The organism is Gardnerella sp. c17Ua_118 (assembly GCF_055804255.1).
The window spans coordinates 1,326,444-1,441,786 of the sequence record NZ_JANUYT010000001.1 but is presented as its reverse complement, the minus strand read 5'-3'; the positions used below and the strand labels follow the sequence as shown (position 1 = coordinate 1,441,786).

General features: G+C 45.0%; 103 protein-coding genes and 8 tRNA genes. 15 read left to right on the top strand and 96 right to left on the bottom strand.

The features are described 5' to 3' along the window. Positions 1 to 205: 205 nt before the first annotated feature. Positions 206 to 1,252 carry a transcription termination factor NusA gene (gene nusA, locus NYP69_RS05855; protein WP_004131711.1) on the bottom strand — a complete coding sequence of 349 codons (1,047 nt, stop codon included), beginning with the start codon at positions 1,250 to 1,252 and terminating at the stop codon, positions 206 to 208. 256 nt (positions 1,253 to 1,508) lie between these two features. Here nusA and NYP69_RS05850 point away from each other — a divergent pair, with 256 nt between their 5' ends. After that, positions 1,509 to 2,450 (top strand): hypothetical protein, encoded by a 942-nt coding sequence (locus NYP69_RS05850; protein WP_102704886.1) that lies wholly within the window; start codon positions 1,509 to 1,511, stop codon positions 2,448 to 2,450. A gap of 314 nt (positions 2,451 to 2,764) precedes the next feature. Here the strand turns inward: NYP69_RS05850 and NYP69_RS05845 are convergent. From NYP69_RS05845 to NYP69_RS05640, 42 genes are all read right to left on the bottom strand, one after another. Continuing rightward, a tRNA-Ser gene (locus tag NYP69_RS05845) sits at positions 2,765 to 2,850 on the bottom strand. A gap of 103 nt (positions 2,851 to 2,953) precedes the next feature. Further along, positions 2,954 to 3,865 (bottom strand): tRNA pseudouridine(38-40) synthase TruA, encoded by a 912-nt coding sequence (gene truA, locus NYP69_RS05840; protein WP_020759423.1) that lies wholly within the window; start codon positions 3,863 to 3,865, stop codon positions 2,954 to 2,956. A gap of 51 nt (positions 3,866 to 3,916) precedes the next feature. Further along, the gene (locus NYP69_RS05835) at positions 3,917 to 5,218 is read right to left on the bottom strand and encodes an Mbeg1-like protein (protein WP_116692308.1); all 1,302 of its coding nucleotides are present in this window, start codon (positions 5,216 to 5,218) and stop codon (positions 3,917 to 3,919) included. A 151-nt stretch (positions 5,219 to 5,369) separates the two neighbouring features. Beyond that, the gene (gene rplQ / locus NYP69_RS05830) at positions 5,370 to 5,804 is read right to left on the bottom strand and encodes a 50S ribosomal protein L17 (protein ID WP_004131707.1); all 435 of its coding nucleotides are present in this window, start codon (positions 5,802 to 5,804) and stop codon (positions 5,370 to 5,372) included. Between the two features lie 78 nt (positions 5,805 to 5,882). Continuing rightward, positions 5,883 to 6,878 carry a DNA-directed RNA polymerase subunit alpha gene (locus tag NYP69_RS05825; RefSeq protein ID WP_004131706.1) on the bottom strand — a complete coding sequence of 332 codons (996 nt, stop codon included), beginning with the start codon at positions 6,876 to 6,878 and terminating at the stop codon, positions 5,883 to 5,885. A gap of 79 nt (positions 6,879 to 6,957) precedes the next feature. Further along, positions 6,958 to 7,356, bottom strand: coding sequence for a 30S ribosomal protein S11 (rpsK, locus tag NYP69_RS05820; RefSeq protein ID WP_004105468.1), 399 nt, complete (start codon positions 7,354 to 7,356; stop codon positions 6,958 to 6,960). Positions 7,357 to 7,435: 79 nt separating this feature from the next. Next, positions 7,436 to 7,813, bottom strand: coding sequence for a 30S ribosomal protein S13 (gene rpsM / locus NYP69_RS05815; protein WP_004105472.1), 378 nt, complete (start codon positions 7,811 to 7,813; stop codon positions 7,436 to 7,438). 144 nt (positions 7,814 to 7,957) lie between these two features. Continuing rightward, entirely contained in the window at positions 7,958 to 8,071 is a 114-nt protein-coding gene (gene rpmJ / locus NYP69_RS05810) for a 50S ribosomal protein L36 (protein ID WP_003842636.1), read from the bottom strand. A 21-nt stretch (positions 8,072 to 8,092) separates the two neighbouring features. Beyond that, on the bottom strand, positions 8,093 to 8,311 hold the full coding sequence (gene infA, locus NYP69_RS05805) for a translation initiation factor IF-1 (protein WP_004105485.1): 219 nt from the start codon (positions 8,309 to 8,311) through the stop codon (positions 8,093 to 8,095). Positions 8,312 to 8,458: 147 nt separating this feature from the next. Continuing rightward, a complete protein-coding gene (locus tag NYP69_RS05800; protein ID WP_004131705.1) occupies positions 8,459 to 9,019 on the bottom strand; it encodes an adenylate kinase in 561 nt (186 codons plus the stop codon). Between the two features lie 66 nt (positions 9,020 to 9,085). Further along, positions 9,086 to 10,426: a preprotein translocase subunit SecY gene (gene secY / locus NYP69_RS05795; protein ID WP_004131704.1), complete on the bottom strand. Its 1,341-nt coding sequence runs from the start codon at positions 10,424 to 10,426 to the stop codon at positions 9,086 to 9,088. 211 nt (positions 10,427 to 10,637) lie between these two features. Continuing rightward, on the bottom strand, positions 10,638 to 11,093 hold the full coding sequence (gene rplO / locus NYP69_RS05790) for a 50S ribosomal protein L15 (protein ID WP_004131703.1): 456 nt from the start codon (positions 11,091 to 11,093) through the stop codon (positions 10,638 to 10,640). A 2-nt stretch (positions 11,094 to 11,095) separates the two neighbouring features. Next, positions 11,096 to 11,278, bottom strand: coding sequence for a 50S ribosomal protein L30 (gene rpmD / locus NYP69_RS05785; protein WP_004131702.1), 183 nt, complete (start codon positions 11,276 to 11,278; stop codon positions 11,096 to 11,098). Beyond that, entirely contained in the window at positions 11,278 to 12,006 is a 729-nt protein-coding gene (rpsE, locus tag NYP69_RS05780) for a 30S ribosomal protein S5 (protein WP_004131701.1), read from the bottom strand. Before rpsE ends, rpmD begins: the two co-directional genes overlap by 1 nt. Further along, complete coding sequence (gene rplR / locus NYP69_RS05775; RefSeq protein ID WP_004114376.1) at positions 12,003 to 12,374, bottom strand: 50S ribosomal protein L18; 372 nt, start codon at positions 12,372 to 12,374, stop codon at positions 12,003 to 12,005. Before rplR ends, rpsE begins: the two co-directional genes overlap by 4 nt. A gap of 1 nt (position 12,375) precedes the next feature. Continuing rightward, on the bottom strand, positions 12,376 to 12,915 hold the full coding sequence (rplF, locus tag NYP69_RS05770; protein ID WP_004133436.1) for a 50S ribosomal protein L6: 540 nt from the start codon (positions 12,913 to 12,915) through the stop codon (positions 12,376 to 12,378). Between the two features lie 16 nt (positions 12,916 to 12,931). After that, the gene (gene rpsH / locus NYP69_RS05765) at positions 12,932 to 13,330 is read right to left on the bottom strand and encodes a 30S ribosomal protein S8 (RefSeq protein ID WP_473413023.1); all 399 of its coding nucleotides are present in this window, start codon (positions 13,328 to 13,330) and stop codon (positions 12,932 to 12,934) included. Between the two features lie 80 nt (positions 13,331 to 13,410). After that, the gene (locus tag NYP69_RS05760; RefSeq protein ID WP_004114370.1) at positions 13,411 to 13,596 is read right to left on the bottom strand and encodes a type Z 30S ribosomal protein S14; all 186 of its coding nucleotides are present in this window, start codon (positions 13,594 to 13,596) and stop codon (positions 13,411 to 13,413) included. Position 13,597: 1 nt separating this feature from the next. Then, a complete protein-coding gene (gene rplE / locus NYP69_RS05755) occupies positions 13,598 to 14,170 on the bottom strand; it encodes a 50S ribosomal protein L5 (RefSeq protein ID WP_004114368.1) in 573 nt (190 codons plus the stop codon). Then, a complete protein-coding gene (gene rplX, locus NYP69_RS05750) occupies positions 14,167 to 14,502 on the bottom strand; it encodes a 50S ribosomal protein L24 (RefSeq protein WP_004114367.1) in 336 nt (111 codons plus the stop codon). The genes rplE and rplX overlap by 4 nt, the downstream gene beginning before the upstream one ends. 1 nt (position 14,503) lies before the next feature. After that, the gene (gene rplN, locus NYP69_RS05745; RefSeq protein WP_004114366.1) at positions 14,504 to 14,872 is read right to left on the bottom strand and encodes a 50S ribosomal protein L14; all 369 of its coding nucleotides are present in this window, start codon (positions 14,870 to 14,872) and stop codon (positions 14,504 to 14,506) included. Between the two features lie 90 nt (positions 14,873 to 14,962). Continuing rightward, positions 14,963 to 15,229 (bottom strand): 30S ribosomal protein S17, encoded by a 267-nt coding sequence (rpsQ, locus tag NYP69_RS05740; RefSeq protein WP_004114365.1) that lies wholly within the window; start codon positions 15,227 to 15,229, stop codon positions 14,963 to 14,965. A gap of 2 nt (positions 15,230 to 15,231) precedes the next feature. Continuing rightward, positions 15,232 to 15,483, bottom strand: coding sequence for a 50S ribosomal protein L29 (gene rpmC, locus NYP69_RS05735; protein ID WP_473410735.1), 252 nt, complete (start codon positions 15,481 to 15,483; stop codon positions 15,232 to 15,234). After that, complete coding sequence (gene rplP, locus NYP69_RS05730) at positions 15,483 to 15,902, bottom strand: 50S ribosomal protein L16 (RefSeq protein WP_004114362.1); 420 nt, start codon at positions 15,900 to 15,902, stop codon at positions 15,483 to 15,485. Before rplP ends, rpmC begins: the two co-directional genes overlap by 1 nt. Positions 15,903 to 15,906: 4 nt before the next feature. Then, positions 15,907 to 16,722 (bottom strand): 30S ribosomal protein S3, encoded by an 816-nt coding sequence (rpsC, locus tag NYP69_RS05725; RefSeq protein WP_004131698.1) that lies wholly within the window; start codon positions 16,720 to 16,722, stop codon positions 15,907 to 15,909. A gap of 2 nt (positions 16,723 to 16,724) precedes the next feature. After that, a complete protein-coding gene (gene rplV / locus NYP69_RS05720) occupies positions 16,725 to 17,084 on the bottom strand; it encodes a 50S ribosomal protein L22 (protein ID WP_004131697.1) in 360 nt (119 codons plus the stop codon). A 16-nt stretch (positions 17,085 to 17,100) separates the two neighbouring features. Then, positions 17,101 to 17,379, bottom strand: coding sequence for a 30S ribosomal protein S19 (rpsS, locus tag NYP69_RS05715; RefSeq protein ID WP_004114357.1), 279 nt, complete (start codon positions 17,377 to 17,379; stop codon positions 17,101 to 17,103). 15 nt (positions 17,380 to 17,394) lie between these two features. Further along, positions 17,395 to 18,225: a 50S ribosomal protein L2 gene (gene rplB / locus NYP69_RS05710; RefSeq protein ID WP_004114355.1), complete on the bottom strand. Its 831-nt coding sequence runs from the start codon at positions 18,223 to 18,225 to the stop codon at positions 17,395 to 17,397. Between the two features lie 34 nt (positions 18,226 to 18,259). Beyond that, entirely contained in the window at positions 18,260 to 18,556 is a 297-nt protein-coding gene (gene rplW, locus NYP69_RS05705) for a 50S ribosomal protein L23 (RefSeq protein ID WP_004114354.1), read from the bottom strand. 5 nt (positions 18,557 to 18,561) lie between these two features. After that, positions 18,562 to 19,227 (bottom strand): 50S ribosomal protein L4, encoded by a 666-nt coding sequence (gene rplD, locus NYP69_RS05700; RefSeq protein ID WP_004133440.1) that lies wholly within the window; start codon positions 19,225 to 19,227, stop codon positions 18,562 to 18,564. A gap of 5 nt (positions 19,228 to 19,232) precedes the next feature. Further along, positions 19,233 to 19,883: a 50S ribosomal protein L3 gene (gene rplC, locus NYP69_RS05695; protein ID WP_004116043.1), complete on the bottom strand. Its 651-nt coding sequence runs from the start codon at positions 19,881 to 19,883 to the stop codon at positions 19,233 to 19,235. A gap of 15 nt (positions 19,884 to 19,898) precedes the next feature. Continuing rightward, a complete protein-coding gene (gene rpsJ / locus NYP69_RS05690) occupies positions 19,899 to 20,207 on the bottom strand; it encodes a 30S ribosomal protein S10 (protein WP_003808013.1) in 309 nt (102 codons plus the stop codon). Between the two features lie 380 nt (positions 20,208 to 20,587). Further along, entirely contained in the window at positions 20,588 to 23,293 is a 2,706-nt protein-coding gene (adhE, locus tag NYP69_RS05685; protein ID WP_020973232.1) for a bifunctional acetaldehyde-CoA/alcohol dehydrogenase, read from the bottom strand. Between the two features lie 376 nt (positions 23,294 to 23,669). Continuing rightward, positions 23,670 to 24,158: a 30S ribosomal protein S9 gene (rpsI, locus tag NYP69_RS05680; protein WP_004131694.1), complete on the bottom strand. Its 489-nt coding sequence runs from the start codon at positions 24,156 to 24,158 to the stop codon at positions 23,670 to 23,672. A gap of 20 nt (positions 24,159 to 24,178) precedes the next feature. Continuing rightward, the gene (rplM, locus tag NYP69_RS05675; RefSeq protein ID WP_004131693.1) at positions 24,179 to 24,628 is read right to left on the bottom strand and encodes a 50S ribosomal protein L13; all 450 of its coding nucleotides are present in this window, start codon (positions 24,626 to 24,628) and stop codon (positions 24,179 to 24,181) included. 302 nt (positions 24,629 to 24,930) lie between these two features. Further along, the gene (malQ, locus tag NYP69_RS05670; RefSeq protein ID WP_473410787.1) at positions 24,931 to 27,099 is read right to left on the bottom strand and encodes a 4-alpha-glucanotransferase; all 2,169 of its coding nucleotides are present in this window, start codon (positions 27,097 to 27,099) and stop codon (positions 24,931 to 24,933) included. Between the two features lie 91 nt (positions 27,100 to 27,190). Continuing rightward, positions 27,191 to 27,892: an AbrB family transcriptional regulator gene (locus tag NYP69_RS05665; protein ID WP_101889563.1), complete on the bottom strand. Its 702-nt coding sequence runs from the start codon at positions 27,890 to 27,892 to the stop codon at positions 27,191 to 27,193. A gap of 112 nt (positions 27,893 to 28,004) precedes the next feature. Further along, complete coding sequence (locus tag NYP69_RS05660; protein WP_018627602.1) at positions 28,005 to 28,646, bottom strand: IMPACT family protein; 642 nt, start codon at positions 28,644 to 28,646, stop codon at positions 28,005 to 28,007. A 102-nt stretch (positions 28,647 to 28,748) separates the two neighbouring features. Beyond that, entirely contained in the window at positions 28,749 to 29,042 is a 294-nt protein-coding gene (locus tag NYP69_RS05655) for a metal-sensitive transcriptional regulator (RefSeq protein WP_004131689.1), read from the bottom strand. Positions 29,043 to 29,271: 229 nt separating this feature from the next. Continuing rightward, on the bottom strand, positions 29,272 to 32,808 hold the full coding sequence (locus NYP69_RS05650) for a peptidase (RefSeq protein WP_473413022.1): 3,537 nt from the start codon (positions 32,806 to 32,808) through the stop codon (positions 29,272 to 29,274). A 333-nt stretch (positions 32,809 to 33,141) separates the two neighbouring features. Further along, a tRNA-Ser gene (locus NYP69_RS05645) sits at positions 33,142 to 33,228 on the bottom strand. A 118-nt stretch (positions 33,229 to 33,346) separates the two neighbouring features. After that, positions 33,347 to 34,285 carry an EamA family transporter gene (locus NYP69_RS05640; protein ID WP_060785857.1) on the bottom strand — a complete coding sequence of 313 codons (939 nt, stop codon included), beginning with the start codon at positions 34,283 to 34,285 and terminating at the stop codon, positions 33,347 to 33,349. Between the two features lie 127 nt (positions 34,286 to 34,412). On the opposite strand from NYP69_RS05640, the gene dinB reads away from it, so the two are divergent. Then, positions 34,413 to 35,744: a DNA polymerase IV gene (dinB, locus tag NYP69_RS05635; RefSeq protein WP_473413021.1), complete on the top strand. Its 1,332-nt coding sequence runs from the start codon at positions 34,413 to 34,415 to the stop codon at positions 35,742 to 35,744. Here dinB and fdxA read toward each other — a convergent pair. From fdxA to NYP69_RS05585, 10 genes are all read right to left on the bottom strand, one after another. Continuing rightward, entirely contained in the window at positions 35,741 to 36,061 is a 321-nt protein-coding gene (gene fdxA, locus NYP69_RS05630; RefSeq protein WP_004131685.1) for a ferredoxin, read from the bottom strand. The genes dinB and fdxA overlap by 4 nt on opposite strands. Positions 36,062 to 36,200: 139 nt before the next feature. Next, on the bottom strand, positions 36,201 to 37,832 hold the full coding sequence (locus tag NYP69_RS05625; protein WP_473413020.1) for an APC family permease: 1,632 nt from the start codon (positions 37,830 to 37,832) through the stop codon (positions 36,201 to 36,203). Positions 37,833 to 38,044: 212 nt separating this feature from the next. Then, a complete protein-coding gene (locus tag NYP69_RS05620; RefSeq protein ID WP_032839354.1) occupies positions 38,045 to 39,328 on the bottom strand; it encodes an FAD-binding protein in 1,284 nt (427 codons plus the stop codon). An 87-nt stretch (positions 39,329 to 39,415) separates the two neighbouring features. After that, the gene (rpmG, locus tag NYP69_RS05615; protein WP_473413019.1) at positions 39,416 to 39,586 is read right to left on the bottom strand and encodes a 50S ribosomal protein L33; all 171 of its coding nucleotides are present in this window, start codon (positions 39,584 to 39,586) and stop codon (positions 39,416 to 39,418) included. Between the two features lie 50 nt (positions 39,587 to 39,636). Beyond that, positions 39,637 to 39,710: transfer RNA gene (locus NYP69_RS05610), tRNA-Met, on the bottom strand. A 4-nt stretch (positions 39,711 to 39,714) separates the two neighbouring features. Next, a tRNA-Thr gene (locus tag NYP69_RS05605) sits at positions 39,715 to 39,786 on the bottom strand. Between the two features lies 1 nt (position 39,787). Continuing rightward, positions 39,788 to 39,869, bottom strand: a tRNA-Tyr gene (locus NYP69_RS05600). Between the two features lie 195 nt (positions 39,870 to 40,064). Beyond that, a complete protein-coding gene (hisC, locus tag NYP69_RS05595) occupies positions 40,065 to 41,159 on the bottom strand; it encodes a histidinol-phosphate transaminase (protein ID WP_248901379.1) in 1,095 nt (364 codons plus the stop codon). A 211-nt stretch (positions 41,160 to 41,370) separates the two neighbouring features. Then, a complete protein-coding gene (gene groES, locus NYP69_RS05590; RefSeq protein WP_004131681.1) occupies positions 41,371 to 41,664 on the bottom strand; it encodes a co-chaperone GroES in 294 nt (97 codons plus the stop codon). Positions 41,665 to 41,820: 156 nt separating this feature from the next. After that, complete coding sequence (locus NYP69_RS05585) at positions 41,821 to 42,900, bottom strand: hypothetical protein (protein ID WP_473413018.1); 1,080 nt, start codon at positions 42,898 to 42,900, stop codon at positions 41,821 to 41,823. Between the two features lie 182 nt (positions 42,901 to 43,082). Between NYP69_RS05585 and NYP69_RS05580 the strand changes: the two genes are divergently transcribed. Both NYP69_RS05580 and NYP69_RS05575 read left to right on the top strand, forming a co-directional pair. Further along, positions 43,083 to 43,259, top strand: coding sequence for an FmdB family zinc ribbon protein (locus tag NYP69_RS05580; RefSeq protein ID WP_004131679.1), 177 nt, complete (start codon positions 43,083 to 43,085; stop codon positions 43,257 to 43,259). A 358-nt stretch (positions 43,260 to 43,617) separates the two neighbouring features. Continuing rightward, positions 43,618 to 44,346, top strand: a complete 729-nt coding sequence (locus NYP69_RS05575) for a hypothetical protein (protein WP_004131678.1) — start codon at positions 43,618 to 43,620, stop codon at positions 44,344 to 44,346. A 39-nt stretch (positions 44,347 to 44,385) separates the two neighbouring features. On the opposite strand, the gene NYP69_RS05570 is transcribed toward NYP69_RS05575, so the two are convergent. The 6 genes from NYP69_RS05570 to NYP69_RS05545 all read right to left on the bottom strand — a co-directional run bounded on the left by NYP69_RS05570 (position 44,386) and on the right by NYP69_RS05545 (position 55,894). Then, on the bottom strand, positions 44,386 to 44,589 hold the full coding sequence (locus NYP69_RS05570) for a hypothetical protein (RefSeq protein ID WP_004131677.1): 204 nt from the start codon (positions 44,587 to 44,589) through the stop codon (positions 44,386 to 44,388). After that, positions 44,586 to 48,437: a helicase gene (locus NYP69_RS05565; protein WP_473410731.1), complete on the bottom strand. Its 3,852-nt coding sequence runs from the start codon at positions 48,435 to 48,437 to the stop codon at positions 44,586 to 44,588. The genes NYP69_RS05570 and NYP69_RS05565 overlap by 4 nt, the downstream gene beginning before the upstream one ends. A gap of 18 nt (positions 48,438 to 48,455) precedes the next feature. Continuing rightward, entirely contained in the window at positions 48,456 to 49,952 is a 1,497-nt protein-coding gene (locus tag NYP69_RS05560; RefSeq protein WP_473413017.1) for an FHA domain-containing protein, read from the bottom strand. Between the two features lie 198 nt (positions 49,953 to 50,150). Further along, a complete protein-coding gene (locus tag NYP69_RS05555; RefSeq protein ID WP_473410729.1) occupies positions 50,151 to 51,038 on the bottom strand; it encodes a class C sortase in 888 nt (295 codons plus the stop codon). A 369-nt stretch (positions 51,039 to 51,407) separates the two neighbouring features. Further along, positions 51,408 to 53,171, bottom strand: a complete 1,764-nt coding sequence (locus NYP69_RS05550) for a SpaH/EbpB family LPXTG-anchored major pilin (protein ID WP_473410728.1) — start codon at positions 53,169 to 53,171, stop codon at positions 51,408 to 51,410. Between the two features lie 272 nt (positions 53,172 to 53,443). Continuing rightward, on the bottom strand, positions 53,444 to 55,894 hold the full coding sequence (locus NYP69_RS05545) for a hypothetical protein (protein ID WP_473413016.1): 2,451 nt from the start codon (positions 55,892 to 55,894) through the stop codon (positions 53,444 to 53,446). Between the two features lie 410 nt (positions 55,895 to 56,304). On the opposite strand from NYP69_RS05545, the gene NYP69_RS05540 reads away from it, so the two are divergent. Together NYP69_RS05540 and NYP69_RS05535 are read left to right on the top strand one after the other, a co-directional pair. Continuing rightward, the gene (locus NYP69_RS05540; protein WP_473413015.1) at positions 56,305 to 58,374 is read left to right on the top strand and encodes a DUF6020 family protein; all 2,070 of its coding nucleotides are present in this window, start codon (positions 56,305 to 56,307) and stop codon (positions 58,372 to 58,374) included. An 8-nt stretch (positions 58,375 to 58,382) separates the two neighbouring features. Then, a complete protein-coding gene (locus NYP69_RS05535) occupies positions 58,383 to 59,489 on the top strand; it encodes a helix-turn-helix domain-containing protein (protein ID WP_473413014.1) in 1,107 nt (368 codons plus the stop codon). Positions 59,490 to 59,761: 272 nt separating this feature from the next. Here the strand turns inward: NYP69_RS05535 and rplA are convergent, their stop codons facing one another. The 20 genes from rplA to NYP69_RS05435 form a co-directional block, all read right to left on the bottom strand. Beyond that, entirely contained in the window at positions 59,762 to 60,457 is a 696-nt protein-coding gene (gene rplA, locus NYP69_RS05530; RefSeq protein ID WP_004118314.1) for a 50S ribosomal protein L1, read from the bottom strand. Between the two features lie 15 nt (positions 60,458 to 60,472). Continuing rightward, entirely contained in the window at positions 60,473 to 60,904 is a 432-nt protein-coding gene (gene rplK / locus NYP69_RS05525) for a 50S ribosomal protein L11 (protein WP_004112010.1), read from the bottom strand. A gap of 460 nt (positions 60,905 to 61,364) precedes the next feature. Continuing rightward, positions 61,365 to 61,748 carry a 50S ribosomal protein L7/L12 gene (gene rplL / locus NYP69_RS05520; RefSeq protein ID WP_004112006.1) on the bottom strand — a complete coding sequence of 128 codons (384 nt, stop codon included), beginning with the start codon at positions 61,746 to 61,748 and terminating at the stop codon, positions 61,365 to 61,367. 96 nt (positions 61,749 to 61,844) lie between these two features. Further along, positions 61,845 to 62,366, bottom strand: coding sequence for a 50S ribosomal protein L10 (gene rplJ / locus NYP69_RS05515; protein WP_473410725.1), 522 nt, complete (start codon positions 62,364 to 62,366; stop codon positions 61,845 to 61,847). 438 nt (positions 62,367 to 62,804) lie between these two features. Beyond that, positions 62,805 to 64,199: an NCS2 family permease gene (locus NYP69_RS05510; protein ID WP_473410724.1), complete on the bottom strand. Its 1,395-nt coding sequence runs from the start codon at positions 64,197 to 64,199 to the stop codon at positions 62,805 to 62,807. Between the two features lie 294 nt (positions 64,200 to 64,493). Beyond that, positions 64,494 to 65,273, bottom strand: a complete 780-nt coding sequence (gene pstB, locus NYP69_RS05505) for a phosphate ABC transporter ATP-binding protein PstB (RefSeq protein ID WP_004131665.1) — start codon at positions 65,271 to 65,273, stop codon at positions 64,494 to 64,496. 79 nt (positions 65,274 to 65,352) lie between these two features. Beyond that, positions 65,353 to 66,378 carry a phosphate ABC transporter permease PstA gene (pstA, locus tag NYP69_RS05500; RefSeq protein ID WP_473410723.1) on the bottom strand — a complete coding sequence of 342 codons (1,026 nt, stop codon included), beginning with the start codon at positions 66,376 to 66,378 and terminating at the stop codon, positions 65,353 to 65,355. Then, positions 66,375 to 67,337 carry a phosphate ABC transporter permease subunit PstC gene (gene pstC / locus NYP69_RS05495; protein WP_473410722.1) on the bottom strand — a complete coding sequence of 321 codons (963 nt, stop codon included), beginning with the start codon at positions 67,335 to 67,337 and terminating at the stop codon, positions 66,375 to 66,377. Before pstC ends, pstA begins: the two co-directional genes overlap by 4 nt. Positions 67,338 to 67,419: 82 nt before the next feature. Continuing rightward, positions 67,420 to 68,631, bottom strand: coding sequence for a phosphate ABC transporter substrate-binding protein PstS (gene pstS, locus NYP69_RS05490; RefSeq protein WP_346284237.1), 1,212 nt, complete (start codon positions 68,629 to 68,631; stop codon positions 67,420 to 67,422). Between the two features lie 273 nt (positions 68,632 to 68,904). After that, complete coding sequence (gene mtnN, locus NYP69_RS05485) at positions 68,905 to 69,606, bottom strand: 5'-methylthioadenosine/S-adenosylhomocysteine nucleosidase (RefSeq protein WP_346284195.1); 702 nt, start codon at positions 69,604 to 69,606, stop codon at positions 68,905 to 68,907. A 40-nt stretch (positions 69,607 to 69,646) separates the two neighbouring features. Beyond that, on the bottom strand, positions 69,647 to 70,138 hold the full coding sequence (locus NYP69_RS05480; RefSeq protein WP_060785842.1) for a hypothetical protein: 492 nt from the start codon (positions 70,136 to 70,138) through the stop codon (positions 69,647 to 69,649). Between the two features lie 166 nt (positions 70,139 to 70,304). Next, entirely contained in the window at positions 70,305 to 71,489 is a 1,185-nt protein-coding gene (locus NYP69_RS05475; RefSeq protein ID WP_473410721.1) for a 3-deoxy-7-phosphoheptulonate synthase, read from the bottom strand. A gap of 427 nt (positions 71,490 to 71,916) precedes the next feature. Then, positions 71,917 to 73,251, bottom strand: coding sequence for a C1 family peptidase (locus NYP69_RS05470; protein ID WP_004133519.1), 1,335 nt, complete (start codon positions 73,249 to 73,251; stop codon positions 71,917 to 71,919). Positions 73,252 to 73,408: 157 nt separating this feature from the next. Further along, positions 73,409 to 74,800, bottom strand: coding sequence for a hypothetical protein (locus NYP69_RS05465; protein WP_004133520.1), 1,392 nt, complete (start codon positions 74,798 to 74,800; stop codon positions 73,409 to 73,411). 106 nt (positions 74,801 to 74,906) lie between these two features. Further along, on the bottom strand, positions 74,907 to 75,590 hold the full coding sequence (locus NYP69_RS05460; protein ID WP_473413013.1) for a pyroglutamyl-peptidase I: 684 nt from the start codon (positions 75,588 to 75,590) through the stop codon (positions 74,907 to 74,909). 35 nt (positions 75,591 to 75,625) lie between these two features. Then, a complete protein-coding gene (locus tag NYP69_RS05455) occupies positions 75,626 to 76,591 on the bottom strand; it encodes a purine nucleoside phosphorylase YfiH/LACC1 family protein (RefSeq protein WP_004133522.1) in 966 nt (321 codons plus the stop codon). 153 nt (positions 76,592 to 76,744) lie between these two features. Next, positions 76,745 to 77,608 carry an aldo/keto reductase gene (locus NYP69_RS05450; protein WP_165845225.1) on the bottom strand — a complete coding sequence of 288 codons (864 nt, stop codon included), beginning with the start codon at positions 77,606 to 77,608 and terminating at the stop codon, positions 76,745 to 76,747. Positions 77,609 to 77,733: 125 nt separating this feature from the next. Further along, entirely contained in the window at positions 77,734 to 80,493 is a 2,760-nt protein-coding gene (locus NYP69_RS05445) for a polyribonucleotide nucleotidyltransferase (protein ID WP_473413012.1), read from the bottom strand. Positions 80,494 to 80,973: 480 nt separating this feature from the next. Further along, a complete protein-coding gene (gene rpsO, locus NYP69_RS05440) occupies positions 80,974 to 81,243 on the bottom strand; it encodes a 30S ribosomal protein S15 (protein ID WP_004131651.1) in 270 nt (89 codons plus the stop codon). 120 nt (positions 81,244 to 81,363) lie between these two features. Beyond that, a complete protein-coding gene (locus NYP69_RS05435; protein ID WP_473410719.1) occupies positions 81,364 to 82,020 on the bottom strand; it encodes a teichoic acid transporter in 657 nt (218 codons plus the stop codon). Between the two features lie 195 nt (positions 82,021 to 82,215). Here NYP69_RS05435 and NYP69_RS05430 point away from each other — a divergent pair, with 195 nt between their 5' ends. Next, positions 82,216 to 82,911, top strand: a complete 696-nt coding sequence (locus NYP69_RS05430; RefSeq protein ID WP_004131648.1) for a DedA family protein — start codon at positions 82,216 to 82,218, stop codon at positions 82,909 to 82,911. 125 nt (positions 82,912 to 83,036) lie between these two features. Then, positions 83,037 to 83,109 (top strand) — tRNA-Ala (locus tag NYP69_RS05425). A 50-nt stretch (positions 83,110 to 83,159) separates the two neighbouring features. Here NYP69_RS05425 and NYP69_RS05420 read toward each other — a convergent pair. The 9 genes from NYP69_RS05420 to NYP69_RS05380 all read right to left on the bottom strand — a co-directional run bounded on the left by NYP69_RS05420 (position 83,160) and on the right by NYP69_RS05380 (position 93,340). Beyond that, positions 83,160 to 85,253, bottom strand: coding sequence for a serine/threonine protein kinase (locus tag NYP69_RS05420; protein ID WP_473410717.1), 2,094 nt, complete (start codon positions 85,251 to 85,253; stop codon positions 83,160 to 83,162). 189 nt (positions 85,254 to 85,442) lie between these two features. Further along, entirely contained in the window at positions 85,443 to 86,801 is a 1,359-nt protein-coding gene (gene murA, locus NYP69_RS05415) for a UDP-N-acetylglucosamine 1-carboxyvinyltransferase (RefSeq protein ID WP_004133526.1), read from the bottom strand. 98 nt (positions 86,802 to 86,899) lie between these two features. Then, positions 86,900 to 88,345 (bottom strand): metallophosphoesterase family protein, encoded by a 1,446-nt coding sequence (locus tag NYP69_RS05410; protein WP_004133527.1) that lies wholly within the window; start codon positions 88,343 to 88,345, stop codon positions 86,900 to 86,902. Between the two features lie 844 nt (positions 88,346 to 89,189). Beyond that, positions 89,190 to 89,261 (bottom strand) — tRNA-Gln (locus NYP69_RS05405). A gap of 40 nt (positions 89,262 to 89,301) precedes the next feature. Continuing rightward, positions 89,302 to 89,374, bottom strand: a tRNA-Glu gene (locus NYP69_RS05400). A gap of 181 nt (positions 89,375 to 89,555) precedes the next feature. Next, positions 89,556 to 91,118, bottom strand: a complete 1,563-nt coding sequence (gltX, locus tag NYP69_RS05395) for a glutamate--tRNA ligase (RefSeq protein ID WP_473410716.1) — start codon at positions 91,116 to 91,118, stop codon at positions 89,556 to 89,558. 27 nt (positions 91,119 to 91,145) lie between these two features. Then, positions 91,146 to 92,084, bottom strand: a complete 939-nt coding sequence (locus tag NYP69_RS05390) for a hypothetical protein (RefSeq protein WP_473413011.1) — start codon at positions 92,082 to 92,084, stop codon at positions 91,146 to 91,148. A 90-nt stretch (positions 92,085 to 92,174) separates the two neighbouring features. Then, positions 92,175 to 92,807, bottom strand: coding sequence for a histidine phosphatase family protein (locus tag NYP69_RS05385; protein WP_464411020.1), 633 nt, complete (start codon positions 92,805 to 92,807; stop codon positions 92,175 to 92,177). Positions 92,808 to 92,830: 23 nt separating this feature from the next. After that, positions 92,831 to 93,340, bottom strand: coding sequence for a GtrA family protein (locus NYP69_RS05380; RefSeq protein ID WP_162861489.1), 510 nt, complete (start codon positions 93,338 to 93,340; stop codon positions 92,831 to 92,833). Positions 93,341 to 93,477: 137 nt separating this feature from the next. Between NYP69_RS05380 and NYP69_RS05375 the strand changes: the two genes are divergently transcribed. Continuing rightward, positions 93,478 to 93,825, top strand: coding sequence for a phenylpyruvate tautomerase MIF-related protein (locus tag NYP69_RS05375; protein ID WP_018620267.1), 348 nt, complete (start codon positions 93,478 to 93,480; stop codon positions 93,823 to 93,825). 259 nt (positions 93,826 to 94,084) lie between these two features. Here the strand turns inward: NYP69_RS05375 and brnQ are convergent, their stop codons facing one another. From brnQ to NYP69_RS05345, 6 genes are all read right to left on the bottom strand, one after another. Then, on the bottom strand, positions 94,085 to 95,641 hold the full coding sequence (gene brnQ, locus NYP69_RS05370; protein WP_347343766.1) for a branched-chain amino acid transport system II carrier protein: 1,557 nt from the start codon (positions 95,639 to 95,641) through the stop codon (positions 94,085 to 94,087). Positions 95,642 to 95,871: 230 nt separating this feature from the next. Beyond that, positions 95,872 to 97,668 (bottom strand): arginine--tRNA ligase, encoded by a 1,797-nt coding sequence (gene argS / locus NYP69_RS05365; RefSeq protein ID WP_427898086.1) that lies wholly within the window; start codon positions 97,666 to 97,668, stop codon positions 95,872 to 95,874. 118 nt (positions 97,669 to 97,786) lie between these two features. Continuing rightward, the gene (gene valS / locus NYP69_RS05360) at positions 97,787 to 100,555 is read right to left on the bottom strand and encodes a valine--tRNA ligase (protein ID WP_473413010.1); all 2,769 of its coding nucleotides are present in this window, start codon (positions 100,553 to 100,555) and stop codon (positions 97,787 to 97,789) included. Between the two features lie 69 nt (positions 100,556 to 100,624). Then, positions 100,625 to 102,208: an ABC transporter substrate-binding protein gene (locus NYP69_RS05355; RefSeq protein ID WP_473410713.1), complete on the bottom strand. Its 1,584-nt coding sequence runs from the start codon at positions 102,206 to 102,208 to the stop codon at positions 100,625 to 100,627. Positions 102,209 to 102,332: 124 nt separating this feature from the next. Next, complete coding sequence (gene nth / locus NYP69_RS05350) at positions 102,333 to 102,959, bottom strand: endonuclease III (RefSeq protein WP_128813805.1); 627 nt, start codon at positions 102,957 to 102,959, stop codon at positions 102,333 to 102,335. 94 nt (positions 102,960 to 103,053) lie between these two features. Continuing rightward, positions 103,054 to 103,869: a winged helix-turn-helix domain-containing protein gene (locus tag NYP69_RS05345; RefSeq protein WP_473413009.1), complete on the bottom strand. Its 816-nt coding sequence runs from the start codon at positions 103,867 to 103,869 to the stop codon at positions 103,054 to 103,056. A gap of 203 nt (positions 103,870 to 104,072) precedes the next feature. On the opposite strand from NYP69_RS05345, the gene NYP69_RS05340 reads away from it, so the two are divergent. Continuing rightward, complete coding sequence (locus NYP69_RS05340) at positions 104,073 to 104,798, top strand: hypothetical protein (RefSeq protein ID WP_020759198.1); 726 nt, start codon at positions 104,073 to 104,075, stop codon at positions 104,796 to 104,798. 192 nt (positions 104,799 to 104,990) lie between these two features. Here NYP69_RS05340 and NYP69_RS05335 read toward each other — a convergent pair whose 3' ends face one another. Next, on the bottom strand, positions 104,991 to 105,485 hold the full coding sequence (locus NYP69_RS05335) for an inorganic diphosphatase (protein ID WP_004105658.1): 495 nt from the start codon (positions 105,483 to 105,485) through the stop codon (positions 104,991 to 104,993). Between the two features lie 641 nt (positions 105,486 to 106,126). Between NYP69_RS05335 and NYP69_RS05330 the strand changes: the two genes are divergently transcribed. The 5 genes from NYP69_RS05330 (at position 106,127) to NYP69_RS05310 (ending at position 113,493) form a co-directional block, all read left to right on the top strand. Further along, the gene (locus NYP69_RS05330; RefSeq protein WP_473413008.1) at positions 106,127 to 108,409 is read left to right on the top strand and encodes an acyltransferase family protein; all 2,283 of its coding nucleotides are present in this window, start codon (positions 106,127 to 106,129) and stop codon (positions 108,407 to 108,409) included. Positions 108,410 to 108,465: 56 nt separating this feature from the next. Then, positions 108,466 to 110,046 carry a glucose-6-phosphate dehydrogenase gene (gene zwf / locus NYP69_RS05325; RefSeq protein WP_367301896.1) on the top strand — a complete coding sequence of 527 codons (1,581 nt, stop codon included), beginning with the start codon at positions 108,466 to 108,468 and terminating at the stop codon, positions 110,044 to 110,046. Beyond that, on the top strand, positions 110,043 to 111,029 hold the full coding sequence (locus tag NYP69_RS05320) for a glucose-6-phosphate dehydrogenase assembly protein OpcA (protein WP_473410710.1): 987 nt from the start codon (positions 110,043 to 110,045) through the stop codon (positions 111,027 to 111,029). Before zwf ends, NYP69_RS05320 begins: the two co-directional genes overlap by 4 nt. A 42-nt stretch (positions 111,030 to 111,071) precedes the next feature. Further along, entirely contained in the window at positions 111,072 to 111,893 is an 822-nt protein-coding gene (gene pgl, locus NYP69_RS05315) for a 6-phosphogluconolactonase (protein ID WP_415702749.1), read from the top strand. 262 nt (positions 111,894 to 112,155) lie between these two features. Next, positions 112,156 to 113,493: an ATP-binding protein gene (locus tag NYP69_RS05310; protein WP_004131609.1), complete on the top strand. Its 1,338-nt coding sequence runs from the start codon at positions 112,156 to 112,158 to the stop codon at positions 113,491 to 113,493. 71 nt (positions 113,494 to 113,564) lie between these two features. Here NYP69_RS05310 and gndA read toward each other — a convergent pair whose 3' ends face one another. Continuing rightward, entirely contained in the window at positions 113,565 to 115,025 is a 1,461-nt protein-coding gene (gene gndA, locus NYP69_RS05305) for an NADP-dependent phosphogluconate dehydrogenase (RefSeq protein ID WP_346284185.1), read from the bottom strand. Between the last annotated feature and the right edge of the window lie 318 nt (positions 115,026 to 115,343).

Genomic DNA, 115,343 nt, shown 5'->3' with positions numbered 1-115,343 from the left:
ATTGTTATAAGATTCTTACTCTTATGCTTTTTATTTAGATATCTCATAATGCGATATCTCATCGTGTAACCATGATTTCAACCATGATTTTGTACCTCGTTCCCTAGGCAAAAAGCTGCTAATAAGCCCAGATTGCAGCTTTCAGCTTACTCGAAACGTTGGATTCTCGGGAGTGTCGCAAGTTTGCTAAATACTAGCAAAAATCTTATTCCGCCGAATTAGAATCAGCGTTCATAGCTTCTTGCTTTTTAGCATGCTCTTCCGCAGACTCAATTCCAATCTTCCAACCAGTCAACTTTGCTGCAAGTCGCGCGTTCTGTCCCTCCTTGCCAATTGCAAGCGAAAGCTGAGAATCGTGAATAAAAGCAACAGCAGTCTGACTTTTCTCACTAACAACATGAACTTCAGTTACTACTGCTGGAGACAATGCAGCGGAAACAAACTGTGCTGGATCTTGCGACCAATCAACAATATCGATTTTTTCTTGACCAAGATTTTCCAATACAGCACGAACGCGCGAACCACCAGGACCAATCAAAGCACCCTTTGGATTAACGCCATCTGTGTTAGCGCGAACAGCAATCTTAGTACGAGCGCCAGCTTCTCGAGCAATTGCCATAATCGAAACAGCTCCCGAAACAAGTTCTGGAACTTCTCGCTCAAAAAGTCTGCGAACAAGATCTGGGTGAGACCTAGAAACAACTATTTCTGGTCCGCGCAAGCCGCGAGCAACGTTTACAACATAAACGCGAATACGCTCGCCGTGACGATACCTTTCGCCAGGAACTTGCTCTCTTCTAGGCAAAATGGCTTCAACATCTCCAACAGCAACGTGAATATTAGAAGGATCTTTAGAATCCTGCTGCACAATGCCGTTAATAAGCTTTCCTTTTTGACCCGAAAAAGCTCCAAATACGCGGTCATCTTCCACTTTGCGGAAAAGTTGAGTAATAACTTGGCGAGCTGTTGCTGCAGCAAGACGTCCAAAATCTCTAGGCGTATCGTCATACTCCTCGCCCAAAGTAAATGCTGGGTGAGGATTATCTTCTGTAGGAACACCTGGAATCTCATCTCGTGCCCATACAGTAAAGCAACCAGCACGCTCATCTAGCTCAACTCGAGCATGCCTTGCTGGGTGGGAAGTCTTCATGTATGCAAGACGCAAAGCCTCGGCGAGTGCCTCGTCCAGCTCGTCGGCATTAATCCCCTGCTGAGCCGCAAGCTGATGCATTCCCGCCAAATCCAATTCCATCGTGCACGTCCTCCTGTGATTCATTTATAAATTTTCACTTATAAAATTAACTTATTCTTCTTTTATACGTTTTACGCATAACAAAACGCTAAAATCTAATTTTAACAAGTATGTAAAGCGCAAAATTTTATGACTATGATTAAAAATGTTAAGCATAAAATGTTAGACACAAAGCAAGCCAACATTGGTCACAGTCACGGACTATTTTAGTAGATTATGCAGACACGTTTTGTTTTGTTCTAAAGCCTTGCAATGCGTGCAAAATATTATCAAACGCGTAGCAAAAGGTGTTCCAATGCACAAAAAAAAGTTTGTTCTAGTATTTGCATCACTTATTGCTGTATTAATGGCTTCTAGCGCTTGCTCGGGATCAGGGCAATTTAATAACGTTAACAACACTGCGGTTCGTTCATCTAAAAGCAATAATGAGTGCTACCAAGTTCTACAAAGCGCAAAGCACAATCAAAAAATCGTAGATCAACAAGAAGCAAACGTAACTAGAAACAACTTGCAAAATGCTGCGAATTCTTGGAAAAACGTTGCAATACAATGCAACGCACGATTTGCTCAAGGCGTTGTTTTTAGCGCGCAAAACACCTGGAGATTGGCCAACTTAAGTCAAGGCAACGAAAGTGGAGCAGCAAACGCCCCTAAAATCGCAAATCAAATGGAATCAAGCGTTTACAAAAAATTGTATGACTTTGCAAATAGTACTAGTAACTTGTATTGGAATCACGACCCACTTGCAAAAGCGGCATTAGAACAAGACAAACTAGCTTTTATGTTACAAACTTTAGCTGCAAAAGATGTTGATAATGTTTCCTTAAGACAAAGCGATATTACAGCTACGATTGCTAACATGCTTATGCACTTTGCTTCAAGCGGAAGCGACTTGCGACAAAAAGTATACGAAATACCGCAAAAGAATCTGGACTCTGGCGTTGCAAAAGACGAAGCTAGCGCAAAAGACTTGCCAATAGTTGCAATAGCGTATATGGATTGCGCGCGCGGAGAACTAGACGCGCTAAATCAAGCTATTTTCCCTACAAACAAAGACGGTAGCGTAAATCATAGCGCACTTTCTAGCAACACAAATCAAGAGTTTATTGAGATTCTTGCAAACATTGCTATTTCGCATATTATGAGCGCGTACGCGTATGGATACCCTAGCGATTCTTCCGCGATTTTTGAGCAATAGCACACTGCATGATTGCATATGTACGCCAAATAAAGTAGAGATTCGAGATTTTTCGCACTGAATGAGATGAACCTCAGCGCCGAAGGTGGTGATTCATCGAATGAAGAAGAAAAATCGAGAATCTCGGTGATGAAAGATACGAAAAAGTTCTAGATATCCAGAAGGTTTGATGTATTTCTCTACGAGCAATAAAAGAGGAGCGTAGCGACGGGACTTGCGAGGAGAGAAATACTCAAACCTCGCGCAACGACAAATAAGGAAAGCGCTTGTGTAAGCAAAAAGGGCTTCTGGCTAATCGCCAGAAACCCTGCTTGCGGATGAAGCGAGATTTGAACTCGCGGAGGGTGTAGCCCTCACACGCTTTCGAGGCGTGCTCCTTAGACCGCTCGGACATTCATCCTTTGCGCCAATCGCAAATACGCAAAACGCAAATGCAAAAAGAAACGCAACTTTTCAATTGTAAAACAACCCTAGAATATATAAGACGCATGGCGCGTTGACACTCACCCAAGCTCCTCGATCGTGCGCTTAGCACGAATCGCGTTTGCTCGCACACCAAGCTCCTCGTCTTTAGGGTATTCAACATATTCCAAAGTCAAACCGTTAGCTGCAATCGGCCCAGTAGAGCCTTCTCGAATCGGATTTTCAATCTTATTTTTGAACCAATCAACAGAACGCTTTGCACACCCAACTTGCACGCACGCCCCAACAAGCGAACGAACCATGTTATGCGCAAACGCGTCTGCAACAATAGTAAACTCAAGCAAACCGTTCTCAATGCAAGGAATTTTTCCAGTTGATTTAGATAAACAGCTCCCCACGCAAACGCGATTCCAAACAGCCTTTTTAACGCAGCGAATCGTAGTTCCACCAGGATTTGGCCGCGCAAAAGAGCCAAAATCGTGCAAACCAACAATCAAAGACGCCGCCTGATTCATGGCATCAACGTTTAAGTCGTAGTCAAGCTGCAACACAAAGCCACGCATGCGCGGATCCAAATTCGCGCGATTCGCAGCATCACTAATCCTATACACGTATGTGCGATCCAACGCAGAAAAACGCGCATCAAAACCGCTTGGCGCAATGCTTACGCTGTGAATCGAAATGTCTTTAGGCAAAACGCCACAAAGCCTATATTCCAAGGCTTTTACTGGAGTCAGATTTGTGTGACCGACGCAATTTTGCAAAACGGATTCCGAAACGTCTAAATGGCAAACTTGGTAAGATGCGTGAACGCCCGTATCTGTGCGGCCAGCAACGCTAAGGCGCAAAGGTTCGCTAGCATCGCTTTTATTCACGCGCAAAACCTTGTGCAATGCGTCTTCTAAAACACCTTGAACGGTGCGCAAAGTAGGTTGCTTTGCCCAACCATAAAAATCGCCGCCATCATACGCTAAATCCAAACGAAGACGCATTCAAAACCTTTCCAAACAGACTTACAAACAGACTTTCCAAACAGACTTCCACTAGTTTTTCTTATCTGAACCGCCAGCGAGCGCAAAAGCACTCATAACGCTACGAATCAACTCATATGTTTTTGAATCCATATGCATTGCAATCTTCAATAATGCAGGAACAACCTCCGACCAATGCGAAGACATCTCGTCGAAATTCGAGTACCCTAAACTGCTAAACATGCTGTAAACACTATCAATTCTGCGTTTTCGCTCTTCAAATGGCAAACTCATCATCCACTCGTTTGCAGCTTTAGAAACTGCTAGAGCGCGCGGAGTTACACAATCGCAGTAGTCAAAATCACCATCTTTAACTTGCCAATATATGCCAAGATGTTGCATTAATCCAATTGAATCGGCAGCTGTAACCTTATACGGCACTCCCGTATCCATAATCAATCCAATAAAGGCAGATTGCGGAACAACTTTTTCGATTCTGGAAACAACGCGAGAAAAAACCTTTGGATCAACAACATCCGAGCCAAAACTAGGGCCGTCCATTGAATAGATTTTACTAATATGATTTCCAAGGCTTCGATCTTGCGCGTCTAATCGCATTGCCGCGTATGCAGCCATATTCCCGCCTTTTGAATGGCCCACAACAAATATTTTAGGATTATCACTTAGATCGCAATCATTTAAATCGCAATCATTGCTATTTTCTAGATTGCTCTTATCTAAATCACTATTCTTAAAATCACTCTTCTTATTAAACAAATTCGCAAAATAATCACCAACACTGCTAAAAATCCCACGAATACCGCCACTTTTGCAAGAATCTTTACATGCGCGCCTAGATATAGAGAGCAAATACTCCGCCGCCGACTCCTGCGCTGGCACTGGGCAGCGAAATGCCATGTTAAAGTCTTCCTTCCAGCCAACAAGCGTGTTATCTGTTCCTCTAAAAGCAACAACAAAGCAGCTAGACCCAATGCAATCTGTTAAATCAAAAGTAACAGCCGCAAATTGCTGTTCGCAAGAGTCATCAATATTCGACTCATCAAAACGTTCAAGAACCTCACCAACACGCATGCCCCTATAACGCGGGCTAGACTCAACAGCCAAAAGTAGATTCTTGCGAAACTCATCTACCTTAGTAGAACCAGAGCTAAACATTGAAGAAAAATCCTCACCGCGAAGCAATTCGCTTAAAGGAACGGTTGCTAGTGAGTTAGAATCGTCATTATATTTTGGAATCGATTCAGGCATGCAAATATACGCCAACTCGCATAAAATAAGCGAATCTACGGCGTTGAATTTTCGCTCTTTAAAATTAGTAAAATCATTATTCAGTAAATCGAGAATATTTGACATAGTTCAATAATAATTGATACCAGATATAGAAAATATATGTCAGATATAGAAAAACGGGCTGGAGATATCTCCAACCCGTTTAATAAACCTTTATACTTGCGATTAATCGCAAAAAGATTTACTTACCGATGCATCAAGATGCTAATCTCAACTACTCGGCTGCTTCTTCTTTAGCAGCAACCTTAGTAGCGGACTCAGCTTCCTTAACAACAGCCTTCTTTGGGCTTACTGGCTCAACAACAAGCTCGATAATAGCCTGTGGAGCAGTATCACCACGACGAGGGGCCATCTTAACGATGCGAGTATAGCCACCTTCACGCTGCTTCATCTGCTCAGCAATCTGAGTGAAAAGCATGTGAACAACGGACTTATTGCGAATTACGCGCAACACGCGGCGGCGCGAATGCAAATCGCCACGCTTAGCGAATGTTACCAAACGCTCAGCAAGTGGACGAAGACGCTTTGCCTTTGGCAAAGTAGTCACAATACGACCGTGCTGGAAGAGGCTTGTAGCCATATTGGCCAGCATCAGGCGCTCATGCGCTGGGCTAGAAGCCAGACGAGGCCCTTGTTTCGGTGTAGGCATTATTACTCCTTATTGCCGCGGAATTCAGGTGGGCAAAAACCCGAACATCCAAAAACCGCGACGATTTGCGGTGGTTGTTTACTCGTCTTCTGGCGAGAAGAATGTGCCACCTTCGAGATTATTGGCGTCAAAGCCAAGCGGTGAAGGCTTAAGAGACAATCCCATGGATTGCAACTTTTCTTTAACCTCATCGATGGATTTCATGCCGAAATTACGAATATCGAGCAAATCCTGCTCAGTGTGAACTACCAGCTCACCAACTGTGTGGATTCCTTCACGCTTCAAGCAGTTGTAGCTGCGCTGCGTTAGGTTCAAATCCTCAATTGGAGTGGCCATTTGGGAATCAGCTTCCGCCATGACTGGAGCTGGACCAACTTCAACACCTTCAGCATCGACGTTAAGCTCACGGCAAAGACCGAAAAGCTCAACCAAAGTCGAACCTGCGGACGCAACTGCGTCTCGTGGTGTAATAGCTGGCTTAGTTTCCACATCCAGGATAAGCTTATCGAAGTCCGTGCGCTGTTCCACGCGGGTAGCTTCGACCTTATAGCTCACCTTCAAAACTGGCGAGTAGATCGAATCCACTGGAATGCGACCGATTTCGCTGTTTTCCTGCTTATTCATTTGAGCAGGCACGTAGCCACGACCACGCTCCACAGTGAACTCAATTTCGAGCTCGCCATCTTCAGCAAGTGTAGCGATATGCATCTGTGGGTTGGCAATAGTGACGCCAGCAGGAGGAGTAATATCTCCAGCTGTTGCCTCACCCTTGCCGCTCTTGCGTAGATACATCACTACTGGCTCGTCATACTCACTTGTAAGTACGATGCCCTTGATGTTCAGCAGGATTTCAGTGACATCCTCTTCAACACCTGGCAGAGTCGTGAACTCATGTAAAGCACCAGAGATGCGTACCGAAGTAACGGCCGCACCTGGAATGGAGCTCAACAAGGTACGACGCAGCGAATTGCCGAGCGTGTATCCGAAACCTGGTTCCAACGGCTCAATAGTAAAGCGAGAACGCTGGGGATTCAGTGATTCCTCGGTAAGTGTTGGACGCTGTGCGATAAGCACTTTTGTATCCTTTCAGCTTCTGGTCGGTGGTGCACTCGCCGCCCATAAGCGGGTTGGATGGATGGATTCGTAAGAGTGCTCAGACGCGGCGACGCTTTGGTGGGCGAACGCCGTTATGCGCTTGTGGGGTGACGTCGGTAATAGAACCGACCTCAAGACCCGCGGACTGAAGGGAACGGATAGCGGTTTCGCGACCGGAACCTGGACCCTTAACAAACACGTCGACCTTTTTAAGGCCATGTTCCATTGCCTTACGAGCAGCAGACTCAGCGGCCATACCTGCAGCGTAAGGAGTCGACTTACGGGAACCCTTAAAGCCGACATCGCCACCAGAAGCCCAAGAGAGGACTGCACCCGATGGATCGGTGATGGAAATAATCGTGTTATTGAATGTTGATTTAATATGCGCCTGCCCAACCGGTACCGACTTGCGGTCCCGGCGACGCGGCTTGCGCGAGGCTTGCTTTGCAGCTGCCATTGACCCTCGTTTCCTATGACGAATTAGTTGGTATGTCTAGGCGATGAGAATTAACTCGTGGCCTAGAGCCGACCACCGACTATCGGGTGGCCTTCTTCTTCCCGGCGACAGTACGCTTTGGACCCTTACGAGTACGAGCATTAGTCTTAGTACGCTGACCACGCACAGGAAGACCCTTGCGATGACGCTGGCCTTGATAGCAGTTGATCTGAATCTTACGACGGATGTCGGCGTCGATTTCACGACGCAAATCGCCTTCAATCTTATAGTTGGCCTCAAGATAATCACGCAAAGTGATTAACTGTTCATCCGTAAGATCCTTGACGCGGGTATCCGGATTAACACCGGTCGCGGCAAGCGTTTCCTTAGCGCGAGTACGACCTACACCAAAAATATAGGTGAGGGCAATCTCAATGCGCTTCTCATTGGGAATATCTACTCCGGCAAGACGTGCCATTGTAATTCCTTTACTATTACGCAGGTCGTGCACCAAGTCTCCCGCAATAATATCGATTATTTGCGGCCTGGGCCTGCGCACCCAGGGTTCAGCTTAAGCTGCGACTTAGCGCCTTATTCCTTTATATTCGCGGTGGAGATCCACTCAGCCCTGACGCTGCTTATGACGTGGGTTGATGCAAATCACCATGACGCGACCGTGACGGCGGATCACGCGGCAGTTTTCGCAGATCCTCTTCACGCTAGGGCTGACCTTCATGGTTTTCCTTTGCTTGTACCTTTACTTATAACGGTACGTAATACGTCCGCGGTTCAAATCGTAAGGACTCATCTCCAGCACAACACGATCTTGCGGAAGAATGCGAATGTAATTCTTACGCATTTTTCCCGAAATCGTAGCCAGTACAATGTGCTCGTTCTCAAGCTGAACGCGAAACATCGCGTTAGGTAGTGCTTCTACTACCGTGCCTTCGACTTCAATCACACCGTCTTTTGCCATGAGCCTCGTTCCGTTCCTTGGATATACTACTTTGCGCATCCGAAGACACGCCAATCTTCTATGATACAGTAAATGCGCCCAATACAACACTCGGCGTGTCGCAAGGGCGCATTACAAATATGAGAAAATCTAAATCTTAAATAAATCTCATACCAAGGATTCAACTATGCGATTGTTGATTTCGGCAATATCTCCAACGCCATCAACTTCAACAAGCTGACCGCGGCTTTCATAAATATCCAGCAAAGGAGCTGTTTCCTTCTCGTAAGTTTCCAAACGCTTAGCAATAACTTCTGGAGTATCGTCGGAACGACCCTGCTCTACAGCACGCTTTTGCATGCGCTCAAGCAAAACCTCACGCTCCGCCTCTAAAGCAACAACATGATCTAGTGGAGTACCAAGCTCTTCCAACATGCGATCAAGAGCCTGAACTTGAGAAGCGTTGCGAGGATAGCCATCTAGAATCCAGCCATTCTTTGCATCATCTTGAGCAAGACGATCTTTAACAATGCTATTTGTCAATTCATCTGGAACAAGCTCTCCCTTATCGAGATAACCTTGAACCTTCTTGCCAAGTTCCGTTTTATTCTTTAAGTTATAACGGAAAATGTCGCCAGTAGAAATAGCAGGAATATTGTAATGCTCTGCAAGCAAAGCGGCTTGAGTGCCTTTACCTACTCCTTGCGGACCCATAATTAACAATCGCATATTAATCTCCTAGTTTTATGCCAATGCAAATCCAATACAAATATTAAACAAAACCTATCTGAAATACTACTTAGCAACCTGCTTATTATTGCTGTGATCAAACAGGAATCCAGCATACTGGAATTGCTCAGTTTGAGCCTTAGCTTGACGCAAAGTATCCAAGCCAACACCAGCAATAATCAGAATTGTTGTACCACCAAATGGAAGCTTCATATTAAGATGCAAAGACATAATCAAAACCGTTGGAATCAAAGCCACAAACAGCAAGTAAATAGCACCAACTGTGTTAAGCCTATTCATAACGTAGCTAAGATAACGGCTTGTAGCGCTACCAGCGCGAATACCAGGAATAAATCCGCCGTATTCCTTCATGTTGTCTGCAGTCTCATCTGGATTAAAAGTAATCTCGGTGTAGAAGAAGCAGAAGAACACGATCATAACGGTGTACAACGCTATGTACCAAACAGAAGTAGAGTTTGCTAAATTGGCATTAATCCAACGCACCCAATCCTTACGACTATCTCCAAATTGAGCAAGAAGTGTTGGAATAGCAAGAATCGAAGACGCAAAGATTGGTGGAATAACGCCACTCATATTCACCTTAAGAGGCAAGTATGTGGAAGAGCCGCCGTACATTTTGCGGCCAATCATTCGACGCGTGTACTGAACAGGGATTCTACGCTGAGCAAGCTCCACAAAGTCAACGAAAATAAGAATCACAAGGAAAACGCCAGCAACAATGGAGAACTTAGTCCAATCTCCATTAAGGCCATTCGTACCCCAACCGATTTCCCACAACTTTGGAAGGAATCCAGAGCAAATAGACATAAAGATTAATACAGACATACCCTGGCCAATACCCTTATCTGTAATAAGCTCTGCCATCCACATTATGAGGCCAGTGCCACCAGTCATGATTAAGACCATTACAATAAGGCTCCACATAGAACCGTCTGGAATAACCTGGCCGCATTGATAGTTAAATAGCGCGCCAGAACGAGCCGTAACCAAAATGGTAGTTGATTGCAAAACAGCCAAACCGATGGTTAAGTAACGGGTGTACTGAGTAAGTTTCGTTTCTCCAGACTGACCTTCTTTGTGAAGAGCCTCAAAGCGTGGAATCACAACTCTAAGCAACTGAATAACAATGGACGCCGTAATGTATGGCATAACGCCTAATGCAAAAATCGAAAGCTGCAAAAGAGAACCGCCAGAGAACAGATTCACCAACCCAATAAAGTTCTCGCTAGAAGAAGCCAGCTTAGCGGTGCAAGCTCGAATAACTTTGTAGTCAACTCCAGGAATCGGAATAAATGAGCCGATTCGGTAGATAATAATCATTGCGAAGACGAAGAGGATCTTATTCCTCAACTCCTTCGTCTTGAAGGCCTGGATTAACGTTTTCACCTGGGTCTTCCTCCCTTTTTTGCGCTACGATCTAGGCGCACCAGTAAAAAAACAAACTCTGAGGCAATAGTTTATATCACGGTACATACTGAAACAATAATTGAGTGAGTTTTGCAATAAAATAATCCCCCCAGTGCAAACTAGGGGGATTATTAAACAGTTAAATCACTGCGTTAATTAGCATTACTAGCTTAAGTATTACTACTTATTACTACTCTTCGCTAACAGAGCCACCAGCAGCTTCGATCTTGGCTTTAGCGGATGCAGAAGCCTTAACTCCCTTAAGAGTCAAAGCAACCTTAAGATCGCCATCGCCCAAAACCTTAACTGGGTAACCATCACGCACAGCGCCCTTAACTACCAAATCAGCAACAGTGACTTCGCCACCCTTTGGGAAGAGTTCTGCAAGGGCTGCAACATTAACAACCTGGAACTCCTTCTTGAATGGGCTCTTAAAGCCACGAAGCTTAGGCAAGCGCATGTAAAGTGGAAGCTGGCCGCCTTCAAAGCCTGGACGAACTTGGTAACGCTTCTTTGTACCTTTGTCTCCACGACCCGAAGTCTTACCCTTAGAGCCTTCACCACGACCCACGCGGATGCGATCCTTCTTAGCTCCTGGAGCTGGACGCAACGTGTGCATGTGCAACATTGGTTCTTCATTAGCCATAATCAGTCAACCTCCTCAACGCTCAGCAAGTGGCGAACGGCCATAACCAAGCCACGATTGACTGAATTGTCCTCGCGAACAACGCTTTGACCAATCTTGTGAAGGCCAAGAGTCTTAACGTTAGCGCGCTGACGCTCGGTGGAATGAACCAAACCGTGCACCAGAGTGATCTTTAAGTTAGCCATCACTCACCATCCTTTGCCTGGGCAGCCTTAGCAGCCTGAGCTTCTTCACGAGCCTTGCGTGCTTCGGCAATGCCAGCAGCGCGCTCACGAAGCAATGCGTCTGGTGCAACTTCCTCGAGGGAAAGTCCACGACGAGCGCAAATTTCTTCTGGCTCTTCAAGCTTCTTCAAAGCATCCACAGTAGCGCGAACCACGTTAACAGCGGTTGCGGAGCCCATGGACTTGGTGAGGATATCGGTAATGCCAGCGCACTCCATAACAGCACGCACAGCGCCACCAGCGATTACACCAGTACCTGGAGCAGCTGGACGAAGCAAAACTGTACCAGCAGCATCGTGACCCAACACAGGGTGAGTCACGGTACCACGAATGCGTGGAACAGTAAACATATGCTTCTTAGCGTCAAGCTGACCCTTAGCGATAGCTGCTGGAACTTCGCGAGACTTACCGTAACCAACACCAACAGTGCCCTTACCGTCGCCAACAACAACAAGTGCTGCAAAGCTAAAGGTACGGCCACCCTTGTGGGTCTTGGAAACACGGTTAATAGTAACTACGCGATCCAAAAGCTCTTCGCCGCGGTTTTCTTCACGACGGCTACGACGTTCGCTACGCTTACCTTCGCCCTTAGAACGACGGGAACGACGATCGTCGGTACGCTCCTCAGCGGATGCCTGAGTGTTCTGAGTTTCTTCAGCCACTTGGGTTTCCTTTTCGTTATCGCTCACAGTGCTAGACCTCCCTGACGGGCGCCTTCAGCTACGGCTGCGACGCGACCATGATACTTATTACCGCCACGATCGAAGATAACAGCGGTGATTCCCGCTTCCTTCGCCTTGGCTGCGATTAACTCGCCAACCTTGGTAGCAGCTTCAGTCTTCGTACCAGTAAAACCAGCGAAGTCAGAAGTCAAGGTGGAAGCGCTTACAAGGGTAAGACCCTTAGTGTCATCCACAATCTGAGCAACCATGTGACGGTTAGAACGAGAAACTACCAAACGTGGGCGCTCTGGAGTGCCAGAGATGCGCTTACGAAGGCGGGCGTGACGACGCAAACGTGCGACTTTGGTACCCTTACCGAAAATCTTAACGCTCATATCACTTACCAGCCTTTCCAGCCTTGCGCAAAATACGCTCATCGCTGTACTTAATGCCCTTGCCCTTATAAGGTTCTGGAGCACGAAGCTTGCGAATGTTAGCGGCAGCCTGACCAACGGCCTGCTTGTCAGTACCCTTGACGATTACCTGATTTGCGTTTGGCAATTCAAACTCAATGCCCTCAGGTGGCTGAACGGTAATAGTGTGCGAATAGCCGAGCGAGAACTCAATGCCCTTGCCCTTCATTACAGCACGATAACCAGTTCCAACAATGTCTAGAGTCTTGGCGTAGCCTTCGTGCACACCCTTAACCATAGACGCCACGATTGCGCGAGCCAAGCCGTGCTTTGCACGAGTTGGACGCAAATCGTCAACTGGGGTCAAAACGATCTTGCCATCAGCAACTTCAGCGGTAATACCTTCTGGAATTACATAGGAATCAGAGCCCTTAGCACCCTTAGCGCTAAAGGACTGACCTTCAATCTTAACTTCCACGCCTGCAGGAATGTCGACGGGGAGCTTACCAATATGCGATGCCATTTTCAGCTCTCCTTTCTCACCATACGTAGGCGACGATTTCGCCGCCAATGCCTCGATCGAGGCATTCCTTCTGAGTCAACAATCCCGAGCTGGTCGAGATAATAGCGATACCGAGACCGCCAAGAGGCATAGGCAAAGAATCAGACTTTGCGTAACGACGCAAGCCTGGCTTAGAGATGCGCTTAATGCCCTGGATGGAACGATGACCATTGGAGCCGTACTTTAACGTAACTTCCAAAGTCTGTCCAACCTTAGCTTCTTTAGCAGCAAAGTCTTTAATGTAGCCTTCGCGCTTAAGAATCTCGGCGATATTCGCCTTGAATTTGGAGTACGGCATTTCCACGATATCGTGCTTTGCCGCGCTCGCATTACGCAGACGTGTCAACATGTCTGCGATAGGATCTGTCATTGTCATGTTGGGCTAACGCCCTTTCTCGCCGTGGTTTCCACCGCCTGTTTGTTATTTATAAAGCAGTGGACCTTCAGCGTCGATATTTACCAACTGGACTTCGTAACACCCGGCAACTCACCGCGATGTGCCTTTTCACGAAGGCATACACGGCACAGACCGAACTTGCGATACACGGAGTGAGGACGACCACAAACCTGGCAACGCGTATAAGCGCGCACCTTGAACTTCGGCTTAGCGGCCGCCTTGTTTTTCAGAGCGGTTTTTGCCATATCAGTTCTCCTTGAATGGGAAACCGAGGTGCTTAAGTAGCGACTTCGCTTCCACATCGTCCTTGGTGGTGGTCACCACGGTGATGTCCATACCACGCTGATGATCAATCGAATCAGGATCAATCTCGTGGAACATTGATTGCTCCGTAAGACCGAAGTTGTAATTACCCTGACCGTCGAACTGGTTGCCATTAATACCACGGAAATCGCGGATACGTGGCAAAGCCAGAGTGAGCAAACGATCCAAGAATTCCCACATACGATCGCCACGAAGAGTTACGTAAGCGCCAATAGCCTGGCCTTCGCGCAAATGGAACTGCGCAACAGACTTCTTAGCCTTAGTAACCTTTGGCTTCTGACCAGTGATCAAAGTGAGATCCTTAATCGCACCTTCGATGAGCTTGGAATCGCGAGCTGCAGCACCAACGCCCATAGAGACGACGACCTTCTGCAAACGAGCCACCTGCATAGGATTAGTGTGGCCAAATTCCTTTTCCAAAGCTGGAACGATTTGATCATTGTATTGCTGCTTTAAGCGCGGAGTTGCCGGCGCCTCAACTGTAGTATCGGTCATGCCAGCTCCTTTCCGGACTTCTTAGCTACACGCACGCGCACGGTCTTTACTTTGCCGTCGCGAGCTTCTTGCTTAACAATCACGCCCACGCGGGTTGGCTGCTTTGTCTCTGGGTCAATCACCATAACGTTAGAACGGTGAATTGGAGCCTCAACAGAGACGATGCCTGCCTGCTGACCCTGCTGGGTAGCACGCACATGCTTCTTAACAACCTGAACACCCTCGACGATCAAACGGTCTTCGGCGAGTACACGAAGTACTTTGCCTTCCTTACCGCGATCCTTGCCGCGGATAACCTTTACCTGGTCGCCGGACTTAATCTTGGCTACCATCTCAGATCACCTCCGGGGCGAGGGACACAATCTTCATGAAGCGCTTATCGCGCAATTCACGACCGACTGGTCCAAAGATACGAGTGCCCTTTGGTTCACGGCCGGAGCCGAGAATAACAGCGGCGTTCTCGTCGAACTTAATATAGGAACCATCAACACGACGATGTTCCTTGACAGTACGGACGACGACAGCCTTAACTACGTCGCCTTTCTTGACCGACCCGCCAGGAATAGCATCCTTAACGGAGGCGACGATAATGTCGCCGATGCCGGCATAGCGTCGCTTCGATCCACCGAGCACGCGGATGGCAAGTAATTCCTTAGCACCCGTGTTGTCGGCGACATGAAGCCGCGTTTCCTGCTGAATCATTGATTCTCCTTAGTCGAGCTGGTTCTCCCCGCTCACCCGTACCGCTCAAATAAGCAGCACAGGTGAAGCGCGGAGCCTTGCTGAACTTGTTTACTTGGCGCGCTCGATAATCGAGTCGAGACGCCAACGCTTGGTCTTGCTCAAAGGCCGAGTTTCCATAATACTCACGAGGTCGCCAATATGCGCCTCATTGTGTTCATCATGGGCCTTGACCTTGCGGGTGGAGCGGACGACTTTACCGTAAAGTGGGTGTGTCGAACGCTGCTCCAGCTCCACGGCAATCGTCTTGTCCATGGCCTCGGACACGACGTAGCCGCGACGAACCTTGCGGAAGTTGCGCTCTTGGTTCTCAGCCATGCTTACTTCTCCTTGACCTCAGTGGCGCCAGGCTCTTGGCTGATGCCGAGTTCACGCTCACGCAGGATAGTATACATCCTGGCTATGTCGTGCTTGACCGCCTTGAGGCGAGCGCTGTTTTCAAGTTGACTAGTTGCTGCCTGGAAGCGCAAGTTAAAAAGCTCTTCCTTAGACTTCTTTAAGAAGCCTTCGATTTCAGCATTAGTCTTCTCGTTTAAATTCTTGATGGTGTAGTCTGCAGTTCCGACTGGCATCAGATGTCACCGCCTTCACGCGCAATAACACGGCATTTCATTGGGAGCTTGTCGATAGCGCGGCGCAAAGCCTCGCGAGCGACGTCCTCAGAAACACCACCGATCTCGAACATTACACGACCTGGGTGAATGTTGGCAATCCAGAATTCTGGAGCACCTTTACCGGAACCCATTCGTGCACCAAGCGGGTGCTTGGTTAATGGACGATCAGGGAAAACCGTAATCCACACGCGACCACCACGCTTAATATAGCGGGTCATTGCGATACGGGCTGCCTCGATCTGACGGTTAGTGATGTACGCCGGAGCCAGCGCCTGAATACCGAAATCGCCGAAAGCGATAGCGGTTCCACCCTTAGACATGCCGCTACGGGTAGGACGGTGCTGCTTGCGATATTTAGTCCTTTTTGGGATAAGCATCTGCTCACTCCTTCGTTTCCGTTGCGGCAGGAGCTTCAGCAGCTACAGCCTCGGCTGGCTTTTCAGCCTGTGCCTCGGTAGCCTTCTGCTGATTGGCAGAGCGTGCTCCACGACGTGGACGACGATCGCCACGGCGACCTTCACGCTTACCCTGCTGAGCCTGCTGCTCTTCAAACTCACGCTCAGTCATATCGCCCTTGTAAATCCAAACCTTTACGCCAATACGGCCGTAAGTGGTCTTGGCCTCAAAGAAGCCGTAATCAATAAGGGCGCGCAAGGTCTGCAGTGGAACGCGACCTTCGCGGTAGAACTCAGAACGGCTCATTTCGGCGCCACCAAGGCGACCAGAGAGCTTAATACGGATACCCTTGGCACCTGCACGCATTGCGTCTTGCTGTGCCTTACGCATAGCACGACGGAATGTAACGCGGTTAGTCAACTGTTCCGCAATTCCCTGAGCAACTAATTGAGCGTCAAGTGCAGCGTTCTTTACTTCAAAGATGTTGAGCTGTACTTGCTTACCAGTGAGCTTCTCAAGCTTTGCACGAACACGCTCGGCTTCTGCGCCACGACGACCGATAATAATACCTGGACGAGCGGTGTGAATATCCACACGAACGCGGTCACGGGTACGCTCGATAACAATGCGGGATACGCCTGCACGTTCGAGGTCATGGCTCATTTCCTTGCGAATCTTGTCATCCTCAAGGACGAAGTCACGGTAACGCTCGCCGGCTTTAGTAGAATCGGAGAACCACCTAGAGCGATGATTCTCGGTAATGCCCAGGCGATAGCCGAAAGGATTGATCTTCTGACCCATCTTTAGCGATCCCCTTCCTTAAGCGAGACGATAACAGTGATATGGCTTGTGCGCTTGTTAATGCGCGCAGCGCGACCCTGTGCACGAGCGCGGAAACGCTTAAGCGTTACACCCTCATCCACATAAGTTTCCTTGATGACCAAGTTTTGCTCGCGGAATGGTTCTCCAGCTTTCTCAGCCTTAACGCGAGCATTAGCGATCGCGCTTTCAAGAACCTTGCGCACCGGCAACGATGCGTCTTGAGGAGCAAACTTCAAAATGGTAATAGCTTCGCTTGCACGCTTGCCTCGGATGAGGTCGACCATGCGGCGAGCCTTGCGCGGCGTCACACGTACGTGACGAGCGATTGCTTTAGCTTCCATGTGTCCTAACTCTCCTTTAGCGGCGTGCTTTCTTGTCGTCCTTCACATGACCCTTGAAGGTCTTGGTTGGGGCGAATTCACCGAGCTTATGACCAACCATTGCTTCGGTAACGAATACCGGCACATGCTTGCGGCCATCGTGTACGGCAAAGGTGTGTCCAATGAAATCAGGAGTGATCATCGAACGACGCGACCACGTCTTGATGACGTTATGCGTGCCCTTGTCGTTTTGTTCATCGACTTTCTTCTGTAAGTGGGCGTCGACGAAAGGGCCCTTCTTGATGCTACGAGTCATCTGTTCGACACTCCCTTACTTGCGGTTCTTACCATTCGGACGACGACGAACAATCATCTTGTTCGAAGCCTTCTTCGGACGGCGGGTACGAACCTCGCCCTTGCCCCATGGAGAAACAGGTGGTTTACCACCACGGGTACGACCACCATGAGGGTGATCAACAGGGTTCATAGATTCGCCTCGGGTGATTGGCCTGCGACCAAGCCAACGAGCACGACCTGCCTTACCAAGCTCGATATTAGCGTGGTCGGAGTTGCCAACCTCGCCGATTGTAGCGCGGCAACGAGCGTCCACGTTACGAATTTCGCCAGATGGCATACGCAACTGAGCGTAAGCACCATCCTTAGCTACGAGCTGAACGGCAGCACCTGCGGAGCGTGCAATCTTTGCGCCACCAAGTGGACGAAGCTCGATTGCGTGAACCACGGTACCAGTTGGGATGTTCTTAAGAGGCAAGTTGTTGCCTGGCTTAATATCAGCCTGGGCGCCAGTCTCAATAACATCTCCCTGGGAAATGCCTTCAGGAGCGATAATGTAGCGCTTCTCACCATCTGCATAATGCAACAATGCGATGCGAGCGGAACGATTAGGGTCATACTCAATATGAGCGACCTTTGCTGGCACGCCATCCTTGTCCCAACGCTTAAAATCGATGAGACGATACTGACGCTTGTGTCCGCCGCCGCGATGGCGGGAAGTCATGCGACCGTAAGAGTTACGACCGCCAGTTTTGCTGAGTTTGCGTACCAACGACTTTTCAGGAGTAGAACGCGTAATCTCGGAGAAGTCCGAAACCGAAGCGTTACGACGTCCTGCAGTCGTAGGCTTATAAACGCGGATAGCCATAATATAGTATTCCTTTACTTTTCTCGGCTAGCCTTCAGTTACCAAAGATATCGATTGTCTGGCCTTGTGCCACGGTGACAATAGCGCGCTTTTGATTCACACGACGACCGAAGCCGGTGCGAGAGCGCTTGAGCTTGCCAGCGCGATTCAAGGTGTTAACATTCGTTACCTTGACTTTGAAGATTTCTTCGATAGCCTGCTTGATCTGAACCTTGTTAGCGTTTGGAGCTACGACGAAGGTGTACTGGCCACGATCGGAAGCTGCATAGCTTTTTTCAGAAACAACTGGCTTTAAGATGATGTCATGTGCTGGGTTATGGACTGCGACCATTTGAATCAGGCCTCCTTAACTTCAGGCTCGGTCTTAGCTGCAACGAAGGCTTCGAAACCTTCCTTGGAGAAGACGACGTACTGAGCGGTGATGACATCGTAGGTGTTGAGCTGATCAGCGAAGATCACATGCACCGTAGGAATGTTACGAACAGACATCCACTCGTTGATGTTCTCGCGAGAGAGAACAACAGTGGTGAACTGATCCTTAGTTACTGGTGTAAGTGCTGCAACAGCTGCCTTTGTGGATGGAACATCCTTAATGCCAAAGTCCACAATTGCAATGCGACCAGCATTTGCACGATCCGAAAGAGCATAACGAAGAGCAGCTGCCTTCATCTTCTTTGGAGTACGCTGATCGTACTTGCGAGGAACTGGACCGTGTACAACGCCACCATGTACCCACTGTGGAGCACGAATGGAGCCTTGACGAGCACGACCAGTGCCCTTTTGCTTCCATGGCTTCTTACCGCCACCAGATACGTTAGCGCGATTCTTAACCGCGTGAGTACCCTGGCGAGCAGCAGCAAGCTGAGCAATAACGACCTGATGAACCAATGGGCCGTGAGCCAAAACGTCTTCGTTGGAGATGCCGAAAATCTCGGCAGGAGCTTCAACAGTACCGTTTGCATTACCCTTGGTGTCAGTTACGTTCAGAGTTACGTTTGCCATTTAAATCAGGCTCCCTTCACTGCCGAACGGACTAGAACGATAGCACCCTTAGGTCCTGGAATAGCACCCTTGATAGCTAAAATACCGTTCTCAACATCCGAAGAAACGATTGTGAGGTTGAGCGCAGTAGAAGTCACATGACCCATGCGACCAGCCATACGCTTGCCCTTCAAAATGCGGCTTGGAGTTGCACATGCGCCCACAGAACCTGGACGACGTTCATTCTTGTGCGAGCCGTGAGTACGACGGTAAGACTTGAAGCCCCAACGCTTGATTGTGCCAGCAAAGCCTTTACCCTTTGTAGTACCCGTTACGTCAACTTCTGCACCTTCAGCAAATACTTCAGCGGTCAATTCCTGACCTGGCTTGTAATCTGCTGCATTTTCAGTGCGCACCTCAGCGAGGTGACGACGAGGAGTCACGCCAGCCTTTGCAAAGTGACCAGCCAATGGCTTGGTAACCTTGGTAGGATCAATCTGGCCATAACCGAGCTGTACGGCGCAATAACCGTCAGTTTCTTCGGTCTTAACAGCGGTAACTACGTTGGTAGCAACCTCAACCAGAGTTACGGGGACAAAAAGGCCGTTTTCATCCCAAACCTGGCTCATGCCCAGCTTACGGCCGAGCAAAGCAGTGCGATTCTTATTTTGCGACATTATTTACCCCCCTTCCTACAGCTTAATCTCGATATTTACATCCGCAGGCAGGTCAATGTGCATCAAAGAATCCACAGCCTTTGGCGTTGGATCAACGATGTCAATGAGGCGCTTATGAGTGCGCATCTCGAAATGCTCGCGAGAATCCTTATATTTATGAGGAGAACGGATAACAACAAACACGTTCTTCTCGGTCGGCAGAGGAACCGGACCCACTACTGTGGCGCCCGCGTTCGTCACCGTCTCGACGATTTTCTTCGCCGATTGGTCGATGACCTCATGGTCATAGGACTTAAGCCTGATGCGGATTTTCTGTCCCGCCATTGCCGTCCGCCCTTTCTAGCGATTCGTTTACTGTTTACCAACCTGTATCAAAGGGCACCGGGAGAATAGACACTAAAGGCCATTCCACATCAGTGCGCAGCCTACAAAAATCAACAAAAAACTGCGATTTCTGTTTCTGCGCTCGCTTTTTTGAATTACAATATGCGAGCCTTAAAAACAGGCAACTAAGTAATTAAACCATCAACCTTGGATTAACAAAAATCGGGCGTGTCGGCTATTTTCCAACGAAAAATGGCAGAAACTACAGCTAGTGCAGCCTCTGCCATTTGTAACTAAATATGCAATAATCATTCAATAATTACCTAGATAATCACTTAGATAACCACTCAAATAATCATGCAATAAATTTTACTTAAATTCTACTTCGATTCGCGCTGTAGGCGCATACGATGTCCTTCTTCTTGAGAGACACCATAATACGCTGCAATCGCAATATCCTTCATATCTTCGATTTGAGGAATACGCGGATTTGCAGGAGCGCACTGATCTTCGTAAGCACGCATACCAATCTGATCCAACAAAGACCAGTAGTATTCTTCGTCCACACCGCACGCCTTAAACGAAGCATCCATGCTAAGAAGATTATCCCTATAATTTTCAACAGCGCGCGCCAAATTCTCTACGCCCTCTTGAGGAGTTTTACCAGGATTTACACCAAGATTCTTAGCAAGCTGCTGGTAGCGCTCTGGAGCGATATAGCGATTGTACTTTGGCCAGCTTGTAGGCTCTTGTGGAATTTGACCATTGTAGCGAATTACATATGGAAGCAAAATCGCATTTGTGTGGCCGTGCGCAACGTGGCACAAAGCCCCGATTGTATGTGCCATTGCGTGGCACATTCCAAGGAACGCCGAGCCAAACGCCATTCCAGCCATCGTAGCTGCATTATGCATCTTCTCTTGAGCTTGAATCTTGCGCTCAGGGTCATTAGCGTTCACAGAATCGTTAAGATTCTCCCAAATCAACTTTGCTGCATGCAATGCCATTGCGTCCGTAAAGTCGTTAGCATAAACAGAAGCAAAAGCTTCCATAGAGTGCGTCAAAGCGTCAAAACCAGAATCGCAAGCAAGCTTTCTAGGCTGCGTACGCGCCAAAACTGGATCCACGATTGCAACCGAAGGCGTAATCGCGTAATCCGTAATCGGGTACTTATAGCCAGTCTTATGGTCTGTAATAACAGCAAACGGAGTAACTTCCGATCCTGTTCCAGAAGACGTTGGTACGCAAATCAAGCAAGCTTTTTTGCCAAGAGGCGGAATCTTAAACGCGCGCTTTCTAATATCGAAGAACTTTTCGCGCAAATCAGCGAAGGAAATTTCTGGATGCTCGTAAAGAAGCCACATAATTTTTGCAGCATCCATAGGAGATCCGCCGCCAACAGCAATAATCGTGTCTGGCTGGAACTCTTCGCGCATCATTTCCGCGCCGCGCTCAACAGTTTCAACGCTTGGCTCTGGCTCAACGTAGTCAATAATCCTAAACGTTACGCGATTGTCTCTAGCACGAAGCTGATCAATCACCTTGTCTATAATGCCAAGCTGTTCCATCACTTTATCGCACACAATAACTGCGCGCTCAATGCCATACATGTCTCGCAAATAGCGAACAGCATTCGGCTCAAAATACGTTTTGGCCGGAATCTTGAACCATTGCATATTGTTATTCCTTCGCGCTATGCGCTTTATATTAATAAGATTTACCGCTTGAACGTTTCCAGAAACAGAGTTTCCACCATAAGAACCGCATCCCAAAGTTAAAGAAGGCGCGATTGCGTTGTAGATGTCTCCAACGCCACCCAAAGATCCTGGGGAGTTCCAAATGATTCGGCAAGCATGCATGCGGCTGCCATATTCACGAGCAAGCTGCTGATTATTGGTGTGAATCACAGCAGTATGACCAGCTCCGTGCACAAGCATCTTCTCGCACATTTCAAAGCCTTGTTCCTTGTTATCTGCGCGCAGTAAAGCGTGAACAGGAGCCAACTTTTCCATTGTTAGAGGCTCCATCTCGCCAACTTCTTTGCACTCAGCAATAAGAATCACAGCATCTTCTGGAATCTCAAATCCAGCCTGTTGAGCAATAAATTGAGGAGACTTTCCAGGAACAACAGAATTAAGCTTTGGAGTTTGGCCACTATAAGACGTGCAACCAAACATGTATTGCTCAAGCTTTGCTTTTTCTTCTTCGTTTACAAAGTAAGCTTTACGGCGCTTTAATTCGAGCTTCAAAGGATCATACACGTCTTTATGTGCAATAATCGCCTGCTCTGTTGCACAAATCATGCCGTAGTCAAAATGCTTTGAAAGCACTAAATCGTTTGCAGCGCGCTCAACATCTACGTCTGCATCAACATATGCTGGAGCGTTTCCTGCACCAACGCCCAATGCTGGCTTACCCGAAGAATAAGCAGCTTTAACCATTCCAGGACCACCCGTTGCAAGAATTGTTGCAACATCTGGGTGCTTCATTAAAGCTCCCGTAGCTTCGATTGATGGATGCTCAATCCACTGAATGCAATTTTCTGGCGCTCCTGCTTCTATTGCAGCATCGCGCACAATTCTTGCCGCCTCCGCAGAGCACTTTTGGGCAAATGGGTGGAAGCCAAAAATAATTGGGCAACGAGTTTTCAGTGCGATTAGCGACTTAAAAATGGCTGTAGACGTTGGATTTGTGACTGGTGTAACACCTGCTACAATGCCAACTGGCTCAGCGATTTCGTCGATTCCAAGAACGTCGTCTTCTCTAATAATGCCTACTGTGCGCTGGCCTGCAAGATAATGCGTAATATGTTCGCACGCAAAGATGTTTTTTGTAGCTTTATCTTCGACTAATCCTCTGCCTGTTTCTTCAACAGCCATTTTTGCTAAGACTAAATGCTTGTTTAGAGCTGCAATCGATGCTTTTGCTACGATTCGGTCTACTTGAGTTTGATTTAACTTTTCAAATTCATCTAAAGCGACTTTTGCTTTTTTAGCTAACTCGTCAACTTCTTGCTTTGCAACTAATGCCGCTTGCTCTTTTTCATCGAGCACATTTTCTTGCGCTGTTTCTTGCGCTTGCGCCATTTGGTCCTCCTTGATCTTTAGATTCCTTACGTACTTCTACGCTTTTGGCACATCAACATTTACATGCATAATCTTCTATGAAAGACGCATCATAATGCTGGTATGTGATACATTTCACAATTTACTTGGATTACTGTACTATTTTGAGTTTGCAGCGAGTTGCGCTATTTATGAGCGAGGTTTATCCCCTAATGTTCGTTATTTGTTCTTATTTGTAATGATTTATGTGCGATTTGCTGAAAAATTTTCTAGAATGTTAGATTTAGATGTTACTTACAAACGATTAATAACATTTAACTTAATTCTCGATTACACATGAACAAAAAATGGCTCCCAGCATAAGCCGGGAGCCATTGAAGTTGTAATTCTTCGCAGCTTAACGCTTCGAGAACTGAGGTGCACGACGTGCCTTGTGCAAACCAGCCTTCTTGCGTTCCACAACGCGAGCGTCGCGGGTCAAGAAGCCAGCCTTCTTCAAGGAAGCACGGTTTGCATCGCGGTCAATAGCGTTCAAAGCGCGGGCAACGCCCAAGCGAATTGCGCCAGCCTGACCAGTGGTGCCGCCGCCGTCTACCAAAACGACAACGTCGAACTTACCTTCAAGCTTTAGAAGCACGATTGGGGAATTAACTTCACGCTGCAATAAGCGAGATGGGAAGTATTCCTCAAGAGTGCGGCCATTAATAGTCCACTTACCAGAACCTGGAACCAAGCGAACGCGAGCAACGGCTTCCTTACGACGACCAGTGCCATAGCCTGGAGCGATAGCGGAAGTACCAGTGCCTGCACCAGCGTTGGTTTCGGTGGTGTAGCTAGTCAGTTCTTCTTCGTTCTCAAGAACCGCGGAGTTGTTGTTATCTACCATAATCATATTCTCCTTACGATTCACTTAGCCTGCTGGCTAACCTGAGAGATCTCGAAGACCTGTGGCTTTTGCGAAATATGAGGATGCTCAGCGCCAGTGAACACACGAAGGCGATCAAGCTGAACCTTAGCAAGACGATTCTTTGGAAGCATTCCCCTAACAGCGGAAACAATGATGCGCTTTGGATTCTTCTCCAAAAGCTCAGCATAGCTATCGCGGCGAAGTCCGCCTGGACGGCCAGAGTGGGAATACAATTCCTTGCTCAACTTATTGCCAGTCAAAGCAATCTTATCTGCGTTAATAATAATAACGTGATTGCCAGAATCGGCGTGAGGAGCATACGTTGGCTTATTCTTGCCACGAAGCAAAATAGCTACCTGGGAAGCCAAGCGACCAAGCACCACATCAGTGGCGTCGATAATGTACCAGTCATGAGTTAAATCTGCTGGTTTCGGTGTGAAAGTCTTCACAATCGTACCTTTTCTCTATTGTGTTTCGAGCTTTATATCTTCTTGGTTTATAGAAGATACTCTACTCATAATCCGTGGGCTCCCTGAAAGTCCTCGATGGCGAGTGGGAAAAGCGCTTTGAAGGACCCCTTAGGGAAACACAACAATCTGCAAGTATATCGCCACATGACGACTATTTGCAAACTTCTATTTTACATACAACGCGGACTACAACGCATACTACAACGTTATGCAAATGCGGACTACAACGCTCGCAAGTCAAAAACAAACGCTGCAGCCCGCAATTAATCACGCATATACCTCTATTTATTCATGATTTGCGCTAAAGACTTAACTCTAGGCAAGTCAAACAAATCATCCAAAAGAACGGGATTGCAATCGGCATCTGCCAAAGGAATACGCCAATTTGGATATTCGTCGTTAGTTCCAGGCTGATTTTGTGCTCTACGCTCGCCAGTGGCGTCAACAATCGACGCAGCAAGCAACTTAGAAGGCGCAGCTTTAAGCGCTTTATACAACGCTTCTACAATCTCTTGCTCATGCTGCGACTCGTCTTCTAGCGCACTTTCGCTTAAGAATCCGCCAGAAACAAGCATCTTAAGCATTGCATTATGCTCTTTAACAGCATCAGCGCGGAACTCTTCTACGGAGCCCGAAAGAAGATTCAAACGCTCGCGAATATTAACGTGCTCGTAGTTTAAGTATCCTGCAGCAGGTGGCAAATCGTGAGTATTTACAGAAGCAAGCGTCATTTCGCGCCACTTCTTAGGCTCGCGGAATGCGCCATCCCTCTGTTCAAACCACTCAACCGTGCATCCAAGAACCTTATTCTTAGCCAAAACTTCTAGAGCTTCAGCTGGCACAACGCCAAGGTCTTCTCCAACTACAACGCCATTTGCGCGCGTGGCTTCAATCGCAAGAATGCCAAGCATAACGTTTGCATCGTAGTAAACGTAAGCTCCGTCTACTGGAGTAGATCCTTCTGGAATCCACCAAAGGCGGAAAAGCCCAAGAATATGGTCAATTCGCACAGCTCCAGCGGAAGCAAACATGCCATGAACCATATCTCTGTATGTCTTAAAACCTGTGCGCTCAAGCTCAAATGGATTAAGCGGAGGCTGAGACCAGTTTTGACCTTGCTGATTGAAATAATCAGGAGGCGCACCAACGCAAGCGCCATTGGCGAATCGCTCTGGATTCCACCAAACTTCGGAGCCTGCAGGATGCACGCCAACAGCCATATCCGACATAATTCCAATGCGCATTCCTGCTTTTTTAGCTGCCATTTGCGCGTCGTGCAACTGGCCGAACGCAACCCACTCAAGCCAACGATAAAACTCTAGCGTGTCTGGGAATTGCTTTGCTAAAGCGCTAATCTCATCGGAATCTTTAGTAAGATGCTTCTCCCAGCAGTCATCGCCATTAGGCGCACCCCACTTGTCGTAGCAAAGGCACCAAGTTGCGTAGGATTCAAGCGTGTCTCCCATATCTTTCTTAAATGCTTCAAACTTTTGCGCGCGCTTATCTGACATGCCCGACTTAAAAATAATCCACAAAGCGTGCATTTTTACGCGCCACATTGCGTCTCGATCAATAATTTGCACATCATTATTAAGCGGCTCTACTTGATTATGCAAATCGTCAACGCTTTTGCGATCTTGCTCGCTAAGAAGATTATATTCTGGAATGCTTTCTGGGCGAATATAAGTGACGTTTACCATAGACCTAGCAACAGGCAAATATGGCGAAGGCGTTAACGGAGCAACTGGCTCTCCAGCATGAAGCGGATTTATAAGAACAAAGTCCGCTCCCGACTTTTCTTTAGCTTTAACAAGCAAATCCGCCAGATCTGCATAATCGCCAACTCCCCAAGACTTAGAGGAGCGGATTGAATAAAGCTGAGCCATCCAACCCCAAATTTGCTTGCCATCTTTTTCTAGTTTCTCAATAGTATCAATGCTTTCTGGCGCGCTAATAAGAGTGGCCTCTTCTACGCGGTCGGCAACACTAACGCGCAAAGTATGATAGCCCATTGGAACGTCTGCAGGAATCTTAAGCAAAGACGTTGCTACAAACTTTCCGTCTACGGGAATTGCAACATCGTTTTTAGAAGGAGAAATTTGCAAATCACCCTTGTATTCACTGCCATCTTCCAAAATAAGTGTTGCTGTAGGATACTCCAAAATCCCAGTGTTTACGCTTACTTCGCTTTCTTTACCAACAGTGTGCAAAACTGTTGGAGCAACTAAGCGAGTGTGACGCTCATTAAGGATTTTTTGAGTTGCTTCTTCGATTTGTTTATCGTTTTGAGCTTCTACGCATAGTGATTGCAATACTTTTACAAGCACGCTATCGGCGATTTGATGCTCTACGCCATCCGATCCAACGAATTTGGAACGAACGCCCATTAGTTCAGCCAATCGCCTTAACGGACTTGTTGGTTGCACTGTTTCTTCATTTTTAGTGTTCATAGTTTCCATCGTAGTCTATTTGTGGGGTTTTAATGCAAACGTATGCAATTATTATTCATTTTACTTTTATACTCAAGACTTATTTTTATATTTAATACTTATTCAAGACTTCTGACGCAGCAAGCGAGACATCCGAGTCCTTATCTTTAGACAAAGCAATCAAAGTTGGCTGCGACACACCAGGATTAAGAGCCACTGCTCTTCTTACCATTGCAGAGAGCACAGGAGAATCGTCACTTTCTTCGCTTGCACCAAGAGAAGCCAAGTAATCCAACGTTTTTGCGCTAACACCATTTGTCTGCGCACCTTCTAATCGCATTTTCCAAGATGTTCGCGGATTACACAAAGCAGCATCTCTAACTTGCGCGCAAGAATCTTTAGTAAGCCTTCCAACTAGCCAATTCTTAGCATTTTCGTTCTTTGCAACAGCTAAACGAACATTACTTGATTCGTCTTGAGAAAGCTTAACCAAGATATTCGGAAATGGCATTACTGTTGCTAATCGAACGCGATCTTCTTCTGGAGTATTTGAATTGCCTGCTACAGCTTCCAAAAGTGCAGTCGCTCTAGAAAATCCTGCCTGATCCGACCTATCTGGCAACTCTTTTATAGCAAATTCATGCAATTCTTTAGAATCACTGGAATGCCTTAAATGCTCGTAAACAGCGGTTAATGGCTCGTATGAAGCATTGGAATTATTAGATTCATTAGACTCATTAGATAAATCATGGCTTGCACTATTGCCTAAATCTTCGTTTTTCTCAACGCCATTAAGCTTTTGCGCATCATTCATAAGAGACTCACCAACCTTTGCTTAGTCACTTATCTAATCTATCAGCTTTGCAACACAAATCTTAAAACCAAGAATCAAACAAGTGCCAAACAAGAATCACTAAAAATAAAAATCAGCAAATTCTAGTGCAAACACCGCAAAAATCTGGAATTATTACTCCAGAAAACGTATTTTTTACTGCTTCAAGGAATCTATCTGACTCTTCACGTGGCACACATACTTTTAATTCAATAGAAACGCCGTATTCTTCACTTATAACTTCCGCATTGTTTTTTAATAATAAATGCTTAAACATTCTTAAATGCGCGTACTCAACTTTGCAAGAAAAACAATTACACTCTACAATATCCGCTATTTTACTAGACTTAACAGCACCTGCAGCCGCAGCAGAATACGCTCGTATTAATCCACCAGAGCCAAGCAAAATCCCACCAAAATAACGCGTAACTGTTACAACTGCGTCTACAACATTAGAAGACCTAATAACATCTAAAATTGGTTTGCCTGCAGTTCCAGATGGCTCGCCGTCATCGCTCATACGCTCGCACAATCTGCCATTTTTATCTGCGTAAATCGCAGCGTACGCAACGTGCCTTGCTTTGGGGTGAATCATCCTAATTGACTCTACAAACTCAAGCGCTTCTTCAGCACTAGAAATGTGGCACGCGTCCGAAATAAACTCTGACTTCTTTTCCACAAAAGCAAAGTGCGCAGGATTCTCACATAAATCAGTTACGGTTCGCATATTCTTCATATTCGATATTTAATATTATTCGATATTCGACATTCAAATCGTTTTCAATTCAAACAGTCTTAAAGCTACAAAAAGATTATATGCAACCGCTAGAATCACAAATCACGACTTATCGTAACGCATTAAGTGATCTACAACGTCTACAAGCTCTGCAACTTTCTTATCTGTAACCTTTTTATTTCCAGCGTCTTGCGCTTCTTCTAATGCCTTTGATATTTCTTGATGAGCAACTATAAGCGCAACTGCCCTAAGAGCTGCCGTAGATGCAGAAAGTTGCATAAGAATGTTGTTGTAGTCTTCCCCTTTTTCAACCATATTTTCAACAGCGTGAACTTGCCCACATACTCTATGCAAGCGAACCAACATCTTTTCTTTATCTATGTTGTAGTCACTCATAAAAAAACCTCATTTGAAAACAGTGCTTTTATATACTATTTACATAATAATTGTGCGTTGTATAGTACGCAAAACTATAAGCGCCAAAAAGCTATGTTTATAGAATAAATTATGCATATTATACAACGCAACTATTCTTATCTGTTTTAAATATATCCCAATTAATATATCTCAACATACATGTTTTACAAATTTATGCACATATGAATCAAATATTTTATGAGAGATTTTATGCAATGTAACTTACGCGTTTTGCCAAAATCACAGATCCTGCAATAAGCAATATAGCCAGAGAGAACATTAATGTTGTTTCAACTTTTACGCCAGTTGTTACTAGATGCCCAACATTAGCACCTAGACGAGCATGGCGTCGTTTTGAATTCTTTGTTCCACTTGCATATTGATTATTTGACTGCGAATTCTGCTCTACATTAGAGTCGCTTACTTGTTGATTACCTCCATACTGAGAATCTCCCTGTTTAGAATCTCCCTGCTGAGTAGCACTTTGGTAAGTATCAACCTTCTTAGAATCACCTCTCTGAATAGTACCTGATTTAGTAGCTGTATATTTACCTTCCTTGCTATCTTCCTTACTTGCAATATGCTCAGATTTATGCTGAGAATCCGTCTTAACATTACTTTGATCATCTTTTTTATTGTTTTTTTCATTAATTTTATCGTTATTAGCATTACTCTTAGGATTACTCTTAGGATTACTATCGCCAGTCGCATCTGCATTTTGATGAACTGTATTATTGGTTCCAGCATCTACTTGCGCACCGAGCGTATTATTATTCGCTCCAGCGTTTACACCAGATTGCGCATTGTTGCCAACTTGCGCTCTGCCAGACTGTGTGCCAGCAACTTCATTCTGCGCACTAGAACCTTGTGTACCACCAGGCTGCTCGCTAGAACCTCCAGGATTATCCTGCTTACCAGGATCTTGCTTACCAGGATCTTGCTTACCAGGATCGTTTTTCCCAGAACTCTGTGTGGTACCAGACTGATTATTATTGCCAGCTTGCACACCAGAACCTTGCGGATTCTGAGGATTCTGCGGATTCTGCGGATTCTGCGGATTCTGCTTTGAAATAATATTATCTACAACGCCACCACTAGAAGACGTCTTTGGATCAACTTCACTACCCGTAACATTTCCACTACCAGCAGGCTCACCCGATGACTCTCCACTTTGGCTACCATTCTTAACATCGCTTGCACCACCATTTTGGCTGCTACTTGCGCTGCCATTATTCTGCGTTCCGCCAGGCTGCAAACCGCTAGGCTTTTCGTTAGAATCACCTGGCTTTTGCACACCAGGCTGATCTTTTACAGGATTATCTTGTTTTCCAGGCTCTTGTTTACTCAGATTTTGCTTACCTGGATTATCTTGCTTACCAGAACCTTGCGGATTCTGCGGATTCTGCGGATTCTGCTTTGAAATAATATTATCTACAACGCCACCACTAGAAGACGTCTTTGGATCAACTTCACTACCCGTAACATTTCCACTACCAGCAGGCTCGCTCTTATCTGGATCTTGTTTACTAGGCTTTTCGCTAGAACCTCCAGGATTATCCTGCTTACCAGGATCTTGCTTACCAGGATCTTCACTAGAACCACCAGGCTTTTGCACACCAGGCTCACTCTTCACAGGATTCGCATTACCAGACTGCTCTTTTCCAGGCTCACCCTTACCAGGCTCACCCTTCGCACCAGCATTCTCCGCCTTATTAACAGTCACAGTAACAGGCTTATTTCTATCAAAGAAGCTTCTACTATCTTCGTTATTAAACGACGTCTTAAACTCTTGCGCTCTAGAAGAACCTGGGAATTCATAAACAAAAACATACATTCCACTTTTAGCCGTATTGCCGTCTAAAAGATCGATCATATCTCCAACTTTTTCAAACTTTTCTTTTTTATTCTCAGCACTTCTGTTCTCTTTGTTATCTTCACTGCCCTTGTTATCTTCACTATCGCTATCTTTGCCAGATTCTTTGCCAGCTTCTTTGCCATTAGACTCGTTATGAGTAAGAATTATCTTGCCGTTCCCAAGCGTGTAAGTTCCATTACGCAATGGAACATCCCATGAATCTATTTTCTTATGATTTTCGTCTTCTTTAGGTTCTTCTACAGAGCTGGAAACAAGCTTTACCATATTTTCGTTGCTCATTGAACCATCTTTGTTTCCAACCCACCAAAGACGAATGTTCATCTTTGCATCTTTACTAAACCCATAATCGGTATTTCCATCAAATTTTCCGTAGTCTTTTGGAACACCACTAACAACTATCGCATCCGAAACGTCATTTGTATCTTTGTTTTTTAGATTCTTAACATGTTCAATCGATATTTTTGCCTTATGCGAAACTGTTGAATTTACGTTTCCAAATTCTTCAACAAACTTTCCTGGAATAAACTCTCGAACGTCGTCTTTTTGATTTCCGGGATCAATAAACCAAACCCACGTTCCAAATAATCCTGCATCGTCTTTGTTCACTTTATAAACTTTTGCGCTAGCAAGTTCATCTTTAGATAAGTCACCTTTTGCTTCGTGCGCAACCGCCTTAACCTCTTGATTTTCTCCCGAAAAATAAACATCAGCTGCAGCAACTTGACGAATATTCTTATCTTCTCGTAGTTCCTTTATATACTCTTCTACTTTGTCTTTTTTATTTTCGCGTTTTTTCATAATATCGTTATAAGAACCAACAAAGTAGTATCCGCGAGCACGAACGTCTTTACCACTTACCCACTCACCTTCAGTAGGATTCTTTAGCGACGAAGTAACAGTATCTTCTACAGAATCGCCTACTTTCAACTCTTTTACAGTCGACTTAGAAGAAAGCGAGGGCTGGAACTTTCTGTGCGCTCTCTCTGTTAATACATTTGTAAATTCTTTGACTTTTTCATCTTTTGCTACTCGTATTAAAGCTGCTCCATTCCCTATATCTTTTCTTTGCAAATATGGAATGTAGTATTCACCCTTAATTTCTGCTTCACCTTCTCCTGTTGCAACCCAATCAATTCCATACAACGTACTATAAGATCCAATGTGATCTTTAACCTCTTTAACCTGTTTCTTATCTTTTATAAAACGCAACTTATCGCCTACTGCAGTAACTTTAAATTTTGTATTTTCGCTGTCATATGTAACATTTCTTTCATCAACACCCTGTGTATCAATAACTACCCTTCCACTCCTTGCATAGTAGGTAGCATAAGGGTCAAGTATTTTGAATCCCATACCCTTAGGCGTTTTTTGGGTTACTTCGTTCCATAGTTTTTCTGCATCTTCCTTTAAGTTAGACGCACCATCAAATCCCCTACGCTTCGCTTCTTCCCACCCGCGTTTATCTTCATCATAATGTTCATGAATTAAATATGCTGCAGCCTCCATTCGGGATGTAAAATCATTTTCAATAGCAGACTTAGCTATTCTTGCTGTGATTTCATTAATATTGTTAACATCAAGCGGAATATCTCTCCAATCGGAATCAGCTTTTACAGTTGATCCCGTATTAATGCAAAATACGTAATTACCATCATCATCTTTTTTTACAATTTTTCTGCTCGGACTCACTTTTGAACAGGCATCACTATACGTATAGTATTGAGCAAAAATATCCGCAGAAGCAGCATTTATTGCGCCATTACCAACAACAATTGCAATAGTCGCCAGCAACGCTGTCAGTAAAGAGAACATTCGCGTGCGCTTATTGCGTAAAAAGATTGGAATCCCTTTACATCCATGTTTTCCCATATCAACTCCTTAAAACGTTGTTTTCTCTAACGTGACAAACGTTTTTGCTAGCCACGATGAACGAAAAATTCGCTCATGCTCTAACTATGATTTAGGAATTTCAATCTGTAAATAAAAAACTTTCAATGTGGTTAAAGGCTATTTTAGAGGGTAGTTATCCACATTGTTATACACAATTGTGCACAATTACACACAATTACGGCGGCTGCTGGCGATTTGCAACGATTAAGTGGGAATACAGGGAATACAGTGAATCGGATTATGGGTTATAGGCCAAAAATCAAAACAAAAAGCTCTAAACCGCTGATTTTTCAACGATTTAGAGCTAAACCGCGGAGTCAGAGAGATTCGAACTCTCGAGCCGCTTACGCGACTAACACCTTAGCAGGGTGCCCCTATCGGCCACTCAGGCATGACTCCACTTTGTAACTATTCAAGATAGCAACAGGTTCAAACTATATCACCTCTTGAGGACGTGCACAATGCTTAAGCGACACACCAAACGCACAAAAGAAGCTTATATAACGCGCAACAGTATTTATGCGGGATTGTGATCTCCCGAAAATGTAATCACAACAGCCAACATAACTAAAGCCATTCCGCAAACATCAATCAACGTTGGCATTTCACCAAATCCCATGCCAACAAGCGCCGCAATCGCAGGGTAAAGCGCTTGCATAACTGAATATCTTGCCGAAGATACACGCTTTAGCAAAACCTGGTCTAAAAGAGTTGGAATAAAAGACGCGCAAATCGCAATAACAACCATTAATCCAAGAAGTTTCAAAGATCCATAAGGCTGAGCAGCCCAAGTTGCACTCGATTTAGGATGCACAACATGCAAAATTGCAGGGATTCCAAGAACACTCGACTGCAAAAGCCAACCAATTAAAATAGCTATACTAACTCTGTCAATTGCATTAGAACCTCTTGCAAGCATACGCCCAGATACAATGTACATTCCCCACATTGATCCGCCAATAAGAATTGCCACTAATCCAACAAGAAAATGCGGACTTTCGTTAGAATGCATAGACGCGCTTGCAAGAAGCACAATTCCGCAAGCCGCAATAACAATACCAACGCGCTCACGCCATGTTTTACCAGTTATAACAGCAACCATTAAAGGCCCTACAAACTCAATAGTTACAGCCACCCCCACAGCCATGCAACTAATAGCTAAATAAAACATTGTGTTCATAAGAACAACAGAAATGCCTACAGCAACAACAATTGCCCATTCTTTTAACGTTTTAGGAAGAGAGTTGCGAGCGCGCTTTTTACGCGAAAAAGGTCTTCTCCAAGCAAGCAAAAACAAAGACATAAACCCAACGCGATACCACACAGAATATAGCGGATCGAGCTGGCTAAACGCGACTTTTGCTATAGACGTTGCTAGATAGACCGTTGCAGCTTCTGCAACAACGATTAGCAAAACAGGCATGCGATTTAGCGCGTTTACTATGATTTGTTTCATAAAGCATACCCTACACGGCAGTAGTTATATTTGCCAGTAGTTATTTTGCGTATTTTACACTTATTTTTCGTAAACTTATTGCGACACGCTATTGCACAAAATCGAACGTTTGTTCTACTATAAATTCATGAGCACAGCACCGCGAGTTAATGCAGCTAAACGCGATTGGGGGCGCAATGCGTCTGGCTGCACAATACTTCATATCGATATGGATGCATTTTATGCATCACTCGAGGCGGCGCGTAATCCTAGGTTACTTGGCAAACCTGTGATTATTGGTACAGGCTCGCGCTCCGTAGTTTCGGCAGCCAGCTACGAAGCACGTAAGTATGGCGTGAATTCCGCTATGCCTACAGCGCAAGCACGAAGATTGTGCCCTAATGGCATTTTCTTGTCGGTAGATATGCCATATTACGTTTCCATTTCATCTAGGATTTTTAAGGAGGTCTTTTCAAAGATCACAGATAAAGTTGAACAGGTTTCTGTAGACGAGTGTTATATGGACGTTAGCTCAGCGTTATTACGCTGGAAAACGCCCATCGCCATAGGCGAGTGGATAAGAAGCGAAGTCGCGCGCAAGTTTCACATCACTTGCTCTGTGGGGATTGCATCAAATAAGCTGATCGCAAAAATGGCGTCAACGAACGCAAAGCCAAATGGAATGTTGATTATCCCCCAAAATCGCAATGCCGACTTTGTTTCAATAATGCCATTACGAGCAATACCAGGAATTGGACCTGCGCTTGCTAAAAAACTAGCTACGTGGGGAATAAACAGCATTGAGATGCTTAGAGGTGTAGATGAGAAGACTTTGAAACGAGTTGCTGGGTCTAAAGTTCTTGCGCGAATGCTTTATAACACTTCGCGCGGAATTGACACACGGCAAGTAACGCCCCACGTTCCAGAAAAATCCATTGGTACAGAAAGCACTCTTGATAAAGACACCACGGATATTGCAGCAGTGAAAAACCTGATCAGGCACTGCTGCAACGAAGTGGCACAAGAATTACGCAATCGCAACACAATGGCAAAAACGGTAACGCTAAAATTGCGATTCAGCGATTTGCACTATGCAACAAGATGCAAAACATTAAGGAATGTAACCGATTGCGCTACAGAGATTTATAAGCACGCTTGCGATTTACTAGAATCAGTAAATCCAACGGTTCATGACCACAAATTAGGCGGAAGTCATGTTTGTTTACTAAGCTCCGTTAGGCTTGCTGGCATTAGCGTAAGCAATCTTGTAGATAAAAGCAAAGCGCTTGTTCAGCCTACGATTAGCGACATCTTAGAAGAGAACGAAAGAGAAAACACCATAAGTGGTATGCGTAAAAATTCAACAGAAATTGCGCAAAACGCAATAAAAAATACGCATGCAAGAATAAGTCACGCAGAACACGTATTAGATGCAGTAAGAAAAAAGTATGGTAAAGATGCTGCTCAAATGGGCATTTAAGCATCTTTTTTAGGAAGAGCAGCTACGCGATCTTCATCCCAGCCAGATGGGCCAGCTTCTTGCGCTCCGCCTAAATCGCCAAGTTTGTTAAAGTATTCCACAGCAGCGTCTTTATACCATTCCCACTCTTCTGGAACATCGTCTTCGTAAAAGATGGCTTCTACTGGGCATGCAGGCTCGCATGCGCCACAATCAACGCATTCGTTAGGGTTTATGTAAAGCGTGCGATCGCCTTCGTAAATGCAATCAACAGGGCACTCGTCAACACACGCTTTATCTTTAACGTCAACGCATGGCTCTGCAATAACGTAAGGCATAACAAACGCACCCTTTCACACTCAAAAATAAACTAACTCTTCTATTATAGTTCACATTACGAGTGCAAAACGCATTGAGTCGGCATACGCAATCGCATACCGACTCAATACAATCAAATCAACATCTCAAAGGCAAAGCCTATTGAGCAGATTCTTGAGCAGACCCAACGGCCGCCTCTTGAGCAGCTTCAGCTCGCGCTTGGTCTTCCGACTCGCCTTCCGCAACTTTTTCGGCTGCAGCAGCATCTTGTGCAAACAAGGTTTCTACTGGAACGCCAAGCTTCTTAGCTTTACGAATTTGCCTTCCAAGCAAAGAATTGCGGTAGGAATAGCCAAAGTACACAGTAAAGCCGATTGCAAGCCAGATTGCAAAACGAATCCATGTAAGCACAGAAAGATTTAGCATAAGCCAGAATGTAGAAAGCGCGGCAAAAATAGGCAGAACTGGATTCCAAGGAACCATAAAGGATCGATGCAAATCAGGCCTACGCATACGCATAATCGGAACGCCTGCAGAAACAAGCAAGAACGCAGAAAGCGTACCAATATTCACCATGTCGGAAAGAATTCCAATATCTAACGTAGAAGCGATTATTGCCACAACAATGCCAGAAACAATCTGAATACGTGCAGGAATTCCGCGCTTGCTAACCTTAGAGAAGCTACGTGGAAGCAAACCATCGCGGCTAACAGCAAACACAATACGTGTAAGGCCCAAAAGAAGAACCATAACAACAGTTGTTAAGCCGATTACAATTCCAAGGGAAATAATCTTAGCAGCCCAAGTTGCGCCTACAAGCTCAAAGCTCGTAGAAAGCGAAGGAGCGTCTTGCTTAGCCAAATCCTTGTAAGAGATCATACCAGTTGTAACAACAGCAACAAGAATGTAAAGAACAGTCACAATCAAAAGACCAAGACCAATGCCCCTAGGAATGTTCTTGTGTGGGTCTTTAGTTTCTTCTGCCGTAGTTGCAACAACGTCGAATCCAATGAATGCAAAGAATACAAGTGCTGCGCCAGAAAGAATACCCGTAACGCCGTAAACAGCTGGCTGCATGCCAGTAATCCACTGCCAGAGCGGCTGGCTCATAGTGCCAGAAACGTGAATACCCTTAACGCTAGCAACGTCTGTTGCAGGTGGAACAAATGGAGTGAAGTTAGACGCCTTAATGTAGAAGAATCCAACAACAACAACAAACAGAACAATACCAATCTTCAAGATTGTTAAAGCACCGTCAAAACGAGCAGAAAGCTTTGTTCCAACAACAAGCATAATCGTAAAGAACGCAACAATAACTACTGGAGCAAGATCAAAAGTAAAACCGCCAATATTTACCGAAGTAGATACGTTAAGACCAAACAAGTGCATTAAATCGTTAAGATAAACGCCCCAATATTTGGCTATAACAGATCCTGCCATAAGCATTTCCAGAATCATATCCCAGCCAATAATCCAAGCAACAAGCTCGCCGACTGTTGTATACGTAAAGGTGTATGCAGATCCTGCAACAGGAATCATCGAAGCAAACTCCGCGTAGCACATTGCAGCCGTTCCGCAAACGATTCCAGCAATAATAAAGCTAATAATCACCGCAGGTCCCGCATGGAATGCAGCTGCTTGAGCGCCAACAGAGAAGATTCCAGCGCCAACAGCAACTGCTACGCCCATAACAGCAAGATCCCAAGCATTTAATGTACGCTTAAGATGGCGATCACCATCCATTGTTTCTGCAATAGTCTGTTCAACAGACTTTTTTCTCCATATTTGCATAATCCAACCTTCTCTAAAACTACGTCTAAAACATTCCATATAAGGGTATATATGTTATAAATCGCAAAAAATACGGTTCAACTCGCATTAATCGTCATCAAACAATAATTTTTACGATATTAAAAGAGCATAGTACTTTGTCTAGCGGAAAATCACAACACAAATCGCAATTTATTATGTTAAATTATGCTAAATTTGTGTTAACAATTGTCTTAACAATCCGCACTAACGCCGATTAAAACAGGTTCTGGAACAAGTTTTACACCAAACGAATCGTAAACACCATCTATGATTTTGCGCGCCAAATCAACAATATCCTTGCATTTTGCACAACTGCGATTAGTCAACGCCAAAGTGTGTAAAGAAGATAATCCAGCTTTACTCTTTTCGCCATCACTTTGCGTAAGTCTAAATCCCTTGTGGAATCCAGCATGGTCAATAAGCCAAGCTGCAGAAGTCTTAACTCCTTTAGAGCCATCTGGCAAAGTGGCGTCAAAGCGCGGAGCGTCTTCTGGCAGCAAATCTGCTTGAGCTTTAGTCAAAATCGGGTTCATAAAGAAGCTTCCGCAACTATGGCGATCAGCATACTTAGAATCGCCTTCTAACAAATCTCCAGCAGAATAGTCTTCATTTTGAAGCCTAATCGAATACTCAACACCATTTTCGCTTTTTGCGTAGCACATCCACTTATTTGCGTAGCGCATAGCATCTTCAAGCATGCCCTTAGACGCTCTAACGCGCAGAACTTCGCGACGAATCTTAGATGTTTCCATCCTATCTCCAACTTGTACGCCAAGCGCGTGAGCAAGCTGCGAATGAGCCACAACACCTGTTTTTGAATGCTTTAAGCAAAAAGTAACAGACAAAACAACGTATCTAGGCGTTGGGAAGAAGCAGTCAGCAGCAACACCAGGCGCCTTATACATGCTTTTTTTGAGAACAGAAGTGCGGTAGCCAAATTTAAGATCTGCAAGATTCATATAAAAAGTGGTTTTATCTTTACGATCCCAAACCTCTACAGATTCAACGCTTTGCGCCACTTCTGCACCGTATGCGCCAATGTTTTGTACAACAGACGCTCCAACGGTTCCAGGAATCCCAGATAGCGCTTCTACGCCTTGCAATCCAAGCTCAATAGTGTGAGACACAAAATCATCCCAATTGCAGCCAGCCTCTGCACTAACGTGAACCAAAAAATCTCCGCTAGTTTTATCAACACCATCTATGCCAGGAGCTGCCTCATCTAAAACGCAAATCTCACGCCGAGCATCACGCACAACTACTCCGTTAAACGGTTCATCGCTTACAAGCATGTTAGATCCGCCGCCAATAACGCAAAGAGGCAATCCTGCGCAATCTGCATCTTCTACAGCTTCAATAACAGCCACTCTGCTAGTAGGCTCTACAAAACGAGCAATAGAGCCTCCAACGCCGATTGTTGTAAGATTTGCAAAAGTTGGATTATCAGATTCCAATAAGGATGATTGCATACTCATACGACTAATCCTAACAGCAATAAATAACAAAAAACCCCGCAAAACGCGGGGTAATAAAGCTATAAAACTTCGCCGAAGTTCACGCTTTTAGCGAGTCTCGCGATGGAGAGTGTGCTTGCCGCAGCGTGGGCAGAACTTGCTCAACTCAAGGCGATCAGGCGTATTACGACGATTCTTCGTCGTGATGTAATTACGCTCCTTGCACTCCGTGCATGCAAGCGTAATGCCTGGACGGATGTCTACGCTCTTACTTGCCATTTTGTTCACCTCTAGAATATTGTATGTTGACCAACTCCTGCTGGCCATTGTAGCGAGGAAGAGACTCGAACTCTTGACCTTACGATTATGAGTCGTACGCTCTAGCCAGCTGAGCTACCCCGCCAGAGAGCCTCGAGTGAGAATCGGACTCACGACCTCTTCCTTACCAAGGAAGTGCTCTACCACTGAGCTATCGAGGCGTGGCGGGTAGTGGATTTGAACCACTGAAGCACGAAGCAACTGATTTACAGTCAGTCCCATTTGGCCGCTCTGGTAACCCGCCAACGTAACCGCGCGGAGAAGAACATCTCCAAACGGCAACTTTGTTATTTTGCCACGAACGCGCGACTAATGCAAGTTCAAGACACGCCGAAAGCAAAAATCACATCTAAATGCATCTAAAAAATGCGATTATTTATATGCTATTTATCCGCTATTTATATGCCATTTAAGCAATTATTTAGCGATTATTAAGCAATTATTTAAGCGAAAAACCATCTTTCTTTAAAGACTCGCACACTTTAAGCACGCGATCATTTGCCTCAGTCTCCGCAATCGTAATGCGAATACCTTCTCCAGCAAACGCGCGCACAGAAAGACCTGCATCAACAAAACGTTGATTAGCTCGCTCTGTATCTTCACCAAACGGCATCCAGAAGAAGTTTGCGTATGGTTCGGCAACATTCCACCCTTGCTCACGCAAACCGCTTACAACGCGCGCACGCTCCTTAACAAGCGCATCTACGCGATTTCGCATTTCTACAAGCGCTTCATTCTCCAAAGACGCAAGAGCAGCCACTTGTGCAATTTGGCTTACACCAAACGGAACAGCCACTTTTCGCATGCCTTCTACAACATCTGCAGCAGCAATAGCGTATCCAATACGCAAACCAGCCAAACCGTAAGCCTTAGAGAATGTTTGTGCAACAACAACGTTTGGATATTCGCGGTAAAGTTGCATGCCATCCGCCGTACCCTTTGCGTTGTTAAATTGCACGTAAGCTTCGTCAATAAGCACCAAAACATTGCTTGGAACAGCATCCAGCACTCGTCTAGCTTCCTCGTCTGAAAGCGATGCAGATGTAGGATTGTTTGGATTGTTCAAAATAACAAGACGCGTGCGCTCATTAATCGCATCAATCATTGCGTCTACATCGTGCGACCCATCTGCGCGATTAGGGATTTTAACGCTTGTAGCGCCAGCACCTGTAACAATAATCGGGTACGCTTCAAAGCTTCTCCACGGGTATATGACTTCGTCTCCAGGGCCTGCAACAAGATTTACAAGTTGCGTAATAACCTCTGTAGAGCCGCATCCAAGAACAACCTCATCTGGAGTAACGTTAAACTTTTTAGCTAACTCTTCTACGACTTCTGTTCCGCGCATGTTTGGATAACGATTAATAACCCCAAGCGCACGGCTAGAAATGGCGCTTTTCACGCTTTCTAACGGCTCAAATGGGTTTTCGTTGCTAGAAATCTTATATGCGCGAATGCCATCTAATGCGGGCGCTGGTTTACCTTGCTTATAATTTGGCAAAGTATCTAAAATACTGCGATGTTTGTAATCCATGATTTTATAATAGTCGCGTCTTAAACAAATTAAGAAAAATTAGACAAAATAAGTAAATTAAACAAAGCTATACAAAATAAACAAAGCTATACAAATTAAACAAAAACGCTGAAAACAGCGGTAAACCGTCATTTTCAGCGCTAAATAGCTTTATATAAATAGCTTTTATTACTTGACTAATACAAGTTAATTAACCAAGCGAGTAATAAAATCAGCCAAGGATTGCAAGAACGTCACGAGACGAAACGATTAAGTAATCTTCGCCTTCGTAATGAACTTCTGTGCCACCATACTTGGAGTAAAGAATCTTGTCTCCAGGCTTAACATCCATAGGAATGCGCTCGCCCTTATCGTCTCTGCGGCCTGGGCCAACAGCCAAAACCTCTCCCTGCTGTGGCTTTTCCTTAGCATTATCTGGAATGTACAAGCCAGAAGCAGTTTGAGTTTCTGCTTGAGCTTGCTTAACAATAATCTTATCTTCCAAAGGTGTGAGCTTAATCGACACTTCGGTACCTCTTTCTAGAGAAATGTAACCTTTGCGCGAATAATGTTGACGAGGCTGACGATCACGTCAAAACTATCGAGCACTGAACCTTATAATAGCGCGTTTTTAGCACTCTACCAACTAGAGTGCTAAAATTTTAGAAAATTTTTACAAACTTTAAGCAGCGCGGCGAGCCAAAACATCCCTTAAATCGGCTTTACCAAGCGAATCTTCCGTGCTAACTGGAGGTTCTACAGTAACTTCGGTTGAATCGCTCGCGGAGTTTGGATTGCTTGAATCGAAAGCCGCCGCCAATTCGTTTGAATCGCCTGCTGCAATCGCTTTAGTAACTTGCTTTGTAGACTTTATTTCTAAGCTTTGCGGATCATTGGCGTTTATTTTGCAATCGCTGGAATCATCGCCAAACGAGAACGATATAAGATCTTGGTTAGAGTTGGAGATATCGACTTGCGAGCGCGCATCATTAGCAGCGGAAAAATCGCCAGCAACCGCGCTTTTTGCCGCCTCTTGCCTATTTGCTCCTGCTAAAGCCATGCTTATATCTCGTTGTTGCATAACTGAAGTCTCTGTGTTGTCTGGATTGCTGGAATTGTCTGAATTCTCAACATGCTCAACAACTGAGTTTACGGCAGCGTCAAAAATTGGCTCCACAACAGAATCATTAAAAGCTGCAGAACGCTTGTTATACAAAGCAACTTTTGCTTCCCACTTACGCGCTTGCTTAGCAGCCATAGAACCAAAGTAGAGAATAGTGCAAACAGCAGCAAGAGGAAGGATTGCAAACCACGCACTATAAAGGCCAGAAAGACCAGCAACAAACACAACAAGAGTTAAAAACGTTAGAGAAAGCACCAACGCACGGCGACGGCGGATTGCTGCACGGCGAAGCGCGCGAATACGAGCAACATGTTCAGGCGTAAAAACACCATTAAACTGCTTAGCGCACTTATGTTTATTAGCATTCACGCTATTGCGACTGGACTTGCCATTATTAGGCTTTGTATTCGCTTGCATCTTCGACGGCTGCATGCCAACCCCTTTCGCCATCGTGCCGCTACACGCGTGGAAAAGCGAATCACTGCTATAATCCACAATGTGCAACGAAGGTGAATACCTATCTTCGCTGTGTTCCAGCATTGACTTCATGCTGTTTTCAGTGCGTTTAGGCAACCAACCAAACATTAAGGCTACGATGATGATCAATACTGTTAACGCGCTCACCGATTCATAACCCATACGTACAAATATAAAGTGCATTAAGGATGTAAAGGCTAAAAATAAGTCGGCGTGTCGGATTTTTTGCGATTGTTTCGCAAAATTTTACAAACGAAAAAGCGTTTACGATTAGCGATTAACAGCTTTAACGAGGCGATATTATGAGCTAGGATATGTGATGGAATTATAGATTGGAGGAACCGTTGCCTACTTATCATTACCGTTGCAAGCAATGCGGATATGATTTTTCACAACATCAATCGTTTGAAGATGAGCCAATTACCGTGTGCCCAAAGTGCGGAAAGCAAGAAGTTCGTAAGGTTTTTAGCGCACCACCAATCAGCTTTAAAGGTAGCGGATTTTATCGCACCGATAAGTAACGTGCAAATAACCCATTAAAATTTGTGCATATGTGCATAAGTGAAAAAATATGACGCTACTTATGTGTGCATGTGAATAAATTGAAACTTTATAACGCCACTTATGTGCTTATGTGCGTAAGTGGCGTTTATTTTGCTACGCATGTGTGCGTATGTTAGTAATCACTTATGTTGATATGTGGATTAACACCAATCAAAAATGGCCATTTATGTGAATATGTGTATAAGTGACTATTAAGATTCATCAAAAATGTTTATATGTGCGTAAAATCCTTGTAAAATCCCCATCTAAGCTAGCCTTTAACCACATTGCACAAAAAAGCTTGCAAAAGCGCTACGCGTGATAAATGATGCTTATATGAGTACATCATTTTTACTAAAAACAGTTGGCTACAAAGCAGAAAACAAAATGCCAGTAGAGCTTATAAAGCGCAGAAAAAGGGCGCAAACCTTAAACATGCTTTCAATATTTTTTATAAGTGTTGCAACATTGTTTTCAATACACCTTATTTCAACGTTTCAAGCTACTCAAAGCGTGCCAGTAGCCATTAGAAACATAGCAAAAGGCAGCGTGATTAAACAAAGTGACCTGCATTACGTTAACGTGCCTAAAAGCAGCGTTTTTAACAATGTTCTTAACCAAACTTCTATAAACAATTCCTCTAAAAACGCTATTATTGCTGCGTGCAACATTAAATACGGAACGCCGATTTTTAGCAATCAAGTTACAAAGCAAACAAAAATTCCGCCTGGCTTTACAACGATTTCGGTTAATCTTGCAAGCAGTAGCGCCAGCCTTGCGCCAGGAGACGTTATTTCTATAGCGTTTAGCAAAGTTCCAAACAGCTTAAATACAGCCAACCATTCAACAAATCCAACACAAATAGAAACATCTAGCGACGCCAGTTTTTCCGATAACATTACTTTGCAAGACAAAAACGTTTCGCTTGTTCACAACGTAATCGTTGTTAACGTAAACAATTCTGCACAAAGCGCACTGCTAGCAATGCCAGCAGAAAACGCGTTGCAAATCATAAACACGCAAGCGATTATTCCAAACCTTGCGGTAATAGCTGTACAAAACTAGCAAGCAATAAATAAACGCATGCCAGCAACTATGCAAAGTTTATCTACCTCGTTCGCTAAAAACCGCCCAATGCGGAGGAAGCTCGCCAAGAATACGATTATCGTCGTCTTTTGCGCGCTGCTCAATCGTTTGAGCATCACCTGGCTCTTGTTTTACGCCATCCGCGTCGAAAAGCTCCGAACCTTTACGAACCACGCGCGAATGACCCCTAGAACACCTGCGATTAGCGTTGTATTCACTCATTGCTGCTCGCCGCTTTTATAAAGCTCGCCAATTCTAGAAACAATCCGCTCAACTTCTTTTTCGGGATTAACGAATGCTCCAACGCTCCAAACGTTCATAACCGACCAGCCAAGATATTCCAAATCTTGAGCTAGTACGCGATTGCGCTCACGAGTGGACTCAATGCTCATAAAACGCGCATCGTCTGTTAGAACAGCCAAAGCAAACGGCTTATTTGGCAAGCCAACAACAAGAGGAATGCTATGATCTTCACTAAAACCGTAGTTCACTGCAACATTAAGGCCGCGAGAGCGAATTCGTTCTGCCAGATCAGCAAACAAAACGTTGCTAAAGCCGTTTGCGGAAAAATCGCCAGCAGCTTGCGATTTAGTAGGCTCGACCTCGCTACCCTCGTCTCCAGCATCTCCAGCATCGCTAGAATCGCCAGCAGCCGCTGCATCTACTGCATCTACTGGATTATCGCCCAAAGCCTCTGCCCAAATAAGCAAATCCTTAAGAAGCTTAGGTCCGTCTTGATGCAAACGATCATCTTCCATATCGCTAGACTTAAATGCGCAAACAATGTCCAGATTTCTGCGAGCCAAAGCCAAGGAGTCAAGAAGCATGGACTTTCCGCCTTCTTCTTCCAAAACGCCAAATTGTTGCAAAAGTCTGCCATGAGAAGTTTTTGCATAGCAAAGCGAAAGAATAACATCCGTTGCAGCTGCTCCAACAGCCTCATTTACGCTTACAAGTCGAACATGCCTAAGGAATCTACCCATATTTTCGTCTTTAACAGCCAACGCCTTAAGCTCCGCACCAAGCCTGTTTCTAAACACGCTTGTAAGAGTCACAACTGCAAGCACGTAGCTAGAAGGAACAATGCTAAAAGTCTTAGCGCGCTGCTTAATCAAAGACACAACTTCATCAATCTCGCGCTGGCTGCTTTCAATAAGACCCGTTGCCATAACTGGAACGCCAGCGGCTTCTACTTGATGAAGCTTAACCTTGCCTTGCATTTTTTCTACAGGAACATCGTGTCTAAGCAATCCGTAGCCATGATTTTCAAGGAAATCAGCAAGATACGTGGATCGCCTGGTTGCTCGCGACTTAACGCAAATAGTAGGCAAAACACTAATAAGGTCACTTACGCTTTGCGAGCTAACAGTTTGCTTGTGCGCAATAACAACGGCTTGGCGTGCGCGCGCAAGAATGCTAAGCAGCTCAATGTTGTTAATATGCTCTGCAGAATCAATGATTACAACGTCTACAATCGGCTTAAACTCAGTCATCATAGTTAAAGTAGACGGCATTGCAACCAGAATCGGCTTAGCAGCAAGCAGCAAATCTGGGTAAGAGTTCATCAACTTAGCAAAAGTTACACCCGAACCATTGCTTGCAAGAGCAGTGTGAAGCTGATTTGCCTCTTGAGAACGCGCAAAAAGCAAGTCGCAAAGCTTTTTAAGTGCTTCTTGCTGAACCATTGGTCCTACAGAACGCACATGCTCTGTGTCTACTTGAACAAAACGATCAGAAGCGTCTTGCAACGCGGAACCGTCTTGATTAGATATAATCTCGGAAGAATTAACAATATCTTCAAAAACGGTAGTCCACCAAGCTAGATGAAGCTCGCCATCTAAGGCCTGGCCCGTAACTTTACGCCTACGCAAGTCGCAAACAAGATCTTCTAAACCAACGCCGCGCAATTCACGCTCAATAACACACCTACCTGGTAGCGTATCTAAGGATTCGCGACTATCGTGCAAAGCTTGTAAGCGCTCGTCAAGCTTAGTAAACTCAATGTTTTCAAGGTCTGCACCAAGTCGCGTTGTGGAAAGCACAGCGTTAAGCGCTACAAGATTACGATCTAAAAGCTCCTGCGTGCTAACGATTTCGTCTAGCTTAGGAGGCAATACTGGCCAACCGCCATGAGGCACAAAAGTACGCCATTGCGCAGCTTGCGCGGCAACAATCTTTAACGCTTCGTGAAGATCGTCTACCTTTGCACCAACACGCAAAAGGCTGCGCGCTTCTTTAATATGATGCCTGCGCTCCCAAAAGCCCATTGGTGTGCCTTCGCGCTTGCGAACAGCCTTCGGCTTGCTCGCTTCAATCATTGCGTTAAGATCGCGCTCAAAAATATCTGGCTGGAAAACGTCTAAAACGCGGCGAAGATTCTTTAGAACCGTAACCTGCCTACCCCATTCTCGCGCCGTAGAAGGAATAGGGAAACCGCAATTTTGCACAGTTGACTTAACGTGCTCGCGCGCGGCTGGCAAAAGCTTTGTAAGAACGTCTACAACGCGCTGATACACTGTTACAGCCTCGTTCTCGCTAAACAGCGAAGCACCAAACCACGGCGTATCTTCGGCATTAGTAGTAAATTCACCAAGAGAATCTGCCTCGTGCAGCTTTTGCGCCCACTCGTCTAAATGACCAGAAAGCGAGCGCGCAGCATCTACACTAAGACGAACATGCGTGCAAGGATGAGTAGGCAGCATGGCGATTCCTGCAAGATTTTGCATAGTCTGATAAGCGGAGACACCCCATCGCTCGTTTACTCCGTGCAAATCTCCCAAGTAGCGGTTTAATCGCGTTTTAACACCAACAAGCTCGTCGCAAACTTGCTCAAATCGGCTAGAAGCAACGCTTTGGCGAGACCCAACTGCCGCTATAAGCTGCGCATCAACGTGCTTTGCAAGATGCGAATCCGAAACGTCTAGAGAAAGAGAAGAAATCTCGTTTGCGCTAAGAGCGTGGCGGAATCGGCGCTGCTGCTCCATAACGTTTGGAACGTACAAAACGGACTTTCCTGCAAGAACGCAGCGCGAAGAAATTGCAGCTGCGATTAAAGCGGAATCGCATCCAGCGTCTGCGTCTATTGCCAAAGAAGCGCCATTTGCCGCCATTCCTGCAGCGTATCGCACAGCGTTACTAACGTCGCCAACTTCGTATTCGTAGTGTGGGTCTGCATCTAGTGGAGAATAGTCGGAAGTAGCTTTTGCACCCAGCGATTCAACGGCAATATCATCTCCCGCAATCGCGTCAATCATTGTATTTCCAACGTTCCCCAGCTTAAGCGCGCGCAAAATCTGGCCGCTTTCTGCTAAGAATCTAGATCCCGAGTCCGTAAAACAACCGAGCACAATATCTCGCTCAATGTCGAAATCTGGGAAGACTCTTTGCGCAGCAGCACAAATCGCGTCAAAAACTGCGGATGTTTCTGGCGTGCCGCTCTGGTAGTTTGAGCCATCAAAAAGCGCTTCTTCGCTAAGGTGTACGCCTCTTTCTTGCAATCTAAGAACAAGAGCGTGGTTTAGGCGAACGTTTCCCGAAAAGTAAATCGTTGCAGCCGTCTCGTCTTTTCCAGCTTCTCGCAAAACGCGTACTGGGTATGTTAAAACTGGCACATGATTTCCGCTCCAAGACGCAACTCCAACAACAAGCGAAAGCTCCGAAACGCCATTTTCGTGCGCCTTGTTGTCTCTGTCTTCAAAAACTCTGTCTAGCCTTCTACCTGCCGCGCGCAGCATTCCCGAATCGCGGAAAAGCGCTTGAAGAGCGGCCTTTCCACTGGCAAAAAGCTGGGCGATTCCCGAAGGATGCGCGTGAGTTAACTCTAGTTGCGCACAAAGTTTTGTTATGTCTTCTAGCGGAGAAGGAGCAAGCTGCGACTTGTATTTTTCATGCCATTTGTTCATGCGCTCGAGTTTCTCGGCGCGCAAAGATTGTGCAGATTGGCTAGGCGCAGCCTGGCCTGGCTTATCTGGCTTATCTGGCTTATCTGAAAGATTTTGCTGATTTTGCTGGCTTAACTGACTTGCCTTGCCTTGCTGGCTGTGCATAAAGTCATTTTGATTATCGCTCATACTACTCAACTCCCTTGTTTACAAGCCGATTGCATTGCGATACGCGCTGTATCCGCTATTTTGCGCCAACGCTTGATCCACGTCTGCATTCCCTTGAGCCGAAAGCCACGCGTACAAATCGTCGTACAAATTTGTGTTCATTGCCAAGAATGGCAGCAACTCTTGGTACTTTGCCATTTCAAATTGCTCAGCAAAATCGTCTGTTTTTTGCGCTTCTTCCGATGTAAATCCTCCAGCGGAAACAACTTCTTTGCGAGCGCTAAATTCGCCATTTGAGACTTTTTCAAACACAGATCCTGGCTCAAAAGCTGGTGTAAATTGTGCGGAATCGTTTGCTATGGTAGCGCTTGCATCACTTACATCGTTTGCATCATTAACGCTATTAACAGCATCTGCAGAATCATTGTATTGCACTTCTTCTTGGGCATAATTTTGAGCAACACTTTGATCTTGAGCAACATCTTGCAGATCTGATTGAACGCTTGCTTGCAAATCCTCTTTATAATCTTCTTTAGAATCCGCTTGAGATTCTACATTTTGACTATTTGTTGCATAGTTGCTATTCGACAAATCGCTATTCGACAAATCATTATTATACGAATCGCTAGCAGCATCAGTGTTTACAGCATCATTATTAGCAGCATCGTCAAATAAATTGCGCGGTTCCACAGGGGAAGCAAACTCATCTCTAACAACAGGCAAAACAACTTGACCTGCAATAACAGGCTTAATTTGCTCTGCAACGCTTTCTACAACGCTTGCAACATCTAGAACGCTTGCACCATCCGCAACATTTGCAACATCCGCAACGCTTGAAGGCTCAACACTTGAAGACTCAGCGGCAGTTACAGCAGAAGTCGCAGCCGAAGTTGAATTATCATCCGAATCAGCACCAGCATCCGCCGCCGAAGCACTACCAAGATCATCTGCAGCAGCAGCATCATTAAGCCGCTTTTGACTATCCCAAACCAAATCAGGCCTAGAAACCGACTGCGCATGAAACACGCCCGTTGGCTCACCAGCGCGAATGTCAAGAATATCATCTACCGACAAATCCGCCGCATCTGGCTCCTTAATATCATTATCTGGAGCATAAGAGAATAAATCGCGCACTGGCTGCGCACTCGCATCGCTTCCTTGCGGCGCTTTTTCTTCAATGCGCACAAAATCAACTGGAACGTCGCCAAATTGCATGCGAACAATGCTGTCTGGCATGTGAAAATCACCGCCTGGGTCTAGTCGCAGCAAATCACCGCTTTCGCTAACCAAGTAAGTTCCGTTTGTAGAGTTTAAATCGCGAATAGTAGCCGCGCCGCTCGCATCAACAATAAAAAGCGCGTGCCTTTTAGACATAGAGCGCTTATTGTCTACAACGTCTACACGCATAAAACCATCTTCACGCAAAGGGCGTATAGGCTTCCTGCCAATTTCTACAGACCGACCCGCACCAACGCGTGCCTGCTCCACTCCACCTACCGTAATCATCCAGCGCTGCAAGGTTTGTTGAACACTCACGGAACCTGCTCCCTTCAAAAAACACACTACACACTATTGTGTCATGCTTTGTGTATATTGCGCTAATGGCGATTGCGCAATCTTTCCCGAAAATGTACGTGATTTGGGTAAAATATGGTACAAAATGCGTCGACTATTTCCGCTTTTTGTACGTGATTTGGGTCAAATATGGTACAAAAAGCGGAAAATAAAGCAGATTTAAGCAAGAATCGATAAATGCTTAGCGTGTAAATCAAGCTTTCCGCGCTTTCTTTTAGCATCTGCAACAACCATAGTCGCAAGAATCACCGCGCACCCAACAAGCGCAATAACAAACAGCGTCATCCAAAGCGGCCACTGCAACTTGTCGTCTGGCGCCTTAACAAGATCTGGCAGCACGCGATACCCCGTTACCAGCAGCCTTTGCGAGTTCACACCGTACGGCGTGCAAGTAAGCAAAGTAACCAAATCGCGCCCTTTTTCTCGCTGCAACAAGCTGATGTCGTTAGGTTCTACAACGCTAATGCGAAACACCTTGTATCTTAAGGTTTCGCCTTGAATATCCAAATAGAAAAAATCGCCTTTTTTAAGATAAATTAAGTCGTCAAACATAGTGGCATGTGGCAAGCCCGTGTGCGCCGTAATAACCGAATGCCTGTTTTTGCCGCCTACTGGCAAATCCGTGCCATACAAGTGACCAGCTCCGTACGCTAAAACATCCTGCGAACTGCCGTGATAAATCGGCAGCTTAACGCCAATCTTTGGGATTTTTACGATTCCCATAATGCCCATTGGCTCATCCAGCACGCTACTGTACTTTTTATACTCGGGCGTTTTCTTAAAATCTTCCGTTCCGTTATACGGATCCGCCGTAAAAATCGCGCTGCGATGCGCGTTATAGCGGCGAGCCTTTTCTAAGCTAATTGCACGCGCATCTTTAGGCTGCTCGCGACTAAGCTTGTCGTAAATTGCAGAAAGCTGCTTCGAAGCATGATTGTTCCAAAGAGTAGATGCCACTGGGTACGTAAAACATAGGATTGCGGCGACTGCCAAGACCACTGGCTCTAGCGCTCGACGCAAAGGGCTTTTCTTTTTCTTAGCCTTCATTCCTCCTCCAATGCGAATCGACTTGCATGAGCGCTTAAAGCGTGGCGCGCGAATGCACTTCGATTCGCTGAGCCACTCAAGGCAGAAGCACTGCTTCTGCGTGGCGAAGACGTTAGCGCGCTTAGACCGCGCTAACGATACGCCTCGATAGCGGCGAAAAATCTCGAATCTCTACCTAGTTTGGCGTATTTGCGCAATCTGCATAGCGGGCAAAAAGATTAGAGCACTTTGTACCAGGACACGCCAGCGTAGAAACAAAATACTCAATGCATTTTGTTTCAAACGCTGCGGCGTGTCTTCTGGTACAAAGTGCCTAAATCTTTTTAACGCTAAACCGAACGTTTAATCAACGCTGGTTATCTAAGCGCATCAGGCTTTTGCCTGCTCCTCTTCCTTGCGATTGCGCATGTAGAGGAACACGCTAGCTGCAATCAAGCCCATGCCAGCAAGCGCGAAAATAATCACGCCAGTAGCACCAGTTGCAGGAAGGTTGAACCATGTACCAAATGTGTTCTTCTTTGTGTTAGAGAAGTCAACAATCTTGAGCTTGCCTTCTTCTACATTCACAGCCTTAACTTCTGGCAAGCGCATGTAGTCATTTGGAGCTTTAACCTCAACAAGGTAAATGTTTGTGCCAGCTTGAACCTTAACAGCCGCCTTCAATTTACCAGTAGTTTCTTGAGTTGTAGCCTCTTCGCCCTTAAACGTAGAAGAAGCAGCGCTGCATTCGGTGACATCATCTGCAGTCTTACTTGCATCAACAAGTTTCTTAGCGCAAGCGTTCGCTTTCTCTTCAGTGTTGAAAAGTCTGAACTCAGCACCCTTAAGGCCAGTCTTGGTTTGCTTGTCTTCGTCTGCAGCATCGTACTTGAACACGTCGAACCAGCCATACTTGACTTTAGAAGTACCGCCGTCATCATCGCCAGACACGATTGGGTCTGGCTTATTTGCATCTGGTGTGCCCTTAGGACTTGCTTGGAAGTAACCAGACTTATTTACGACTTCGTTCTTGCCGTTTTGCTCTGTTGAAGTTGTGTCGGTAGGAGCATTACCGTTCTGGTAAGTATCACTAAGATCGAGCTTAATAGCAACGTTTACCTTAGGGTCTTGGCCGTTGGTAACGTCATTCAGCTTTTCAGCAATTTTCTTCAAACCAGCGTCGGTGAACTTAACTAAGATGCGATTTCGACCAGATTTAAGATTCTTGCCGTCGGCTTCAGAGCTAGCTTTCACGATAGAAACGTTGTAGTCAGTATTCTTAGTTAGTTCAGTAGCACTATCACCATCGCCAATCTTCACAGACTCAACAGCGCTGCTGGCATCCGTTGGTGACGCAAATGCAGCAGTAGGAAAATCATCAAACACAGCAAATCCATTAAGATCATCTGCGCTCAAAGTGCCAGACTTGGTACGGTTTACAGAAGCGCTAATCGTGTAGTAAAGCGTCTTATCTTTTGCAAGAACAGAGTTGTGATCTTTACCGTCGTCTAGCTTCTTGGTAAACGTCTTAGAAATATCCTTGTTCTTTGGGTTGATTGTTGGATTCCAGTTGTAAGTGGTGGTCGTAGCGCCATTCTCAACCTTCGTCTCAATCAAAGGCATTGTTATGTAGAACTCGGTCATATCCGCAGCACCATAGCCTGCAGGAGGCGTTTCAACAACCTTGTACAAGCCCTCTGGGAGTTTTGAGAAAGTTGTAACGTTTTCACTTACAGTAGACGTAGGACTTGTATTATCGTCAAATGTAAGATTTGCGCTAGCCTCATCACCACGATTCAGCGCACCGACTATGCCAGCAATCTTGGACCAAGTGCTAAACTCATCGTATTTAAGATCAACGTTATCAATCTTGGTAACCTTTTTAAGAGTAAACGTTGCGCCAGTAAGAGCAGCGCCCTTGTGGTGACCCTCGCCATCTACAGTATCTGCGTACTTAAACTTGTTAATCGTTAATGTACCTGTTTTATCTTGTTTCGTACCCCACGGAGAGTTATCGGCATGTGGTTGGGGCACCCCAGGATGTGGAACACCCCACGCAACGCTGGCCATAGTCACAGCGCCAGCAACGCACAGCGTGCCAGCCATCGCGAGCGACGCAATCGCCGCAACGCACTTTTTTGTTAGTTTATTCATATTATCTCCTTTACTCTATGCTTCTAAAAGCAGTTGAGTTAAGTTGTTTTGTTTTTGTGTTTGTTACTGTGTGTTTGTTTGAGTACCGATTTAGCACTTGTTTACGTACTTACTCGATACTTGTTTGTGTTTGTGTGTTTGTTTTGTTTTTTGACTACCTGGAATATCTTGTTGAAATATCTTGGTTTAGTTAATCTAATTATGTTTTTATTTTTGCTACGCGCACTGCACTAATACGCGCGCACAACTTGATTACGTAGGCAGCTTTCACATTAGCATCGCCGCCTTTCGTAAAGCAGCTTTCTGCATGCTTCACTTTGACTTATAACAAATCCAGCAGCGAGCACGCTCACCATAACGGCAGCTACAGCGCCCAGCTGCAAGTTCCAATTCTGACCGCCCGTCTGCGGCAAAGTAAAATCTTTGGTCACGTGAATGTAAACGGCTGATTGCGCATAGTCTTTGTCGGCTTTTAGACCCGCAAAGGCAGTGGATAATGTGTCTGGCGTTGCTGTAGTAACTGCATTGAATTTAGTAAGCGCATCTGGCTTAAGCGCATACACAACGCACCTGTAATAGCCATCTTCCGTTGACATAAACGTAGCGCTTGCGTTAGTTCTAGCAGCAAACTTGGTAGTGGATCCATCAGGCGTGCAAGACTGCTCGCCTTCGTTTGAAGTACATGGTTTTTGAGCCTTGTCATCTGGGAAACTAAAGCCAAGGTTGCTTGGATCTACCCATTTTGTATACTCAAAATCTGCAGCGCCTGTTTTGGATGCGTTACTTGCGCCGCCTGCAGCGCATGCGTTAGTTTTTTGCGGCTTCTCACCCTTCGAGCACAACATTTTAAGCTTAATTTGTTTTGTGGAATCCGCCTTAGACGTAGCTTCAATAAACGGCTTAAGCTCTATTCCCTTCATAACAGAAACAGTGTCACCATCCGCCAACGCCGAAGAAGCGCCACCAGAGCCAGAATTATTGCTCTTAAACGGATACACGTTCAGCTTAAGATCTCCATCTTTAACCTCAAGCTGCTTCTTTTTCTTCGACTTAAAAACAATCTTAATGGTCTTATAATCCCAGTCGATGGTTTTTGTAATATCGTTGCTATTAGTCCACAAACTACTATCAACCATATTGCTTTCTGGATTAGCAAACAATTGCGCAATAGATTTTTTATCTTTAATTTTACTGCTGAATTCGTCTGACACCGAAGAATCTTTTACTTCCTTAGGTACGTATTGATTCCTGATGTGAATTAACTTAGTATCCTTAACAGCAAACACTTTGCACTCAAAAGTTCCATCACTTTGTGCCTGCGGCTTGCCAGTAATCCAGCTTTGGGAACGCTCAGTAATACTGTCATCCCCTTTTTCATACACAGCGTAAGCATCTGCACCAGTTGAAGGCTTATTATTTTCCACATGCTTGAACTGAGTCTGTATGCCTGAGTTGCTATTTTTAGCGCTTAAGCTCAAGCCGTTAACTTTATCTACCGTGTAATTTTCATTAGAATCACCACTACCATCACTACCATCTTTATGGCAAATCATATGATGATAAATAAAACCAGGCTCTTTTTTGAATTGAGAATCAATAAAGATAGGTGTAATTTCGCTATATTTGCCATCTTCGCCTGATTCAAAAGTTATTCCAGTTTTATCGTTTATTTCTGAACGCGTTGAATCAGAATCCTCATGATTGTAAACATTAAGTGTTAAATCACCACTAACAGATCTGGCAATTTTTACATTTACATAAATTTTTTTACCTTTTATATCAGCAGGGTGGTATATGCCAATTTTGAATTTATGACTACCTCGATCCCATTTGCCTGGGCGCAACGTAACAGAACCGCTAAAATCTTTTTGATTTTCAGTATCCTGAACTTTAGTGGCACCACTATCTTTTTCAAAATTCGCCCAACTTGGTACAGGATCTTCACCATCTTTTTCCAACGTAAACCACACGTTTTCTGGCACAGTGGTTTTTTGTTTTTTACCAAACCTGAATTTGAATTCTGGAGTAATAGTTATATCACTACCACGTTTTACTTCAATAGGATTATTACTTTTAACAATAGACCGACCATTATAGTATTCAATCTTATAACATGAAGATAAGGTATTTTTCCCTTTGTCTATGCACTCTGCTGGAAGCTCAACTTTGCCAGCGGCAGCGCGAGTGTTGCCCAGCTCACGCTTTTGCAGACGCAATTTATTTGCAGCCTCATCTTTTTTAGCGGATTTTTCAGCGTCTTTAGCAGCGGCAGTGTCTTTATTAAGGCTCTTGTTTACGCCTTCTACATCACTGTTTTGCTGCTTCTTCGTTGAGTCAACGTTTTGGGCGTGGTCCGCATTAGAGCCGCCTTGCTTGGAAGGAGTTTGCGAATTGTTAGGGTCTACAGTCTTAGATTCTTCAGTCTTAGATTCTTCAGCATCGCCCTTTGCAGCAGCATCGCCTTGTGCAGCGGATCCGTTTTTTGCAGGCGCTCCAGCAGTTTCCGCAGTCTTATTCTCAGGCTTTTCGGTTTGAGTTTGCGCCTGTTTAGGCTCGCCCTGCTGGCTAGCGCCCATAGAGGCAGATGGCATAATCATAAAAGTGGCAATAATAGTAGCAACAACAACAAAAAGCGCAACAATCGCGCGGCGAGCGCACGCTGTTTTAGCGCAAATTGAGCGCAATAATCGAAGGAAATGGCCACTGCAATGTAAATTACGCATCGGCACACCTCCCTCTCCGCGTATTTACTAAGCTTGCAAATCAAAATGCAAAACTTACAGATTAAATAATCATCTGCTAACTACGGCCAGTAAATGGGCACTTATCATAAGCCTTTAATAATATACCCCCCCCCCCTTATGAAAATATCAAGTGCGATCCGCGCGCAACACACCGTAAACTCAATACAGAACCCGTCAGCTTTCCCGCATTTTGTACGTGAATTAGGTCAAATATGGTACAAAATGCGGAGTTATTTTCCCGACTTTGTACGCGATTTAAGCCAAATTTGGTACAAACACCGTCAACTTTTCCAGAGTTTGCGCGAAGGCAGGTTGGAGCGAAGTATAGCGGGTATAATTAGAGTGCAAGAAAAACACAGACCAAACAAAACACAAGCATTAGGTGGAACATGAAACGCATTAACACGAGCATAAACGCGGCAAGCAAAATCGCCGCAAACTCGCTAATCGTTTTTACATGTATCTTTCTTGCAACCTGCACAAGTCTGGGCGTAATCTACCGCGCACAAGGATCTTTAACAGATTTTAATTGGCTAAATGCGCTGATTTTTATAATCGCATTTTGCGCATATTACGCGATTTTGAGGGTTCTTATTTATTTTGGCAAAAACGGAGTTATGCCAAAAATCGTAAGATTTATGCGCGCAGAATCATCGCCAGAATTATCGCAAGCAGAATTATCGCCAGAATTATCGCAAGCAGAATTATCGCCAGAAAAATCAAAAACAAAACAATCGAAATTAAAAATCGCCACAACCCTACGCGCCGCATTTTTTAACGCAAAACGCGCCCTAAAGTGGTGTTTTTACCACTCAACCTGCCGCAAACGAAACATTTTTCTAACACTGATTATCGGCTGGCTGTGGGCGCCCGTAACGCTGCTCGCCGCATACGGAGCCGACATTTGCTCGCAAATCCGCGAATACAGCTGGGCGTGGAATCAAGTAACTGGCCTAAAACAGCCATACATTGGCTTCTTTAGCTTTGTTCCAGCAGACATTTACCCTACGGCGCACTACCTTTGGCCCGCAAAACCAACGTACTTAAGCGACCAGCACAACATTGTTTTAACGCTCATTTACGGCGCTACAGCCGCAATATCGCGCTATTTTACAGAGTCGAACGACGCAGGAATCGTGTTACTTGCCGTTATGCAATTTGTGCTCGCGGCATTTTGTTGCGCTGCAACCGCAAACCGATTCTTAAACACACCGTGGGCTAGTGCTAAAACAGGCGAATCGCAAGCTGGACACGCGCCATGTGCAACAGCATCAATCCAAACAACACCAATCGCCTTGCGCGCCGCCGTAATAATCACATTTTTATTCAGCCCACTCGTAGTATTTTCAACAATTTCGCTTACAAAATCGCCGCTGTTTGCGTTTGCATTTGTGTGGTGGTTTGGAATAATGTACGAGCTTAATTGCCTTGATTTCAAGCAAAAGCCAGCCGCACACACAGTCGTCGAGTTGATAATCAGCGTGTGCATTATGCTGATTGCTGCAAAATACGCGTGGTACATTCTTGCAATTCAATTTGTGTTGATGATTATATCTAGCAGAAAACGTTGGAAAATATGGGTTTTGTGCATTCTGCTACCAACAATTCTTATACACGGCGCGATTATGCTTGCGATTTCTAGCGGCGCTATTATAAATGGTGATCCAATCGAAAGCCGCGGAGTGCAGCTTCAGCAAATCGCCAGAATCGCAAAGCTAGACCCCAAAAGCATACCGCATGCAGCAAAGCGCGCAATATCGCCAATTTTCAATCTTAGTCAAACTGCAGAAGCGTACACTCCTCAAGACGCGGACCCTGTAAAATCTTCTGGCTTGCAGTCTAAAAAAGTGAGCTACCGTTGGCGTTATATTACAAAAGACAACATGAAAAAGTTTAATCACGCATGGTTGCTTATGATTACACACAGCCCGATTGTTGCAACGGATGCGCTGCTAGCAAAGTCGTACGGCTACTTCGACATTCTAGACGTGCCTTATGTTGGCCCCGAATACTACGTAAACACCGAGAATATAAAGAATTCTGAGTGGATTCGCTACTGGCTGCCCGAGTGGCGTGGCGCTGTATCGAGCAGCGTGGAAGCATGGAGCAATACGCCGATTCTTGGGTGGATTATTCACGGAAACTTGTATGTTGTTGCAACGTTGCTTATTGGCGTTGCCGAAATAACATTGCGCAGGTGGAAAACGCTGGTTTTGCACGCGCCTCTTGCGCTTTTAATGGGCGTAATGGTGTTGGCTCCTGCAAACAATTTTGAGCGACACATGCTGCCGATTGCGTTTGTGTTCTTCTTTACGGTTCTAATGTTTGTAAGGGATAGCGTTTGCAGCTCATGCCGTAATACATGCCGTCAAAGTGATAAAATAAATTGCGATTTGGTGCATGATAGTACGAGCGAGGATTCGCACAACAATACACACGAGGATTCGCACAAGAATTGAGGGAGTGAATGGACGAAAACGCTGACTTTCTTACAATTCTTACAGGCGTAAATCCAGATAACGCACGCAGCGAGGCGTGCGAATCTGCCGAAGAATCTAGCGCACAAGGCTTTACACCAAGTTCCACACCAAGCTTTACGCCAATGCCATGCGCTCCAAAAAGCGAAGATGCACTCGGAATTTTTGACATTCGAGACGGCAAAATTTTTGACGCGGCAACTCGCTTGCGATTGCACGCGCTAATCGGAACGTGCCTTATGAACGGCATTGCAGATAGTCGCGTAAGCGCGCTAATGCACCTCTTGCAATGGCAAGAAAATACGCGATTCGTGGCGATTGCAGGCACGTATAAAACGGAATCGAACTCAAACGACGACAACCCAAATCCAACACCGCAAAACGCAGGCGCGCACATTGCGCAAAACAACACAGACTCTTTAAGACGCGCAATATGGACGCAACTCGGCGCATGCGGCGCATACGATGCGATAGTTGACAGCGTGCAGCTAGACGCCATTAGCGCGCGTGCAAAAACGTGGAAAATCGGCGGAAAATCGCAAGAAAGCGTCTCGCGCAAAGATGCAGCGCCTTCGCACATAATCATTCTTGCGCTAAGAGAAAACCCAAATCCAACAGCATTAAACAAGATGTGCGAAGTGTTTGCAAAGTCGGGAAAACCCGTTTGCATAAGCGAAGTTGTAGTCGGCGCGCAAAAAATATGCAAAGAAATCACAGCAACACTTGCAGCGCTTGCCGTTGCGCCGTCTGTAACGCATTTGCCGCAAATAATCCGCTGCGACGACGTTCTTCCAGAGCGCGCACTTATAGGTGATGAAACCGCCGTAGAAACCTTATACACTAAGGTGTATCAAAGCTTGGCGCCGTACAACCCAGACGACCCGACTTTGCAAACAGTCGACGCTTTCTTGCGATTTGGCGGCGCACTGGATCAAACTTCGCACAATCTTAACGTGCATCCAAACACAATACGATACCGCTTGCGCAAAGTTGCGCAAACAACAGGCTGGGACGCCACTGACCCTAGAGAGGCGTACGTTTTACAAACTGCGATTACGATTGGGCGCATCCGCGATTCTGCGCGACGACCTGCCTGAGCACTTAGAGCGTAGCGTGCGAAGGCACTTCGGAGCGCTGAGCCGCTTAAGCGTAAAGTCCAGTGGACTTTACGCGCGGCGAAGACGTTCGCGCGCTTAGACCGCGCGAACGAAACATCTCATTCAGTGCGAAAAATCTCGAATCTCTACCTTGCTTGGTGACGCTGTTTGAAAAAGAATATAAAAACAAAAGCGCCGAAAACAACGTGCTCTATAAAAGAACACACTATTTTCAGCGCTAATAAAATTACTCAGCTATGCTTAGCTAAAAATCACGCAGCAATGCTTGCAATATCCACTGGAACGCCAGGAGCCATTGTAGAGGTAATCGTTACCTTAGTGATGTAACGACCCTTGATGGTTGTAGGCTTCAAGCGGCGAATCTCATCGGCAACAGCCTTGAAGTTCTCTTCAAGAGCCTTATCGTCGAAGGAAAGCTTGCCAAACAGGAAGGAAAGATTGCCCTGACGATCAACGCGGAACTCAATCTTACCACCCTTAATATCGGCAACAGCCTTTGCAACATCCATTGTAACGGTGCCAGTCTTAGGATTTGGCATCAAGCTACGAGGACCAAGCACACGACCAAGGCGACCAACCTTGCCCATCATGTCTGGGGTTGCAACAACGGCATCGAAGTCAAGGAAGCCACCGGCAACCTTCTCGATAAGCTCGTCATCGCCAACAATGTCTGCGCCAGCTTCTTGAGCCTCAGTAGCCTTTGGGCCACGAGCAAACACCAAAACCTTAGCGGTTTTACCAGTGCCATTAGGCAAGTTCACAACGCCACGAACCAACTGATCCGCCTTGCGAGGATCCACATTAAGGCGCATAACAGCCTCAGCAGACTCGTCGAAAGCGTGCTTTGGCATACTCTTAAGCAAAGCAATAGCCTCAGCTGGGGTGTAAAGGTTGTTGCGGTCGATCTTCTCAGCCGCTTCACGATACTTCTTAGAACGCTTCACCATTTTTTCCACTCACTTTCAGTCGGTAACGGTAATACCCATCGAGCGAGCAGTGCCCGCGATAATCTTCATACCAGCTTCAACATCTCGTGCAGAAAGATCTGGCATCTTGATTTCGGCGATTTCGCGCACCTGAGCCTTGGTTACAGAACCAACCTTGTGGGTCAATGGGTTCTCGGTGCCCTTAGGAATGCCAGCAGCCTTAAGCAACAAAGCAGCAGCTGGTGGAGTCTTAAGAATAAATGTAAAGGAACGATCTTCGTAAACAGTAATTTCTACTGGAACGATCTGACCCATCTTGTCCTTCGTCTGGTCGTTATAGGCCTTGCAGAAGTCCATGATGTTTACGCCGTGGGAGCCTAATGCAGGACCCAGTGGTGGGGCTGGATTTGCTTTACCAGCCTGAATCTCGAGCTTAATAAGCGCAGAGACTTTCTTTTTTGGAGCCATAATATGGTTCTTCTTTCTTTTGAAGCGGTTAAATCGGCGCCCTAAAACGTTGATATTAAGCCGTTTTAAGGATCCTCCCGCAACTTATATTGCTGTGCTGTGCTAGCGGATTACTCCTCCAGTCACAAGCTTTCCTATTATGCCACTTTGCCGCGACGATTTGGTGACACAAGATGTAGTGTGATTGTACTGAATTTTGGTGTTTTTGTCGTTAGCGCGGTCTAAGCGCGCTAACGTCTTCGCCGCACGTAAAGTCCACTGGACTTTACGTTTGAGCGGCTCAGCGCTCCGAATTGCTTTTTCGCGCTACGCTTTAAGCGAAAAAGCAGGTCGAAGCGAAAAGCGGCAAGGAATTCGTGATAACCACAAAAACCTTGCCGCATTCAAAACGCATTCGCGACTAGCGCATTAACAAATCACGCTAGCAACCAGCCGCTCGCGTTAACAAAAGAGCCTAGAACTACTTAAGTTCAACAGTTGCGCCGGCTTCTTCAAGAGCAGCCTTAGCCTTGTCGGCATCTTCCTTCTTAGCCTTCTCGAGGACTGGCTTTGGAGCATTGTCAACAATGTCCTTAGCTTCCTTCAAGCCGAGGCCAGTCAAAGCCTTAACAGCCTTGATGACGGCAACCTTCTGAGCGCCTGCAGAAGCGAGGACAACGTCAAACTCGTCCTTCTCTTCCTCAGCAGCGCCAGCAGCAGCGGCTGGAGCAGCAGCAACAGCAGCTACAGGAGCAGCAGCCTCAACATCGAACTTCTCTTCAAAGGCCTTGACGAACTCAGAAAGCTCGACGAGGGTCATTTCACCGAAAGCTTCAAGAAGCTCTTCGCTAGTGAGCTTAGCCATAATGGCTTCCTTTCTTACTTGGCCAGACACACCTTGTGCCTTAGAGCCATAACATTTTTATTATTTTTTGGTCTCATGCAGCAAGCTGCAAGGGAATCAAGCGGCCTTTTCCTGCTTCTCGCGCAAAGCGTCGATAGTACGCACTGCCTTGGTTGGCAAAGCGTTGAACAGGTAGGCGGCCTTGGACATGGTGCCCTTGAGCGCGCCAGCCATCTCGGAAAGCAATTCTGGGCGAGACTTGAGGTCTGCCAGCTGCTTGGCGCCTTCGGCATCGTAAACGGTTCCATCTGCGAAACCGCCCTTAATGACGAGGGTCTTATTCTCTTTGGCAAAATCACGCAAGGTCTTAGCAGCCTCAATGAAATCACCCTTTACAAAGGTGATTGCAGTTGGGCCAGCAAGAAGCTCATCAAGACCTTCAATGCCCGCTTCCTTAGCGGCAATGCGAGCAAGCGTATTCTTAGCCACAGAGTAGGAAGTATCGCGGCCTAGCTTTTCGCGCAGAGAAGAAATCTGCGGAACTGTAAGCCCGCGGTACTCGGTAAGGTAGACAGCGTCGGCGTTACGGAACAAATCCGTAAGCTCTGCAACTACCGCTTCCTTTTCGAGCCTCTTCATGGCGTTCCTTCCTAAATTGGCCGCTGGAATGGAAATAACATATCAAAAAAGCCCTGCGCACGGCAGAGCATCCAAAAAACACATAGTGTTAAAAAGTTTGTGAAAAATCGCAAATAAATCGCAACAATCACTGCTCAACCTGTGCTGGCATGACACATCATTTTCAGGAATCTTGCGACTCCACCAACGGTCTGTGGTTTACGTTGGGCAAGTTTAATACCCACGCGCGACAATGTCAATATTTTTTCGCAAACTTTATAATTTATTTTTATTTAGGATTATTTAAGAGCGTACTCAACACGCGCGGTTGCTGGCGACTTATCACAAACTCACGCGGAAAAATCGCAAGCAACCGTACGCATCAAATACGCTCTTAAAATAATTAATTAAATTAATATCTAACTAATATCTAACTTAACTAATATCTAACTATTCGATTTACAAAACTGCGTTAGCAACAAAGTCAAGAATGAACAAAAGCGAAACAATCCAAAGCATTGGATGAACGTCTTTAGCACGCTTCTTGCAAGTCATAACTAAGCAGTACATGATGAATCCAGCAGCAATGCCGTAAGAAATCGAGTAAGAGAACGCCATAAACACGGCAGCGAAGAACGCAGGAATAGCTTCGGAAATATCGTCCCAAGCAATCTCCTTTAACGAGCTTGCCATCATGCAGCCTACAACTACAAGCACGCCAGCCGTAGCAGCAGCAGGAACAGCGCTAGCAAATGGCGCAAGAACAATCGAAAGCGCAAAGCACACGGAAACAACTACAGAAGTCAAACCAGTGCGGCCACCAGCACCAATACCAGCAGCAGACTCAACGTAAGTAGTTGTGTTAGAAGTACCGCAAATTGCGCCAACCGAAGTTGCAATCGAATCAGCAAACAGCGCACGATCCATCTTGGAGCTAAAGCCAGAGCCGTTTTCCAAAGCCTTCTCATCTGCCTCCGAGAAAATGCCAGTTCTGCGGCCTGTTCCAATAAACGTTCCCAAAGTGTCGAAAGTATCCGACATAGAGAAGGCGAAAATAGTTACCAAAACAAGCGGAATGCGTGCTGGATTAGAGAAGAGAGCAGGGAAACCTTGCGGGCCAAAAATAGCACCAAAGGTGGTTGGAAGCTGGGCAAAAGCATCCGTAACAGAAACGGCATTATTTAGCGAAGTTAAGCCAAGCGGAATACCAATCAAAGAGGTTACAATAATCGTAATAAGCAAGCTTGCGCGAACCTTAAGAACAGTAAGAACAATAGCCAAAACAAGTCCAATAAGGAATAGCCACAAAATAGGATTGTTCATAACCGCAAGACCTGGAATAGCAGCGGTTGGCTTACTCTTAGCGGCGGCTGCAGGATCTTTGGAAGTAAAGGTGATTAAGCCAACGCTCATCATACCAACGTATGCAACGAATAAACCAATGCCACCACCAATCGCGTGTTGCAACGAAGTTGGGATGGCACGAATAATCATCTTACGAATCTTAGTAACGGTAATAATAATGTTAATTAAACCGCACAAGAACACCATACACATGGCTTCTTGCCACGTAAAATGCAAGCCAAAGCACACTGTGTATGTGAAGAATGCGTTAAGACCCATGCCAGCAGCTTGAGCGTAAGGCACGTTAGCAAACAAGCCCATAACAAGCGTGCCAATAATTGCTGCGATGATTGTAGCGAGGAAAACGCCACCCTTAGGCATGCCAGTTTGGCTTAAAATCATTGGGTTTACAACAATAATGTACGACATTGCAAAGAATGTAGTGAGACCTGCAGTGATCTCCGTTGATACATTCGTGCCGTTTTCTTTGAGATGGAAGAACTTTTCCATAAACTCTCTGTTCCTTGGTTTTACAGCGCAAAAGACCATAAAAAGCGTGGCGATAGCACTTGAGCAATCGCGGACGCAATTACATTTGGGCATTCACGCAGAGGTTACTGCGACTCGCTCGGCGCGCAAAGCACAAGCCGAATAAACACGCTAGAAAACTCGCGAGAATTAGAAACGACTTATAGAACTTTGAACAACCGAACAGGTTCGACCTTACGCGCACGTGCTGACCAAAGAAAATCATGTAAAGAACCATGCAAAGAAAACGTGTAGTGGATCGCACGAATGCAAAAATCACCCAAAGCGGCCAGAAATGTAGCGCTCCGCCTCCGCATTGCGCGGATTGTTGAACATAGTGGTGGTATCTGCAAAATACTCAAGATGCCCTGGTTTTCCAACCGCCTTAAGGTTAAAGAACGCAGTGTAGTCGGCAACGCGCGCCGCCTGTTGCATGTTGTGCGTTACAATCACAATCGTGTAATCGCGCTTAAGTTCGTTAATCAAATCTTCTACAGCAAGAGTAGAGATAGGGTCAAGAGCAGAGCACGGCTCGTCCATAAGAAGCACTTGCGGATGCACAGCCACGGCTCGCGCAATACAAAGTCGTTGCTGCTGGCCGCCAGAAAGCCCGATTCCTGGCTTATCGAGTCTATCTTTAACCTCGTTCCACAAATTCGCGCCACGCAAAGCCCACTCAACTAGGTCGTCGGCGTCTTGCTTTGAAATATGGCGATTGTTTAAGCGAACTCCTGCAAGAACGTTTTCTCGAATAGACATTGTTGGGAAAGGATTTGGGCGCTGGAACACCATTCCAACATCTCGGCGAACGGCCACAGGGTCCACATCTTTGCCATACAAATCGCGGCCTTCAAGCAACACTTGACCTTCTACGCGAGCGCCTGGAGTAATCTCGTGCATGCGGTCTAGAGTGCGCAAAACCGTTGATTTTCCACATCCCGAAGGCCCTATAAAAGCCGTAACCTTATTTGGCTCAATGCTTATGTTAACGTCTTCTACTGCTAGAAAATCACCATAGTAAATGTTCAAATGCTTAACATCAATGCGCTGACCCATTTGCGCCTCACTTTCTAAAATCCTTCGCTTTACTTTGCATTACTTCGCTTTACTTTGATTTACCTTGATTTACTTCGCTCTATTTCGCCTTTACTGAGAACACGCGCGCTACAACTCGCCCAATAATATTCAGCAGCAAAACAACCACAATCAAAGCAAGCGCCGCCGCCCACGCGCGCTCCATCGGAATCGTAGTAACGCACGAAGATAGCGCGTTAGCTGGGCAATTCGCCGAAAGCTTGGAATATTCCTGGTAAACGTACACTGGCAAAGTAGTCATTTGCCCGTCAAAAAGATTGAAATTCGTGGATGCAATAAACCCAGCTGCCATTAAAAGCGGAGCCGTCTCTCCAACCACGCGCGCAACCGCAAGAATACAGCCAGAAACAATGCCAGGCAACGCGGTTCGCAATACGATTTTTGTAATCATGCGCTGCTTTGTAACGCCTAGAGCAAGCGCCGCTTCACGCAGATCGTTCGGCACAATTTTTAACATTTCTTGACATGACTTAACAACAGTTGGCAGCATAAGCAGCGAAAGCGCAACCGACCCTTCAAAACCATTGATTGTTCCAGGTCCTACAAAAATCGTAAAGCTAGAAAACGCAAACAAGCCAGCCACAATCGAAGGAATTCCGCTCATAACGTCTACAACAAGATTAATCACCCTAGCTAAGCGGCTGCCTCGCGCGTACTCAATCAAATACACGGAGCACATAATTCCAATCGGAATCGAAATTGCCATTGCTCCAAGCGTAATCTCCAACGTTCCAATAATGGCGTGCAAAATACCACCGTAGCCGCCCGTACCAGTAGCAGCGCCGCCAACAACATAAGTCATATTATGCGTTAAAAAGTCAAGGTTTAATCGCTTAATGCCATTTACAATAGTCGTTAAAAGCAAAGAAAGAAGCGGAATTAGTGCAACTATAAAAGACAGGAAGATTAGAACGCGCATAAACGCGTCTTTTCGCTTGCGACTTGCGATTCTAGAGCGCGTTGGGCGGAACTTGTTAAAGTCGATTTTTGGGGATTCACAGCTATCTTCAATAGTCTGATTAACCTCAACAACCCCAGCTTGTAATGATTGCGAATTTTGCATCATGCACTCGCCTTTCCCGTGATTTTGCGAGCAATAAGGTTTACAGCGAATGAAATAACAAACAGCACCAAACCTGTAGCAATAAGCGCACTAACGCCCAATCCGTTGGCTTCTGGGTATTGCGCTGCTATGTTTGCTGCAATTGTTTGGTTTTGCGAAGCTTGCAAAATGTTGAATTTAAAGGTGAATCCTGGAGACAAAATCATAAGAACTGCCATTGTTTCGCCCAAAGCGCGACCAAGACCAAGCATAGATGCGGAAACAATTCCCGACTTTGCAAACGGCAAAACCGCTAGCTTTATCATCTCCCACTTTGTGGCACCAAGCGCAAGTGCGCCTTCTTGTTGCAATCGCGGAGCTTGCTGGAAAATGTCTCGCGCCATAGAAGTTATAATCGGCAAAATCATAACAGCAAGAACAATACTAACGGTTGCAGCGCTACGCGAAGGACTTGCCGCAGGGCCTGCAAAAAGCGGAATCCAGCCAAAGATGTGCGAAATAAACTTCCAGAACGGGTATATAGATGGCACGAGCACCAATCCGCCCCAAAGACCGTAGATTACGGACGGAATTGCAGCAAGCAAATCAACAACACCGCTTAAAAGTGGCACGATTTTTTGCGGAGCATAGTGGCTTATAAACAGCGCGATTCCAATCGAAACAAAGAATGCAAAGAGCAGAGCGAGCGCAGACATAAGAACAGTTCCAAAAACCATCGGAGCTACGTAGCTAAGAAAATCGTGCGCTTTGCCGCCAGTAAAGTCCAAAAATACTTGACTTACTTGGCTTTTGTTTGCGCCTAGAATCGGCCACGCTTGAAACAGCAAGAACAGCGCCACAGCTGTAAGCACCATTAAAATCAGCAATCCGCATAAAAGAGCCACGTTTTTGAACACGCGGTCGGCAAAATGGCCGCTTTTGTTCGCGTCCTTACTGATTTCAGTTCTTTGTTTAGAACTCACTCATGCTCCTTTTGTAGTCATTATATAAATGCTATCAGCAGCAATATATTGACTACTCTAAAATCTTTGCAAAATGCTATTTTTACTTGCCAATCGACTGAATCGACTGAATCGACTTGTTAATCCTGCCCATAAGCTTTTCTGGCAAAGGCGCAGTTCCAGCAGCACCTTGAGCCGCAGCCTGACCATCTTTGCTAGTAACGTAGCTAAGCCACGACTTTGCGAATCGCGCTGTTGCAGCATCTTTGTAAGCACCGCACACAATATCGTAAGAAACTAGCACAATCGGATAAGCACCTTTTTCTTCTGTTTTGTGGTTTATTTTAACAACAACGCGGTGCTTTGATTTTGCTGCAGCATCTTCGTCAACCTTTGAATCGTTAACGGTTATAGAGCCACCTTCTGGGCTAATCTGGTTGTAAGAATCTCCCACTTTTACTGCAACAGTTCCAAGCTTTCCAACTTGCGAGAAGTCCGCGTATCCAATCGCTCCGTCTGCCATGCGAATTGTGGAAACAACGCCAGACGTGCCTTTTGCGCCCTGGCCTACGCTATTTGGCCAATTTTCGCTAAGATCGTACGCCCAATCGCTTGGAGCAACATCTTTTATGTAGCTTAAGAAGTTCTGCGTTGTGCCAGACTTATCGGACCTGTGAACAACTGTAATCGGCTTATCTGGAAGCTTTAGCTTTGGATTTTGCGATTTAATAGCATCATCATTCCAACGCGTAATCTTGCCGTCGAAGATTTTTGCGATTGTAGAAGCGTCCATATTTATGTGTTTTCCAGCATCCGAAACGCCTTTTAGATTAAAGATTACTGCGATTGGAGAAACGTATACTGGAACGTCGAAAGCCGTAGTGCCATTAGCACAAACCGACTTTGATTTTTCAACTTCGTCGCCGCTTAGCGATTTATCGGATCCAGCCCAAGCTGTTGCACCCGTCATAAATGTTGTAACTCCTGCGCCTGAGCCAGTTGGATTATATGCTATTTTTGCGCCAGGATTTTTGGATTGGAATCCTGCAATCCACGCTTCTACAGCAACCTGCTGGGAAGACGCACCCGAGCCTTGGAAGTTTCCTACGATTTTTGCGGAAGAATTTGCGGACGGTTGCGAACTGCTTGCAGGAATATTGTCGCCACAAGCCGCAAAGCTTACTAAAGTTGCTGATGCTAACAATCCTGCTGCAATCGCGCGCATATTCCACTTTGTGTTTAATTTGATTGATCGATTTTCTACTGCATTATTTTTTACTGCATTTTTTACTGCATTTTTACGCATATTCTTCATTCCTTTCAAGAAGAATTGCCATTATGCCAGCCAATCTGCGTTTCTCGTATAACCTACTGCAAATTTTCCTCTTAAATTAATTAAACTAATGTTCAAAACTGGCATCTTTTATTTCTTATTACCTTTTTCTTCTATTAACGATGCCAATATTAAGAGGGGGGTAAAAACCTTGCCGCCAAAATCTGATTGCACTCAGAAAATGGCGGCATTTAGCGCTACTCGCCTTTTGTTTGGCGATGCTGCGCGTCGGCGACCACATCGGCGTGTTGAACTCTACAAATTCCTAACAATATTTACCGTCATTTTTGCAGCAGTATCCGCGTATTCGGATATGTCGAAAGTGTGAAACTCCTCGTATTTTGTGTCTGCATTGTCGCTCATTGCGCGCACAACTAGCGCTGGAACGTCGTTTCTTGCAGCAACGTGAAGAATCGCAGCGCCTTCCATTTCTACAGCATCCGCTTGAGTCGCCTCAATAACTTCCGCCACTTTTTCGGGCGTGTCTACAAAATATCCGCCAGATGCGATTGTTCCCAAAATGTGGTTAATGCCCATCTTTGTTAAAACGCTGTCTGCAGTTTTAAGAAGATAATCATCTGAATGATATTCGTTTGTAAACGGCTTCCACTGATTAATCATGCGCATGTCGGTGTCTAAATATCTTAATGTTTTTCCAAGAACAACATCATTTGTATGCAAATTTTTATTAAGATTTCCCGCAATTCCCGAAAAGATTACGGCCTGCGGCTTGTACGTATCAATTAAATACTGTGCAGTTGCAGCGGCATTTACAAGTCCCATTCCGCCAACCGTTGCAGCCACTTCGATTTTTCCGCCATCTTCGCATTCAAGCACGCCACAAGATACATCTAAGCTGGCTGCCTTATTATGCTTAACATTGCTAAGAGAAGCGGCAATGTGCACAACTTCTTCTTCCATAGCGCCAATAATGGCAATTTTTGTAAACTTAGGCATTCGTCAAATCATCCTTTAGTCTTAATCTTATGTGTTGCATTTAATCACGCGCGTTGTATTTAATCTCGCGCGTTGCATTGCGTCTAATCAAAAATACGCTTACACAACACATAATAACAAAAGACGCGGTTGCAATTTTTAGCAAAGCACTGCACGTGAATTCAAACCAAGGATTTGTAGCTGGAACATTCAAAAACTCCATGATTTGATTTTGAAGCGCAATAAACCCAAAGAAAGACGCTATTAGCAAAACGCAAATCGTAGAGCCAACAACAAGACGCCATCCGCGCACAAAAACGCAAAGCACAATCAACGTAATAAACGGAACAATAACGCTAAACCATAGTGCGGAACAGGCAACAACTGTGTAGCCTTTGCTGTGAGTGCCGCGATACCACGCAAACGCCAGAAGAAATGCGCCAGCAAGCAAAAGCGCAAAAATCGCATATCGTGCAATTGGAAGAGCGCGGCTTAAAGCGCCATCTTTATCTTTAGGAAGACTGTTGCGATTTGTGGCTGGCGATTCACACATTTTGCACTCCTTTGTTCAAAAATGCTGACTATTTGAGGATTTATTGTAATAGTTTGTAACTAAAAAAAAACACGGCGTGTCGCGCCGTTAGCGCGGTCTAAGCGCGTGAACAATTTTCCGCTTTTTGTAGCTCGACACGCCGATTAAAGCAACAAAATCGGCAAAATCAAGACTTAAGTCTGTGAGAAGAAACAGACTGTGCAAGAGTGTTAAGCAATCGCGCAGTATCTTCCCAAGAAATGCATCGATCCGTAATCGACTTTCCGTATTCAAGCTCGCTCAAAGGTGCAGGATCTTGGTTTCCGCCTTGCAAGAAGCTTTCCATCATAACGCCTTTAATGCCCTTTTCGCCGTGCGCAAAACGATCCGCAATATCTTGCACAACTTGAATCTGGCGATGTTCATCTTTGCCAGAATTCCCGTGCGAGCAGTCGATTACAACGCCATTAGACGCTACGCAATTCGCTCCAAGCCTCAATCGAACTGAAGCAACGGCAGCTGCAACAGAAGATGCATCGTAGTTTGGCCCCTTGCTAGAGCCGCGCAAAACAACATGACAATCAGGGTTTCCAAGCGTTTGTACAGCGCAAGCGCGTCCAAGATGGTCAATTCCAAAGAAAGTGTGATGCTGGCTAGCAGCTAGGCAGCCATTGACGGCGGCAGTAACAGAGCCATCTGTAGCGTTCTTAAATCCAACTGGCATAGAAAGACCACTAGCAAGCTGGCGGTGAATCTGCGATTCCGTGTTGCGCGCGCCAATCGCCCCCCAGCTAACCGCATCCGCAATAAACTGCGGGCTAGTCGGCTCCAAAAACTCGGTTGCTGCAGCCAAACCAGCGTCCAAAACGCCAAGAAGCGTGCGACGCGCCAAAAGCAAACCCTTGTGAATATCGTGCGTGCCGTCAATATCTGGGTCGTTAATCAAGCCCTTCCAGCCAACTGTTGTGCGCGGCTTTTCAAAGTAAACGCGCATAACAATCAAAAGCTCGCCTTCGAGCTTTGCGCGCAAATCAGCCAAACGAGACGCGTAGTCAAGAGCCGCAGCGGGGTCGTGAACCGAGCAAGGTCCAACGATTACAAGCAAGCGGTCGTCGTCTCCGTTAAGGCATCCGCGAATCTCATCGCGTGACTCGGCAACAATATCTTGCGCATACGGAGAAAGTGGCAACTCGCCAAGAACTTGAGCAGGAGTGGGAAGCGGCTCCAACTCCAACACGCGACGGTTGATTATGCGATCTACGCCAACCTGGTCTTCCCAGCGCTCGAATTTAGACGAGTCAAGCGGATTCATGCCGTTTTCAACAGCTTGCTTGACTGCGCTTGAAATGCGCTGATCAGGCGTAGATTCCATTTGTCACCATCCTATAAAATAAGCTGCGCTAAATGTGGAAGCGTTTGACGTAATTACAAAAGCACTACAAGTTTATGTAGTCGCTCCGACCTGCCTTTGTGCGTTACGCTCTAAGCGAAAAAGGCAGATCCTGTCGTTAGCGCGGTCTAAGCGCGCTAACGTCTTCGCAGCGCAGAAGCAATTGCAATGCTTTATAGGGGTACTTCGCAAAGTCATCAGTCAAAGCGCGTGCGCAGAAGCAATGCTTCTGCCTTAAGCGGCTCGGGCGCTTTGGAGTAGCTTAAGCGCCCAATGCGCTTAAGCTAAGCCACTGCATTCGCGCGGTCTACGCGCGCGAATGTCCTCGCTTGCGTTGAAAGTCCACTGGACTTTCAACCTGAGCAAGCTCGGGCGCGCTCGAGTAGGCTAATTTCCTAGTGAAATTAGCCTAGGCGAGCGCGCCCATTGGGTCCCACGCCGGTAAAACAATTGCTGGTTCTTCTAGTGCTTTCTTATATTCTTCTGGCAAAAGAGCCTTAGGCACAGCAACCTCGTACACGTACTCAGTAAACCAATCGTCGCTCATAGTAAAGTAACCCTTGTCGGCAATCTCTGGCCCCCAAGAGTTCTCAACACGCCAGCGGCGAGTAGTCGTGCCGTCATCCGCAACATCAACTCCAGCAAACGCCATAGCATGATTCATAGCCGAATCAGCAAAACGCACTCGCTGCTCCTTGTTCAAATCAAAATCAACGCCATAAACGCGATCGTACTCAAACAAATCCGTAGCCCACGCGCCATTATCGCGATCCATCATAGGGTGGCAATCCGCACCAAACCAAACTGGAATACCCTGCTCAACAAGAATCTTACGCACGCAATCCTTCATAAACTGGTTTGGCACGTTCAAATATTCCGTAGCATCTCCGCCAGCAACATTGCCCAAATGCTCAATCGCAATCTTCTTGCCCTTTGGATGCTCCGCACGTGGATCGTCCACCAAGCAAACATAGTCTTCCAAACCAGCAGTAACGTACTTCTTCCAAAACTCAACTGGCGTAATTTCGCCATCGCGATGGAACTTTCCGTCCTCGTCTGTCCACTCCCAATCGAAGCTCTTTGGCGGCTCACCCAAGTGGATTGTAAGAATCCTATGACCCGCAGCCATAGTCGTCTCAATAATATTGTCAATGTCGGCAGCGTTGGCATACATATGAGCCACAGCCGTGTGCAAAAGCTTTTTAAGCTGAGTATTCATATCGCCAGTGTCTTTAGAAGACTCGGTTTCTGGATACAAATCCTTAGGAACAGCACCATACTTCTTGTAGACGTTCATAGCCATAGTCCACTGACCGCCGTCACCCATAACGTCACTGAGCAAATGCTGCAATAAACGAGAATCGGAAGGCTCTCCAGAGCGAACAAGAGCCGCAACATCCTTTAAGAAGTAGTTGATTCGCTCAAGCTTGTCGAAGTACATTGCGTAATTTTGCGAAAACTCAAAATCTTTAACTTTAAGCGATTTTTTAGCAACAAATCGCGCAACATTCAAAGAGCTAAATAGCCAGCAGCGACCAGAATGATCTTGATGCCTTGCGTCGCCATTATCCACAACCGTTGAGAATCGGCGCTGCAGCAAGCGAGCGCGGTCGTAATTTCGCGCCACTTTTTCGATTCCTGCAGCCGTAACGCCGTTCATTGCCAAACGATTCAATGGATTTGCGTCAAAATCGTCACGCAAACCTTGCAAAGCTTCGGCACTTAATTCACAGATCTCAGTCACTGTATAACCTTTCTTGTTTTTCTTGTTTTATGTTTATTTTTTATAGTTTATTTTAGCTTTTTTCGCAAATCTTGCGTCTGCTTGCGATTTTTCCGCGCAAATCACGCATCCAAATCACGCCGCGCGCATCTACGCCAGAAATTCACGACTCTTGAACTCACGACTCCTGCGCAATTGCCTCTTCAACTTGAGCTTGTGCATCTTTTCTAGCCTGCTTTTGAGCATCCGCATCTCTACGCTCCGAAGCAACATCACCTGCAGAATCGCCAGAATGCCCCTGTCCAGAAGCAGCATCTCCAAAGTCAAATCCCGAGAACGCGTTTGCAAAAAGCGACCTAAGCTCAGTAACGCGCTGCGTGATTTGCGCTTCCCTATGCTGCAACTGCGTTAAGCGCGCCGTCATGCCGTCCAGCTCCTTCTGAGCCGCAGCCCTACGCTCTTCCACCTGAGCCGTAGCATCTTGCATAGCTTTGCGAACGATTTGCGCAGCCTGAGCATCCGCATCCTTATGCGCTTGAGCAGCATAATCATCCGCATCTTGATGCACTGTTTTCGCTCGCGCAACAAGCGCATCCGCCTCTTCTTGCGCAGCACGCTCACGCTCTTTTAGACCAGAAATAAGCTCGTTCACCTTTTTTGTGGCCTCTTCTTGCTGAGCGGCAATATCGTTTCTAATTTGCTCAACTTCTGCACTAACTTGGCTAAGAGTACGCGTGCGCTCAACTTGCGCTTCGTCTGCAATCTCTTGGGCTTTTGCAGCTGCAGCATCCGTGATTTCTCCAGCCTTGCGCTGAGCATCCGCCATCATCTTTGTTGCGCGCTCTTGCATATCTGCAAGCTTCTTATTTGCTTCTGCTAAAGCCGATTCAATTTGATCATTCGTTTCTGCTTTAGCATGTGCGATTTCCGCGTTTGCAGCCGACCTTTGTTCCGCGATTTTTTGCGCTGCATCCGCCTTTAGCTGTGCAATTGCGCGTTCTTGCTCGGATTTTTCGGATGCCATTCGCTTCGTGTGCTCTTCACGCGCATTGTTGATTTCTAGCGTTGCAGCATCTTTTTGTGCATTAACATCTTTACTCGTTGTTTCGCGCAAACGCTCTGAATCCTCTTTCGCAGCGCTTGTCATCTGATTTGCCTTATTGCTTGCCGTAGAAAGCAGCGTATCTGCCTTAGTTTGCGCTTCTTGAAGCAAATGTTCCGCGTCTAATTTTGCATTATTCAGTAAAGTTCCTGCCTGAGCTTGAGCCGTCTTTTTAATAGACGCAGCGTCTTGCTTTGCACGCTCAATTAATTGCGCACTAGTTTGCTCTGCCGAAGCAAGTAATTGTTGCGCATTTGCGCCCAAAGATGCAAAAGTATTTCCGCTTTTTGCACGTTTTACATTATTTTTTTCTTCTTGCAATTGTGCTTGCAATTGCAAAATTGACTCGTCACTAGATCGCACTTGTTCACGCAACCGCGATATTGTGCGCTCATAGTTGGTAAAGGCTTCGTTGACTTTATCTTTGTCGTACCCTCGCAAAGCAGTTGGGAAACGATCTGGCACCATGTTTATTCCTTTCACAAACCCCCGCACGACTCTACTTATCGTGCACACTCCATCAGCAATAACGCTATCACTTTAGTTGCTAAAACACTCGAGCGTGTCGCGCGAATTACTTGAGCAATATTCCCGAAGACGAAGGTTTCATATAGTAATTTACAGCTTCGCAAATTATGCTTTTTCCAGCTTTTATTTGCGCGTCTAATGGCAGCCCGTGGCGTGCATCATGCAACGCAACCACTGGCGGAAAACTTACAGACCCTGCGATTATGCGCTTTTTAGAATTATTCGACGCCCAATCTAGCAATCTATAAAACAGCGAATTGCAAACATATGTTCCTGCATCCGAGCTTAGCGTAGACGCAATCCCACTATGAGCAAAATCGTTTAGAATCATTCTTAGCGGCAGCCTAGTCCAGTACGCAGCAGGCCCATTTTCAACGATTGATACGCTTTGAGGAGTGTGGTTATCTACGTCTGGCTTATTTGCATCCATTATGTTTGTAGCGCATCGTTCTAGTTGCACTCCACGAGCCGCGTGCTTTACGCCTGTTGCAATTACAATATCCGCGTCTTGCGCGTTAATCGTTTCTAAAAGATGCGGCCAAGCATTTGCAAAGCTGATTGGCAACATTACAGACGTGATTTTTACGCTAACATCTTCTGGAAGATCAAAATCCGCAAGCAAATCGCCATTTTTGGCGTGTTCAAGAACTAGCGGCACTTCGTGCGAAGGATTTATGCTTAAATCCTCGTATGGCCCAAACCCAGAAATCACTACGTTAATTTGATTCATAACAATAGCTTTCTATAGCTTTCTAACAATAGCTTTTACTTGTCTTTAACTACAAGCGCAAGCAATCGTCCTTCGTGAGATTTTCCTGCAAGACCAGCGCGCCTGTGAGAATACCATAATGGATTTTCCAGCGTACACATTGGGTTTTGCAACGCCTTAAGGCGACTTTCCAGCGCTTCGCCTTCGCCGTCTACCTTACAAATCGTTTGCAACTCTTCATCTTTAGCCAAATATTGTGTGGCAGCAGTAACACGCGGCAAAGCGTCGACAATGTTTGCAACTCCTGCAAGCGCTAAATCAATGCGAGCAGCTTCTGCAATATCAATTCCAAGTCCACCAAAACGCGTTTGCGTTACAGTTTGTGGGTATCGGCGTTCAAAGTCGCGCGCGATTTCTTCGCCAACTTCGTAGCAATCACCACAAATGCATGGCCCTAAAACAGCTGTTATATTCGAGCGTTCGGCTCCCTTTTCGCACATTGCTTCAATAACAGAATCAAGCACGCCAGCCATTAAGCCTTTTCTGCCACAATGCGCTGCAGCAATTACGCCAGATTCACTATCTGCAAGCAAAACTGGCAAGCAATCTGCAGCAAACATTCCTAAAGCAAGCGAGCAAGCAGTTGAAACTTGCGCGTCCGCTTCGATTTTAGCGTGTGAATCTGCAAAACCTGTAGCATCAAATCCATACGGAGTATTCCACGAATCAACTATTGAATCTGCATCAAAAACACTATTTCCGTGAACTTGGCTAACAAGGCACAAGTCAGATTTAAGCGCGCGTTGCAAAGCGCAACGGTTGCTAAACACAGATTTAGCATCATCGCCAGCTTTGCCTCCTAAATTAAGCGAAGCAAACGCACCTTCGGAAATTCCACCTAATCGCGTTGTAAAAACAGCATGAGCGCGTGCTCCAAGTGGCACTGGAATTGTCACTGGAATTGGCAAGCCATCTTCGTCTTCATGCGCAAGTGGCATTCCTGCTACGCTAGTTTCTTGCATATTATTCGCTTTCGTTTTGTCTTATTCGTTTTGTCTTATTCGTTTTGTCTTATTCGTTTTGTCTTATTCGTTTTGTCTTATTCGTTTTGTCTTATTCGTTTTGTCTTATTTGATGTAACAACTTATTTTATGTAAAAGTTAATCAAAATTAAACTAACCCAAATAAGCTAATTCTTCATCGCTTAATTGCAAATCTGCAGCCTTTAAGCTATCTAAAATCGTAGCTGGCCTATGCGCGCCTGGAATAACAAAAACATTGTTTCCCTTAGCAAGCTCCCAAGCCAAAACAACCTGTTGATAGCTAACGTTGTGATCATTTGCAACTTTGCGGAATGGGTCAAAAAGATGCTCGTCGTACGGGTGACGGAACCCTCCAAGCGGACTCCAGCAAACAAACGCAATTCCAAGCTTCTTGCAATATTGCAACGTGTCTTCGTTTTCTAGATGCACTGGAGAATACTGATTTTGAACAGCAACAAGATTTTCTCCCAAAATCTCACGCGCAATGTCAATCTGCTCAACAGATGCGTTAGAAATGCCGATTTCTCGCGCGACTCCCTCATCAAGCAGCTGTTGCATTGCTTCAATCGACTCGTTGTATGGAACTTCTGGATCTGGCCTGTGGAAGTAAAGCAAATCAATCGTATCTACGCCAAGAGCCATTGCAGACTCTTTAGCGTGCGCAATTAAATGCTCTGGCTTTCCATCTTTACCCCACGTTGGCTTGCCATCTGTAAAGTTGCGGAAGTGACCGACTTTTGTTGCAACAAGAATCGAAGACTTGTCTCCATTCCAGCTATCCAATGCCTCGCGCACAAGCTTTTCGCCAGTTTGCTCCTCGCCGCCCGAGCAATAATACGCCCATGCCGTATCTATATGCGTGCATCCAGCGTTTAGAGCCGCATGGATTGTTTCAATGCCCATACTGTGTCCAAGATTGTTTTCAATCGTTAATGGCATCTCACCAAAGCCGATAGCTGTAGTGTTAAACGATCCTATAGTGCGATTCATGGCCATTTTGCTCCTGTTCAAATACTTCAAATGTTTCAAAATGCCCCCAAGCGCAAAAAGCAACTTGAAGGCATTTAGATTTTTTATTTTATATGACTAGGCGCTTATGCGCTTGCGTCTTTATCTTGCGATTAATCCTCGTCAAATGGGTCAAAATCGCGGCGGATTCTGCGACGAGGGCGCTCAGAGCGCTCCTCGCGAGCAGCGCGGTACTCATCGTAGTGATCGTCGTCTGCAGCGTAGCGCAAATTGCGGTCGCTCACTCTGCGATCCGATCCGCGACGAGGACGCTCTGCGCGGTCGTCGGAACGATCGGAACGCTCTGCGCGCTCGCTTGAGCTATCATCTCGGTCGTCATAGCGATCGTCGCGAACGCTACGGCGGCGAGGACGCTCGTCATAATCGTTGTTATCGTAGCGATCGCTTCTGCGATCATCCCTTCTAGAAGAGCGTTCATCGTAACGGCTGGAACGATCAGAACGATTTTCCCTATCGTCATAGCGCGAATCGCGATCATCGCGAACGCTACGGCGGCGAGGACGCTCGTCCCTATCTCCTCTATCTCCTCTATCATCCCTATCGTCGCGTGGAGCACGCCTACTGTCACTTCTGCGATCATCCCTATCTTCACGATCTTCGCGAGATCCACGACCACGATTTTCACGAGGCGCTGGCGCCGAAGACTCTTGATTTTCAAAACCTGGAATTGCCAAAGAAATCTTACCGCGCTCATCTACGCTTTGCACGATTACTTCTACGGTATCTCCCTCTTTAAGCACATCTTCAACAGTGTCAATGCGCTCACCGTTAGCAAGATTACGAATCTGGGAAATATGCAACAAGCCGTCGCTTCCAGGAGTCAAGTTTACGAAAGCACCAAAGCTCGTAGTCTTAACAACCTTGCCAGTAAAAGTCTCACCAGCCTTTGGAATGCGCGGATTTGCAATAGAATCGATGATTTCCTTTGCCTTCTGAGCAGCTTCGCCGCCTTCGGAAGAGATGTACACAGTACCATCATCTTCAATAGCAATCTCTGCACCAGTTTCTTCTTGAATCTGGTTAATCATCTTGCCCTTAGGGCCAATCACTTCACCAATCTTATCTACCGGAATCGTAGTTGTAATAATGCGTGGAGCAAATGGGCTCATATCTGCTGGGCAATCAATGCACTCGTTAATCACTTCAAGAATAGTCGTGCGCGCCTCGTGAGCCTGTTGCAAAGCAGCAGCCAAAATGTCTGCTGGAATGCCATCAAGCTTAGTATCAAGCTGCAAAGCAGTAATAAATTCAGACGTACCAGCAACCTTAAAGTCCATATCTCCAAACGCATCTTCTGCGCCAAGAATATCGGTCAAAGTCTTAAAGATGTGCTTGCCATCAACGTCTCCGGAAACCAAGCCCATAGCAATGCCAGCAACTGGAGCCTTCAAAGGAACGCCAGCAGCGAGCAAAGAAAGCGTAGAAGCGCACACGGAGCCCATAGACGTAGAACCGTTGGAACCAATAGCTTCCGATACTTGACGAATAGCATATGGGAACTCTTCGCGACTTGGCAAAACTGGCACCAAAGCCTTCTCTGCCAAAGCACCATGACCAATCTCGCGGCGCTTTGGAGAACCAACGCGACCCGTTTCGCCAGTGGAGTATGGAGGCATCTCGTAGTTGTGCATGTAGCGCTTGGTTTGTGGGCCAGAAAGCGCATCCACTTGCTGCTCCATCTTAAGCATGTTCAAAGTAGTTACGCCCAAAATCTGGGTTTCGCCGCGCTGGAAGAGCGCAGAACCATGAACGCGAGGAACAATATCAACTTCTGCACTAAGCGTACGAATATCGCGCAAGCCGCGGCCGTCAATACGGTAATCTTCCGTCAAAATACGACGACGAACAATCTGGCGCTGCAACTCCTTGAACGCATTGCCGAGTTCCTTTTCTTTCTCGGCTTCGTCCATATCAGTAAACTCTTGCGCAATCGCCTCGCGCACGCCTTCTTTAATTTCCGCAATGCGGTCTTGGCGTGGAAGCTTTTCTGCAATAGAAAGAGCCTCGTTCAAATCAGCATGAGCAATCTCATCGATTCTTGCATAAAGCTCATCCGTATACTCTGGGAACAGCTGGAATTCCTTGGTTTCCTTAGACGCAATTCGCTTCAACTCATTTTGCGCTTCGCAAATAACCTTAATGAACGGCTTTGCGGCTTCTAAGCCTCCAGCTACAACTTCCTCATCTGGCTTAATTTGACCCTCATTATAAATCAAATTCCAAGCATTCTTACCAGCGCCAGCTTCAATCATTGCAATCGCAACATCGCCATTTTCAATAACGCGACCAGCAACAACAATCTCAAATACAGCACGCTCACGCTCACTCCAACGAGGGAATGCAACCCACTGGCCATCAATCAAAGCCAAACGCACACCAGAAACTGGACCTTCAAATGGCAAACCAGAAATCATAGTAGAAGCAGATGCAGCGTTCAAAGCAATAACGTCGTAAGCATCATCTGGATTAATTGCCAAAATCGTTTCTACAACTTGCACTTCGTTACGCAAAGTGTGTGGGAAAAGCGGGCGCAATGGGCGGTCAATAATACGGCACGCAAGCGTTGCCTCATTTGACGGGCGTCCTTCTCTGCGGAAGAAAGATCCTGGAATCTTACCAGCAGCGTACATTTTTTCTTCCACATCCACAGTCAGTGGGAAGAAATCGTAGTTTTCTTTTGGACTAGATCCTGCAGTCGTCGTCGACAAAATCATGGAATCATCATCCAAGTATGCGGCAACAGCACCGTCAGCCTGCTGAGCGAGGCGACCAGTTTCAAAGCGTAGCGTACGCTTTCCAAATGAACCATTATCAATAACGGCTTCTACAGCCTTAATTTCGGGACCCTCCACGGGTTCCTCCTTTTCTTAACTTACCTAATCAACCAACATGCGTCGTCATTGGCAGACTCGCTTTTTTGTTACCTTTACCTAACATCCGCGCGAATCTTTGCAAAATGCATAACCAACATTTCGTAGTTTTTTGTTTCGGTTACTTCAATCATCCATATTCAATTATGCTTTATTCTTCAGTTATAAATCCTGCAAACTTAAGAACTTGCTAAAACTAAATCGCTTAAATCTTAAATCTTAAATCGCTTAAATACTAAATCATTTAACCTTAAATCAATTATTCTTAAATTATTTAGCTTAGAATCTAAATCGTTAATCTTAAATCTTCAAACTTAAATCTTCAAACCTCAAATTCAGCCATTTAATCAAGCTTTTTAATTCTACTTCAAACACACTAAATTCACTAGAATTGCATAAACAATACGCATAAATACAGATGCATAAATACAAAAGCCCGAGCTTACGCTCGGGCAAAAAGACTTATCGACGCAATCCGAGTCGATCAATCAAAGAACGATAGCGATTAATGTCTACGCGCTTCAAGTAATCAAGAAGACGACGACGGTCACCAATCATGAGCATCATACCACGACGAGAGTGGTGATCATGCTTGTGTTCCTTCAAGTGATCGGTAAGGTCGGAGATGCGCTTGCTGAGCAAAGCAACCTGAACCTCTGGGGAACCCGTGTCACCCTCGTGCGTTGCGTATTCGTTGATAATGTTCTTCTTATCTTCAGCCGTTAATGCCACGGCGTCCTCCTTATGTAGTTACTGCGCGGTGCCGCATCCTTTAATACAGCGCTTGCAAATCCGCGGGCGTTACACGCCGAGTTTCAATGTTACAACTATGCCCAAACAAGCTTATAAAGCCTACATAGCAGTAATAAATCCACCAAAAATCACAACAAGAATCGCAAGAACTTCAATAGCGTAAAACATTATTAACGAAGCCCAGCTGCAAGTCAAAACGTTTAATCGCGACTTTTTAGGAACCATTACAAGCAATCCAACAAATAAAATCGCATAAACAGCAACGCCAAATCCAGCAGAGATTATTCCAAGATTTGCAGCATTTGCAAGTCCACTTGCTGACCCATAAACAACGTATGTTGAATACCAAAAACTTAAGCGCAACAAGCATAATCCGCTAATAAATTGTTCAATCGTTAGAAAAACAACAAGCAAGAATCGCCAAAGCCATCTACTAGACTCAATTAGCGCCATTGCCAAAGCTGTAGCGGTTGCAACTGTTGTAACCCAAGCAATAAACACAACTCCCTGCGCAGATAATCCAGAAAAATTCTTAACAACCCAAGCAGTGTGTTGAACTGCCAAAGTTCTACCTGCCCAATAAGGAACAACAACCGCTACAAGAAGAATCGCAAAATAAAGCACCCAACGCTTAGGATTTGAGTGGCGCTTGGAGATATCTGCTATAGAAAGCTCCGACTCCAATTCGCCAGGCGACTCAAGGGTTTCATCTGCGTTAGCATTAGCAGCATTAGCGTTTGCTTTACGCTGATCCATCTCTTGCACTCTCCTTTAACGTGCTAAACTCTTAGTGCTGATTAGACTAGATTAAATTTGTTACAACAAATCTAGTAACGGCAAATCTTAGTGAATACCTTACCAGCCACATTCCCCTATCTAAAGCGTGCAATATAATGATACTCCACGCGATTGCAACAAAATGCGCAATCACAAACAGATTTAGGTACACACATGGGTTTTATTCATTTTATTCTTAACCTTCTTAAAGATCCGCGCTCTGCTATAGCTGGCTGGATTGCTATGGGAACTGCACCCGCACTAGGATTGATTTTTCTAATCATCTTTATTGAAACAGGCGTTGTGTTCTTCCCATTCTTGCCTGGCGATTCCTTGCTTTTTGCTGCTGGATTCTTTGCAGCACCAGATGCACAAACAGGTAAAAGCTCGCTTCCACTTGCGATTTTGCTCGCCGTTGTTTGGATTGCGCCCATTATTGGTGACCAATGCAACTACTTTATTGGCCACTTTTTTGGCAGGCGAATCGTTGAATCAGGCAAAGTTAAGGCCTTAACACCAGAACGCATTGCTAAAACAGAGCAAATGATTGATAAGTGGGGACCAATTGCCGTGTTCTTAGGCAGATTCTTCCCATTTATACGCACATTTATGCCATTTATTTCTGGCATTTCTGGCATGCGCTGGACTCGTTTTACTCCTTTTTCTGTTCTTGGCGGAATAGTGTGGTCATCGCTTTTTACTCTTCTCGGCTACTTCTTTGGCAATATTCCTTTTGTTCAAAAGAATTTTGAGCTTGTTATAGTGGCGATTTTGCTTATTTCTCTTGTTCCAACTTTTATTGGGCTTTACAAAGCTCACGCTGCCAACAAAGCCAAAAAACGCTTAGAAAACGAAGCGCACCAGAATTAGCTTAACAAAATAACTTAAGCAAAATAACTTAAGCAAAATTAATCGTGTTTTACAACACTCCATCACTTCTAGCGTTGTACTTTTACGCATTTTGTAGTACAGTGTGCAGAGTTGTGTAAAACATTGGGGCTATAGCTCAGTTGGTAGAGCGCTTCGTTCGCATCGAAGAGGTCGTGGTTTCGATTACCATTAGCTCCACTAAGCCCACTGCATTCATTCCACCGCAGTGGGCTTTTTCTTTGCAAATCCTAAGCACCGCTGTTATCGAATGCGTTTTCAATCGAATCGATTAGCGGATCTGCCTGGCTCATTATGCTCTTAACTCTGTTATCAACGTTTTTATTTTGCGACTTCAAAGACCGCGCTAAATCCAACGCATCGTCAAAAATCTTTTCAACAATATCTTGATTTACGCCATCTGCCTTAAATTGCGCACTCCAAGAGTTCAGGGACTCAAACACAATCTCACTTGCATCTATTTTTACAATCTCATTTTCGTTTTTCTTTGCATTTTCAACAAAAGCGCGCAACTTTCCAGCATACTCTCGCACTTTAGGCTTTGGCTTAGCTTGTGAATAGTTTGTAAGATCTAAGTAGCCTTTGCCAAGCGTGGAATACATTAACGCTGACTCATAATCCTTTGCCTTAACACCCTTTAGCGCCTCTTCAAACCACTTTGCAGACTGTTCAATACGTTCCTTTCTATTCGCACTACTTGATTCTTCTTTATCTTTAACACCGTAATACCAATACGCTTTTCCAACAGATAAGCATAATTCATACCAATCTTCGGATTTTTTAAGATCCGACTTGTACTTATTAACAAACGACGTAAAATCTTCTCTTTCGCTTGCACTCCATCGAAAATCTTCAATCTGGTTTACTAAAAGTCGCAACGCTGGCTGAATGGATATAGGCTGAACATTTGCATTAAAAAGCTTTACTTGTAAAGACATAGCTTTGTTAACATATTCAACAATTTGCTTAGAATCTGTTGATTTTGCAGCCTTAGACATGTACTTTTTATATTCTTGTACACTGCTTGTTATGTTGCTAGCGTTCTTGTTTTTTGTAGGGATATTGCCGCTTTTTACATATGAGCGCAGTTCGCTTACTTTTGCTCTACTTGCGTTTGTTATTACGGATTTACAAGCAAATGCAAAAACAATACATCCAATAAATGCCATTAAGGCGCAACAAACAATCTTAAAAATATTTTTCTTGCCATTTTTAACACCATTTTTAACACCATTTTTCTTGTGTCTTTTGCCAATATTTTGATTACCACTTTCTACGCGCAATCGCGAGAGAGCATGGCTGCTACGACTTGCATCATATTTTTTGCGAGTTTGCGCACCTCTCGCACGTTCTTTATTGCGCAAAACAAGACCAGATTCTCCCATATTTGACTCAACTTTTTCGCCAAATTCTAAATCTTCTAAACAATCTTTTAACGCTTGAGAAAACTCCGCACAATCTTCGTATCGGTCCTTTGGATTATGCGCCAATGCGCGCATTAACACATAGCGCACACCACTATCGCAATCGTCGCAGCTCAAATCGAAGTTAGTAAGCGGATGAGATTTATTAGAATCCTTAAAATCTAAAGTCTGATTACTAGAAAAACTAGAAAAATCGGAATTGTTAAAACTTAAAGAGGAATCGGAATGATTGGAACTCTCGCAATAGCATGTACCCGTAAGCGCGTAAAACAACGTTGCTCCAAGCGCATAAACGTCTGTAAAAACGCCGATTTTAGCATCCTGCTCAAAAAGCTCGGGAGCTGCAAATCCACATGTTGCAAAACGCGCATCTTGCTTAAATCGACTTGGTTGCACCAAAACACCATCTTCGCCTTTAAGCTCTAATGCAGAGCCAAAATCAATTAGATGCACACTAGAATCATTAGAAATCATAACGTTAGAAGGCTTTAAGTCGCAATAAACAACAGCTGGATTTAACGAGTGAAGATATTGCAATAATTCGCATAGCTGGATTCCTAAAGCGCATACCTGACTAGGAGCAATAACTCCGCTTTGCGTAATAATCGTTTTTAGCGAACTTCCCTCAACATAGTCGCGAACTGCGTACGCTCTGCCATTTTCCTCAAAAAAATCAACGATTCTAGGAATACAAGGATGATTGCAATGATTCAAAACCTCGACTTCTGCTCGAAGCGATTGCAAAATCAAAGCTTTTTTATCACTATCTAGATGCTCATCAGACGTTTCTTTAACAGCCCATTTTTTGTGTAAAACATTGTCTACAGCAAGATAAACGCTAGAAGTTCCGCCCGAACCAAGCTTTCCCAAAAGCTGATATTTTCCACCTACACAAACCATATTTACCGCACTTTCATAAAATCAAACCGATAATAATCCTGTGCGCTAAACTCTATGCACTAATTCATGCAAAGAAAAGACTTAATGGAAAATGTGTACCAAAGCCATAAAAGCCCTAGAAAAATAAGGGAAAAGTTATCCACATTGCTATCGTTGCTTGCGTTGTTATAGTTGCTAGCATTAATCACACTAATCAATGTCTGCGCCAAGAGCAGTGAGCTTGCCTCTAAAGTCAGCATAACCGCGGTCAATAAGCGAAATGCCCTTAACGTTAGATGGCCCCTTAGCTGTAAGAGCGGCAATAAGATGACTAAAACCGCCACGCAAATCTGGAACATCAATATCTTGACCAGTAAGAGGCGTTGGCCCAAAAATCACAGCAGAATGCTTGTAATTGCGCTGCTGGAATCGGCAAGGAAGCGAACCTAAGCACTCGCGATACAGCTGAATCATTGCGCCCATTTGCACAAGCGGCTTCGTGAAGCCAAAACGATTCTCATACACTGTTTCATGCACAATGCTCAAGCCTTTAGCTTGCGTTAAAGCAACAACAAGCGGCTGCTGCCAATCTGTCATAAAACCAGGGTGAACGTCAGTTTCAATAGCAACTGGATGCAAGTCTCCACCTGGATGCCAGAATCGAATACCGTTATCTGCAACGTCAAATTGGCCGCCAACTTTGCGGAACACGTTTAAGAACGTCATCATTTCTGGCTGAGTTGCGCCTTTAATAAACACATCTCCGTGAGTCGCAAGCGCCGCCGAAGCCCAAGATGCCGCCTCAATCCTATCTGTTAAAGCAGTGTGATTGTAACCTTGAAGCTTATCAACGCCCTCAATCCTAAATGTGCGATCAACGTCTACAGAGATGATTGCGCCCATTTTTTGCAAAACAGCCACCAAATCCATAATCTCTGGCTCGATTGCTGCACCCGAAAGCTCCGTTTTTCCTTCTGCAAGAACAGCAGCAAGAAGAGTTTGCTCAGTGGCACCAACCGAAGGGTAAGGAAGATGGATTTTAGTTCCGTGCAAACCGTTTGGAGCAGTAATGTGAATACCGTCTTCGTGGTCTTTATTTACATTTGCGCCGAGCTTGCGCAAAGTTTCAAGATGGAAGTCTATAGGACGCCCACCAATATTGCACCCACCAAGCGCTGGAATAAAAGCCTCGCCAAGCCTGTGAAGAAGCGGGCCAGAAAACAGAATCGGAATGCGAGAAGACCCCGATAACGTGTCTACGTCGGCAACGTCTGCAAGTTGAACATTGCTTGCGTCAATGCTAACAACGCCTGCAGCACCATCAACGCTTACATTTACACCGTGCAATCGAAGCAAATCCGAAACAACGTGAACATCTCTAATCTCTGGAACATTTTTTAACACGGATTTTCCAGGAGCAAGCAGCGCTGCAACCATCGCCTTGCTAACAAAGTTTTTTGCGCCACGAACTTTAATCGTTCCGTTAAGCGGCTTGCCACCTTCTACATGTAAAACGTCTGCAGCGTCGATGCCACTTTCGTTATGTTCAGCCGTGTTTTGCGCAGACACATTTACCTCTTTCGTTTGCAACTAAAACTAATAACTATAATACCGATACGCGTGCCAATCGCATGTAAACGACGTTGCAATCGCACAATAATCGCGTGCTATTTTGCAACTATAGACCGCCATCTTCTTAAAATCCTTGCAAAAAGTGAAGGCTTTTGCAATAAATCGACTTCTGGCAAATCGTGGCTACAATCCGCGTTTAATCCATATGTGTACGCTTTTTTAGACGATGCTTTGCCAACTAAATCGCCAAATTCCAGCATTTGCGTTCTAGGCTCGTAAGGGTGACGAATGTCGAACTCAAGAAGCCTTGCTCCGCATTTAGAAGCCACTGGCCCATAAGATGCAAAACCGCACGTTGCAGTGGCCATTAGAAGCATGCCAGAATCCTTGCACCTGCCCGCAAACGCGTTTCTGTGATCGTGCCCTGCGCAAAAAGCAAAAGCACCAATCTTTTGCAAAATATTGTATTCCCCACTGTCTTTATCTGGGCAGCTCACGCCTTCTCCAAGATACCCATCTGGCAAAACGCAATTATCGTCTAAAGCGTAGTATTTTCCAGCAAAACGCCTATATCCTTCGATAGCGTTTTCTTTAGCAGCGCAATCTTTAGCAACTTCGCGCAGTAAATCGTAGTATTGCGGAAGCGGAAAATGCTGAAAAACGCAGAATTTTGGCGGCAAAAAGTTTGGCAAATCCGCTAAAAAGTCAAGTGCCTTGCTAGAAGGACTTCCGTAGCCGCCGCGCTTTTCGTAATCGCCAGAATCTACAAGAACAATAGAAAATACGACTTTTTCTTGATTTACGTCCATAACAGGCAAAGCGAATGTTCCTGCTTTACAAGGAAATATGATTTGATTTGGCAAAATGCTTTTTGGAAGAGACATGGCGGATCCGCTAGAAAATTCTCCATCGGTTTGCTGGCGATTCAAGCATCCCGAAAACTCTTGATACAAAGAATCCAGCTCCGCGTTGCTTAATCCGCACTGAAAATCGTGATTCCCGTACGTTAGCGCCCAAGGAATTGAGCGTTCTTCTAAAGGCTTTACCATGCATTTAATATGATCTAAGACTTTTTTGCGCGTATTTTGCAAATCTTTTTCATGCGACTTGCGCGCATCTACTCCACGCGCACCTACTCCACGGTTATCTTGCGACTCATCCCAGCGTCTTCGCACAAATGTGTTCGCAAAATCTTTAGCATATCCTGCAATTTGATTGCCACTAAAAATCACAATATCTGGCCTAACTGCATCGCAAGCAGACTCTATAAGCTTAATCGTGTCTTTGCTGATTTTTGGCGCATCTTGAACATCTGCAAACTGTAAAACACGGAATTTTCCCGAAAGATGAAATTGCAACTTACCTAATCTTGCAGAGACGGATGTTGGTAGCTTTGACGAATCATATGCATTAGATGACTTAGACACATTAGATGACTTAGCAAAACTTGACGACTTAGCGTTTGGAGAAGTCGCCTGCCCGTTTAGACTACTTTCCAAAATCTTAGAGTCGCTTTTATCAGATTCTGCAATTTCTAACATAGTTCAAGCATACGGCACAGCATCTGGCGTATCAACAAAACACGGAAAAACACAGAAAAACACGGCAGAAGGCCGCAAAACGCCGCAAAAATAGCGTTTTTTTACAATATTTTAAGATAACTTTAAGCTAATAACCTATTCGCATTAAGAAAAGAGTGGTTAGATATAAAGCATAGACGGAATAAATCACAATAATCAGTGATTTAGAACTAATAACTGAACCTCTCTTCTTCTCTTCTTTCAAACCCCGAGCCAATCACTCGGGGTTTTGTTTTGCGTGGGATTTGAGTGGGATTTTCGTAGGGTTATAGGCCAAAAAGTGTGTAAAGCTAAGCTGATGAATATTCGCACAAGAGGCGCGTAAGCAGCAAAACAGAAACCAATTGACGCACTTTGTACGTGATTTAGGCCAAATTTGGTACAAAACCCGTCACATCGTTCGCGCGGATTAGTTGCGCGAACGTCCTCGCCGCGCAGAAGCAGTGCTTCTGCCTTGAGCGGCTCAGCGAGTCGAGGTGATTTCTCACGCATTATGCAGCTCGAAATCGTCGACTCGCACGCGGTCTAAGCGCGCGAACGTCCTCGCTTGCGTTGAAAGCACACCGTGCTTTCAACCTTGAGCAAGCTCAGCGCTCCGAATTGCATTCGCACGCTACGCTATTCCTCACGGCTATTAGTAGCCGCTCGGCTGATTTGGCATGTAAAGTCCACTGGACTTTACATTTGAGCCAAATCACGCTTTGAAGGAGCTTGAAATGCATTATGCAATTTCAAGCTCAGTCAAAGCGCCCATGCAAGTCGATTCGCGAACAAAAAAAGCCCCCGCGATTACGAGAGCTATTCGCTGGGGTACCTGGACTCGAACCAAGAATGGATGAACCAGAATCACCTGTGTTGCCAATTACACCATACCCCAATTGGCAGGCTTCGCGGCTCTTGGAACCGTTCCGTCTTTGTACCCCCGACCGGATTTGAACCGGTGTTGGCGCCGTGAGAGGGCGTAGTCCTAGGCCGCTAGACGACGGGGGCTTAATTTATTTGCTACGCCTCTAGACGCAACAAATGTCGACTTTACAACATAACGCAAGTATATGCAACTAGCGGCGTGTCGCGCTACATCCAAATCGACCATAAATCAGCTACAAAAATGCCCCCAAGCAAACAAAATCAACAAGCATTGGGGGCAAATCGTGTTAAAGCTTAATCATTTTTACAAATGCTCACGCAATCCAGCTAAACGAGCCAAAGTCACGTCTTTGCCCACGATTTCCATGGACTCAAACAGTGGCGGAGAAACGCGGCGGCCAGAAAGAGCCACTCGCACAGGGCCAAACGCCAATCGCGGCTTGTAACCAGCTTCCTCAACAAGCTTCTTGTTCAAAAGCTCGTGCAAAGAATCTGTATGCCAATCAGACTCATCAACACTTTGCAAAGCAGCAATAGCCGCATCGAGCACATCGCCAGCAGATTCCTTAAGCTGCTTACGAGCATCATCATCTGGCTCAATGTAGCCATCTTCGCTTAACAGGCTAGAAACCATGCCAGCAACTTCACCAAGCAATCGCACGCGAGGCTGAACAAGAGGAGCGGCAGCGCTAAGCACCCCGCGCTCGCGACTAGTCAACGCATCCCAATTGTCCGCACTAACTACGCCATCCTTATGCAAGTAAGGCACAGAACGATTCAAAAAATCTTGAGGCTCAAGCATACGAATATGCTCAGCGTTAATGGAAATTGCTTTGTCTAAGTCGAAGTGTGCAGGGTTTGCTTTAACGTCGCGCACATCGAACTTTTCAATCATCTCGTCCATAGAGAACACATCGCGATCAGGCGCAATCGACCATCCAAGCAAAGCCAAGTAGTTCAACAAGCCTTCTGGAATAAAGCCGTTATCTCTATGCAAGAACAAGTTAGACTCAGGGTCTCTCTTAGAAAGCTTCTTCTTACCTTCGCCCATAACATAAGGCATGTGGCCGTAAAGCGGAGTTTCCTTAGCAATACCCATCTCCATCAAATAGCGGTAAAGCACAATCTGACGAGGTGTGGAGCTAAGAATATCTTCGCCACGCAAAACCACGTTTACATCCATCAATGCATCGTCAACAGGGTTTGTAAGCGTGTAAAGCGGATCGCCATTTGGTCGAACAATCACATAATCAGGAACAGAACCCGCCTTAAAAGTGATTTCGCCACGAATCAAATCATTAAAAGTAATGTCTTCATTTGGCATCTTTAAGCGAAGCGCAGGCTTGCGACCTTCATCGCGGAAAGCTTGCTTCTGCTCCTCAGTAAGGTTGCGATCGTAGCCATCATAGCCAAACTCAGCTGGTCGACCTGCAGCAATATTGCGCTCTTTAATCTCTTCTGGAGTAGAGAAGGATTCATAAGCGTATCCTGCTTCAAAAAGCTTTTTCGCTACGTCTTTATAAATCTCCATACGTTGAGACTGGCGGTATGGGCCATTTTCTCCGCCAACATCAATGCCCTCGTCCCAATCAATATTGAGCCAACGAAGAGCCTCAATAATCTGCTGATAGCTTTCCTCGCTATCTCGCTCGTTGTCCGTGTCTTCAATGCGGAAAAGCAACTTGCCATGCGTGTGGCGAGCCTCCGCCCAGTTAAACAGAGCGGTACGAACCATACCTACGTGAGGCGTACCAGTTGGCGAAGGGCAAAAACGCACGCGAACATTCTTTGGAAGTTCAGGCTTTGTGGATTTTGTTGCATTATTAGCAACTTCTTGAGTTTCCTCTGTATCAGTCATAGGTTCCATTGTGCCGCGCGTTACGGACGTGCCAATCTAGTCAAGAGCTTGCGTTGATTCCTTATTACCTTCCACATGCGCAAACTTAGCAGCAAGAGCTTCGCGAGACTTTCTATCGTCTTCTTCTTTTGCAAGCTTCTTAGCAACTTCTGGATCCCAAAGAACGTCTTCCTTATGCTTTGACCATTCACGCTCAAGCAATGGGGCCGCAAATTCAACCAGCGCGCTCATACCAGTTTCGCTATTTTCGCCACCATCGCCACTTTTTACGCAATCAACAAGCTCACGCCACTGATTATCCTTAAACATCATTCGAGGAATTCCAGCACACTCACACACTTCGTTAATATATAGGAATATAGGCAAAGTTTCGTAAATGTTGCTTGTTTTTTCAATAAGACTTTTAAGAATAAACAGTATTGCAGTAATTTTTTGCGATTCTACAGAATTAAGTCCGCAAAAATCACACTCTTGTTTTGCGCATCTAAACGCATCTTGCAAGCTCTCAACACTCCAATTACCAGCAACACTTAAAGAATCCGCAGCACCGTTGATTGCGTTAACATCGTTAGAAAGATTGGATTCAAGCTTGCTAAAAATAGCGTTAACATCATTCGTGTTGTTTTCTAGCTCTTCTTGCGCTTCGCTATAGTCTGGGTCGTAGCATAAATCCATATCATCGTAAGCGCTTGCAGCAGCCAAAAGCGCGTCAACTATCTCTTGCGGGCGTCCTGGAATTTCGTCTGCACCTTCATACACAAACTCTGCATCTGGAACAGTAACGTCTAAATCCGTAATAATTCGTGCAATAGCGCGAATCGCCCTAACTTCCAGGTTTTCCGCATATTTTGCGTCATTATCTAAATGGCGAGCCTCGCTTAAAGGCCACAATTTAGTCAAATCCGCGGCCGACTTTGCAGCAGACTCAAGCAAATCTAAAGCTTTTGAATCCAGCTTTTCTACAGAATCACCCATAATAACGCTCCTTCGCATTAGCTGTAAAAAACAGTTTCTACGCATCTTTTATGCATATTTTAAAGTCTATTGCTTATTATTCCACACGTTCTATTGCACACGCGCCGCAGGATCCACATATGTGATGGAAAGCACATTCATATTTGCGCAATCGAACGTAATCGAAGTAATCGACGCCAAGGCCGTTTTGCGCAAAAGCATATTGTGCTCCGCGTGACCCGTTTCTAGCAAATGACGATAAGACCATATTGGCGATTCGTGCGTTACAGCTACGATTTGCTCTCCTGGGTGATTTTTCACTTGCTCGCGCGCAAAATCGCCAACGCGCGCAGCAATGCTTTTGTAGGATTCTCCCCAACTTGGCTTCCACAAGTTAGATACAAGCTTCCAATTGTTGTTTTTCCACAAAGCGCCTTCGCCGTAGCCGATTCTTTTTCCTCGAAAATTGTTTTCTGCTTCGATTAGACGTTTGTCTAAAATAATCGGGCCGATTTGCAAAGCGCTTGCGATTTGTTGCGCTGTTTCTTGCGTGCGCTCTAAAGGAGACGAGTAAATCGCGCTAATCCCACGCATTTGCGGAACAGTCGCAATATATTGCGCAGTAGCTCTTGCCATTCGCACGCCTCGCGCAGAAAGATGGAATCCTGGCAATCTCTCGTAAAGCACGTGATTTGGATTTTCCACTTCCCCGTGGCGCACAAAATGAATAGTCGTAGCTTGCATATTTTATAAACCTACTTCCAAACCTACTTCCAGCCTTTTGGAGTGTGGCTTAACGACCACTCGCCCAACTTGTGAGCAAAAGTATTATCTTTAGCGGCATCATAATCAGGTTTTTGCGACTTTGTGTCGTCTAAAAGCCACTTTCTAATAACAAAATTCCACACAGCTACAACAACTGTTGCAATAAGCTTGCCAATGTTTGTGCGAAGCATGTAAATCGCAGTACCACGCAAAGCTTCAACCATTCCAAGCGTGCTAAGCCAAATAATCGCATCGTTAATAAGCAAACCAATAACTGCAGAAATAACAAAAATTAGCAATTCCATCCAACGAGCCATGTCTTCGCGGTGCTTAAACACGTACTTCATGCTGGCAATGTAGTTAAAAATAAGTGAGATTATAAAAGATATTGTTCCAGCAACAACGTTATTAAGATGCACAAGAAGAAGCAGATTTAGCAACGCTACGTCAATAATCAGCGCAATGATGCCTACGATTCCAAATTTAACAACCTGTTCAATAAGTTTTTTCATACATTCAATTAAACACGCGGAGGTTAACAATTCACTATAATTATTGCGTAGCGCAAGTTTATTATTGCGTAACACAAGTTGCGTAACACAAGTTTATAAAACTTAGCAAATTTATAAAATTTAGCAAAGGAGCGATTATGCCAGTTATTCACACTCACGTTTCTGTAAGCACTACACCTGCTCAGCGCGATGCCTTAAAAGCAGCGTACGGCAAGGCGATTAGCGCAGTTCCAGGCAAAAGCGAACATTGGCTTATGTGCCCATTTGAAGACAACATGCCAATTTATTTTGCAGGAGATAATACTAAACCTGCAGCTTACGTTGAAGTGAACGTGTTTGGTTCTAGCGTTCCAGGCTCGACTTGGGAAAAGTTGACAGAGCAGATTATGGCAGCTTTGAATCGCGAGCTTGGAATTCCACAGGATCGCACTTATATTCGCTACACTGCAACAACTGACTGGGGTTGGAACGGCGGCAACTTCTAGTCGCAAGTTTTATACAAAAATCGCCATCAAATAACTTAAAGACAAAGCCTACAGCACGTGAAAACGTGCCGTAGGCTTTTGATTTAATAATCCAGCTTTTGAAGATGGTATTGATTGGATAATGCGCAAAATTCCTTGCATATCAGCGGCGTCTGTCTCATATTTTTCCCGTCAGACGATGTAATTCAGTTGTCGACAAAATGTCGACAACTGAATTTTTTCTTATATGTTATGCGCTTTTACACAATACCAATAGTCACTAGGATCGATTGCCAAAATTAGGCTCGTCAACAGTAGACTCAGCAGATACAGCTAACGCATCCGACTCGTCAAACTCAGAGCTGCTTGAAGAATAGTCATCACTACTAGCAACGCTGCCTTCAAGATCTGGGCCAGCAGCTACGCGAGCCACTTCTTCCATACCTTTGTTGTCACATATAACCATGCGAACATAGCCAACAACAAATCCAACAACAGCAGGGCAAACCCAAGCCATTCCAAATTCCGAGAACGGCAACCAGTTTTGAGCAACAATCAACATATCGTTCATATGCAATGCGTTGCGCAAAGCTGTTGGCAAACTATTCAAAAAGTCAAATACAGCTGCAACACCAGTAAAACCAAGTGTCCAAGCATACACGACCTTGGAATTTCCAAAAAGTCGACCACACAAAGCCAAAAGAATCAATACGATTGACAGTGGATACAAGAACATCAATACTGGAACCGCGTATTCGATGATTGCGCTCAATCCAAAGTTTGCAAGACCAAACGAAACAAGCGTAATCAATACAGCCCAAACACGGTAGCTAGGACCCTTAGGGAATAACTTAGAGAAGGTTTCCGAGCAGCTTACGATTAATCCAACCGCAGTCTTTAAGCAGGCAAGCGTTACTGTTGCAGCAAGCACGAATAAGCCAGCATTTCCAAGATGGTAGCGTGCAACTTGTGCCAAAGTTACGCCACCATTTTCCGCAGGTGGGAACAGAGCACGGCTACGCACACCAACAACAACAATCGCAACGTAAATCAAAGCCATTAGCAAGCAGCTAAAGAATCCAGAGCGAGCAGTATTTACTGCCACATCTTTAGGATCTTTTACACCAAACTGGCGAATGGTGCTAACAACCACAATTCCAAATGCCAAGCTAGCTAAAGCATCCATTGTGTTGTAGCCATCTAAGAATCCCGTAAAGAATGACTTATTAACGTAATTTCCCATAGGAGCAGCATCTGAAGAAGCACCGCTTATAGGGGAAAATAGTGCAGTAAATACCAAAACCGCTAGGAACACAAGGAAGATTGGCGTAAGAACTTTACCAACCCACGTTAGTATGCCGCTTGGTTTCATAGCAAAGAAGAACGCGAGCGCAAAGAACACTACAGAGAACAAGAACAAGTACAATTGCCCATTTCCGTCTTGCGGAATAATTCGCTCCAAGCCAACAGTGTATGAAGTTGTTGCGCATCGCGGAATTGCAAAGAACGGGCCAATTGTTAAATAAAGAACGCATGTAAAGAACATGCCGTATTTTTTACTAGCTTTGCTTGAAAGTTCAAAAAGACCGTTTGCGCGACTCATTGCAAGAGCCGTAACGCCTAACAATGGCAAACCAACGCCAGTAACAATAAAGCCTAATGCTGCAGGAGCAGAATTGTTTCCCGCGTTAGCACCAAGGAATACTGGGAAAATAAGGTTTCCAGCGCCAAAGAACATGCCAAACAACATGACCGCCACGTATGCGGATTCAATAATTGTCAAGTTCCTTTTTTTCGGGGCACTGTCTGTGCTGACACTTTGTGTTGTGACGCTCATGCTTACACCTCCTATATGGTGAAAATTGTTTAAGCATATTATTTAACGCATTGAATAACAAAACTGAAACCGAAAAATAATATTAGGGGGTATATTAATAAATCGCATGTACTTAATAGACAAAAATTTGCAATTTCGCGCGTGTCTCCTAATCAAAATAAAAGGACGCCAACATAAAAGCTAGCGTCCTAAATAAAAAGCAAATGCGCAATAATAGCAAATGCGCTAAATCACATCTTGTCTGGAGCAGAAACACCAAGCAAATCAAGGCCAGAGGCGATTACTGTGCGCACAGCAGCGTTAAGCTTAAGTCGAGCTGCAGCACGTGCTGGCTCTGGGCACTTTGCAATGCGAATAGCCTCACGCTCTGCCTCTGGCAAGCGATTTTCTGGGTCGCTCAACTCCATTGGCACTACGCGCTCAAGGTTGTACCACTTGTGGTAGCTTGCGGCCAAATCCTCAAGATAATGCGCAACGCGGTGCGGAGCGCGCAAATCGCCAGCTTGCGCCAGAGCCGCAGGCCATTGCGCCAAAGCAGCCAACACTTCGCCGTCTGCCTCAGTATTAAGCAAGCTTAAATCGGCTCCATCTGCACTAATTCCAGCGTCTGCCGCGTTACGAGCCACATTGCAACTGCGCGCGTGAGCATATTGCACATAGTACACAGGATTATCGTTGCTGTGGGAAGCAAGCAAATCCAAATCAATATCAACGCTTGTGTTGTAATCTGTGCGAGCAAGAGAGTAGCGCGAAGCGTCAACGCCAATTGCATCAACTAAATCGTCAATCGTAATAACGTTTCCAGCGCGCTTGCTCATGCGCACAGGCTTGCCATCCTTCATAACATTTACCATCTGGCCAATAAGAATCTGCATGTTTTCGCCTGGCTTATCTCCAAAAGCCGCGCACATTGCCATCATTCTGCCAATATAGCCGTGATGATCCGCGCCAAGCATGTAGATTGCTACGTCTGCAGGATTCTGTTCGCGATGACGTTTGTTACGATAGTACGCAATATCTGCAGCAAAGTAAGCGTAATTGCCGTCAGACTTAATAATTACGCGATCTTTATCGTCGCCATGCTTAGTGGATTCAAACCAAGTTGCGCCATCTTTTTCAAAAATATCTCCACGCTCACGCAAGTCCGAAATAGCGCGCTCAACTTCGCCATCTTCATACAGGCTGTTTTCGTGGAACCACACGTCAAAACCAACACGAAAATCACGCATTGACTTGCGAATTTCCGCAAACATCATTGGCACTGCGCGCTTGCGGAACTCTTCTCGCTGCTCGGAATCACCTTCGCCAAGTGGCAAACCTTCTTCATCTTTTCCAAGATCAATTCGTGGCAAAGAAAGAACGTCAACGCCGTCCGCATTCGCTTCTTTTATAACAGCGTCCGCGATTTCGTTAATATACGCGCCTTTGTAGCCGTCTGCAGGCGTTTCTTCGCCGTGAGCTGCAGCAACTAAAGACTTTGCAAAACGGTTGATTTGCTCACCGTGATCGTTGAAGTAGTATTCGCGCACAACTTTTGCGCCGTTCGCTTCCAAAACTCGAGCCATAGAATCGCCAACTGCTGCCCAGCGTGTGCCACCAATGTGGATTGGGCCAGTTGGATTTGCGGAAACAAACTCAAGATTCAAAGTTTTGCCGCTCAAATGCGTATTCTTGCCAAAATCAGCACCCTGATTTAAGACCTCGTCTACAACTGCCGCTGCAGACGCGGAATCAAGCGTTATGTTAATAAAGCCAGGGCCTGCAACTTCTACGAGCGAAATACCTTCTGCTTCTTGCAAACGCTCGGCAAAAAGTTCAGCTAAATCGTGAGGCTTCATACCAGCTTTTTTAGCGAGCTGCATAGCAACGTTCGTTGCCCAATCGCCGTGCGCGCGATCTTTTGGCCTCATAACTGCAAGTTTTTCGGCAGCAGGAATCAAATCTTCTGTTAGATTGCCAGCTTTACCACTTGCTACTAAATCTTTAGCAATTTTTTCGATTAATTCACTTAAGCTTTCTGGATTCATGGTTTACAGTCTAGCGTTACCGCGCGATGCTTAGTTATTAAATACAAAAAAGCGCTGGGGTCGAAGGTTGACTTCCAGCGCTTTTGTTTTGCGATTAACTATTTGCAATTACTGGCAATTACTTCTTTTTTGCAGGAGCTTCACCGAGTTCGCTTTGAGCAACAGAAACGTTTACATTAGCTGCATCAGATTCCGCAGATTCAGATTCAGAATCAGAATCAGAAGAATCTCCAGCATCCGCAGCCTTAACAGCGTTAAGCTTTACTTCTCCAGTAACGCGTCCCGCTTCCGCAACGTCTCCCAAAGTCTCCTCAACAGCCTTATAAGCGTTTTGCGCTACATTCAAAGTAACTTGCAAAATAGGAGTCTTCATAGAAACTTTTGCCTCAGACTTAATCTTGCGCAAAGTAGCCAAAGCCTCGCCCGCGTAAGCCAAAGTGTCTGCAGAAACACCGTTTGCAGCAGCCTCATACGCCTTAGCGCATGGCCAGCTTGCGCGATGCACAGAACCTTCGCCATCATGCATCCAGCTCCACACTTCTTCCGTAGCGTAAGGCAAGTAAGGAGCAAGCAAGCGAGCCAAAGCGTCGAGTGCAAGACCAAGAGTTGTGCGAGCAGACTTTACAGCAGATTCACTTGGAGTGCGTCCAGTGGATTCCGCAGTTCCATAAGCACGATTCTTTGCAAGCTCAATGTAATCGTCGCAGAATTCCCAGAAGAAGGTTTCGATTGCTTCCAAAGCCTTAGAATGCTCATAAGATTCAAGCGCATCAGTTGCTGTACGAATAACGGATGCAAGCTTTGCCATAACAGAGCGATCCAAAACTTCCGTAACATCTGCAAAATCCCAATCCGCGCTGGCAGACTCAAGAACCTGATGTTCCTCATCTTCGCGACCAATCGCGAGCGCAAACTTAGTAGCGTTCAAAAGCTTAATCGCAAGGCGACGGCCAATCTTCATCTGACCTTCGTCGTAAGTTGCATCCAAACCAAGCTTTGCAGAAGTTGCCCAGTAACGCACAGCATCCGCACCAAACTCTTCGATTGGCTTATTTGGCACAACAACGTTGCCCTTAGATTTAGACATCTTCTTGTGGTCTGGGTCTAGAATCCAGCCAGAAAGCGCAGCATGCTTCCAAGGCAAGCAGCCGTTTTCAAGATGCGCGCGATCAACCGTACTAAACAGCCAAGTACGAATAATATCCTGGCCTTGTGGACGCAAATCCATTGGGAAAGTAGCCTTAAACAAAGCTTGATTTTCCTCACCTGGCTCTTCCCAACGAGTCACAATTTGTGGAGTTAAGGAAGATGTAGCCCAAGTATCCATAATGTCTTGCTCAGCAGTAAAGCCGTTTGGCTGATCTCGCTGAGATTCGTCGAATCCTTCTGGCACGTCAATAGTTGGGTCGATTGGCAAACGGTCTTCGCTAGGAGTCAAAGGATGCGCGTAATCCACTTCCCCATTTTCGTTTACTGGATACCAAAGTGGGAATGGTACACCAAAGAAGCGTTGGCGAGAAATAAGCCAGTCGCCATTCAAGCCATGAACCCAATTCTCGTAGCGCACGCGCATAAAGTCTGGGTGGAAGTTAAGCTCCTTGCCGCGCTCAATAAGCTCAGCGTTCAACTTTTCGTCCGTGCCGCCGTTCTTTAAGTACCATTGACGAGAAGTGACGATTTCCAAAGGTTTATCGCCCTTTTCGTAGAAATTCGTCATACGCTTTGTTGGCTTTGGATCGCCTTCCATATCTCCAGCTGCTTGCAAAGCTTCAACAACTTCCTTGCGAGCAGAGAACGTGGTTTTGCCGGCAATTTTCTCGAACATTTCGCGACCGGATTCATCCGTAATCCAATCAGGAGTAGTCATTACAATGCGGCCGTTTCGCTGAATGATTGGTCGAGTTGGCAAACTCAAATCGCGCCACCACTCAACGTCTGTTACATCACCAAAAGTGCAGCACATTGCAATGCCAGCACCCTTGTCCATTTGAGCTGCAGGATGCGCCAAAATCGGCACTTTCACCTTAAACAGCGGCGAGTAAACTTCTTTGCCAAAGTACTTCTTGTAACGCTCATCGTCTGGGTGTGCAATCAAAGACGTGCAAGCAGCAAGCAATTCTGGGCGCGTAGTCTCAATATAAATTGGCGTACCATCTTCAAAGCGGAAAGCAATCTTATGATAGAAACCAGGGTATTCGCGCGCTTCAAGCTCTGCCTGGGCAACTGCAGTCTGGAATGTAACATCCCACAAGCCTGGAGCATCCTTTTGGTAGGCTTCTCCGCGAGCAAGATTGCGCAAGAATGCTTTTTGCGCAACTCTGCGAGGCTGCTCGCCAATCGTGTGATAAGTTTGCGACCAGTCTACAGAAAGACCGAGCCTGCGCCACAATGCTTCAAAAAGCTTCTCATCTTGAGAAGTCAAGCGCTCGCAAAGCTCAATAAAGTTTTGCCTGCTTACAGGAACCTGATCTTTTGCCTCAATTTTCTTGCCTTCTGTGCCTTCAAATGGAGGCTTAAAATCAGAATCATATTTAAGCGAAGTATCTACGCGCACGCCGTAATAGTTTTGCACGCGGCGCTCTGTTGGCAAGCCGTTATCGTCCCAACCCATTGGGTAGAACACGTCAAAGCCTTGCATGCGCTTATATCGCGCAATCACATCCGTATGCGTGTAAGAAAATACGTGACCAACGTGCAAGTGGCCACTAACTGTTGGAGGCGGCGTATCGATTGAATACACGGCCTTACGGTCGCGAGAATTGTGGAATTCGTAAGTCTTAGCTTCATCCCAATTACTACGCCATTTGTCTTCAAGACCATCAACACCAACCTTATTAGGCAATGGTGTTAAATGTGCGTGTTTTACTGTGTTATCCTGTTCACTCATGAACTGAATATTAGAAACTCACTGAGACATCGCACTATAACAGAGCACTAAGAACTCACTAAGCCAGCACTATTTAACAGTCACATCATGCAAAGGAAGCAGCTGATCGGTCATGTTAGTAGGGTATCCACTAACATTATTCTTTGCAACAACAACGCTATTCCTTGCGTACAACCATCCCGAAACCGCGTAATCGCACAATTCTTTAGCGTACTTTTTAATGTTTTCTTCGTACTCTTGCGGACTTGTAGACTTCATTGCGTCTGCAAAATACTTTTGCGAAGCGTGATCTTGGAACAAGTAGTTAGACTTAGTGTCTGCATACATTCCAGAATCCAAAGTGTGATTAGTCCAAGTAAGAGCTAAGTCGTATTTGCCTTCGCGTATTCGCTGATCGATTACACTTTGGTCTAATTCTTCTAGTTTTACTGGGAATCCACCTGCATAGCTTAAGTTTTTTGCCATTTGATCGCAAACACTAGCCATTCCAGTTGGAACAAGCATTGTGATTCCGCGCAAATATCCTGCAACAAAGTAGTGGTACATACCGTAAGCTTTTTGAACGTCGTGAGGATACGTATTACTAAAATCTTCATACCCAGGAGACATAGGGTCGATTGGGCCACCAACAAGCTGGCCTCCAAAAGGATCGGAAGCAAGGATAACATTTGGCTCAATCACGTGTCTTGCAGCTCTACGAATTTGCTGATCGCAGAACATAGATGACATTCCCGTGTTAAAAGCAAACATTCTTAATCTTGTGCTTTTTCCCTTTACCAGCTTAGTGTTTGGCATTGTAGCCATTCGCTTGTTTTCATTTCCGTCTAATGGAATTGCCATTTGCACGCTGCCATCTTTAACAGCGTTTGCTAAAGACGTGTCATCGTTAAAATACTTAAGCGTTATGCTTTGGCATCCAGCTTGTCCCGCCCAATAATTGTTGTTTCTAGCAAGAACGAGATCCCCACCCTTGTTATATCCCTTTACTGTAAACGGGCCCGTTCCAATAGCGTCGGAAGCGTAGTTAACAAAAATGTTTGTGTTGTAAACAATTCCAGCTCTTCCAGCTAATCGCCTTGGCAAAAGTGGGTCTGGAGTTTTAAGAGTTATGTTTAGAACGCTAGGCCCAGAGTTAGAAACGCTTGTTATGTTTGTTAGCTTTTCGTAGCCAGGATAATTCTTTGTAATGCCTTGCTGAAGCGATTTAAGAACGGAACTTGAGTCCATTGGGTCTCCGTTAGCAAACTTAATTCCGCTGCGGAGCCTAAATTTATAATTCAATCCATCGTTCGAAACGCTCCAAGATTGCGCAAGCCCTGGGTGTAAAACATTGTTTTCGTCTCGTTTTACAAGTGTTTCGTAAACGTTCTCCAAAAGTGCCTGTTGTAAGGAATCACTATCGTCTGTTCTAATATCTAGCGAAGCTGGAGCCGTGCGTAATCCTATTGTTAAAGTTGAACTTGTCGCTGGAAAGATGTTTGTAGGTATTAAAGATCTTCCGCCTATAAACCGCCATCCGCCCCAAATTATTGCAGATAGAATGCCGATTAAAACAATAAATACAACCCATGGTTTAGCGCTTCGTCTAGTTCTATGCGCATATCTTGCACTACGCACATGCGAAGCAGATGAGTATCTTTCAAATTCAGGCATGATTAAAAGTTTATATCACCGTTTGAATTTGATTGCCGAATTTATACACAAAATAGTCTAAAAATATCCTAAAAATATTCTAAAAAATTTACTAGACGCCATTAATCTTGTGCAAATTTATTTTCTACAATCTAACAGAAGGGCATAAAAACCTAAGAGGACAATCGCCACAGCGCGGGTTTCTAGCAGTGCAAAACATTCTTCCGTGCAAAATAAGACGATGCGAAAGATTCGTCCATTCTTCTGGCGCAAAACAAGCTGTGACTTCTCGCTCGATTTTCGCTGCATCTTTAGCCTTAGCGCTAGAGTCACTCACCCAGCCAAGTCTTGACGTAACGCGCATAACATGCGTATCTACTGGAAATCCTGGAATATTAAAAGCGTTTCCTAAAACAACGTTTGCTGTTTTTCTTCCTACGCCTGGCAACTTTGTAAGATCTGCCATATTATTTGGAACAACGCCATTAAAATCTTTAACAAGTTTTTGCGAAAGCTCAATAATATGTTGCGATTTTACTCTATAAAAGCCAAGCGAATGAATTATTTCTTGCACGTTGCATATTTGCGCTTTTGCTAAATCAACTGGCGTTGGGTATGCCTTAAAAAGCTTACGCGTAACAAGATTTACGCGCTTATCTGTTGTTTGCGCGCTAAGAACAGTTGCGATTAAAAGCTCAAATGGGTTCGTAAAATTTAGCGCACATTTTGGATTTGGGATTTCTTCGCATAAAATCCTGTATTCTTCGCGCATTTTGTTTTTATTTATCACATTTACCGCATTGATTTTATTTGTGTTATCTATTGTGTTATTTATTTTATTCGTGTTATTTGTAGCCAATATAAGCCTAGTCTAAATCGTTGGAAACGCTTGAATCCTCGTCACGCGAATCGCCAGAATCCTCGCGATTAGCGTTTTGTGCATAATCGTCATTTTCAACTTCGTCAACTTGAGCTTCTAATGGGTCGAAACGATATCCAACGTTTCTAACTGTTACAATAACATGCTCATATTCAACGCCCAACTTTGCGCGAAGCCTACGAATATGAACGTCTACAGTTCGCGTTCCGCCATAGTAATCGTAGCCCCAAACCTCTTGAAGCAAATGTGCACGCGTAAAAACTCTACGAGGATGCTGAACAAAATACTTAAGCAGCTCAAATTCTTTATACGCTAAATCGATAGGCTTTCCGTGCAAGCTAACTGTGTAACTTTGCGTATCTACAACTAAGTCTCCAGAGCACATTTGACCGTTGCTGTTAACTTCAACGCTTGTGGAATCGGCAACAGTAGAGCCATGAGCAGAATCTGCAGATACAACTTTTTTAGCAGCTAAGCGCAATCTTCCTTCTACTTCTGCAGGAGAAGCGGTTGTTAACATAACGTCGTTAACGCCCCAAGATGGGTTTACAACTGTAAAACCGCCCTCTGTAAGAATTAGAATAATAGACATTGTTAAATTAGACGCGCGCACAAGAGAACACAGCGATTTTGCTAAAGATAAATCTTCTCTAGCATCAACAAGAAGAATTGTATCTTCGGGCATTTTAAGCATGCTAGAAGGTTCCATTGGCACTACGCGCACGCGATGCGAAAGAAGCGTTAACGATGGCAAAACTTTTGCAGGCGCGGCACAAGAGGTCATCAATGTAATATCCGTCATATTGACACCTCCATAGCGCATAGAATTGAATTAAAATTCAAAATCAAGCTGTTATAAAAAAGAATTGTAATCCATGCTTAAGAAGAATCAAAAAGCGCAAGTGTACGCTTGCATATAAAATGATGTAAATACATGATTAACAAATTAAATACACGGATTGAATACACAGATTGAATACTGCGTAAACGCGATAGGAGCGTACAATGAGCAACACTATTCAGCGCAACAAAATGTATGATCACATTACGATTGTTGTAACTCAATTTGTTGCTATAGTTCTTTTAGCATCTGCTGCAATGCTTCCATTTGCAACAACAAAAGCAGTTTTAACGGTTTGCATTCTTATTCTTCTTGCTTTAATAACTTTTTGGCCACTCAAAGGCTCCACAGCCGATAAAGCTATTCCTTTTCTTGCATCAGTAGCGTCTATGTGGTGCGCAACGTTGGCCTTAAAAGGATGGCTGCCAAGCAGCGTGATTGATGGCGAATCAGAAGTTAGTATTCACAAATTTGTTGCTGCTATTAGACCATACGAGCGATGGGCAGTAAACTTTGCGCTAATTCTTGTTGCAGCAACATTTGTTAGCTTTGCTAGACAAATGTTTAGAGAAGATAGGTCTAATCTTGTACGAAACCTATCTCATTGCCTTACTGCAAGTATTGCATGCGCAGCCTTGCCTGGATGGCTTTTCTTGCCGTCAATTATTAAATTCACTTTTTCTGTGCGCGTATTGGAACTTGGCGTGTTAGTGGCAATTCTTGGATTGTTTGTTGTGATTGTTTTGGCTGGCCTTTCTCACCTTTGGATTAAAGACGCGCAATACAATGCTGGAACAGTTTTTCCGCAAATTGGAACAGCTTTGATTCCAATTATGATGTGCGGAATGGTTGTTTACGGAGCTGGATTGGCAATGTTGCTTGTAGCATAAGCGATTAAAGTTAATGCTGGTTGTTTCACGCGTTGTTTCACGCAATATGTTTTATAGATAGCAATGTTTTATAGATAGCAATTACTTATTAAGATATTAAAGATATTAAAAAGTGTCTAACACATAAAATGCGTTAGACACTAATAGATACGTTGTTAAAACGTTCGGAAGCTTTGCGACTAATCGCAAGAACTACTTTTCGCTTTCTTCCAAACGCTTGCGAGCTGCAACGATTTCCTTCTCTGCTTGCTCAACTCCAGCCCAGAAGTCTCCAGGAAGAACTTCCTTGCCTGGCTCCAAAGCCTTGTATTGCTCAAAGAAGTGCTTGATTTCTGCCTTGTGATACTCGTTAACGTCATCAATATCTTTAATATCGTCAAAGCGAACATCTGCTGGCACGCACAAAACCTTGTCATCTCCGCCAGCTTCGTCAACCATGTGGTACAAACCAACAGCGCGGCATTCAACAACGCAACCAGGGAATACGGAATTTGGAATCATAACAAGAGCGTCAAGCGGATCGCCATCTTCGCCCAAAGTGCCATCAATGTAGCCGTAATCATCTGGATAGCCCATTGCAGTGAATAGAGTACGATCCAAAAATACGCGACCAGTTTCGTGATCAACTTCGTACTTATTCTTAGAGCCGCGTGGAATCTCTACCACAACGTTAAATGTTTCTGCCATTTTTACTCCTTAACGTAAAACTTAATGCTTAAGTACATTAGTACGTTTAAGCATTTGTTTATCAATCTAACGTTTGTACATCTAACTTAGACTGTTCAATCTAACTTTAGCGCGCAGCAAAGAGTATATAAAACACTACGCGCACGATAGCAATTCAGAACCAGTTAGATATACAGACTATATGCGGAATATATGCGAGACATATTTGTGTAATATATTTGCGACATGTGAAAAATAGTGCGCAATACGCTTTACGATATATGCACAAGCAAATCGAAGCAAAGCGCAATAATGCGCGATTTAGATAAACACAGAAAAATGGCGACTAACCAATGAGAAAAACACAAAGAAAAATATGAAAAATATTAATAAAAAATATTAATAAAAACAGTAAAACATTTGAAAAATATTTTAGCTCACATTAAAAAAACTCTCGTTAATTACGCAAAAATATGCTAAAAATCAAGGAAAACCTAAGACACGCTATAGGCGTCTTTAGTGTCTTAATACATAGATAATATGACTACGTTTTGGCGCGATACTAATGGGAAAAATCGAACATAAACACTTGTAAAACTGAATACAAAACTGAATACAAAAACACAACAAACACAACAAACACGTATTAAGTTGTAGGCAAGATGACAGAATTGAACAACGCAACAAACGCTGCAAACAAACGCAACGCTGCAATAGACGGCATGCGCGCGATCGCAATTATTGGAATTGTAGCGTTCCACTTGCGTCCAATTGTATTCAACGGCGGCTTTTTAGGCGTAACAATGTTTCTTGTTATGGCAGGATACTTTAGCACCGTATCTTTGCTAAAAATGTTCAGCGAGAATAACAATAAAAATTCGCATTTAGATGGCAACCAAGAAAGCCAGAAGAAAAAATCAAAACTTATTGCCTACTTTAAGTACTTGCTTAAACGCATAAAACGAATATGGCCTTCTACGCTGGGCATTATTGCACTAAGCGCACCACTTATGTGGCTGTTTTCGCCAAGCCTTTTAACAAAGTTGCAATCAGATGCTCTAAGCGGAGCAACATTTAGCAGCAACATGGCGTATGTTTTGCGAAAAGTCTCGTATTTTGAGCAATCGGGGCTGCCTTCTCCTATTAAGCATTTGTGGTACTTAGGCCTTATTATGCAAATGTTTATTTGCTGGCCTATTATTCTATGCGCAATTCTTAAAATAGTTAAATCAAAGTTCGTGCGAATGCTTGTTACAGCAACGCTTGCGATTGTGTCTGCGCTTACAAACATTGCAATAACAATTCTTTATGGAGAAGGGCAAACCATTGCACGCGTGTACTACGCTTTAGATACACGCGCATGTGAATTCTTAATCGGCGCGATTCTAGCAATGTATTGCACGTGGTTTAGTGGAAAATCTGCTATAAAAATCATCTCAGACGCGTGCCGCTACATTGTTGGAAGCAAAAGCGAAAAAGAACAAATTGAAAACCAAGAAAACGATTCGCAAAATGGCAAAAACAAAGGCAGACAGCCAATTTTAGAATCCATTGTAGGATTTGCTGCACTAGCATTTATTTTATTCTGCTTTATTAAACAAGACGGACTAAAAACGTGGATTGTGTACGGCGGTTATGCACTTTTTGCAATAGTTTGCGCAATTTTAATGCACGCTTGCATGCTAAAAAACAACATTTGCGCAAAGATACTTGGCACTAGCGTGTTAAGCTACTTAGGCAAGAGATCTTTTGTGATTTATCTTGTTCATTTTCCTATACTCGAAGTCTTAAATCCTGCAACTAGAACAACGCATATAACGCTATTTGAGCAGATTTTGCAATGCGTGATTGTTGTTGCTGCAGGTGAAGTATTTTACAGAATTTTTGAAATGCCATTTGCAAGTAAATATATGACTTTTAGTGTTAACACAAAATCAGAGAATGCAAAAGATAATTCGATGGATGATTCAAAAGATAATCCTATAGATGATTCTATAGATGAAAATAAAAACCTTGATCTTTCTAGCGATACTTTAAGCGTTAAAAGCAAAAACATTCGACTTCCATTTGTTCTACGAAGAGTTGCAACTACTGTGTGCGCAATAGCGTGCATAGTACTAATTGCTGCGCCATTAAACTGGAACAGCATTGCGCAGGCGCGAGCAATACAATTAAGACCAGAACTAACGAGTCAAGAACAAAACAATAAAACTCATTCGCAAAATGGCAAGCAAAAGCCAGAGTCAGGCCAAAGCTCAAAGTCAAACAATAACTCAAACAACAAGACAAACACAAAGTCAAACAACAAATCAAATCAAAATCAAAAAAGAAAAGTGGGCGGAAAGCGCCAAAATATAACAAAACAAACGCTTCCAACAAAGCCAAGCGCGCATAGAGTTCTAAACCCAATCGCAGAAAAAGTGCCAGCAAACATAAACACAAAACCTTGGAAAATTGACTCAAAACAAGACGTTTGCACGGCAGACATAACAATGGTTGGAGACTCCGTAACCGAAGGCGCAAAACCGTACCTTATAAAAGCTCTACCAAACGCTTGGATTGACGGAAAAGTTAGCAGGCAGATTTTCCACGGAGCCGAAGACTACCAAAAAGACATAGCCGAAAAACACCCTGGAAGCGTTGTAATCTACGAACTTGGAACCAACGGGCCGCCTAGAGACGAGTCAGTTTTACAAAACATGGTGAATATTACTGGCGGAAAGCCCGTGTACTTTGTAACAACTCGCGTGCCTCAACCTTGGCAAGACGAGACGAACGCAAAATTGCGCGCATTTGCATCAAAGCGCAAGAACGTTGGAATCATTGACTGGAATGGCACGAGCGCAGGCCATAGCGAGTTTCTAACAGACGACGGAATACACTTAACGCCTATTGGCGGGCCACAATACGCACGAATGATACGACTAGCCGTGTGCGGCGGATGACTTGCGCATAGCAAAACAAACCGCCCAAATCACGTCAAAATATTACGATGGTACATATGAGTGAGTTAATAACCCCATTTTCCCAAAGCAATAAGGGCGATTCGATTGCAGAATGGAAGAATCCTCTGCGAGACCCGCGCGACTTGCGACTAGCCAAAATCGCAGGCCCGTGCAGCCTTGTTATATTTGGAATCACGGGCGATTTAGCTAGAAAAAAGCTAATGCCAGCCGTATACGATTTAGCAAATCGCGGACTTTTGCCACCTGGCTTTGGCCTTACGGGATTCGCCAGACGCGACTGGACAGATGAGCATTTTGTAAACTTTGTGCGAGAAAATATTCAACAACATTGCCGCACGCCATTTTGCGAATCCACTTGGATTAATCTTGCAAAAGGCATACGGTTTGTTCGCGGAACATTCGACGACGCAAGCGCTTTCGAGCGATTAAGCAAAACCGTAAGCGAGTTAGACAGAGATCGCGGAACTCGCGGAAATCACGCGTTCTACATGTCTGTTCCACCATCCAGCTTCCCTGTTGTAGCACAACAATTGGCTGCATCTGGGCTTTCGCACTCCTCCGAAAACGCATGGAGACGAGTGATAATCGAAAAACCTTTTGGTCACGATTTAGCAAGCGCACAAGAGCTGGATCGCGTAGTTTCCGAGGTTTTTGACCCTAATTCCGTGTTCCGCATAGACCACTATTTAGGCAAAGAAACTGTGCAAAATCTGCTTGCTTTGCGCTTTGCAAACGCAATGTACGAGCCAATTTGGAATGCTAATTATGTTGACCACGTACAAATCACTATGGCAGAAGATATTGGCATAGGTGGCAGAGCTGGATATTACGATGGCATTGGCGCTGCTCGAGATGTTATTCAAAACCACTTGTTGCAACTAATGGCACTCACTGCTATGGAAGAGCCTGTAAGCTTTAGCGCTGGCGATTTAACAGCAGAAAAAACTAAGGTCTTGTCGGCTATACGATTGCCTAAAGATTTAGCTGCAAACACTGCAAGAGGCCAATACGCAGAAGGCTGGCAGGGGTCATATAAGGCTATTGGATATTTGCAAGAACAAGGAATTAGCCCAGATAGCACTACAGAAACATACGCTGCTGTGCGATTAGACGTAGACACTCGCCGATGGGCTGGAGTGCCATTCTACTTGCGAACTGGCAAACGCTTAGGTAAGCGAGTTACAGAGATTGCTGTGATTTTTAAGCGCGCCCCACACTTGCCTTTTGAGACTACTGCTGTGCGCGAACTTGGAAACAATGCTATTGTGATTCGCGTTCAGCCAGACGAAGGCGTAACAATGCGATTTGGCGCAAAAGTGCCAGGCGGAACGTCTATGGAAGTTCGCGATGTTTCTATGGACTTTAGCTATGGAAGGTCTTTTACAGAAAACTCTCCAGAAGCATACGAACGCCTTATTTTAGACGTTTTACTTGGCGAGCCGCCACTCTTCCCAACAACGCAAGAAGTTGATTTAAGTTGGAAGATTTTGGATCCGATTGAAGATTTTTGGGCTTCGCTTAACACGCGTCCGCAACCATACCGTGCTGGAACTTGGGGACCAGCGGAAGCTGACGCTATGCTTGCTCGTAATAATCGCCATTGGAGGCTGCCATGATTATTAATCTTCCTAACACAAACACATCTAAAATATCTGCAAAAATCGACGAGCTTCACGAAGAACGAGGCGAATCCGCAAGTGGCCGCGTGCTCACTCTTCTTATTGACACCACTCTTAAAGAGCTTGAAAACGCACTGGGCGCAGCAAATGCAGCTAGTCGCGAGCATCCTTGCAGAGTTATTGCGATTGTTCGCGATTGGCAAAGCGCTAATCCAAGTTTGCATAATCAAAATCAAGAAGATCAAAATCAAGAAGAAGAAACGCCAAACTTAGACGCTCAAGTGCGATTTGGAGCAGATGCTGGCGCAGGCGAAATCATTATTCTCTATCCACATAATGACCTTGTTCGCCACCCAGATACGCTTGTTATTCCTCTGCTTGTTCCAGACGCGCCGATTGTTGCATGGTGGCCTACAAACGCACCCGAAAATCCTGCTAACGACTTGCTTGGAGCTATGGCAAGCAGCAGAATTACAGACGCTCAACGGGCCAGCAACACTCTTGAAACTGTACAAAATCTGCGCAAAAATTGGTCCTCTAAAGACGTGGATCTTTCTTGGACGCGCATTACGTCTTGGCGCGCAATGCTGGCTTCTATGCTTGATCAGCCGCCGCACTTACCGATTCTTAGCGTTAAAGTTAGCGGCCCTAAGCATTACGTTCCGTTGCATTTGCTTGCGCAATGGCTAAAAATCTCACTTAATGTTCCTGTAGAAATTGTTGAAGATTCAAGCTCGCATGCAATTACAGAAGTAAGTCTTAAGAGGCAAGATGGCGAGCTTTCTTTAACGCGACCTTCTGGCAGTAGTCAAGCAATAATAAGTCTTCCTGGGCAAGCTTCTCAGCCGATTTCTATGCCGATTCGTTCTTTGCAAGACTGCTTAAGTGAAGAATTACGCAGAATTGACCCAGACGAGATTTATGCGCAGCTTATTCACGCAAATTGTTGCACAATGCAGAGTAACGAACTTGCAAGATAACGAACTCTAATACAACAAGTAAAAATAATAAAAGGATTCATTATGGCTAAAGATTTTAGATTTGCGCATAACGCAACAGTGTACGGCTACGACAATCAAGATATTTTAGCTGCTGTTGCTGCGCAAAAACTTGTGACTTTGATTATGCAATGGCAAAACAATGTTGAAAATCTTAATAAGCCATTCCATCTTTTGCTAACAGGTGGAACAGATTCGATTCGCATGTTTCAAATGTTAGCTAGCAACCCATTGCTTCCAGCAATCGACTGGTCTAATGTGCATATTTGGTGGGCAGATGAGCGTTTTGTAGCTTATAACAGCGAAGATCGTAATGCACGCAAGGCTCGCGAGTTGCTTCTTAACATACTTAGCGATCACAAAGTTTTGCAGGAGTCTCATATTCACGAAATGCCTGCAGATGAGCGTAATGCGGAGGAAATTGCAAAAGCCAGCGACGCTGAAAATGACGCTATTTTAGACGCTGCTGCACGCGAATACGAAGAAGAAATTATAGGCTTACTTGGCAAAGAGCCAGTGTTTGATTTGGCGATTCTTGGCATGGGACCAGACGCGCATATAGCTTCACTTTTCCCAGGATTGCCGCAAATTCATAATCGCGATCGCATAGTTTTAGGCGTGAATCACTCCCCTAAGCAGCCGCCAATGCGATTAACGCTTAGCGTTCCCGTGCTGGCTCATAGCCGCCGCACTTGGTTCTTAACTGCTGGCGAGCAAAAAGGAAAAGCTTTAATGAACGCGCTTTCTGGCAACAATAACCCAGATTATCCTGCGTCTTTTGCTAACGGAACTGAAGAAATCGCATGGCTAACTACTGCCGAAACTTTGCGCGCTGCAATCCAATAATATGCATAATATTCAATCAACTAAAAATTGAATAAACATAGCCTAGATGTCGCATTTGCGAAAATATGGCTTTCAAAACATAGCGCATTTGGGAAAAACAGCCCCTAAAAACATAGCGCATTTGGGAAAATCTGCTTGACAAAACATGGCGCATTTGGGAAAATCTTTATAAAACCATTGAAATATCAAGGAAAACTACACTCTGCAACAATTGAACAAATCAAGCACAAATTTATATTCCAAGAAAGAGCGCAAAACCCACATGTTTGATAGAAAGATATACAAAGAAATGCTGAAATGGAAGCATGAATATGCACCAAATTATGCGCTTTTTCTTAAGGGAGCAAGACGAGTCGGTAAAACAACGTTAGCAGAAAAGCTTGGAAAAGAAGAATACAAGTCTTATATTCTGATTCGTTTCGATCAAACCGAAGAAGATATTAAGCAGCTTTTTATAAACAGTCTAAGAGATTTAGATACTCTATTTAACACGATACAGTTAGCTTACAATACCAGACTTTATAAGCGAGAATCTCTTATAATACTTGATGAAATACAATTATTCCCACAAGCACGGCAAGCAATAAAAACTCTACTTGAAGATGGTCGTTACGATTACATTGAAACAGGATCGCTTGCTTCTATTACAAAGAAAAGCAAGGATATTCTCATACCTTCAGAAGAGTACACATTAGAAGTACTGCCACTTGATTATGAAGAATACTTATCAGCGAACGATAACGACCTGATTTTCCCTACTATTAAAGGTCACTTTGAATCACTCAAACCTATGGGCAGTATGCACCAGAGCATAATGAAATCTTTCAGAGAATACATGCTGGTTGGTGGAATGCCACAAGCTGTTCAAGCATACGTTGATACAAAAGATTTTGCGAAGGTTGATTTTGCTAAACAGCAAATAATCAATCTTTATAAGCAAGATATGCAAGATCAGGAAGAAGAGAACCCTACTTACGTAACTAATTTTTTCGATAGAGTTCCTGCAGAGCTTTCCAAACACGACAAGCGTTACGTGCTATCCCACGTAGATTCCAACGCGCGTATTAAAGAATATAGGGATCCAATACGTTGGCTAGAAGAAGCAATGATAATAAATATTGCAAACAGCGTTGAAGACCCAAGTGTAGCTTTGAATCTATCTACTATCAACCCTTCCTTCAAATGCTACATGATGGATACAGGACTGTTAACTTCATTAGCATACAAAGATAGACCTTACTTAGAAAATGAACTTTATAAGGCAATTCTGCTAGACAAACTACATGTTAATGAAGGAATGATAATAGAAAATATTGTCTCACAGTGTCTAAAAGCAAATGGACACAACGCGTATTTTTACAAAAAAACAAGTATCGATACCAAAAAGACAGTAATGGAAATAGATTTTCTCTTGCGCAAAAGCAACAAGATTATTCCAGTAGAAGTGAAATCTGGTAGTAGTAAAAGTGTGAAGTCAATAACAAACTTTATGGAAGCTTTTAGTAAAACCAGCAGCGAAGGAATCGTGCTTCACCATGGAGAAATTAAGCGCGAAGGTAAACTGCTTTACTTACCGTACTACATGGCTTCTGTGTTGTAAAAACAAGGCGTCGCATGCAAAACCTATACATGCGACGCTTACGCAAGAATTATTTTTATATTATATTAGTTTTAATCTTGCTTTACTTCTGGGCGATTAGGCTCTGCCCACAAAGTGTGGAATACGCCTGGCTCGTCAATGCGCCCGTATGTGTGCGCGCCGAAGAAATCGCGCTGAGCTTGAATGAGTGATGCTGGCAAACGCTTAGAACGCAAGGCATCGTAGTATGCAAGCAAGCTAGAGAATGCTGGAACAGGCACGCCATGCTCAACTGCACGCGCAATAACACGTCGCCAAGCAGCTTGCGACTTTTCAATAGCATCCTTAAAGTACGGCGCAAAAAGCAAGGAAACACTTGCCTGCCCAGATTCAAAAGCCTCGGAAACGCGGTTCAAAAACTGAGCACGAATAATGCATCCGCCGCGCCAAATGCGAGCAACAGCAGCCTGGTCAATCTTCCAATCATGCTCAATTGCAGCAGCAGCAATCTCGTCAAAGCCTTGCGCATAAGAAACAATCTTAGAAGCGTACAAAGCTTGGCGAATATCCTCAATAAATGCCTTACGCTCAGAATCGTTCAAATCAAAATGCATATCTGGGCCAGTCAATCCCTGGTTTTCTGCAGCTTCACGCAAAACAACTTGGCTTGAAAGTCCGCGAGCGAACACAGCTTCTGCAATACCCGTTACAGGGATTCCAAGCGAAAGCGCAGATTGCACAGTCCAAGTACCCGTGCCCTTCATTCCAGCGTGATCCACCATCATCTCAACCAAAGGCTTACCAGTCTTAGCGTCTTTCTGGCGAAGCACATCCGCAGTAATCTCAATCAAATAAGAATCAAGCTCGCCCTTGTTCCACTCGCTAAACACATCTGCAATGTCTTCGGACTTCATGCCCAAACCGCGAAGCATTAAATCGTAGCTTTCGGCAATAAGTTGCATATCGGAGTACTCAATGCCGTTGTGAACCATTTTTACAAAGTGACCAGCACCATCGGTGCCAATATGCGTTACGCAAGGCTCGCCTTCTGCAACAGCCGCAATCGACTTTAAGATAGGGCCGAGCGTCTTCCAAGATTCCTCCGTTCCACCAGGCATCATCGAAGGGCCGCGCAAAGCACCTTCTTCTCCGCCAGAAACACCACAACCAACGTAGTGAAGACCGCGCGCGCGAATGTTTTTCTCTCGGCGAATCGTGTCTTCAAAGTAGGAGTTTCCGCCGTCAACGATAATATCTCCTGGCTCCATAGCATTTGCAAGCTCTTCAATAACAGCGTCTGTAGGGGCACCAGCTTTTACCATAATAATTGCTGTGCGCGGACGCTTAAGCGAAGCCACAAACTCTTCAACGGTTTTTGCAGGCACAAAATCGCCTTCGCTGCCGTGCTGATTCATCAACGTTTCTGTGCGCGAATAATGACGATTATAAACAGCAACTGTATTGCCGTGATGCGCAAGATTTCGCGCCAAATTCGATCCCATAGCTGCCAAGCCAACAACACCAATATTTGCTCTAGCTTGAGTTTCCGCCATTTTGCACCTCTATCTTTTAATATTTATAACAGTAATATTTATAACCGTTTTATTATTTTATGATTGTTTTATCTTTAACACTTAACCAATCAAAACACACTTTTTTAAGTTTATCGTTTTATATGCACAAGCGTTTTTGTTGCGCTCACACGTAAATTTTGCACTATCGCAATAGTGGCAATTTTGTGATAAAGATTACATTTTTACTTTTATTCATCGCTATTTAGAAAGCATAAATACCGCTTAAATCTTATAGACACGCGTGCTGGCTCAAATTTGGAGACACTAGATATAGGGATTATCTATACAACACGCCAC

Excerpts from the sequence above, each read along its gene's own strand:
- NYP69_RS05545 (WP_473413016.1), bottom strand. The coding sequence starts at position 55,894 with ATGCGTAATTTACATTGCAGTGGCCATTTCCTTCGATTATTGCGCTCA.
- NYP69_RS05355 (WP_473410713.1), bottom strand. The coding sequence starts at position 102,208 with ATGCCTGAATTTGAAAGATACTCATCTGCTTCGCATGTGCGTAGTGCA.
- mtnN (WP_346284195.1), bottom strand. The coding sequence starts at position 69,606 with ATGCCTAAGTTTACAAAAATTGCCATTATTGGCGCTATGGAAGAAGAA.
- NYP69_RS05535 (WP_473413014.1), top strand. The coding sequence starts at position 58,383 with ATGGACGAAAACGCTGACTTTCTTACAATTCTTACAGGCGTAAATCCA.
- rplV (WP_004131697.1), bottom strand. The coding sequence starts at position 17,084 with ATGGAAGCTAAAGCAATCGCTCGTCACGTACGTGTGACGCCGCGCAAG.
- NYP69_RS05410 (WP_004133527.1), bottom strand. The coding sequence starts at position 88,345 with ATGTTAGAAATTGCAGAATCTGATAAAAGCGACTCTAAGATTTTGGAA.
- rplW (WP_004114354.1), bottom strand. The coding sequence starts at position 18,556 with ATGGTCGCAGTCCATAACCCAGCACATGACATCATCTTAAAGCCAGTT.
- NYP69_RS05800 (WP_004131705.1), bottom strand. The coding sequence starts at position 9,019 with ATGCGATTGTTAATTATGGGTCCGCAAGGAGTAGGTAAAGGCACTCAA.
- NYP69_RS05335 (WP_004105658.1), bottom strand. The coding sequence starts at position 105,485 with ATGGCAGAAACATTTAACGTTGTGGTAGAGATTCCACGCGGCTCTAAG.
- NYP69_RS05340 (WP_020759198.1), top strand. The coding sequence starts at position 104,073 with ATGAGCAACACTATTCAGCGCAACAAAATGTATGATCACATTACGATT.
- zwf (WP_367301896.1), top strand. The coding sequence starts at position 108,466 with ATGAGTGAGTTAATAACCCCATTTTCCCAAAGCAATAAGGGCGATTCG.
- rpsJ (WP_003808013.1), bottom strand. The coding sequence starts at position 20,207 with ATGGCGGGACAGAAAATCCGCATCAGGCTTAAGTCCTATGACCATGAG.
- NYP69_RS05620 (WP_032839354.1), bottom strand. The coding sequence starts at position 39,328 with ATGAGTATGCAATCATCCTTATTGGAATCTGATAATCCAACTTTTGCA.
- rpmJ (WP_003842636.1), bottom strand. The coding sequence starts at position 8,071 with ATGAAGGTCAGCCCTAGCGTGAAGAGGATCTGCGAAAACTGCCGCGTG.
- rplO (WP_004131703.1), bottom strand. The coding sequence starts at position 11,093 with ATGGCTAATGAAGAACCAATGTTGCACATGCACACGTTGCGTCCAGCT.
- NYP69_RS05430 (WP_004131648.1), top strand. The coding sequence starts at position 82,216 with ATGGGTTTTATTCATTTTATTCTTAACCTTCTTAAAGATCCGCGCTCT.
- rpsH (WP_473413023.1), bottom strand. The coding sequence starts at position 13,330 with ATGACAATGACAGATCCTATCGCAGACATGTTGACACGTCTGCGTAAT.
- malQ (WP_473410787.1), bottom strand. The coding sequence starts at position 27,099 with ATGAACACTAAAAATGAAGAAACAGTGCAACCAACAAGTCCGTTAAGG.
- rpsS (WP_004114357.1), bottom strand. The coding sequence starts at position 17,379 with ATGACTCGTAGCATCAAGAAGGGCCCTTTCGTCGACGCCCACTTACAG.
- NYP69_RS05660 (WP_018627602.1), bottom strand. The coding sequence starts at position 28,646 with ATGAAGAATATGCGAACCGTAACTGATTTATGTGAGAATCCTGCGCAC.
- rplA (WP_004118314.1), bottom strand. The coding sequence starts at position 60,457 with ATGGTGAAGCGTTCTAAGAAGTATCGTGAAGCGGCTGAGAAGATCGAC.
- pgl (WP_415702749.1), top strand. The coding sequence starts at position 111,072 with ATGGCTAAAGATTTTAGATTTGCGCATAACGCAACAGTGTACGGCTAC.
- NYP69_RS05385 (WP_464411020.1), bottom strand. The coding sequence starts at position 92,807 with ATGCAAGCTACGACTATTCATTTTGTGCGCCACGGGGAAGTGGAAAAT.
- NYP69_RS05570 (WP_004131677.1), bottom strand. The coding sequence starts at position 44,589 with ATGAGTGAATACAACGCTAATCGCAGGTGTTCTAGGGGTCATTCGCGC.
- NYP69_RS05540 (WP_473413015.1), top strand. The coding sequence starts at position 56,305 with ATGAAACGCATTAACACGAGCATAAACGCGGCAAGCAAAATCGCCGCA.
- NYP69_RS05625 (WP_473413020.1), bottom strand. The coding sequence starts at position 37,832 with ATGCAAATATGGAGAAAAAAGTCTGTTGAACAGACTATTGCAGAAACA.
- rplP (WP_004114362.1), bottom strand. The coding sequence starts at position 15,902 with ATGCTTATCCCAAAAAGGACTAAATATCGCAAGCAGCACCGTCCTACC.
- pstA (WP_473410723.1), bottom strand. The coding sequence starts at position 66,378 with ATGATGCAAAATTCGCAATCATTACAAGCTGGGGTTGTTGAGGTTAAT.
- rplL (WP_004112006.1), bottom strand. The coding sequence starts at position 61,748 with ATGGCTAAGCTCACTAGCGAAGAGCTTCTTGAAGCTTTCGGTGAAATG.
- pstB (WP_004131665.1), bottom strand. The coding sequence starts at position 65,273 with ATGGGTCAGCGCATTGATGTTAAGCATTTGAACATTTACTATGGTGAT.
- NYP69_RS05330 (WP_473413008.1), top strand. The coding sequence starts at position 106,127 with ATGACAGAATTGAACAACGCAACAAACGCTGCAAACAAACGCAACGCT.
- nth (WP_128813805.1), bottom strand. The coding sequence starts at position 102,959 with ATGCGCGAAGAATACAGGATTTTATGCGAAGAAATCCCAAATCCAAAA.
- adhE (WP_020973232.1), bottom strand. The coding sequence starts at position 23,293 with ATGGCGCAAGCGCAAGAAACAGCGCAAGAAAATGTGCTCGATGAAAAA.
- NYP69_RS05510 (WP_473410724.1), bottom strand. The coding sequence starts at position 64,199 with ATGGAAAAGTTCTTCCATCTCAAAGAAAACGGCACGAATGTATCAACG.
- rpmG (WP_473413019.1), bottom strand. The coding sequence starts at position 39,586 with ATGGCAAGTAAGAGCGTAGACATCCGTCCAGGCATTACGCTTGCATGC.
- rplK (WP_004112010.1), bottom strand. The coding sequence starts at position 60,904 with ATGGCTCCAAAAAAGAAAGTCTCTGCGCTTATTAAGCTCGAGATTCAG.
- dinB (WP_473413021.1), top strand. The coding sequence starts at position 34,413 with ATGAGCACAGCACCGCGAGTTAATGCAGCTAAACGCGATTGGGGGCGC.
- rplB (WP_004114355.1), bottom strand. The coding sequence starts at position 18,225 with ATGGCTATCCGCGTTTATAAGCCTACGACTGCAGGACGTCGTAACGCT.
- argS (WP_427898086.1), bottom strand. The coding sequence starts at position 97,668 with ATGAATCCAGAAAGCTTAAGTGAATTAATCGAAAAAATTGCTAAAGAT.
- NYP69_RS05455 (WP_004133522.1), bottom strand. The coding sequence starts at position 76,591 with ATGCAAGAAACTAGCGTAGCAGGAATGCCACTTGCGCATGAAGACGAA.
- infA (WP_004105485.1), bottom strand. The coding sequence starts at position 8,311 with ATGGCAAAAGACGGTGTGATTGAAGTCGAAGGCACGGTAGTAGAAGCA.
- rpmD (WP_004131702.1), bottom strand. The coding sequence starts at position 11,278 with ATGGCTAACTTAAAGATCACTCTGGTGCACGGTTTGGTTCATTCCACC.
- rplQ (WP_004131707.1), bottom strand. The coding sequence starts at position 5,804 with ATGCCTACACCGAAACAAGGGCCTCGTCTGGCTTCTAGCCCAGCGCAT.
- rplJ (WP_473410725.1), bottom strand. The coding sequence starts at position 62,366 with ATGAAGAGGCTCGAAAAGGAAGCGGTAGTTGCAGAGCTTACGGATTTG.
- rplE (WP_004114368.1), bottom strand. The coding sequence starts at position 14,170 with ATGACCGATACTACAGTTGAGGCGCCGGCAACTCCGCGCTTAAAGCAG.
- fdxA (WP_004131685.1), bottom strand. The coding sequence starts at position 36,061 with ATGCCTTACGTTATTGCAGAGCCATGCGTTGACGTTAAAGATAAAGCG.
- NYP69_RS05760 (WP_004114370.1), bottom strand. The coding sequence starts at position 13,596 with ATGGCAAAAACCGCTCTGAAAAACAAGGCGGCCGCTAAGCCGAAGTTC.
- NYP69_RS05585 (WP_473413018.1), bottom strand. The coding sequence starts at position 42,900 with ATGGGTTATGAATCGGTGAGCGCGTTAACAGTATTGATCATCATCGTA.
- rpsQ (WP_004114365.1), bottom strand. The coding sequence starts at position 15,229 with ATGGCTGAGAACCAAGAGCGCAACTTCCGCAAGGTTCGTCGCGGCTAC.
- NYP69_RS05640 (WP_060785857.1), bottom strand. The coding sequence starts at position 34,285 with ATGAAACAAATCATAGTAAACGCGCTAAATCGCATGCCTGTTTTGCTA.
- rplC (WP_004116043.1), bottom strand. The coding sequence starts at position 19,883 with ATGTCGCAAAATAAGAATCGCACTGCTTTGCTCGGCCGTAAGCTGGGC.
- NYP69_RS05320 (WP_473410710.1), top strand. The coding sequence starts at position 110,043 with ATGATTATTAATCTTCCTAACACAAACACATCTAAAATATCTGCAAAA.
- NYP69_RS05420 (WP_473410717.1), bottom strand. The coding sequence starts at position 85,253 with ATGGTTTGTGTAGGTGGAAAATATCAGCTTTTGGGAAAGCTTGGTTCG.
- gltX (WP_473410716.1), bottom strand. The coding sequence starts at position 91,118 with ATGGAACCTATGACTGATACAGAGGAAACTCAAGAAGTTGCTAATAAT.
- hisC (WP_248901379.1), bottom strand. The coding sequence starts at position 41,159 with ATGGATTACAAACATCGCAGTATTTTAGATACTTTGCCAAATTATAAG.
- brnQ (WP_347343766.1), bottom strand. The coding sequence starts at position 95,641 with ATGAGCGTCACAACACAAAGTGTCAGCACAGACAGTGCCCCGAAAAAA.
- pstS (WP_346284237.1), bottom strand. The coding sequence starts at position 68,631 with ATGAAGAATATGCGTAAAAATGCAGTAAAAAATGCAGTAAAAAATAAT.
- NYP69_RS05390 (WP_473413011.1), bottom strand. The coding sequence starts at position 92,084 with ATGGGTGATTCTGTAGAAAAGCTGGATTCAAAAGCTTTAGATTTGCTT.
- NYP69_RS05480 (WP_060785842.1), bottom strand. The coding sequence starts at position 70,138 with ATGTGTGAATCGCCAGCCACAAATCGCAACAGTCTTCCTAAAGATAAA.
- rpsC (WP_004131698.1), bottom strand. The coding sequence starts at position 16,722 with ATGGGTCAGAAGATCAATCCTTTCGGCTATCGCCTGGGCATTACCGAG.
- rplX (WP_004114367.1), bottom strand. The coding sequence starts at position 14,502 with ATGGTAGCCAAGATTAAGTCCGGCGACCAGGTAAAGGTTATCCGCGGC.
- rpmC (WP_473410735.1), bottom strand. The coding sequence starts at position 15,483 with ATGCCAGTCGGAACTGCAGACTACACCATCAAGAATTTAAACGAGAAG.
- NYP69_RS05555 (WP_473410729.1), bottom strand. The coding sequence starts at position 51,038 with ATGAAGGCTAAGAAAAAGAAAAGCCCTTTGCGTCGAGCGCTAGAGCCA.
- NYP69_RS05650 (WP_473413022.1), bottom strand. The coding sequence starts at position 32,808 with ATGGGAAAACATGGATGTAAAGGGATTCCAATCTTTTTACGCAATAAG.
- rplN (WP_004114366.1), bottom strand. The coding sequence starts at position 14,872 with ATGATTCAGCAGGAAACGCGGCTTCATGTCGCCGACAACACGGGTGCT.
- NYP69_RS05665 (WP_101889563.1), bottom strand. The coding sequence starts at position 27,892 with ATGAATGATGCGCAAAAGCTTAATGGCGTTGAGAAAAACGAAGATTTA.
- NYP69_RS05310 (WP_004131609.1), top strand. The coding sequence starts at position 112,156 with ATGTTTGATAGAAAGATATACAAAGAAATGCTGAAATGGAAGCATGAA.
- NYP69_RS05375 (WP_018620267.1), top strand. The coding sequence starts at position 93,478 with ATGCCAGTTATTCACACTCACGTTTCTGTAAGCACTACACCTGCTCAG.
- rplR (WP_004114376.1), bottom strand. The coding sequence starts at position 12,374 with ATGAGCGTTAAGATTTTCGGTAAGGGTACCAAAGTCGCACGTTTGCGT.
- valS (WP_473413010.1), bottom strand. The coding sequence starts at position 100,555 with ATGAGTGAACAGGATAACACAGTAAAACACGCACATTTAACACCATTG.
- NYP69_RS05435 (WP_473410719.1), bottom strand. The coding sequence starts at position 82,020 with ATGGATCAGCGTAAAGCAAACGCTAATGCTGCTAATGCTAACGCAGAT.
- NYP69_RS05450 (WP_165845225.1), bottom strand. The coding sequence starts at position 77,608 with ATGGCCATGAATCGCACTATAGGATCGTTTAACACTACAGCTATCGGC.
- NYP69_RS05565 (WP_473410731.1), bottom strand. The coding sequence starts at position 48,437 with ATGAGCGATAATCAAAATGACTTTATGCACAGCCAGCAAGGCAAGGCA.
- rplF (WP_004133436.1), bottom strand. The coding sequence starts at position 12,915 with ATGGCATCGCATATTGGTAAGCTCCCCGTCGACATTCCTGCAGGCGTG.
- NYP69_RS05655 (WP_004131689.1), bottom strand. The coding sequence starts at position 29,042 with ATGAGTGACTACAACATAGATAAAGAAAAGATGTTGGTTCGCTTGCAT.
- rpsI (WP_004131694.1), bottom strand. The coding sequence starts at position 24,158 with ATGGTAGATAACAACAACTCCGCGGTTCTTGAGAACGAAGAAGAACTG.
- NYP69_RS05380 (WP_162861489.1), bottom strand. The coding sequence starts at position 93,340 with ATGAAAAAACTTATTGAACAGGTTGTTAAATTTGGAATCGTAGGCATC.
- rplD (WP_004133440.1), bottom strand. The coding sequence starts at position 19,227 with ATGGCAAACGTAACTCTGAACGTAACTGACACCAAGGGTAATGCAAAC.
- truA (WP_020759423.1), bottom strand. The coding sequence starts at position 3,865 with ATGCGTCTTCGTTTGGATTTAGCGTATGATGGCGGCGATTTTTATGGT.
- rpsK (WP_004105468.1), bottom strand. The coding sequence starts at position 7,356 with ATGGCAGCTGCAAAGCAAGCCTCGCGCAAGCCGCGTCGCCGGGACCGC.
- NYP69_RS05465 (WP_004133520.1), bottom strand. The coding sequence starts at position 74,800 with ATGGTGCCAGATCGTTTCCCAACTGCTTTGCGAGGGTACGACAAAGAT.
- nusA (WP_004131711.1), bottom strand. The coding sequence starts at position 1,252 with ATGGAATTGGATTTGGCGGGAATGCATCAGCTTGCGGCTCAGCAGGGG.
- NYP69_RS05475 (WP_473410721.1), bottom strand. The coding sequence starts at position 71,489 with ATGGAATCTACGCCTGATCAGCGCATTTCAAGCGCAGTCAAGCAAGCT.
- rpsM (WP_004105472.1), bottom strand. The coding sequence starts at position 7,813 with ATGGCACGTCTTGCCGGAGTAGATATTCCCAATGAGAAGCGCATTGAG.
- NYP69_RS05550 (WP_473410728.1), bottom strand. The coding sequence starts at position 53,171 with ATGAATAAACTAACAAAAAAGTGCGTTGCGGCGATTGCGTCGCTCGCG.
- NYP69_RS05575 (WP_004131678.1), top strand. The coding sequence starts at position 43,618 with ATGAGTACATCATTTTTACTAAAAACAGTTGGCTACAAAGCAGAAAAC.
- NYP69_RS05345 (WP_473413009.1), bottom strand. The coding sequence starts at position 103,869 with ATGACGGATATTACATTGATGACCTCTTGTGCCGCGCCTGCAAAAGTT.
- NYP69_RS05835 (WP_116692308.1), bottom strand. The coding sequence starts at position 5,218 with ATGTCAAATATTCTCGATTTACTGAATAATGATTTTACTAATTTTAAA.
- NYP69_RS05460 (WP_473413013.1), bottom strand. The coding sequence starts at position 75,590 with ATGAATCAAATTAACGTAGTGATTTCTGGGTTTGGGCCATACGAGGAT.
- gndA (WP_346284185.1), bottom strand. The coding sequence starts at position 115,025 with ATGGCGGAAACTCAAGCTAGAGCAAATATTGGTGTTGTTGGCTTGGCA.